The sequence below is a fragment of the Streptomyces sp. NPDC025833 genome (genome assembly GCF_055558055.1).
In genome coordinates this window covers 226,108-338,536 of record NZ_JBVHNF010000004.1, presented here as the reverse complement: position 1 = coordinate 338,536, position 112,429 = coordinate 226,108, and the positions used below count along the sequence as shown (strand labels likewise).

Genomic DNA, 112,429 nt, shown 5'->3' with positions numbered 1-112,429 from the left:
TGAGTTCCAGCGCGTCGAGGTCCCGGCGGGCCAGCTCGCCGGAGTCCTCCGCGCCCTCCACGGAGGTGACCATGGCCGCGGGCCCGCCCGCGATCAGGCCGACGACCTGCGCCGGGTCGGTGTTGAAGGTGGGCGGGCACTCGGAGGCGTCCAGCACGCCGAGGCGCCCGGCGGTGCCGGCGCCGGCGTACACGAGCCGCCCGCCGCGGGCCATCCGCGCGGCCACGGCGTCGACGGCGGCGGCGATCCGCGGCAACTGGGTGGCCACGGCGGCGGGCACGCCCGTGTCCTCGCCGTTCATCAGCCGGGCGATGTCGAGGGTGGGCAGCCGGTCGATGTCGGCCAGTTCGGGACGGAAGGCTTCGGTGGTCAGGGAAGCCAGCTGGTGGCGGAGGTCTGAGGTCATGGGGGGTGGCTCTCTCCGTGCGTGTCCAGGGGCGGCGGTGCGGCGGCCGCCTGCGGTCTATCTCGAAACACTCCGGTGCCGGTGGGCCAGCGCCTCGTAGGACGCGGCCAGCGCCGGTGCCGCGGTCTCGTAGGTGCGCTGCGCCACACCCACGAACAGGCAGTCCACCACCAGCAGCTGACTCGTCCGGGAGGACATCGCGGCGGGCCGCAGCTCCGTCTCCCGCGAGGTGGACGTGGTCAGCACCAGGTCGGCGTACTGGGTGACCGGCGAGTCGGGCCTGCCGGTGATCGCGACGGTGGTCGCCCCGTGCTCGAAGGCGACCCGGAGCGGTTCGATGACGTCCCCCGTCGAGCCGGAGTGGGTGATCGCGATCGCCACGTCACCCGAACGGAGCTGCACCGCGTTGGTCACCGCCAGGTGCGGGTCGCTGTGCGCGTGGGCTATGAGCCCTATCCGCAGCAGCTTCTGGGTGAGGTCCTGGGCGACGAGCCCGGACGCGCCTATGCCGTACACGTCGGTGCGCCGCGCCGCGGCCAGCGCGGTGACGGCCGAGCCGAGCTGCGCGGTGTCGAGGCCGGCGGCCGTGTCGGCGAGGGTCTGCTGCTCCTCGTAGGCCAGCTTGGCGACGACGTCGGACAGGGGGTCGTCCACCGCGATGTCCGTGGTGATCGCGGGCGCCCGGCCGGACTGCTGCTGGGCGGCGAGACCGGCGAGGGCCAGACGCAGGTCGCGGTAGCCCGGGTAGCCGAGCAGCCGGGCGGTGCGCACGACCGTGGCCTCGCTGGTACCGGTGAGGCCGGCGAGGCCGGTCACCGTGAGCGCGGCGCAGCCGGCCGGGTCGTTCGCGACGGCCTCGGCCACGCGCTGCATGGACCGGGTCATGGACGGGGCGAGCGTGCGCACCTTGGCGGCGAGCGAGCCGCCCGGACTGCCGAAACTTTCCTTCACGTCCTGGGTCACGAATGAAAGCTATTTTCGGTTCGGTGTCGCGGTCAAGAGTGCGCACAATGGGGGCATGGACCCCATCAGCCCCCTGGAGCAGGCGTTGCACGCGGCCCGCGCCCTGGTCCTCGCCGATCTGGTCGCGGGCGAGGTCGCCGAGTCGGACGTCGTGTCGCTGGTGGAGGACTCCATCGCACAGCGGCGCTGGTGGGTCGGGCAGTGGCCGGACGGCGCGGCCTTCGTCGCCGGGCTGGTCGCCCAGGACGTGCAGGACGCGCTGCTGGACCGGTACGGACGCTGGCCGCTGTGCCCGGTGTGCGGCGCGGGCGACCCGCACGCGCTGGACGTGGAGCCGGAACTGGGCCCCGATCCGCACTGGGTGTGCCACAAGGCGGGCGTGAGGGTCGCGCCGGTGGGCTCGCTGGGGTCGGCCGCCGGCGGGTCGCCGTCGTGACGCTCTACATCGACCCGCCCACCTGGCCCGGCCACGGCCGTCTGTGGTCGCATCTGGTGAGCGACGTCTCGTACGACGAACTGCACGCGTTCGCGGCCGGGTTGGGCGTGCCCCGGCGGGCCTTCGAGCGCGACCACTACGACCTCCCGGCGCACCGGTACGGGGACGCGGTGGCCGCCGGGGCGGTGGAGGTCGGCAGCCGTGAGGTGGTGCGGCTGCTGCGGGCGTCCGGCCTGCGGCGCCGCAAGCGCCACCGGGTGTCCTGAGAGGCCCGCGGAAGAGGGCGGCCCCGAGAGTCCAGGGAGGCCCGCGGAAGGGCGGCCGCCCCGGGGTGCGCGGGCCCGCCGGTGTCAGGCCCGGCGGAGGTGGAGCTGGAGCCCGGCGTCCATGCCGTGCTCGTCCCGGGCGGTCCGCTCCTCGTCCGGGGTCGCCCGGGTGAACCCGGCGCCGGCCGCCACCCGCTGGGAGGCCGCGTTGTCGTGCTCGATGGTCAGCAGGACGACGTCGACGTCCTCCCGGGCCAGCGCCCACGCGGTCAGGGTGCGCAGCGCCTCGGTCGCGTAGCCGTTGCCGCGGGCGCCCTCGGCGAGGTCGTAGCCGATCTCCACCCGCCGCTCCCCGTCCGGGGCGCCGTGGAAGCCGATGCCGCCGATCGCCCGGCCGTCCTCGGGCCGGACCAGGGCGAAGACGCCGAACTCGGGCCGGTGGACGCCCGCCGCGTACGCCTTCATCAGGTGCGAGCAGGCCTCCCGCGTGCCCTCGTACGGGCCGCCGTCGATCCAGTCGAAGCCGCCGGTGCCGCCCAGCCGCAGGTCGTCGGCGGCGGCCGGGCGGATGCCGGTCAGGGTGACGCGCTCGGCGGGCAGGACCAGGTCGTTGCGCCAGCGCCACTCGGTGACCGGCGCGCGGCCGGGCAGCTCGCCCCGGCCGGTCGCCCACAGCAGGGTCGGCCACGGCGCGGGACCGGGCTGGACGTGCGGGAAGAGCCAGGTCAGGACGGACTCGGCCAGGTCGGCGGACGGCTCGTAGGGCAGGCCCAGCGCCCGCGCCATGTCATGGGTGTGCAGCAGGACCTCGGCGATGCCCATGGCGGCGAAGCCGGTCCGGTCCGCGCTGCCGAAGGGGTACGGGTGGAAGCCGCGGACGCCGGGCGGGGCGGTGCGGACGGCGGCGGCCAGCAGCGCGCCGGTCGTCTCCACGACGTGCAGCAGTCCGGCGTTGTCGGTGCCGTCGTCGAGGGTCAGCTCGAAGGGGACGTAGGCGTCCCGGGCGCGTCCGGCCAGGTTGGCCGCGTACGCCACGAGGTCGTCGGCGACGTGCACCGCCGTCTGGTGGCAACTCCAGTCCAGGCCGTGCGCCTTCACCTCCCGCCAGTCCCGGTCCACCGCCGGTCGCAGTGCCGCGGTACAGCCCGCGACCGCCTCGTCCACCTGATCCCCGCCCATGGCACGCATGGGCCGAACAGTAGGCGGCCGGAGCGTTCAGGTCGACAGCATTTCCAGTTCGCCCGCGAGGTTCCAGCGGGCCGTCGCCTCCCACGTCCGCTGCCCGTAGGGCGTCCTGAACAGCCGGGGCAGCTCCAGGAGTTGCCGCAGGACGGCGGCCCGTCCGGCGCGGAAGGCGTCGTTCGGCACGAAGTGGTACTCCTCGCGGACCGCGGCCGTGTAGGCGGCGTACGCGGACGGGGGCGCGGCCAGGATCGCGAGGTCCGCGTCGCACAGCACCTGGCCGTCGCGGTCGTCGCCGGCCGGGTCGTGGGTGACGGTGAGCCGGACCAGCCGGGCCACCTCGGCCGTGACGGCGTCCGGCACGCCGGCCTCCGGCAGGGCGCGCTCGGCCAGCCGCGCCGAGCGCTCCTCGTTCTCGGAGCGCTCGGGCAGGTAGACGGCGTCGTGGAACCAGGCCGCCAGGCGGACCACGTCCGCGTCGGCCGCGTACGGCTCCAGGACGTCGACGTGGTCGAGGACGGCGGCCAGGTGGGCGACCGTGTGGTAGTGGCGCTGCGGTTCCCGCCAGCGGGTGAGCAGGGCGTCGGCGTAGGGGGCGGGGTCGGGGCCGCCGCCGGGGCCGCGGACCGCCTCCAGGGCGCGGGCGAAGCGGAGGCGCAGGGCGTCGGATTCGGCCATGCCCCCATTCTCCCGCGTGCGCCGGGTTCTCCCGCCTCGCCGGGTTCTCCCGCGTGCCCGGGTTCCCGCGCGTCCGCCGGATTCCCGGGTGTCCCCTGTCGTCCGGCCGTCCGCGCCCCTAGCGTGGCCGCCATGACGGAGATCCTTGAAGTACGCGACCCCGAACTGCCGGGACGGCTGCTGGCCGTCGAGCGGGACGCCCTCGTCCCGCTGCTGCGCTCCCGCCCCGACGCCGACTTCGCGCTGCCGGTGGCCGCCTGCCCCGGATGGACGGTGCGGGACGTGCTCGCGCACTGCTCCGCCGCGTTGGTGCGGGTGGTGGAGGACCGGCTGGGCGAGGGGGCGTTCGCGCCGGAGGCCAACGAGCGGGACATCGCCGAGCGGGCCGGCTGGACGAACGCGCGGATCGTGGACGAGCTGGAGCGCGGGATGACCGAGGCCGGCCCGGTGATCGCCCGGGGCGACGGACGGCTGGACATGGTCGGGCTCGGGGAGTGGGTGCACGCCGGGGACGTCCGCGAGGCGTGGGCCGAACCGGGGGCCTACGCGGGGGCCGGGCTGCCGGACGCGCTGACCCTGCTGGCGCGGGTCACCCGGGAGCGGGAGCACGTACCGCTGCACGCCGACCTCGACGAGGCGGACGAGCCGCTGCGGCTCGGCGCGGTGGCCGCGGACGGCCCGCCCGCCCGGTACATCGGCGACGCCGCCACGCTCGTACGGCTCTACGCGGGGCGGCCGCTGACGGGAGTGGCGTACGAGCTGGCGGGGGCCGAGGAGGCGGAACTGAACATCTTCGGGTGACGGGTGCTCCATGGCGCCCGGGGACCGGCATACTCTTAAATTGGACTAGACCTATAGCCGCCCGAAGAATGCCGATGAATGGGGTGCCATGAGCGAGCGTGCAGTCCTGGAGGTGATCGCCCTCGACGTCGAGGACGCGGTCGCCGCCCAGGCCGGAGGCGCGGACCGGCTGGAGCTGGTCACCGAGATGGCGGCCGACGGGCTCACCCCCTCGCCCGCGACCGTCGCCGCGATCCGTGCCGCCGTCGACATCGACCTGCGCGTGATGCTCCGCCTCGCGGACGGGTTCGCGGCCGGGGACCTGGCGCGGCTCGTCGGCGTGGCCGGTGAGCTGCGGCAGGCCGGCGCCGACCAGTTCGTGCTCGGGTTCCTCGGCGCGGACGGCGGGGTCGACCTGAGCGCGGTGGAGCGGGTCGTCGACGCGCTCGGCGGCTGCCGGTGGACCTTCCACCGGGCGATCGACCGGGCCGCCGACCGGGACGCCCTCCGCAGGCAGCTCGCCGACCTGCCCGGCCTGGACACCTACCTCACGGCCGGTTCCGCCGCGGGTGTCGACGGCGGCCTGGCCACGCTGCTCGCCGAGGCGGCGCACGACGGCCGCCCCGGGTACGAGCAGCAGATTCTGGTGGGTGGCGGGCTGCGCCTGGACCACGTCACCCGGCTGCGCTCCGGCGGCATCCGGGCGTTCCACATCGGTGGCGCGGCCCGTCCCGGCGGCTGGCAGGAACCGGTGTCGGCGGACGCGGTCGCCGAGTGGCGCGCCGCGCTGGACCGGGCCGCCTGACGCACCGGACCGGGCCGGGGCCCGCCTGACCTCCCTACTTCTCCAGCGGGTGCAGGCAGAGGGTGCTCCTGCCGTCCACGCTGTACTGGAGGTGGGCCAGGTAGTCGCCCGTCGCGCAGGAGCCGTGCCGCGGCTCGGCGACGCGGTACTGGGCGTCGGGCGAGTCGCAGGGCACGTTCCTGATGTCCTGGTGGGGCCACTCGCGGTCGTTGTGCGCGCACGCCCCGACCGAGAGCGCGTCCCAGTTCTTCCTCGGCGTGAAGTGGACGCGGTCCGGCCCGGCCGAGGCGCCGTCGGACGGCCGGACGGCCCCGGCGACCACCAGCGCGGCGAGCGCGGCGAGCGCGGCGAGCGCGACCAGTCCGGCCGGGCGCCGCAGCACCGGGCGGCCGGGGTCCAGCGGCGGGCGCCAGGCCGCCGTCACGGGCGGCGGGAGCCTGCGCAGGCGGGCCAGGGCACCGAGGCCGGCCAGCAGGACGACCGGGGTGACGAGCACCGACGGCACCCCCCACCAGCCGCGCACCAGCGTGTCCGACTGCACCTGCCGGAACACCGCGAGCCCGCAGGTGCGGCACAGCACCCCCCGCCGCCGCGGGAACCGCATGACCACCACCGTGCCCCGGTGCCCGCGCACCGCCACCGGCGCGGCGGGCACCGCCCCGCACACCTCGCACCCCGGCCCGGGCACGGGAGGAAGCGGCGCCGCGGGCCCGGGGTACGGTCCCGGCGGCTGCTGGTACGGGTCCGCGGAATGCGGGTACGGGGCGTGCGGGTACGGGGTGCTCAACGGGCGCCTTTCCAGGGGTACGTGCCGGAACGGCACGCCACCCTACTCGGCGAGCTGCGCGGGCAGCGGCGCCGAGTGCGTCACGATCAGGCCGGACACCGCACGGGTCAGCGCCACGTACAGGCGCCGCAGCCCCGTGCGCTCGTCCGGCTCGCCGTCCACCACGGCCCGCGGCTCGTCCAGGACCACGTAGTCGTACTCCAGGCCCTTGGCGAGCGAGGCCGGGACGAGGGTCAGCCGGGTCTCCCGGGTGGTCTCCTCGCCCGGTGCGAGGAAGGGGATGCCGGCCGCCGCCAGGGCCCCGGCGAGGTCCGGGACGCGGGCGTCGGCGGCGATCAGCCCGGTGGAGCCCTCGTTGCGCAGCAGTTCCTCGCACGCGGCGACCACGCCGGCCGTCCCGCCGGCCGCGCGGACCTCGAAGAAGCCCGGGTTGTCCCGGACGGAGGCGACCGGGGCGAGGCCGGGCGCGATGTGCGGCAGCAGCCGGGAGGCGTACGCGATGACGTCCGTCGGCACGCGGAAGCCGGCCGTCAGCTCCTCGACGGCCCCCTCCGGCTTGCCGAGGTGGCCCAGCGCCTCCGCCCAGCTCCGCGTCGCCCACGGGGTCGTGCCCTGCGCGAGGTCGCCCAGCACGGTCGCGCTGCCGGTGGTGCAGCGGCGGCCCACGGCTCGGTACTGCATCGGCGACAGGTCCTGCGCCTCGTCCAGCACCACGTGGCCGAGCGAGTGGGTGCGCTGGATCAGGTCGGCCGCCTCGTCGACCAGCACCGCGTCCGCCGCCGACCACCGGGCCGTCTTCGCGCTGCGCGCCGGCCTGGCCCACAGGACCGTCCGCTGCTCGTCCTCGTCCAGGATCCCGGCGGCGTGCTCGGCGAGGAACGCGGGCTCGCCGAGCAGCCGCAGCACCAGCCTGGCCGGGTCGACGGCCGGCCAGAGGGACTTCACGGCCGCCTTCACCGCGCTGCCCCGGGCGACCGCGTCCTGCACCCGGTCGTCCGGGGCCTCCCCGGCCCGTTCCATCCGCACCAGCACCGCGTGCGCGATCCGCTGGGGCAGCGCCTCGCGGGCCGCGCCGTAGCGGATGTCCCGGGCCAGCAACTCGCGGACGATCTCCTCCAGTTCGTACGCCGGCACCCGCCAGCGCCGGGAGCCGCGCACCACCACGACCGGCTCCGTGGGCAGGGTCACGTGCGCGTACAGGGCGCGCCGGAGGACCTTGGCCATCCGGGTGTCGCCCTTGACGAGCGCGGCGGCGGCGTCGTCCGTCCCGCGCACCTCGACGTGGGCGACGAGGTCGTCCACCGTCGCCTGCCGGACCGACAGCTCGCCGAGCGCGGGCAGGACCTGCTCGATGTAGTGCAGGAAGGACCGGTTCGGCCCGATGACCAGGGTGCCCGTGCGGGCGAGCCGCTCCCGGTGGGCGTACAGCAGGTAGGCGACCCGGTGCAGGCCGACGGCGGTCTTGCCGGTGCCGGGGCCGCCCTGCACGCAGACGGTGCCGGACAGGCCGGAGCGGACGATCTCGTCCTGCTCCGGCTGGATGGTGGCCACGATGTCCCGCATCGGGCCGACGCGCGGCCGCTCGATCTCCTGCTGGAGCAGCTTGCTGGTGGCGGCCGTCTCGGCCGGGTCGCAGAGGTGCTCGTCCTCGTACGCCGTCAGGTCGCCGCCGGTGTAGCCGAAGCGCCGGCGCAGCCCGACGTCCATGGGGTTCTTCCGGGACGCCCGGTAGAACGGCTGCGAGACCGGGGCCCGCCAGTCGATGACCATGGGGTCGCCGTCGGCGTCGTGCACGTGCCGCCGCCCGATGTAGAACTTCTCGCCCCCGGCGCCCTCGGCCCGCTCCGCGCCCGGGGCGTGCAGGTAGTCGAGCCGGCCGAAGAACAGCGGGGTGTCGCTGAGGTCGGCCAGGGCCTTGATGCGGTCGTCGATCTGGCGGGCGAGCACCTCGGCGTTGACCCAGTTCGCGGTGACGTCGCGGATGTCCAGCGCCTCCACGTCCGCCCGCATGGCCCGCAGGGCGGCCCGGGAGGAGGCGAGGTGGGAGCGCTCGCGGGCGAGGGGATCGGTCGAGGGGGCGGCGGGCGGTTCGTGGATGGGCGCGGACAAGGGGGTGCCTCCGGTGGGCCTGCTGCGTGGGCTTCGACGGTGCCGCCCGGTTTCCGGCCGGGCGGCGGCACTCCGTGAGGAGGCGGGCAAGAGCGGAGATCCTAGGCGGTGCGGGAAGGAAGGTCCAACGAATATCCGTCGCCCCTCGCTGCCAGCCGTCCCCTAGGGGGCGGGGTGCTCCCGGCGTAGGGGGCGGGATCCACCCGTGGATCCATGCGAGGCCGTCGCGGACTGGACCCGCAGACCGATGCGCGGAAGGGGTCCCGAGTTCCACCATGGAGACATGAGCGCAGCAACCTTCTCTCCGGTCCCTGTCCGCCCCCCGACCGGTGCCACGGCCGTGGACGGCCCGCACCACCACCCGCTGGGCAACGCCCTGCGCGCCGTCAAGGTGTTCGCCGAGGCGGCGTTCGGCGTCGTCATCCTCGGCGAGTACGGCGAGGAAGCGGGCGTACGCCGCAGGTGACGGCATAGGGTCGCGTCCGTGCGGAAACGGACGTCCCTGCTCCTTCTCGCCCTCTCCCTCGCCTCCTTCGCCACGCTGTGCGCCCTGCGCGGCGCGCCCATGGCCGATCTCCTCGTGTACCGGGCCGAGGGTGCGGCCGTGGTCCACGGCACCGACCTCTACGGCCTCACCGTCACCGAGTGGCGGCTCCCCGCGACCTATCCGCCCTTCGCGGCGATCCTCTTCGCCCCCGCCGCCTGGCTCCCCGTCGCGGTGCTGAAGGCGGTCTCCCTCGCGGGCAACGTGCTCCTGACCGCCGTCCTCGTCGCCCTCTCCGTCCGCCTGGCGTCCCGCCCCCCGCTGCCCCCGGCCCTGCTCTGCGCCGCCACGGCGGGCGCGCTCTGGCTGGAGCCGGTCTTCCAGACACTGCTGTTCGGCCAGGTCAACCTGGCCGTCGCCTGCCTCGCGCTGGGCGATCTGACCCGGCCCGCGGGCGCCCGCGGCAAGGGGATCGCCCTCGGGATCGCGGCCGGCATCAAGCTCACCCCGGCCGTGTTCGTGGTCCACCTGCTGCTGCGGGGCCGGACGCGGGAGGCAGGGACCGCGCTGGCGGGCTTCGGCGCCACGGTCGCGCTGGGCGCCGTCCTGCTCCCGTCCGCGAGCGCCGACTTCTGGACCCGGCGCCTGTACGAGACGGGACGGGTCGGCAAGGCGTGGATCGTGGACAACCAGTCCCTGCGGGGACTGGTCGCGCGGGCCCTCGGCGACCCCGCGCCGGGTCTCGCCTGGGCGCTCCCGGCGGCGGTGGTCGCGGTGGGCGGCCTGGTGCTGGCGGCCCGTGCCCGGCGGGACGGCCACGGTGTCCTGCTGGCCGCGTTCACGGCCCTGCTGGTCTGCCCGGTGAGCTGGACCCACCACTGGGTGTGGTGCGTGCCGCTGCTCGCCGTGCTGCTGGCGGAGGGCCGCACCGCCACCGCCGTGCTGGTCGCCCTCGTCTTCACCGCCCGCACGATGTGGCTGGTGCCCCACGAGGGCGCCCTCGATCTGCGACTGCCCTGGTGGCAGCAGCCGCTGGCGGCCGCGTACCCGCTCCTGGTGCTCGGGCTCCCGCTGTCCTGGGCGCCCTACGCCTGGCCCTCCGCGAGGAGTTCGTCGGCGTCCACGATGCGGTAGGCGTAGCCCTGCTCGGCCAGGAACCGCTGCCGGTGGGCGGCGAAGTCCTGGTCGATGGTGTCGCGGGCGACCACCGAGTAGAAGTGGGCCTGGTGGCCGTCGGCCTTCGGGCGCAACACCCGGCCGAGCCGCTGGGCCTCCTCCTGCCGGGAGCCGAACGTCCCGGACACCTGGACGGCGACCGTGGCCTCGGGCAGGTCGATGGAGAAGTTGGCGACCTTCGACACCACCAGCACGCTGATCTCGCCCTCGCGGAACGCGTCGAAGAGCTTCTCGCGCTGGGCGTTGGACGTCTCGCCCTTGATGACGGGCGCGTTCAGGTGCTCGCCCAGTTCGTCGAGCTGGTCGATGTACTGGCCGATGACGAGGATCTGCTGCCCGGCGAACCGGCGGACGATCGCCTCCGTGACCTTCCGCTTGGTCGCCGTCGTCGCGCAGAAGCGGTACTTCTCCTCCGTCTCGGCCGTCGCGTACGCCAGCCGCTCGGAGTCGGTCAGGTTCACCCGGACCTCGACGCAGTCGGCGGGCGCGATGTAGCCCTGGGCCTCGATCTCCTTCCAGGGCGCGTCGAACCGCTTGGGCCCGATCAGCGAGAACACGTCCGACTCGCGGCCGTCCTCCCGCACCAGCGTGGCCGTGAGCCCCAGCCGGCGGCGCGCCTGGAGGTCGGCGGTGAACTTGAAGACCGGCGCGGGCAGCAGGTGCACCTCGTCGTAGACGATCAGCCCCCAGTCCCGGGAGTCGAACAGCTCCAGGTGCGGGTAGACGCCCTTCCGCCTGGTCGTCAGCACCTGGTAGGTGGCGATGGTGACCGGGCGGATCTCCTTCCGCGTGCCGCTGTACTCGCCGATCTCGTCCTCGGTCAGCGAGGTCCGCTTCACCAGCTCGTGCTTCCACTGCCGGGCGGAGACGGTGTTGGTGACCAGGATCAGCGTGGTCGACTTCGCCTGGGCCATCGACCCGGCGCCGACCAGGGTCTTGCCGGCGCCGCAGGGCAGCACGACGACCCCGCTGCCGCCGTGCCAGAAGTTCTCCACGGCCTGCTTCTGGTACGGCCGCAGGTTCCAGCCGTCCTCCAGCAGCTCGATCGGGTGAGCCTCGCCGTCGACGTACCCGGCGAGGTCCTCGGCGGGCCAGCCCAGCTTCAGCAGCGTCTGCTTGATCTGCCCGCGCTCCGAGGGGTGCACCACCACCGTGTCCGGGTCGATGCGGGCGCCGACCAGCGGCGCGATCCGCTTGGACTTCAGCACCTCCTCCAGCACCGGCCGGTCGGTGCTGGAGAGGACGAGCCCGTGCGCGGGGTGCTTGCTGAGGGTCAGGCGGCCGTAGCGGTCCATCGTCTCGGCGATGTCCACGAGCAGGGCGTGCGGCACCGGGTAGCGGCTGTACTGCACGAGGGCGTCCACGACCTGCTCCGCGTCGTGCCCGGCGGCACGCGCGTTCCACAGGCCGAGCGGGGTGACCCGGTAGGTGTGGATGTGCTCGGGCGCCCGCTCCAGCTCGGCGAAGGGCGCGATGGCCCGCCGGCAGTCGTCGGCCCGCTCATGGTCGACTTCCAGGAGCAGGGTCTTGTCGGACTGGACGATTAGGCAGGACACACATACCTCCACGGATAGGATCTCCAGCGTGACAGACAGTGCACCTGCCACGGCTCGGGCCATGCCCCGTGCCCGGCGCCGGAAGGGCGTTCCGGCCAGCGCGCCGGGTATGCGCGCCGCTATCTATGTTCGCCTATCGCGTGAAACGGACGAGACGACTTCTCCTGAGCGCCAGAGAGCGGCGTGCGAGGCGTTGTGCGAGGCACGCGGGTGGGAGGTCGTGGCCGCCGAGGAAGACATTGACGTCTCGGGCTTCTCGCGCGGGCTCGACCGGCCGGGGCTGCAACGCATCCTGACCAGGCTCGCCGAGCTGGACGTGATCGTGTTCCTCAAGATCGACCGGCTTGCGCGCTCCACGGTCGACTTCGCGGAGATCATGCGACTCGCCGAGCACCAGAGCGTTGCGCTCGCGTCGGCGACGGAGCCTCTCGACCTCACGTCGTCCATGGGCCGGGCCATGGCGAAGGTGATCGCGGTCTTCGCCGAGCTGGAGTCCGACACCATCGGCATGCGGGTGTCCAGCGCGCACGAGCACCTGCGCCGCGAGGGCCGCTACACCGGCGGTCGGGTCCCGTACGGGTACATGGTCGTCCCCAACCCCAACGGGGCGGGCAAGGTCCTCGCGGTCAACGAGGATGAGGCCAAGACGATCAAGCGGATCGTGGAGCGGGTCCTGACGAAGGACTCACTCATGCAGATCATCAACGACCTCAACAAGGAGGGCGTCCCGTCGCCCGGCCACTCCTCACGCCAGACCACGGGTAAGCGCAGCGACTCCAAACAGTGGTACACGACCACGCTGCGCAGCATGCTGGGCAACCCCCAGTTGCTTGGCCAGGTCATCGAGGACGGAAAGCCGATCCTGCGGACGGACGGCCTGCCGCTGGTCCACCGGCCGCCGATCCTCGACACGGACACCTGGCAGATGCTCCAGGACGAGTTGGAGCGCCGGGCCAACCCAGGTGAGAAGCGCCGGGAGGGGACGTCGCTGCTGCGCGGCATCATGCACTGCGGAGTCTGCGGCGAGCGCATGTACACCTTCAGCGGGCGCAACGGTCAGCTTCGGTACCGGTGCATCGGCCCCCTGAAGTACCGCCAGCGGGCGGCCAAGGGGGACGAGAAGCCGGGCGAGAAGTGCTACGGGCCGACCGTGGCGGGGGTGACCACCGAGGAGCATGTCGCCGAGCAGTTCCTAGCGAAGTACAGGCACCTTCCCGTGCTGCGGATGGTCCAGGAGACGGGTGAGGACTTCCGCCCGCAGATCAGGCAGGCCGAGGAAGCGTTGGCCGACCTGCAAAAGGATCGCTACGACCGGGGCCTGTTCAGAGGCGACGACGGAGCGATCCGGTACGCGGAGCAGTACGCCAAGCTGGAAGAGCGACTGGCGACCTTGAAGGAGAGGCAGCGAACGGCGAAGCCGGGCGGCATGAAGGCGGAGCCGACCGGCGAGACGCACGCCGAGCAGTGGAAGCGCTCGGACGTGGCTGGTAAGCGAGATTTGCTGCTCAACTCGGGCGGCTACGTGGAGGTGGCACCCGCGAGGCGTGGCGGCAAGAAGCTGGACACGTCGCGTCTGTCGGTGTACTTCGGCGAAGAGGGGCACATGCGGAGGGCGGCAGCGGCGAAGGAGAGCGAACAGAAGACCGAGGCGGCTGACAGCCAGGGCTGACGCCGACGTCACCGGACACACGCAGCGGCGCCCCCACCGGACGGACGAGGTGGGGGCGCCGCTTTCCTTCTCCAGTTCCTTCAGCGCCTTGTCGCGGTTTCCGTCCCACAGCCAGGCCCGCGCCAGGTCCATGTGATGGTGACCCTGACGAGAGTTGGGAAGCGACTCGATCACTTCCTTGCTCGTGCGCCGGTTTATCGACAGCGCCTCGCGTTGCTCATGCATCTCCAGGGCGACGCTGATCGCATGGATCTGCACGTTGCCCGGCGAGAAGGTGAGGCTGTGGCGGTCGTAGACCGGGGGGCCGACAGTGTCCACCATCCGCTTGGCGGCAGCCCGCGCGTGCTTGATCCGGTCCTTCGCTTCGGCCTTGCGACCACCCCGCGCAGCCGAGACAGCCGCACGCAGGTGCAGAGACCCCCACGCCCACACGGCCAGCGGCTCACCACGGTCATAATCCTGCTGCACACTGCGGAGTGCTCGGTCAGACAGGGCAATGGCGTCATCCCAGTCCGCCGTGGCCCACATGTCCCACACGCGCATCCAGTCGGCGACGGCAGGCATGACCGGGTCGCCGGACAGCCGCGCGGACCAAGCGGCCCTTTCACATGCCATGGCGACCAGCTCAGGGTGGCCCAGGGCGTGCGCGGACGTGTGAGCGAACTTGCAGCACACCGCGTAGATCGCGTGCGCCTCTTCCCGCTCATGGCCCGTGACGACTTCGGCCAGGGCGCGCGTCTCCCGGAACAGGTCGGGAAGTACCTCCATGATGGCCGTGTTGGCCGCAGCATCGCGCAGGCGGTGGAGCCAGGTGGTTTCCTGCCACAGCTGACGAGCTGAGCGAGGCGTCCCGTCGAAGACGGGAGCAAGGTCGTAGCGGCGCAGCTCGCGCATGATCGCTGCGGCAGAGACCTGCCACTGATTCTCGGCCGGAGAGCTGTTGTACGGGCGTCCGATCAAGTCGTTCGGGTGTACGTGCAGCTCCGAGGCGATCAGGTTGAGCAGGCCGACGCGATCCAGTTCGATGAGTCCGCGTTCCATCTTGGACACCCAGCCCTGCGTCTTGCCCAGGGCAGCAGCGAGGTCGGCCTGTGTCTTGCCCAGACGGCGCGGCGTATGCGGTTGCCGATCTCTTCGGCTTCTTCCAGCATCAGCGCTCCCCCCGAGAGGCGAGGCGCCGGCGGTCCAGCGGGCGGCGAGACATCATGCTCCATCCGTCGGGGCTTCTACCCTCGACGGTACCCAGGCCGCGGGTCGGGTGTGGAGCAGGTGAGCAAGTGCCGGTCGCTGAAAGCAGTCACCGTTCACCGGCGTCGGGTCACGGCCCTGCGGCAATCGAGGCTTGAACGGTGCTCTGACCGCGCTGCGACTTGTGGATCCTCCATTCGTGTGCCGCCAGTATCACTGAACTGGGCCGAGTACCTCGTCGGCGCTGCGGGGCTCTGTGCGCGGCTGCTCGTTGAGTTTGTGGCGCGCGATGGAGGAATGCCGGTAGACCTCTTTACGGGCCCGCATGATGTTGCCCAGGGGGGCGTGCTCGGCGGTGACCCGCCAGGGTGTGAAGGACAATGAGTCCATCTTCTCCAGATTTTCCGGGCCGGAGATGTCCTGCTGTGGCAGTTGCAGCTTGGCCACGGTGACGGAGGGCGAGAGCTGCTCGGGCCACTCAACGGTGGTGTCCTCCACCGGCATGCGCGCCAGGTCGGTGCAGAGCTGGACTTGGACGTCGAAGGCGAAGGGCCGCTCCTTCAGTTCGGCTTCCAGGGCCGGGCGAAAGACCTCCGCAACCGAGGTCGGGTCGACGTCGCGCCGAATCACGGCGGCGGCGGAGGTCGGGTCGGGGGTGAAGCGCACCTTGGCGATGTAGTCCCCGTGCCTGACCGCGCCCATCGTCCAGTAGCTCGACAGCAGTACGTTCGCCGGGCGGGTCTTTGCCAGACGCAGGAAGGCCAGGAACTCGTCCCACGCCCAGTTGTCCCGGTCCAGGGTCCCCTTTCCGGTCACGAAATCGGTGAAGAAGCGATGTGCTCCGGGGCGTCCTTGGGAGAAGTAGGCCGACGCGTCCAGGAACAGCTCCTGGATGAACAGGTAGTGCTCGATCGTGTTGCAGAAGAAGATCGGTCCGTTGATGTTGGCATAGTCGAAGGTGCCTGTGTCCGGTTCGTCTCCCAGCAGGGTCGGGCCGGGGATGTCGAACAACTTCAGCGCCAGTCCGGTGGCGGCGCCCAGTCGTGCGTCGGCTCCGGCGTGGGGTGAGCCGTTGGAGAAACGGATGAGCGCGTCGTGGGTTCCCGGGGTCGCGTAGATGCCCTGGGCGTACTCGGGGGGCAGCCCGTCCAGGATTTCCACCTCCCCGCGGACCAGTCCGTATCCCTTGGCATGGGCGTCGCGCAGGGCTCGTCCGGTGCCGCCGGCCTCGACCGACTCGGCTATGTAGTTCTCGGTCTTTCCGATCACGGTCTGCACGTTCTCGTCGAAGTGCGGATCGTCGTCTTCCACGTCCGGTGTGAAGCGGACGAACTGTGCTGCCATGACCTCGACCTCTCCTCTCGGAGACGGTGTTCGCACTTCGAGGGCCTGGAATCGGCCTCTGCCCTCAGCCCTCCAGTTCGGCGAGCCAGCGCAGAGCGCGTAGACCCGGCACGAAGCAGTACTCGCCGCCTCGGGTGACCACGAAGCTGGGCAGGTTCTGCAGGCGGCGCCGGACCGGCTTCTCCGGGATGGTGACGGTGCCGGTTCCGCCGTGGTGCCCGGCTACCGCGTCCTTCTCCCCGGGGTAGCCGATGAAGTTGCCGTCGTTGATCCACTGGGCCTTGATGAACTCGAACTGCCTTTCCAGATGGGCTCCGAGGAAGACTCCGACCAGGCCGCGGTCGGCGCCGTCGTCTTCCAGCACGCCCTCCGGGAGCGGCGGCCCGTAGGTGGTGCCGCGGCGGATGAGGCGGTGCATCCGCGCGTCGCCGATGATGGTGGAGTCGCGGGGGTTGGTGCGCCGGATGTGCGCACCGGCGGGGCACCGGTACCCCCGGTCGTCGTTCTCCCGGTACATGAAGTTGTTGACGCGGTGCGGATCGGCCGCCAGCTCCGGGTCGTCGTGCTCGGGAGAGAGCGCCAGCGGTGCCCCGCTGGGCCAGCGTCCGACCATCTTCGCCGCAAGGAGTGCCTCTTCCTCTGCGCTGGAGCTGTTCGCACGCAGGAACCGGCGCCAGGCCGCTACGTTGGTGCGGACCTTGCGCACGGCCGCGTAGGTGCCGTTACGGCCCAGTACATCAGGGGTGGGCATGGGCGGCAGGTTCCCGGTTTCGTCGGGATAGCCGAGGATGAACTCGCCCGCCTTGAGGGGGGCTTCCTGCGGGTTGGAGCCGGGCAGTCCGACACCCTCGATGTTCGGATGGCTGATGCCGTCCCGGAAGCCCAAGGTGGTGCGCCCGGTCGGGAGCTGGCGGACCTCCTGCTGCCAGATCACCTGGACACCGGGCGTGTCCTCGTAGGCGACGCGGGCCCGCTCCAGCTCCTTTTCCAGCTGCGCCGCATCGGAGGCGAGGGCGCTCAACGCGATGTGGATCTCGCCCGTTCCGAACGGTGCCTCCCAGTGGGCCGGCGCACTCTCGCCCACGTCGCCGATCGACTCCGCCCGGGCGGCCATGCCCTCCCGGAACGCCTGAGGAAAGCTGTCCAGCGACTCCTGGGGCACCCCGAGGGCCTTCAGCCCTTGGTAGGTGAACGCCACAGCGACCCAGGCATCCTGGCTCCGGTCCACGCTGGGCAGACCGCCTGCGGTCACCGGAAGCAGCCGCCGCAGCAGGGCACGCCCGGCATGGCGGTCATCGACACGCAGGAAGACGTACTTCCCCTGATAGGGCACGGGGCGTGGACGCAGGGCCCCGCTCTGGACGTCGTCGATCTCGATGCTCACACCGACCGCGCTGTTGCTGCCCGCCGAATTCATGATCGCTTGTTCCTCCACATCGGTTTCTGTCCGGCAGCTCCGCAACGGCCGGCTCGCACCAGGCGACGCCGTCCCCCGACGGTGGCTCGGCTCTGAGGGCGGCTGCGTCCGGGCTTACGCCGAGGCTTCCTCCAGCAGCTTCTGAAAGGCAGGCGTGGCCACCAAGTCCGCGTTGGCCGGGTTCTCCAGCGCCGCGCGGAACTCGGGGGTGTCCAGCACTTCCTCGAACGCCTCCTCCACTCGGTGGTCCTTGTAGATCTGCTGGACGGTCAGGTCGGGATAGGCGCTGACGAAGACTCCCGCGGGCGCCTGGTGGGCGAGGAACCAGTCCTTCGCCCCTGGGTCCTTGACGCCGGGGAACCCTTCGCTGTGTGAGAAGACCTTGTCGAAGCGCTCTCCGACCACCGTCTTGGCGAAGTCGTCGATGTACGTGTCCCAGGAGCCGTCGAAGACGCTGGCGAACATGAACCTGGTGTCGTCGTCGAAAATGACGTGCCGTGCGTCGTGCAGCGTGCCTATCTGGCGCAGCGCAGCATGGACGTTCTCGTCATTCGCCGCGTCGGCGAGCATGGCGAGATCCTTGCGCAACGCATCGGCCTCGCCCTGCTTGATCTTGGTGAAGACGGTGAACTCGTTGGCGACCCCATCCGTCCTGCCCGGGTGCGCAGGGTGAGCCGACGGGGTTGAACCTGGCGCAGTCATCGCGGGCCTCTCCTGTCGCTGATCGGTGCGAGGGTCGCGAAGCGCCCTGACATGAGACGCCATCGCCCTCACGTGTCAATCCTCACCGTGGCTGCGCTGCCTCGCATCCTCAGCCCCCTGCCGAGGCGTTCACCCGGGATGTGTTCCCGAGAAGCTCTGGCGCTTGCGTGTCATTTTCGATCCCTGCACCCCTGTCCACCAGGGGCGATTACGTTCCGATCAGTGTCTTCGGCACGGTGCTGAGGAGGAAAACCAGCGCCTCCGGTACCGGCCTGCCGGCCGGTTCGGGGTGGCACCAAAGCGGGTCGCCGACAGCCGGCCCCGGGCCCTCGCGCCCGGAGAAGCTCCCGAGGACAGATCCGGTCACACGCAGGAAGATGGAAGTGGCGGAGAGGTGCCGGGCACACCCGTAGTGGCCATTTTCGGGCAGCCGCTTCCGCGCAGCCGTGTAGACAACGGCGCGGACGATCACGGAACCACGCGTCGCGCCGCACAGACGGCCGGATCACCTGCTTCCGCCAAGCCCGCTCCACTGGATCGCCATCCGGAGGCAACCATGGGCGCAGTCCTCGGTGACGTGCTGGGTTTCGCGGCGGCCGTCGCGGTCAGTCCGCTACCGATCATCGCCATCATCCTCATACTCGCCACGCCCCGAGGGCGTCTCAACGGTGTCCTCTTCACCGTCGGCTGGATCCTGGGACTCGCTGCACTGGGTGCGGTGATGCTGGCGATCGCCTCTCCGGCAGGCGCATCCGCTCACAAGCACCCGGCCACCTGGGTGGGAGCCCTCAAGCTGGCCCTGGGCCTGTTCCTCGTCCTCTTCGGCGCCCGGCAGTGGCGCCGGCGCCCAAGGGACCCCTCGCAAGCCCAACTGCCGAAGTGGATGGGCGCCATCGACCGCCTCACGCCGGTCAAGGTCTTCGGGCTCGGACTGGCCCTGGCCGCGCTCAACGCCAAGAATGCTCCGCTGGCCATCGCCGCGGGCGCCGCGATCGGCTCAGCCGCACTGCCGGTCGGGCAGCAGATCGCCTCGCTAGCGATCTTCGTTGTGATCGCCACCCTCGGCCTGCTGGCCCCGCTGGCAGTCTTTCTCCTCGGGGGAGAGCGAGCCAGGACCACGCTCGGCAACTGGAAGGACTGGGCAGCTCAGCACAACGTCGCCGTGATGGCCGTCCTGTTCTTCGTTCTCGGGTTGAAGCTGCTCGGAGACGGCATCTCCATCCTCACCTCCTGACAGACTTCACAGCTCGGACCTATCCGTTAGTGTGTGCATCACACCTGATCGTCCGGATGATCAACGGACCATTCACGCGCGGCACACCCTTCCACGACGGCCAAACGTCCAGTGTGCCTCATCACGCCGAAATGTCCGCATGCTCGTCCGGCCACACCCCCCTGACCTGCGGGAACGGGATCACCGGACGGCCTCGACGACGAACAGCTGGTCGTCCGCGTCCGTGCAGGACCGCACCACGGCCTCCGCGCCCGCCCCCGTGCCCGCGCCCCGGATGCCCACGCACCGGCCGTCGTCGGCCTTGATCCGGTACGTCCGGCCGCCGGACCCCGCGGACGTACCGCCCGCCGCGCTCTTCGCGGTCCGGGCGGGGACGAAGCGGAAGACGGTGGTCTGCTCGCACGCCTGCCACGGTTCGAGCAGTCCCGCGCCGGGTCCCGAGGTGAGCACCTTCAGGCACCCCTTGCCCTGGTCGGGGCGGTACCAGCTGATGCGGTAGGCGCCTTCGGCCACCCGATCCAGGGTGGTGGTCTGCGGGGCGGTCTGGTCGCAGGGGCGCTGGACGGCGACGAGGGGCTGGTAGCGCCCGTCCCGGACCTGCCCGTCCGTCACGCACAGGCCGGGGGAGGCGACCGGCCGGAGCCGGACGTGCCCCTGCGGCACGGCTCCGGCGGCGTCGTCCCGCGCGCCGTCCGGCATCAGGAACCAGACGGCGCCCGCGACCAGGGCGACGGCGAGGACGATCCCGGTGAGGACCAGGGGGCGGCGCCCCCGCGCGAACCGCCCCGACGGACCGCGCGCCGCCCCCCGGCCGCCCCCGGAGCCCCCCGGATCACCCGGCCCCCCGAAGGCCCCGGCACCCCCCGGCCCGTCCGGACCCCCGGGACCCCCGGAGTCCCCGGCACCCCCCGGCCCGCCCGGGCCCCCGAGCCCCCCGGAGTCCCTGGAGCCCCCCGTGGCCCCAGGGCCCCCAGGACCCCCCGGGGCGCCCGCGCCTCCCGCCGCGCCTACCGGTTCACGACCCGGAGCCGGGTCCTGGGCCTGCGCGGCCCGTCGCCGGGCCGCCAGCCAGTCGTCCACGTAGTCGCCCTCCCCGCATGCGCGGACGAACGCCGCCAGCAGCTCCCGCCGGGGCAGCGAGCCGTTGCGCAGGACGTCGGCCAGCGTGCTGCGCGGCAGCAGTTCGCCCTGCCGGGCGGCGCGCTCCTCGAGCTGCCGGTAGGTCAGCCGGGAGCGCGCCTTCAGCTCGCGCAGCGCGGCGCTCAGGTCCGCCGCCGTCCGTAACTCCTGAAGCGCAAGGGCTCTGTGATCCATGGCCCCCATGGTTGTGGGGGCCCTGTCGAGGATCAAAACCCTTTCCGGCCAACGTGGCCGAAGGCCGGTGTGGCCGGAGGCCGGCATGGCGGGTCAGCGCGCCTTCGGCGAGGTGTAGCCGATGACCCGGCCCGCGAGCGCGGGCTGGCTCTTCTTGTACGTCAGCTGTTCGTACGAGGTGTTGCCCTCGACCGAGTGGTAGGCCTTCCCCTCGGAGTTGTACGAGACCAGGACGCCCACGTGGTCGGCACGGCCGTCACCGTTGTTGTCGTAGGACACGACGTCACCCGGCCTCGGCTTGTAGCTCCCCGCCTTCACCTGCGCCTTGGTGTGCCAGGTGTGCTTGGCCTTGCCGTAGGCGCGGAACGAGTCGGCCGCCGCGGTCAGCCCGCCGATGTCCGCCTTGCCCCAGTACCAGGTGTACTTGGCGAAGTCCGCGCACCAGGCGCGCGAGGTCCACTTGACGCTGGTCCACTTCTTCTTCCAGGCGCCGTCGGCCTTGACGTACATGTAGCCCTTGCTCGTCCCGCACGCCTGGTGGTTGTTGATCGTCCCGGTGCGCGGGGCGCTGGTGCGGTCCCAGCGGAGGTTGGCCTTCGCCGTCCAGAACCCGGTGTAGAAGTTGCAGTTGTTGCGCTCGCTGTCGCCGCCCTTGGCGTCGCCCTCGTACTTGCGCTTCTGCACCTCGGCGCTGTCGCTGGTGTACTGCTCCTTCGCCTGCTTGGCGACCGCCGGGCCGGGATCGGCCGCCGCCTGGGCCGGGCCGGCCAGGACGAGGCTGCCCAGCGACATGGCCAGGGCCGCCCCCGCGACGGCCGTGGTCCTCACCGTGCTGCTGACAGACATTGCGTGCTTCCTTCCGTCGGATCCGCGCCGGGCCCGTGGCGGGTCCGGCCGATGCCCCGAAAGGCTGGCCGGGGCGGCCGACGGCGCACAACGGATTGCCGTGTCCAGGACATGTCCGGGACACACGGGCCCTGTCCGGCCTGGTCAGGACAGGTGTCCGGGACCTGTCCGGGCCGCCCGGCCGGTATGCGGCGCCATGTGGGGGCAACCACGCCCCGGGCTCGTGTGTCTTGTTCCGCGAAGCGGTGCGGTGCGCGGGGGCGGTGAGGAGTGCACGGGATGCGAGCAGCAGGATGGGCGACGGGGGCCGGGGCGGTGGTGGTGCTGGTGGCCGCCGGTGTCTGGGCGATGCGGCCGGGGCAGGTCGACGCCCGGTTGTGGCGCGAGGTGCGGCCGGTGATCGAGGCCCGCCTCGCGGCGGAGAACCGGGGCGCCGGGCCCGGCGCGGCCACGCCCGCGCTCCGGGCGCACTGGTTCTGCCGGGCCGAGGCGCTCGACCTGCACGCGCGCGGGACCGAGGTGCGGGCGGGCGTCAACACGCTGTGTGTGGAGTACGGGGTGCGCGACGGCAGCCTGGTGGAGTGCGGTGGCGGCCAGGTGCCGCAGGTGCTGCGGCTGGCGCGGACCGCGGACGGCGGCTACCGGATCGTGTCGCGCGAGGCGGCGCCCGACGGCGCGGGGAGCACGCGGTGGACCGAGGACCACTTCGGCTACCTCGCCCGCTCCGCCCTGAACCGGCCGATGTCCGCCGCCGCCCTGGAGACCGCGGCCCGCACCCGCTTCGGGCTGCCCGCGGACGCCCCGCTGGCGGACTGCTGACCCGCCCGCCCGCGGCGGTTGCGGGTCAGTCGCCGGCCAGCTCGGCGACCCCCGTGACGCGGTGCAGCGGATACGTCCGCACCTCGTCCGCGGTGTGGTCGTACGCCGTCACGAAGCCGCCCTCCACCCGGATCGGGGCGATGACCCGCTGACTGGCGGCGCCCTCGGCGTTGACGTAGCCGATCCACACGGAGTCGCCGGTCAGGACGGCGGCCTGCATGGTGGCGAGGGTCTCGGCGGAGGAGGTCCGCGGCAGCTCGCCGCCGGTCAGGGGCTCGCCGGCCCGCTTGCGCGGGGCCGTGGCGGCCAGGTCGCCGGCCCGGATCGCGCGGACCGCCGCGCCGAGCAGGGTGGCGTCGGGCGGGGGCGGCCCGTCCGGCACCGGCTCCGGGGCGGTGCGCGGCGGGGTGCGGTGGGCGTGCGCGCGGGTGATCAGGACGTCGCCCTCGGCGGACTCGGCGGCCGGCGCGTACCCCATGGCCCGCAGCCCCTCCAGCAGCGTCGCCGGATCGGACGGCGCGGCCAGCACGGTCGGGGCCAGCCGGCGCAGGCGCAGCGCGGCGGCCCGCTTGTCGGCGAGGATCTCGTTCAGCACCGTGTCGTCGTCGCAGCGCACGTACGCCGACGCCGCCCCGACCCGCAGGTGGCCGTGCCGGCGCGCCACGTCGTCGATCAGGTAGGCGAGCGGCTGCGGCACCGGGGTACGGGAGTGCTCCGTGAGGAAGGCGTGCAGGTCGGTGGCGGTCCGGCCGGCGTCCAGGGCGCGGCGGACGGACGCCGGCGTGAACCGGTAGACGGTCGCGCCGCCCTTGGACTCCACGTCGGCGAGCACGCCCAGCGTGTCCGCGAGCGGGCGCCGCAGCGGGCCGGGGGCGACCGCCGTCAGGTCGGCCTGGAGCAGCACGTGGTCCAGCGGCTCGGGCAGCAGCGGCGCCAGCAGCCGGGCCGCGGCCGCGGCGGCCGCGGTCTGCTCGGCGCCGGACAGGGGCGCGAGCCGGTCGGCCGCGCGGTGGTGGTGCACCGGGAGCTTGTCCCCGGGCCCCGGGGCGCCGGGTCCCGGGGCCGCGGCGGTCCCGGCGGCGGGCGGCGCCCCGAGCAGCGCGCGCCCGTGCGCGGCCAGCGCTCCCCGCCCGGTCACCCCCAGCAGCTCCGCCTCCGACAGGGTCCAGCGGGCCAGCCGGGCGCGCAGGTCGTCCTCGCGCTGCGCACCACCCCGCAGCGGCCGTTCCCAGCGCAGCCGGGCGAGCACCGACTCGGCGTCCGGTGCCGCCCCCCGCCCCAGCCCGGCCAGCAGGGACAGCACCCGGTGCCGTACCTCGGGCGCGGCGGACCGGTCGAGCCCGGGCCCGAGCGCCGACAGGGCGCGGTCCTTCGCGTCCCGCCCGCCGACCAGCCCGGCGGTGCGGGTGGCGGCCAGCCACGCCCGGGCGAGGCGGGCCCAGCGTTCGGCGGGCGGCTGCTCCCGCCACTCGTCGTAGGCGGGCGTGGCCGCGTACCGCTCGTCGGCCTCCCCGTCGGAGGCGATCAGGCCGGCCGCGTACGCCAGCTCCGCCCAGAAGGCGGCGACCGGCTCGGACACGTCCAGCGCCACCGCCGTCCGCTTCAGGTCGCGGACGCTGAGGCCGCCCGCCCGCAGCACGGCCGGGCCGCCCTCGTCCCAGTCCTTCAGCAGCTCCTCCACGGTGGCCAGCGCGGTGTACGCCTGCCCGGCCGCCGTCGCGTCCACGAGCTGCGGGCTGTGGGCCGCGGCCGGGGCCACGGCGGGCGGCAGCGGCTCGGGCTCGCGGTGCGCGCGGCCCGCGCGCAGGTGCAGGGCGACCTCGCGCGGGAGCACGACCGTGCCGGGGGCGGTCGGCAGCAGCAGGCCGCGGTCCAGCAGCCAGCGCAGGTGCGCCGCCGGGTCCGCGGTGACCTGCCCGTACGGCGGCCCCCACATCAGCCGGACCAGCACCTCACGGGCCGCCTCCGGCGCCTGGGCGAGCAGTCTCGCCATCTTCCCGCGGTGGGTGAACAACGCGGTGAGCGCGTCCGCGGCGGACACCGAGTCGTGCGTCGAGGGCAGCCCGGCCGCCGTCACGATCTCCTGGATGCGCCCCGGCGACATGCCCGAGGTGGCCTCCCGCACGGTCGGTCCGAGCCCGGTCGGGGACGGATGCTGTGCCGACGGGGCGAGCAGTTCGCGGGCGGTGCGCACCAGCCGCAGCCGGTCGTCCCCGCCCCACACCAGCGCCTGTTCGCGCAGGACGGCGACGGCGCGCGGCAGCGCCCCGGCCACCTGCTCCTCGCCGGCGTCCCCGGCCATCAGCCCGAGCAGGGTGCCGTACGGCGCCGGGTCCGGGGCGACGGCCAGCGCCTCCGCGCTCTGGAGCGTGAACCGGTCCAGCCGCTCCAGGGCGCGCAGCACCGAGGCGCGCGTACCGGCGCGCGTGGCGAGCTGGGTGAGATCGGTGGGGACGGGGGTGACGAGGTCCGGGCGGCTGCGCAGCAGCGCGGCCAGGGAGGCGTCGTCCCGCGCGCGGAGGGCCTCCGCGAGGGACCGAGGGGCTGAGTGGTCCTCGGGGCTCATCCGGCCAACGTTAGCCGACATCCCGTCCGGACCCGAGGGAGCGGCCGCGCGGCCCGCGGGGACGCTCGCGCGGGGGACGTGCGGCGGGGCGGACCGGGTACCGTCCTCACCGGGGTATCAGTCGGCGCACCCCGGAGGGGTTCCGTGGGGATCGAGAGCGACCAGGTCGTCTACGAGTATCTGAGCCGCGTCGGGGACATCGCCCAGCAGCGGCAGCTGCCGTCGGCGACGCGGATGCGGCTCGTGTCGGAGCTGCGCAACGAGATCGACCGGTGCCGGGCCAGGGCGACGGTGGACTCGCCCGCCGCCGTCCGCCGCATCCTGGACGGCTTCGGCAGCCCGGACGCGGTGGTCACGGCGGCGGGCGGCACCGGCGGCGTGCCCGCGCCGCCCGCCGCCGTACCGGCCCAGCCGTCCGCCGGCGAGCGGTCGCCGGAGCGGGCCGGACGGGAACGGCCGAAGGGGCTGCGCCGGGCCGTGCCGCGCCCGCGCCCCGCCGAGCCCGAGGCCGGGCCGTCCGTGCCGCGCGGCACGGCGGCCCCGCCGCACCTCGCTCCCGCGCACGAGCTGGGGGACGGCGCGGCGGCGCCCGACTGGTGGCGGGTGAGCGCCCGCGGCCCCCAGGCGGACACCGACTCCGTGCCGGGGTTCGTCGGCGGTGTGGAGATCCCCGAACTCCTGAAGCGGCCCCCGGTGGAGGAGGCGGCGCGGCCCGCGGAGCCCGGGCCGGCGGCGGAGCCCGTGAAGGCCGCGCCCGCGCCCGCGCCGGCCCGGCGCCGCCGCCTCCTCGGCCTGCTCCCCGCGCGCGCCGCCGCGCCCGCGCCCGGGCTCCTCTCCGGCTGGTCCAACCCGCTGCTGCTGCTGGCCGCGGCCGCGCTGGCCGCCGGGGCCGTGCTCGGCAACTGGTTCGCCCTGCTGCTGGGCTGGGCGATCGCCTACGGCTCCCGGCGGCTGACGGCCATGGAGACGAAGTGGGCGGTCATGGTGCTGCCCGGCACGGCGGTCGCGGCGGGCCTGGTGTGGCTGTGGGGCCGCAACGAGGGCCGCTGGGGCGACCCGATCGCGCAGGGCCACATGAACGACGCGGTCGCCGGAACCTGGCCCTGGGTGGTCCGCACCGCGGCCCTGGCCTCAGCCGCGTACATCCTCTGGCGCTCCCAGAAAAAACCCTGAAGCCCCCCAGGGGCGCGGGGAACCGCGCGAAAAGCCACAACGAACCCGCACCCAACCACGCGCCCCGAAGCCGCCCGCATCTGCAAACCCCGTAGACCGGTCCCACCCAAGGGGCGCGGGGAACTGCGCGACCAGCCACAACGAACCCGCACCCGTATCACGACCACCCCCACCCCAACCCCCCGCCAAACCGCCGGAGGCACCCGGCAGAATGGCCCCCATGGCCTCCCTCACCGTCGGCTTCGACCTCGACATGACCCTCATCGACTCCCGGCCGGGCATCCGTGCCTGCTACCTGGCCCTGGCGGAGCGCACGGGGACGTTCATCGACGCCGACCTGGCGGTGACCCGGCTGGGGCCGCCGCTCGTGGACGAGCTGATCCACTGGTTCCCGGCCGAGCGGGTCCCGGCGGTGGCCGACCTGTACCGGGAGATGTACCCCGCCCACGCCATCGCCGCGACGCCCGCCATGGACGGCGCCCGGGAGGCGGTCGAGGCGGTGCGCGCGGCCGGCGGGCGGACGATGGTGGTGACGGCGAAGTACGAGCCCAACGCCAAGCTGCACCTGGCCCACCTCGGCATCGAGCCGGACGTGGTCGTCGGTGACCTGTGGGCGGAGCAGAAGGCGGCGGCGCTGCGCGAGTACGACGCGGCCGTGTACGTCGGCGACCACGTCGGAGACGTCCGCGGGGCGCGCGCGGCGGGCGCGCTGGCGGTCGCCGTGGCGACCGGCCCGTGCCCGGCCGACGAGCTGGCCGCGGCCGGCGCGGACGTCGTCCTCACCGGCCTGGCCGACTTCCCGGCGTGGCTCTCCGGCTACCGCGAGGCGCCCGGGGCGGCCCCCCGCGCCTGACGCCGGCCGGCGGTGACCGACCGCAGGACACCGGCCCCGGCCATCAGGAAACCGACGGCCATGAGCATGCTCAGTCCGAACATGTACGTCGGAAAAGGCTTCGTTCCCAGGAACAGCGGGGTCACCGTGACGAGGGTGGCCACCGCACCGAGGAAGAAGACGACGGCACCGGCGCGGATCAGCCGGTCACCGGGGTCGGCGGAATTCGTTTGGGTTTTGTCACGCACCGGACCAGGGTAGTTCCCTGCGCGGGACAACACCCGGGGGACGTCTTGTCACCCGCCCGAAGACCATTAGCCTGTAAGCGCTTGGTTCCGGCGGGTCATGGTCGACCCGCCGGAGTGCTGTCGAGAGCCGTTTCCGAAGTAGTTTTCCGACGAGTACGAGGACGAGGACAGACGTGCCCACCGGCAAGGTCAAGTGGTTCAACAGCGAGAAGGGCTTCGGCTTTCTCTCCCGCGACGACGGCGGTGACGTCTTCGTCCATTCCTCGGTTCTCCCCGCCGGAGTCGATGTGCTCAAGCCGGGACAGCGCGTGGAGTTCGGCGTCGTCGCCGGTCAGCGCGGTGACCAGGCGTTGTCGGTGACCGTGCTGGACCCGACGCCGTCGGTCGCCGCCGCCCAGCGCAAGAAGCCGGACGAGCTGGCCTCGATCGTGCAGGATTTGACGACCCTTCTCGAGAACATCACGCCGATGCTGGAGAAGGGCCGTTATCCGGACAAGTCCTCCGGTGCGAAGATCGCCGGTCTGCTGCGCGCGGTCGCCGACCAGCTCGACGTCTGATCCCGTCCCGGCGGGCCCGGGAGATCGGGGTCCGTCAGGGAAAGGCGAGCGCGTCCGGGCCGAGGGGCGGGACGAGTCCCTCGGCCGCCGCACGCGTGAGCAGCCCGCGGACCGCCGCGTAGCCGTCCTCGCCGAGGTCGGCGGTGAACTCGTTGACGTACAGCCCGATGTGCTGGTCGGCGACGGCCGGGTCCATCTCCTGGGCGTGCGCCATGACGTACGGCCGGGAGACCCGCGGGTCGTCCCAGGCGGCCCGTACGGAGGCGCGGATCGCGTCGGCGAGCCGGCCGAGCGCCTCGGCGCCCAGCGACCGCCGGGCGATGATCGCGCCCAGCGGGATCGGCAGCCCGGTGGTCCGCTCCCAGTGCTCGCCCATGTCGGCGAGCTTGTGCAGCCCGTAGTCCTGGTAGGTGAACCGGGCCTCGTGGATGACCAGGCCCGCGTCCACCTTCCCGTCCCGCACGGCCGGCATGATCTCGTGGAACGGCATGACCACGACCTCGCCGACCCCGCCCGGCAGGGTGTCCGCGGCCCAGAGGCGGAACAGCAGGTAGGCCGTCGACCGCTCGCTCGGCACGGCGACCGTACGGCCCGTCAGGTCGGCGCCCGGCTCCCGGGTGAGGACCAGCGGTCCGCAGCCCCGGCCCAGCGCGCCCCCGCAGGGCAGCAGCGCGTAGTCGTCGAGGACGTACGGCAGGACGGCGTACGACACCTTCAGCACGTCGAACTCGCCGCGCTCGGCCATGCCGTTGGTGATGTCGATGTCGGCGAAGGTCACGTCCAGCGCGGGGGCGCCGGGGACCCGGCCGTGGGCGAGGGCGTCGAAGACGAACGTGTCGTTCGGGCAGGGCGAGTAGGCGGTCTTCAGCGGCTCATGCGTCATGTGGGTTCCAACTCTCCAGTGCGGGCCCGAGCTTCCCGAAGGCGGTGGCGAGGGCGGCGAGGGCGTCGCCGATGCGCCAGGCGGCCCGGTCGCGCGGGCCGACCGGGTTGGAGACCGCGCGGACCTCCAGCACCGGCACGCCGTGCGCGGCGGCGGCCTCCGCCACCCCGAAGCCCTCCATGCCCTCGGCGAGCGCGCCGGGGTGCCGGGCGAGCAGGGCGGCGGTACGGCCGGCGGTGCCGGTCACCGTGGAGACGGTCAGGATGGTGCCGGTACGGGCACCGGTGGCCTCGGCGGCGACTCGTACGAGTGATTCCGGCGGGCGGTGGGTGACGGTCCCGAAACCGAGTTCGGTGACCGGGAGGAAGCCGTCGGCGGTCTCGGCGCCGAGGTCGGCCACGGTGATCGCGTCGGCGACGACGAGGGAGCCGACGGGCGCCGCGGGGCGGAAGCCGCCGCCGATCCCGGCCGAGACGACCAGGCGGTACGGGCGGCCGGCCAGCGCGGCGGCGGTGAGGGCGCACGCGGTGCCGGCCGCGGCGAGCGCCGGGCCCACACCGGCGGCCAGCAGGTCCCAGCCCGCGGCCGTGCGCCGCAGGGACGCCCCCGGCAGCCGTACCTCCTCGGCGGCCGCGGGGAACGCCCGCGCCACCGCGTCCCGTTCGGCGGGCACCGCGGTGGCCACGAGGACCGGGACGGAAGGCGTGGTCAGTCCTTCTTCTTCAGCTTGAAGGACCACACGCCCTTGTTCGCCTTCTCGCCCATCTGGACCGCGAGCGTGTTCGTGTCGCCCTGCGTGCCGTACTGGGCGTTGAAGAAGGCGCTGCTCGGGATGGTGCGGTAGGTCAGCGTGCTGGACTCCGTGAACTGGCGGCCGTTGACCAGCAGGATCCAGCCCGCGTCGGCGATCTTCGGGTCGACGCCGATGCGGACGGTCTGGTCCTGGCCGACGCCGATCGACTTCACGTCCCCGGCGTTCTTGACGCAGTCCTTCAGCGAGCCCGTGTTCAGCGCGTCGCCGTCGTTGTAGCAGAGGGCCTCGGAGCTGACCGAGTCCCCGTCGACGGTGACCGTCGCGACGGGCGACGGCTTGTCACAGGCCGACAGGACGAGCAGTCCGGCGGAAACGGCGCCGGCGACGGCGACGGCGCGGCGGCGTCGCACAACGGATTGCAGCGTGGTCATGGCCGAAGGCTATCGGGCGCCCCGGGCCTACCGCCCACGCGGGGTACGGCGTGCCCGGTTCGTTACGCCACGCGTGCCCGCGGCCGGGCCGGACGGCGGGACCGGACCCGGCTCCGCGCACCGGCCGGGCCGCGCGCGGCCGTCACACCACCCGGGGCCGCGACCGGCCGCCGTGCCGGGCCGAGGCGAGCAGCCCCCGCGCCGTGGCCAGCCAGCCGACGGCCACGAACGCGGCCCCCACCAGCAGCCCCACCGTGCCGTTGAGCGGCATCACGATGCCGACCGCGCCGCCGAACACCCACCCCGTCTGGAGCATCGTCTCCGAGCGGGCGAACGCCGAGGTGCGCACCTGCTCCGGCACGTCCCGCTGGATCAGCGCGTCCAGGGCCAGCTTGGCCAGCGCCTGCGCGAACCCGGCGACCGCCGCCAGACAGGCCACCAGGAGCGCCCCGAAGAACACGGCGGCGACGACGGCGGCCCCGAGCACGACCGCGACGACGCTCACGATGATGATCTCCGGGGCCCGCGACCTGAGCCACGCCCCCACGGCCGTCCCCAGGGCGTTGCCCGTGCCCGCGGCGGCGCCGACTATCCCCAGCGACACCGCCGCGCTCTGCCCGGTCAGCGGGTGCTCGCGCAGCAGGAAGGCGAGGAAGAAGATCAGGAAGCCGGACAGGCAGCGCAGGGCGGCGTTGGCGCCGAGCGCGTGCGTGACGGCCGGGCCGACCGTCCGCAGCCCCGGCCGCCTGGCCTGCCGGTCCGGCGCGCCGGGCCGGCCGGTGTGCCGCCCCTCGGCCGCGAGCAGCGCGGTGTCCTCGCCCTTGGCCGAGTCCACCGCCGGCGGCAGGGTGAACGACAGGAACGTACCGGCCACGAAGATCACGAAGGCGCCGTAGAGCGGCCACGGGTCGCCGAGCGCGTGCAGGCCCGCCGCGGCCGGCGCGGCGGCGCCGGTGGCCAGCAGCCCCGCGAGGGTCACCCGGGAGTTCGCCTTCACCAGCGAGAACCGCGGCGGCTGCAGCCGCGGCACGACCGCGCTGCGGACCACGCCGTACGCCTTGGACGCCACCAGCACGCCCAGCGCCGCCGGGTACAGCTCCAGGCTGCCGCTCGCCACCGCCCCCGAGATGACCAGCGCGAGCAGCGCCCGCGCCAGCATCGCCCCGGCCATCGCGGCCCGCCGCCCGTGCGGAAGCCGGTCCAGCAGGGGCCCGATCACCGGGGCGAGGACCGTGAACGGCGCCATCGTGATGGCGAGGTAGAGCGCGACACGCCCGCGCGCCTCGTCGGTGGGCACGGAGAAGAACACGGTGGAGGCCAGCGCCACGGTCACCATGACGTCCCCGGCGCCGTTCACCGCGTGCAGCTCGATCAGCTTGCCGAGGCCCGACTCGCCCGCGCCGTGGGCGTGCGTGGCCCTGCGGATGCCCCGCGCCGGACCGGTGACGGGGAAGTGCAGGGCACGGCCGACCGCGCGGACGGCGGCGCCCACCCGGCCCGAACCGCCGCCCCGACCCCTCACCTCGTCCCCGGCTGCCACGACGTTCATAGTGCCCCGAGATCCGCTCCGGTAGTGCGGTACGGCGCGGATGGCGCCGTACGGCACCGCGCGGGCGGGCCGCCGGGCACCGCTCGGGCGCGCAGGTGGGCGGGTGGGAAATTCGACGAATCCCGCCCGGTGTAGCGTGCCTATCTCAGCCATAACGCAGAATGGATGGCAGAGGTGCGCCCAGGCGCGCGGATGCAGACGTCGATGCGGTCCCCAGGTCCGCTCCGTCGGCGAAACCGCCTAAGGCAGCCGCCCTCGACGAGACGGCGTAGGAGAGAAGCGATACCTGTGAGCGCGACAACGCGAAGCCGCACCCCCGACCGCCTGTGCGCCGAGGCCGTCGACCTCGCCCGCGCCGCCGCCGAGGAGGCCGCCGCGCCCGGCGTGATCGGTGAGCACACCGGCCTGGTGGCCGAGGGCGACCGCGTTGTCACGCACTTCTTCGAGTGCCACGAGCCGGGCTACCGGGGCTGGCGCTGGGCCGCGACGGTCGCCCGCGCCTCCCGCGCCAAGGTGGTGACCCTGGACGAGGTCGTGCTGCTGCCCGGCCCCGACGCCCTCCTCGCCCCCGAGTGGGTCCCGTGGAGCGAGCGCCTGCGCCCCGGCGACCTCGGCCCCGGCGACCTGCTCCCCACCGACCAGGACGACCTGCGCCTGGAGCCCGGCTACACGGGCGCGGAGGAGCCCGCGCCGGCCTCGCCCGTCTCCGAGGAGATGCGGGAGCTCGCGGAGGCCGAGGACGCCGACGTCACCCCCGGCGCCCCCGCCGCGCAGCCGACCGTCCCCGCCCGCGGTTCGATCGCCGCGGTGGCCGAGGAGCTCGGCATGCGGCGCGCGCGCGTCCTGTCCCGGTACGGCCTGCACATCGCCGCCGACCGCTGGGAGGACGCCTTCGGCCCGCAGACGCCGATGGCCCAGGCGGCCCCGGCGACCTGCGCGAGCTGCGGCTTCCTGACGCCCATCGGCGGCTCCCTCGGCCAGGCGTTCGGCGTCTGCGCCAACGAGTTCTCCCCGGCGGACGGCCGCGTGGTCTCCTTCGCCTACGGCTGCGGCGGCCACTCGGAGGCGGCGGTCATGCCGAAGCCCCCGCAGCCGGCCGCCCCGGTCGTCGACGAGACCCGGATCGACCCCTTCCCGCTGCGCCCGGCCCGCGACTCGGGCTCGGTCCCGGAGACCGGCGACGACGAGACGGCGGAGCTCGGCCACTCCTGAGGCTCCGCCGCCCGGCCCGCCCCGGCCCCCGGTCCCACGCCCACCTCGGCCCACACCGTCTTCCGGGGCGCGGGGCCGGCCGCCGTCCCCCAGCGCAGGGCGAGCGCGTCCACGAGGAGCAGCCCCCGCCCGCCGTCGGCGTCCGGCGCGGGGCTGCCCGGCTCGGGCAGCCGGTCACCGCGCGTGTCGGTCACCTCGATGCGGAGGGTGCCGCCGGCCACGTGGAGCGCCAGCCGGAAGTCCCGGCCGCCGACCCGGCCGTGGGTGGCCGCGTTGGCCGCGAGTTCCGCCACGATCAGCGCCGCCGGGTCCAACGGCAGGCCCCACACCCGCAGTTGTTCCGTGGCCAGCAGCCGGGCCAGCCGGGCGCCCCGGGGCGTGGGGGAGAGCTGCACCATGAAGTGGGGGGCGGGGATGGAGAGTTCCTCGTTCACATCACTCAGAGTGGCCGCGACCGCGGCCCCTGAACAGTGACCACGGGGTTGCGTACGGTCACTGTCCGGCGTTGTCCCGGGGTGTCCGACCTGTACCCGAGGGGGCCGGCCCGCGCCCCGTCACCTGCGCGGACCCCGTCCGGTACGCCGTCCGGCGCCGGTCCGGCCCGCGGTCAGCGCGGTCTCGTGCACCGTGTGCAGCCTCCGGTCCCCGCCCGTGCGTTCCAGCCGCAGGTGGGCCGAACGGCCGCGCAGCGTGAGCGTCATGAGCTGGTTGCCGAACCACGGCCCGCCCTCCTTGCGCCACCGGACCGGCGGCCGCGGCAGCCGGCCGTGCCGGGCGAGGAGCCGTCCCAGCAGGCGGGCCGGGGCGCTCCAGCCGAAGCGGAAGCCGATCCGCATCGTCAGGGGCACGGAGTTGTGCACGGGTGAGCAGGTGAGCTGGACGACGGGGACCGGGGGGCCGCCGGAGGGCCAGGACGCCCGCGCGACGTAGCCGTGGTGCACGTCCCCGGAGAGGACGCACACGCTCGCCGGGGCGTCCGCGCCGGACGCGACCTCCGCGAAGAGGCCCGCGAGGTCCGCGAAGGAGCGCGGGAAGGCCGCCCAGTGCTCCAGGTCCGCCGCGCGGCGCAGCCACTCGCCGAACCGGGCCCAGCGCCCGCCGCGTTCCCCGGCGCACAGCGCCGCGTCCCAGCCCTCCGCGTCGTGCACCAGGTGCGGCAGCAGCCACGGCAGGGACGTGCCGATCAGCAGGTGGTCGTAGCTCCCCGCGCCGCCCTGTACCTGCTCCCGCAGCCAGTCGGCCTCCGCCGGGGCGAGCATGGCGCGGTTCTCCTCGTCGAGGACCCGCGCGGCGCGGGAGTCCACCATCACCACCCGCACCCGGCCGAAGTCCCGCCGGTAGCCGAAGCGGACCGGTTCGAGGCCGGCGTCGGCCCGTTCCGCCAGGGCGCGCACCGCCGCCGTGCCGTCCGGCGCGCCGCGCACGGCCGTCCAGGTCGGGTCGCCGGCCAGTTCGTCGGGGGAGAGGTTGCCGAGGTGCTGGTACACCCAGTAGGACATCAGCCCCGCCATCAGCCGCTGCTGCCACCAGCCGGTGGCGCGCATGTCGGCGAGCCAGGCTGCGGAGGTGTTCCAGTCGTCCACGATGTCGTGGTCGTCGAAGACCATGAAGCTGGGCACGGTGGACAGCAGCCAGCGGACCTCGGGGTCGAGCCAGGACTCGTGGTAGAGCCGGCAGTACTCCTCGTAGTCCGCGACCTGCGCGCCGGGCGGCTCGCGAAGGTCGCGGCGCCCGGCCAGCCAGCGCCGGGTCTCCTCGGAGGTCTCGTCGGCGTAGACCTGGTCGCCGAGCAGCAGCAGGACGTCGGGGCGCTCGGCGTCCGGGTCGGCGGACAGCCGGTGGGCGAGGGTGTCGAGGGCGTCCGGGCCGACCGGGTCCTCGCCGTCGGCCGGGGGCGCGGCCCAGCGGCAGGAGCCGAACGTGACGCGGACGGCGTCACCGCCGCCGGGGGAGCGTATGACGGAGGGCGGGAAGGGGCTGTCCGGCAGCGGCCAGGCGGGCACGTCGTCCAGGAGCACCTCGTACGACGGCGCGGTGCCCGGTGCCAGGCCGGTCACCGTGACGAGCGCGTAGTGGTGCCCGGCGACCGAGAAGGCGGCGGCCGAGCCGCCCGCGCCGTTCGAGCAGCGCACCCGGACCGTGCAGGGAGCGCTCGTCTCGACCCACACGGTCGCGCGTGATCCGTCGGTGTACCTCAGCAGTGGTCCCAGACGCAGTTCTGCCACGGGGGTGCCTTCCTGTCTCGTGTCGTACGGCAGGCGACGGCCGGGACGACCGTACCGGCCGGCCGGGCGGTGCGGGCCCGGCACCGGGTCTGCCGCCGCCCGGCGCGGGCATGCGGAGGGGGACGGCGGCGGGGCGAGGGGAGACGGGGACCATGGGGACGGTGGTGCACGTCCCGCAGACGCGGGACATGATCGGGGAGGAACTCTCCGGCGACGAGGCGTTCACCGCGCTGCGGCGCTACGGCGGCGTGCGACTGCTGACCGACGCCTTCGCCCGGTTCCGCTACGCCGACGGCTTCACCAACGCCCGCGCCCTGGGCTTCCAGATCGTGCTGGGCATGGTGCCGTTCACCATCGCGCTCGTCGGCCTCGCCACGGCCGCGCACACCGAGATCGTGGGCCGCGTCGTGGAACTGACCCTGGGCCGGATCGTGCCGGGCGCCGGCCAGGACGTCGTCCGCGACGCCCTGCGCGGGACCCGCCGCACCGCCGGTTCCGGCCCCTGGAGCACGGTCGCGCTCTGCCTCGGCCTGGCCTTCTCGGTGGTCAACCTGGCGTCCGCCATGGGCCAGGTGGAACGCGGCGCCAACCGCATCTACGGCGTCGAGCGGGACCGGCCCTTCCCGCGGAAGTACGGCCGGGCCGTGCTGCTCGCCCTCGCCGCCGGCCTGCCGATGGTGCTGGGCTTCCTGGTCCTGGTCGCGGGCGAGGCCGTCGGCGGCGCGACCGCCCAGGCGCTGGGCCGGCCCGCGCCCCCGGTGTGGTGGGGCGCCCTGGAGATCCCGGTGGGCACCGCCCTCGCCTGGCTCGCCTCGGCCGTGATCTTCCGCTGGTCCCCGCGCCGGGACCAGCCCGGCTACACCTGGCTGGCGTTCGGCTCCGCCGTCCACCTGGTGCTGTGGGTCGGCGCCACCTGGCTGCTGACGCTGTACGTCTCCCGCAGCGGCTCCTTCGGCGCCGTCTACGGCCCCCTCACGGCCTTCGTGGCGCTGCTGCTGTGGGCCAACCTGACGGGGATCGCGCTGTTCCTGGGCATCGCGTTCGCCGCGCAGCTGGAGGCGGCCCGCGCCGGGCTGGGCCGGGCCGTGCGGCCGGACCCCGGCCCGGGACCCTGACACCGGCGGGCGGTCAGGAGCCGACGATGCGGCGCACGTTGTCCGGCGAGCCGCAGCCCGCCTTCAACTGCCGCTCGCGCTCCGCCAGGAACGCCGCGCCCAGTTCCTCGCGCCGCCCCATGGCCACGTTCTCGCGCGCTCCGTTGAGGATGGTGCGCTCCTCCTCGTCGGCGTGGTGGGTGACCGCCTTCACCAGCTCCTCCAGCTTCGTGTCCCACTCCTCGGAGCCGACCTCCTCGACCTCCAGCAGGGCGAGCAGGGCCTCGTTGCCCTCGTCGTGCTCGTGCTCGCCGTGCTCGACCTCCTCGTCGTCGATGTCCTTGTACCGCTTCAGCGCGGGATAGACCTCGGCCTCCTCGGCGAGCGCGTGGGCGACCAGGAGGCCGGCGAACTCGTCCCGGGCGGCCGCGCGGTCGGCCTCCACGCTGCGCATGCGGCGGAAGAGTTCCTCCATGCGGCGGTGGTCCCGGAGGATCAACTCGACGACGTCCTTGCTCTCGGCCATGGGCGGACCCCTCTTTCGTGCGAACGGCTGGGCACCGACCGGCTACCCCCGCGGTCCGCGATGATGGCCTCCCGGCTCCGCGGCCACCCCGCCCGGTCCGCCGCCCTCCCGTCCGCGCTGTACCTTCGTCCTCACGCGGAGGGGTCCTCGCGCGGAGGAGGAGAGTGGACGTGAGCAAGTTCGTGCGGCCGGCGGCCGAGGGCGCCGATCCTTTCGGGACGGCCCGGCTGCGCCGCGGCGTCCTCGACGCCTGGGCGGCCGGTCCCGCGCGGTTCCGGGAGGACGCCAACGCCGAGGAGGACCTCGTCCTGGGCGGCTACCGGGACCGGCTCGTCGTGGAGCTGGCCCAGAACGCCGCCGACGCCGCCGCCCGGTCCGGGGCGCCCGGCCGGCTGCGCCTCACCCTCCGCGACGGCGTGCTCGTGGCCGCCAACACCGGGGCCCCGCTGGACGCGGCCGGTGTCGAGTCGCTGGCCACGCTGCGGGCCTCCGCGAAGCGGGACACCGGGGACGCGCACGGCGCCGTCGGGCGGTTCGGCGTCGGCTTCGCCGCCGTGCTCTCCGTGACCGACGAACCGGCCATCGTGGGCCGGCACGGCGGGGTGCGCTGGGCGCTGGCCGAGGCCCGGGAACTGGCCGCCGACGTCGCGCGGCACAGCCCCGGGCTGGGCGACGAGGTGCGGCGCCGCGACGGCCACGTGCCGCTGCTCCGGCTGCCGTTCGCCGCCGAGGGCACCGCCCCGGAGCCGTACGACACCGCCGTCATCCTGCCCCTGCGGGACGCCGCCGCCGCGGATCTCGCCGAGCGGCTGCTGCACGGCGTCGACGACGCCCTTCTGCTCGCCCTGCCGGGCCTGGCGGAGGTCGTCGTGGAGATCGGCGAGGAGCCGCCGCGCACCCTGGTCCGGCGGACCGACGGCCCCTTCACGATCGTCGAGGACTCCCGGGACGGCACCACCACCTGGCGGTCCGTCTCCGCGTACGGGACGCTCACCCCGGACCTGCTCGCCGGCCGGCCGGTGGAGGAGCGGCTGCGGCCCCACTGGTCGGTGACCTGGGCCGTGCCCGTCGACGCCTACGGGGCGCCGGTCCCGCCCCGCACCACCCCGGTCGTGCACGCCCCGACCCCGAGCGACGAGCCCCTCGGGGTGCCCGCGCTGCTCATCGCCTCCTTCCCGCTGGACACCACCCGGCGGCACGCGGCCCCGGGCCCGCTGACCGACTTCCTCGTCCGGCGCGCCGCCGACGCCTACGCCGAACTCCTGGCCGCCTGGCGGCCGGTGAGCGCGGGCATCGTCGACCTCGTCCCCGGCCCGCTCGGCAAGGGGGAGCTGGACGGGGCGCTGCGCCAGGCCGTGCTGGAGCGGCTGCCGCGCACCGCCTTCCTGCCGCCGGCCCTCGACGCGCGGACCGACGAGGACCTGCCCGAGGCGCTGCGGCCCCGGGACGCCGAGGTGGTCGAGGGCGCCGGGGCCGACACCGTGCGGGTGCTGGCCGAGGTGCTGCCGACGCTGCTCCCGGCGGGGCTGGAACGGCGCGTGGAGCTGCGGTCCCTCGGGGTCGCCCGGCTCTCCCTGGCCGACGCCGTCGACCGGCTCGCCGGGCTGGAGAAGGAACCCGGCTGGTGGTGGCGGCTGTACGACAGCCTCGCCGGGGTCGACCCCGACCGGCTGTCCGGGCTTCCGGTGCCGTTGGCCGGGGGCCCCGGTGCCGGGGCGGCGCGGACCACCATCGGGCCCCGGCAGGTGCTGCTGCCCACCGCGGACGGGGCCCGGATCGACCCGGACCTCCTCGGCCGGCTCGGGCTGAAGGTCGCCCACGCCGACGCCGCGCACCCGCTGCTGGAGAAGCTGGGCGCGCTGCCCGCCACCCCGCGCGCGGTGCTCACCACCCCGCAGGTGCGGGCCGCCGTCGCGGGCTCGCTGGACGACGACGGCGCCCTGGGCTGGGAGGAGGACGCGCCGGACGCCGAGGAACTGGCGGACGCCGTGCTCGCCCTGGTCCGCGACGCGGACCTGGAACCGGGCGAGGAGCCCTGGCTGGGCGCGCTCGCGCTGCCCGACGAGGACGGCGAACCGGCGCCCGCGGGTGAGCTGGTGTTCCCCGGCAGCGCCTTCGCCCGGGTGATCCGCGAGGACGAACTGGCCGCCGTGGACGCCGCCCTGGCCGAGCGGTGGGGGGAGCGGACGCTCGCGGCGTGCGGGGTGCTCGCCGGGTTCGCGCTGGTCCGCGCCACCGACGTCGTCCTGGACCCGGACGAGCTGGAACCCCGCGAGGGCGACTACGCCGAGCCGGACGACGCGGGCCTGCTGGACGCCGTGGACGTGTGGTGCGAGGACATCCTCGACCGGTTCCCGGACAGCCCGGTGCCGCCCGTGGCCACCGAACTCGTCGCCGTCCGCGACCTGGACCTGGTGGACGACGACCACTGGCCCGAGGCCCTGTCCCTGCTGGCCCGGCCGCCGCTGCGGGACGCCCTGACCCAGCCCGTGCGGATCCTGCTGCCCGACGGCACCCACGAGGTCGTACGGCCGTACACGGCGTGGTGGCTGCGCGGGCACCCCGTGCTCGACGGGCGGCGCCCGGCCGGCCTGCTCGCGGCGGGCGGGGACCCGCTGCTGCGCGGGCTGTACGACGAGGCCGACGCCACCGGGTTCGCGGACGAGCAGGTGCTGCGGGCGCTCGGGGTGCGCACCTCCGTCGACGCGCTGCTGGACGAGCCCGGCGGCGCCGCCGAGCTGCTGGACCGGCTCGCCGACCCGGAGCGCCGGGTGTCCGCCGCCCAACTGCACGGCCTGTACGGGGCGCTGGCCGAGCTGGAGCCCGAGCGGGTGACCCTGCCGGACGAGCTGCGGGCCGTCGTGGACGGCCGGGTGGAGGTCGTCGACGCCGGTGCGGCCGTCGTGGTCGACTCGCCGGACCTGCTGCCGTTCACCTCCGGGGTGCCGCTGCTCCCGGTCCGCCCCGCGCTCGCCGCGGAGCTGGCCGACCTGTTCCAGGTGCGCCGGCTCAGCGAGTCCGTCACCGGTGCGGTGACGTCCGAGGGCGCCGAGCACGAGGTGCCGGACCCGGTGCGGGTGCTGCTCGGGCCGCGCACGCCGCGGACCTACGTCGAGCACGGGGAACTCGTCGTGGACGGCGTGGAGATCGACTGGCGGCTGACCGGCGACGGCGTGCTGCACGCGGCCACCCTGGAGGGGGTCGCGGCGGGACTGGCGTGGGCGGCGGGCCAGTGGCCGCGACGGTTCGAGGTGGCAGCCCTGCTGGAGGACCCGACCCGCACCCAGGAACTGGCCCGCGACCGCTGGTTCGACTGACCCGGACGGTACCTCCGCGAAAATTTCACGAGTAGTACAACCTTTCACTTTGTCCCCGCGTCACATCTGCGGAGCCGTCCGGCTCCCCAGAACCAGACGTGGGGACACATCACATGCGCATCCGTGCCTCGGTCGCCGTCGCGACCGGTGCCCTGGCCCTGTCCGCCCTCGCCGTCCCGGCCGCGCAGGCCGACGGTGGATACGGCGACACGAGGATCACCAAGGTGGTCGTCGACGGTGACAACAAGGTGGCCATCGGCACCTCCGGCGCCGTGACCGTCAAGGTCAGCGTGACGGCCACGGACAACTCGGGCATCAAGGCCGCCAACTCGTTCAGCCTGGAGGGCCCCGGCTACGGCTGGGAGACGACCGGCAAGCCGCGCTGTGTCGCCGTCAACACCAGGACGTCCACCTGCACCGCCTCGGTGAAGATCGACCCGAGGACGGACTACCTGTCCAACAAGAACGCCGGCACCTGGTACGTCAACGCCTGGGTCGACGCCAAGGACGGCGACTTCGTCTGGAAGGAGAAGGCGGGCTCCTTCTGGTTCCAGCGCGCCGCCAAGCTCACCGCCGACGCCGCCCCGGAGCCGGTGCGGAAGGGCAAGACGCTCACGGTCAAGGGCGCCCTCAGCCGCGCGAACTGGGAGACGCTGAGGTACGGCGGCTACGGCTCGCAGTACGTGAAGCTCCAGTTCCGCAAGAAGACCTCCAGCACCTGGACCAACCTGAAGTCCGTCAAGGCGGACGCCAAGGGCAACCTGCGGACCACGGCCACCGCCTCGGTCGACGGTTACTACCGCTTCTCCTTCGCGGGCAACTCCAGCACCGGCGCGGTCAACTCCGCCGCCGACTTCATCGACGTGCAGTAGGCCCGGCCGGGCGGACCCCGGGGGAGCGCGCCTTCCCCGGGGGCTGTCCGGAACGTTTACTCTCACTTGCGTCATGGACGGGTAATGGCCGGCCCAAACCCGGTGGGGGAGCGGTCTCGCCGTACAACCCCGGGCGCGCCTCGGGGATCTGATCACGCGAGTCGACCGACTCCATGATCACTTCTCCCTCCGAGGGAACCCACATGCGCATCCGTGCCACCGTGGCCGCCGTTCCGGCGCCCTGGCCCTCTCCGCCCTCGCCGTGCCGGCCGCCCACGCGACCGCCGCCGCACCGAACGTCACCTTCTCCAACGTGAAGGTCAACGGCGGCAAGGCGATCTCCATCGGGGCCACCTCCACGGTCAAGGTCAAGGCGACCTACACCGTCACGCACCCCACCACGGTCTCCCTGACGAGCGTCGACACCGGACCGCTGCTCTACCGCGGGACCTCCGCCCAGGACGCCGACACCCTGGTCGGCAGCGACGCCCCGGGCACCTGCACCACGGTCGACACGACCACCGCGAACTGCTCGGCCACGATCACCATCCCGGCCGACGAGCTGTACGACACGGACGCCGGCACCTGGAAGCAGGGCGGCGTCGCCCAGGACAAGAAGACCCACGCCCTGAAGTGGCAGAGCAACCTCGGCACCCTCCCGGTCCGCCGCGCCACCAGGCTCACCACCACCGACGCCACCCCGGAGCCGGTGGTGAAGGGCCGGACCCTGACCGTCACCGGCAAGCTGACCCGCGCCGACTGGGAGCGCGGCACCTACGGCGCCTTCAGCAGCCAGTCCGTCCGGCTCCAGTTCCACAAGGCCGGCACCAGCACCTTCACCACCGTCAAGACGGTCACCTCGTCCGCCACGGGCGCCCTGAAGACCACGGTCACGGCCGGCTACGACGGCTACTACCGCTACAGCTACGCCGGCTCGACCACCGCGTCGGGCACCAGCGCCGCCGCCGACTACGTCGACGTCCGGTAACCGGCCCGGCGACGCGCTGAGCACGGTGACCGCCCGCACCTCCGGCGCCCGGCGCTAGTCGGGGAAACGGCGGTCGACCCACTTCCACAGGAACTCCAGGGCGGCCGCCGCCACCACCGCCACGCCGACCGCCGTCCAGGGCATCGCCAGGCCGACCAGCCGCAGCGCGAAGAAGTCCTGGAGGGCGGGCACGGCGAGGACCACCACGAAGGCCAGGCCCATCGCGGCCACCAGGACCACCCGCCACCAGGTGTAGGGGCGGGCGATGATCGCCAGCACCCACATGGAGACCAGGAACAGGGTCAGGGTGGCGGCGCTGGTCTCCGCCTCCAGGGCCCCGCTGCCGGCGTAGTGGTGCCGGGCGACCAGGTACATCACGAACGTCGCCACCGCGGCCACCACGCCGCCGGGGACCGAGTACCGCATCACCCGGCGCACGAAGTGCGGTTTCGCCCGCTCCTTGTTGGGCGCGAGGGCCAGGAAGAACGCCGGCACGCCGATGGTCAGCGTGGACAGCAGGGTCAGGTGCCGGGGCAGGAACGGGTACTCCACCTGCCAGCACACCACCAGCAGCGCCAGCAGCACCGAGTAGACCGTCTTCACGAGGAACAGCGTGGCCACGCGTGTGATGTTGCCGATCACCCGGCGGCCCTCGGCCACCACCGAGGGCAGGCTCGCGAAGCTGTTGTCCAGCAGCACGATCTGCGCCACCGCCCGGGTGGCCTCCGAACCGGAGCCCATGGCGACCCCGATGTCGGCGTCCTTCAGGGCCAGCACGTCGTTCACGCCGTCCCCGGTCATCGCGACCGTGTGCCCGTTCGACTGGAGCGCGCCGACCATGTCCCGCTTCTGCTGCGGGGTGACCCGCCCGAAGACGGTGGCGGAGTCCAGCGCCTCGGCCATCGCCGGCCGGTCCGCGGGCAGCTTCCGCGCGTCCACCGCCTCCCCCCGGAGGCCGAGCTTCCCGGCGACCGCGCCGACCGACACCGCGTTGTCCCCGGAGATGACCTTGGCCCGCACGTCCTGCTCGGCGAAGTAGCGCAGCGCCTCGGACGCGTCCGGCCGCAGCCGCTGCTCCAGCACCACCAGGGCGGCGGGCCGGGCGCCCCGGGCCGGCTCGGCGTCGTCCAGGTCCCGGCGCGCACGGGCCAGCAGCAGCACCCGCAGCCCCTGCTCGTTGAGCCGCCCGGTCTCGGCGAGGGCCGGGTCGTCGGCGCCCAGCAGCACGTCGGGGGCGCCCAGCAGCCAGGTGCTGGTCTCCCCGTCGCCCTCGCTGAACGAGGCCCCGCTGTACTTGCGGGCCGAGGAGAAGGGCAGCGACTCCACGCAGCGCCAGTCCACGCTGTCCGGGTAGGCGTCGATGATCGCCTGGAGGGAGGCGTTCGGGCGCGGGTCGGACTCGCCGAGCGCCCCGAGCACCTTGCGGACGTACCCCTCGTCCACCCCGTCCAGCGGCCTGAGCTCGGTGACGTCCATGCCGCCCTCGGTGAGGGTGCCGGTCTTGTCCAGGCAGACGGTGTCGACGCGGGCCAGCCCCTCGATGGCCGGCAGCTCCTGCACCAGGCACTGCCGGCGGCCCAGCCGGATCACCCCGATCGCGAAGGCCACCGAGGTGAGCAGCACCAGCCCCTCGGGGACCATGGGCACGATCCCGCCGACCGTGCGGGCCACGGCGTCCTTGAAGTCGTCGTCCTTCACGACGAGCTGGGTGATCACCAGCCCGACGGCCGCCGGGACCATCATCCAGGTGACGTACTTCAGGATCGTGGAGATGCCGCTGCGCAGCTCGGAGTGGACCAGCGTGAACCGGGAGGCCTCCTCGGCGAGCTGGGCGGCGTAGGCCTCGCGGCCGACCTTGGTCGCCTGGAAGGCACCGCCGCCCGCGACCACGAAGCTGCCGGACATGAGCGGGTCGCCCGGGCGTTTGACGACGGGGTCGGCCTCACCGGTGAGCAGCGACTCGTCGATCTCCAGCCCGTCCGCCTCCGCGCACACCCCGTCGACCGCGACCTTGTCGCCGGGCCCGATCTCGATGAGGTCGTCCAGCACGATCTCGCTGGTGGCCACCTCGGTCGCCACGCCGTCGCGCCGTACCGTCGGCCGGGCCTCCCCGACCACCGCGAGCGAGTCCAGGGTCTGCTTGGCCCGCCACTCCTGCACGATCCCGATGCCGGTGTTGGCGAGGATCACGAAGCCGAAGAGGCTGTCCTGGATCGGCGCGACGAACAGCATGACCAGCCAGAGCACGCCGATGATCGCGTTGAACCGGGTGAAGACGTTCGCCCGGACGATCTCGCCGAGCGACCGGCTGCTGCGCACCGGGACGTCGTTGACCTGTCCGCGCGAGCGCCGCTCCGCGACCTCGGCGCCGGTCAGCCCGGCCGGCCGGCTCCCGGGAAGGGCCGCGGGGTGCACGGGGTCGAGCTCCGCGCCCGCGTCTATATGGCTCATGCATTCGACGGTACGTGCCGGTCTGTCCGTTCACCTGCCGAGCGCGGCCGATTTCCGACCTGGGGAGGACCCGGGTCCTGCGCAGGTCGTACGCGCTACTCGGCGCCGGCCGTCCGCGGAGCCGCGTCCCGCCGGATGGCCGCGTCCCGCCTGCGCACGTACCAGACGCCGATCAGCCCCAGCCCGCCCCCGGCCAGGCAGGTCCACAGCCACCACAGGTGGCCGTGGTCGTCGAACCAGCCGTAGAAGGGAAGCTGGACGAGGAAGAGCACGAACCACACGATCGTGCCGCCGGTGATGGTGGCGACCACGGGGCCCTCCAGGGGCTCGGGCGCCTCGTGCTTGGGGGTCCACTTGGCCATGGGCACAGCTTATGGGCCGGGGGACGCCCGCCGTCCGGTCGATCGGTTCTACGCGCGGAGATAGCGATCTCGGACTCATACGTTCATACTGAAACCGTTTGTCTTCGGCCACTTCCATTCGTATGAAAGTCCAACGAGACTCGGGGGAACCCCGTTGGTGATGAGGTCCCGCATGTCCACCTCGGCACCCGCCAAGGTCCCCACCCCCGAGAAGCCGGGCGGCACGCCCGGCTTCGCCGCCCTCGACCGCTTCTTCCGGATCACCGAGCGCGGCAGCTCCGTCGTCCGCGAGGTCCGCGGCGGTCTCGCCACCTTCTTCGCGATGGCGTACATCATCGTGCTGAACCCGATCATCCTCGGCAGCGCGAAGGACATGTACGGGCATCACCTGGACAACGGCCAGCTCGTGACGGCGACCGCGCTGACGGCCGCCTTCTCCACGCTGCTGATGGGCGTCATCGGCAACGTGCCGGTGGCGCTCGCCGCCGGCCTCGGCGTGAACTCGGTCGTCGCCCTCCAGCTCGCGCCGCGCATGTCCTGGCCGGACGCCATGGGCATGGTCGTCCTGGCCGGTTTCGTGGTCATGCTGCTGGTCGCCACGGGTCTGCGCGAGCGCGTGATGAACGCGGTGCCCTTCGGTCTGCGCAAGGCGATCTCGATCGGTATCGGCCTGTTCATCATGCTGATCGGCCTGGTCGACTCCGGCTTCGTCACCCGGATGCCGGACGCCGCGCAGACCACCGTCCCGCTCCAGCTCGGCACCGGCGGTCACCTCACCGGCTGGCCGGTGCTGGTCTTCATCCTGGGCGTGCTGCTCACCTTCGCACTGCTCGTCCGCAAGGTGCCGGGCGCGATCCTCATCTCCATCGTCGGCATGACCGTGCTCGCGGTGATCGTCAACGCGGTCGCCACGATCCCGTCCTGGGGCCTGACCGTCCCGAAGTGGCCGGGCAACCCGGTCTCCACCCCCGACTTCGGCCTGGTCGGCCAGGTCAGCCTGTTCGGCGGCTTCTCCAAGGTCGGCGTGCTGACCGGCGTCCTCTTCGTCTTCACGGTCCTGCTGTCGTGCTTCTTCGACGCGATGGGCACGATCATGGGCGTCAGCGACGAGGCCAAGCTGACCGACGCCGAGGGCTACATGCCCGGCATCAACAGGGTCCTCCTCGTCGACGGCCTCGCGGTCGCAGCGGGCGGCGCCAGCTCCTCCTCGGCCACCACCGCCTTCGTGGAGTCCACGGCGGGCGTCGGCGAGGGCGCCCGCACCGGCCTGGCGAACGTCGTCACGGGCGGCCTCTTCGCCGCGGCGCTGTTCCTCACCCCGGTCGCCACGATGGTCCCGTCCCAGGCGGCCACCCCGGCGCTGCTCGCGGTCGGCTTCCTGATCCTGTCGAACTCGATCAAGGAGATCGACTGGGCGGACTACACCATCGCGATCCCGGCCTTCGTGACGATGCTGATGATGCCGTTCACCTACTCGATCACGAACGGCATCGGCATGGGCTTCATCGTCTTCACCGTGCTGCGCCTGGTCGCCGGGCGGGCCCGGGAGATCCCGGTGCCGATGTACGCCGTCTCGGCCGTCTTCGCCTTCTACTACCTGATGCCGGCCCTCGGCCTCACCTGAGCGCCCGGCCGGGTCCTCAGGTGACCCCGTAGAACTTCTCCGTCTCCTCGACGGCGGTCTGGAACCGCTCGTCGAAGTCATCCCGAATGAGCGTCCGGACGACATAGTCCTGGACGCTCATTCCTCTTTTCGCCGCGTGGTGCCGGAGCCGTTCGAGCAGCTCCCCGTCCATCCGCAGGCTGAGCACGCTGGTCCCCATGGAATGAGGGTCGCCACATCCGGCCGTCCGATGCGTCACTTTTCGGATACGACTCACCCGCGCGGGTGAGTGGAGGGTCCAGTGGCAGGTATCACGGCGCGGGGCGAGTACTCCGGTGTTCCTTAGTCAGGGTAATGAGTTACCCTAAAGAACATGCCGGACCTTACCCATGGCGACGACGCTGCCGCCGTGAACGCTCTCCGCTCCGCCGTGATGCGGCTCTCCCGTCGCCTCAAGCACCAGCGGGTCGACGAGTCGCTGAGCCCCACCGAGATGTCGGTGCTCGGCACCCTCGCCCGCTGCGGCTCGGCCACCCCGGGTGAACTGGCCCGCAAGGAGCACGTCCAGCCGCCGTCGATGACCCGCATCGTCGCGCTGCTCGAAGCCAAGGGCCTGGTGCGGCTGGAGCCGCACCCCGAGGACCGGCGCCAGAAGGTCGTCACCCAGACCGAGCAGGCCGAGGCGATGCTCGAGGAGAGCCGCCGCAAGCGCAACGCGTTCCTGGCCGGTCTGGTCGAGAACCTCGACGAGGACGAATGGGCCGCCGTGCGCGCCGCCGCCCCGGTCCTGGAGAAACTCGCACACCTGTAAGCGCGCCCACCGAAGGAGGCGACCTCTTTTGAGTACGGGATCCGGAGCACCTTCCGCCCCCGCACCGACCGCTGCCACCCCCGTTTCCCCCAAGTCCTCGATGTTCAGCTCGCTGAGGATCCGGAACTACCGCCTCTTCTTCCTCGGCCAGGTCGTCTCCAACACCGGCACCTGGATGCAGCGCATCGCCCAGGACTGGCTCGTCCTCGGCCTCACCGGCTCCTCCGCCGCCGTGGGCATCACGACGGCGCTCCAGTTCCTGCCGATGCTGCTGTTCGGCCTGTACGGCGGGGTCCTGGTGGACCGCCTGCCCAAGCGGCCCGCGCTGCTGGTCACCCAGTCGGCGATGGCCCTCTCCGGGCTGGCGCTCGCCGCGCTGACCCTCTCCGGCCACGTCCAGGTCTGGCACGTCTACGTCGCCGCCTTCGCCGTCGGCCTGGCCACGGTCGTCGACAACCCGGCCCGCCAGTCCTTCGTCTCGGAGATGGTCGGCCCGGACCAGTTGCAGAACGCGGTCAGCCTGAACTCGGCGAACTTCCAGTCCGCCCGGCTCGTCGGCCCCGCCGTCGCCGGCCTGATGATCACCGGTGTGGGCACCGGCTGGGCGTTCCTCGCCAACGGCCTGTCCTTCGCCGCGCCGATCGCGGGCCTGCTGCTGATGCGCGCCCGCGAACTGCACGTGGTCCAGCGCGCGCCGCGCGGCAAGGGGCAGCTGCGGGAGGGGCTGCACTACGTCGCGAAGCGGCCGGAGCTGATCTGGCCGATCGTCCTGGTCGGCTTCATCGGCACCTTCGGCTTCAACTTCCCGGTCTGGCTCTCCGCCTACGCGGACGACGTCTTCCACGCCGGAGCCGGCGGCTACAGCCTCTTCAACACCCTGATGGCCGTCGGCTCCCTGGTCGGGGCCCTGCTGGCCGCCCGCCGCGGCACGGCCCGGCTGCGGGTGCTGATCGCCGCCGCGCTGGCCTTCGGCGCGCTGGAGACGGTGGCCGCGGTGGCGCCGTCGTACTGGCTGTTCGCGCTGCTCATGGTCCCGATCGGCATCTTCGGCCTGACGGTCAACGTCACCGCGAACACGGCGGTCCAGATGGGCACCGATCCCGCCATGCGCGGCCGGGTGATGGCCCTGTTCATGATGGTGTTCATGGGCGGCACCCCGCTGGGCGCGCCGGTGGTCGGCTGGATCACCGACACCTACGGCGCCCGGATCGGCTTCGCGGCCGGCGGTGTGGTGTCGGCCGTCGCGGCCGCCGCGATCGGGCTGGTCCTGACCCGCATCGGAGGCCTGCGGCTGTCGGTGGCCTGGCACCGCGGCCACCCCCGGGTCCGCTTCGTCCCGCGCGAACGCGAGAGCCTGGCGACGGCCGCCTGACCGTGCCCCGGAGCACCCCGGAGGCCCCTGTGGGGCGCTCCGGGGGCCGGGCGTCCGGTGAGACGAGACACCCCGCGCCCCCCGCCGCGGCCGGCGCCCGGCGTCCTCCCGTCCGGCCCGCCGGGTCTGGGATCGTGCGGCCTGGGATCGTGAGGCCCATGAGACTCTTCGCCGCCGTACTGCCCCCGGAGGACGTCGCGGACGAGCTGGCCGCGGAGGTCGCCCGGCTGCGGCGGCTGCCGGGAGCCGACCGGCTGCGCTGGACCGGCCGCCCCGGCTGGCACTTCACCCTCGCCTTCTACGGCGAGGTCGCCGACGACCTCCTCCCCGGCCTGTCGGACCGCCTGGCCCGCGCCGCCCGCCGGGCGGCGCCCCTGACGCTCGCCGTCGCGGGCGGCGGCCAGTTCGGCCGCGGCCGCGCGCTGTGGGCGGGCGCCCGGGGGGACGTGGCGGAGCTGCGGCTGCTGGCCGACCGGGCCGAGGCGGCGGCCCGCAAGGCCGACATCCCGATGGGGGAGCACCGGCACTACACGGCCCACCTGACGCTGGCCCGCGGCCGGGACGCGGTGGACGTCCGGCCGTACGTGGAGCTGCTGCGCGCCTTCGCCGGCCGGAGCTGGACCGTCGGCGACCTGGCGCTGGTGCGGAGCCACCTGCCGAGGTCCGGGACACCGGGCGAGCAGCCGCGGTACGAGGTGGTCGCCCGCTGGGCACTGGGCGCGGGCGGTTAGGCTCGCATACGTGGACCCGAAAACCCGGAACCGGATCATGGCCGGTGTACTCGTGCTGATGTTCGTGGTGGTCGCCCTGGCGTCGGCCGTCAGGTAGCGGCGGGGCGGGGCGGCACCCCTCCCGGAGTGCCGCCCCGCCCGCGGCTCACCAGGCGAACGCCTCCGGCGACGGTCCCGGGCCCGGGAAGATCTCGTCCAGGCCGGTCAGCAGTTCCCCGCTCAGCTCCAGCTCCACGGCCCGCAGCGCCGACGCGAGCTGTCCGGCCGTGCGCGGGCCGACGATCGGGCCGGTCACGCCGGGCCGGGTCAGCAGCCAGGCCAGCGCCACCTCGCCGGGTTCCAGCCCGTGCTTGTCGAGCAGGTCCTCGTACGCCTGGATCCGGGCGCGGGCCGCGGGGTCGTTCAGGGTGTCCGCGGCCCGGCCCGAGGCGCGCCGGCCGCCCCGCACCTCCTTCTTGATGACCCCGCCCAGCAGACCGCCGTGCAGCGGCGACCACGGGATGACGCCGAGGCCGTACTCCCGCGCGGCCGGGATGACCTCCATCTCGGCCCGGCGCTCCGCCAGGTTGTACAGGCACTGCTCGCTGACCAGGCCGATGGTGCCGCCGCGGCGGGCCGCGGCCTCGTTGGCCTGGGCGATCTTGTAGCCGGGGAAGTTGGAGGAACCCGCGTACAGGATCTTGCCCTGCTGGACGAGGACGTCGATCGCCTGCCAGATCTCGTCGAACGGCGTGTTCCGGTCGATGTGGTGGAACTGGTAGAGGTCGATGTGGTCGGTCCGCAGCCGCTTGAGGCTGCCGTCCACCGCGCGGCGGATGTTCAGCGCGGAGAGCTTGTCGTGGTTGGGCCAGGGGGTGCCGCCGTCGGCGCCCATGTCGCCGTACACCTTGGTGGCGAGGACGGTCCTGTCGCGCCGCCCGCCGCCCTTGGCGAACCAGTTCCCGATGATGGACTCGGTCCGCCCCTTGTTCTCACCCCAGCCGTACACGTTCGCCATGTCCAAAGATCAATTTTGACGCCATGATCCGAACCACATACCGTCACCCCTTGTGCACGATGCGTGCTGCAGGGGAGAGGGGAGAACGAGCATGGCGAGAGTTCTGGGTGTGGTCCGTCTGTCGAGGGTGTCGGACGAGACCACATCGCCGGAGCGTCAGCGTCGGTCCATCCAGCGATGGGCCGACCAGGAGGGGCACGTCGTCGTGGGATGGGTCGAGGACATCGACGTGTCCGGCGGGGTAGAGCCGTGGAAGCGCCCGGAGTTCGGCAAGTGGCTGCCTTCGACCATCGGAAAGGAGGTCAGCGTGATCGAGCACAGGATCGCGATGGAGGAGTCGCGCGCCGATGAGTACGACATCCTCTGCGCGCTGAAGATCGACCGCCTCTCGCGGCGCGTGCTGCACGTGCACACTCTCCTGGAGTGGTGCGAGAAGAACGGCAAGGAGGTCGCGACCGTCGAGGACGGGATCAACCTCAACACGCAGATGGGGAAGCTTCTCCTCAGCCTGATCGCGTCCTTCGCGGAGGGGGAGCTCGAAGCCATCAAGGCACGGGCCAAGTCGTCCTACAACCACCTGGTGAAGGAGGGACGCTGGCGCGGTGGCCGCACTCCTTACGGGTACCGCGAGCAGAAGCAAGAGACCGGCGAGGGGTGGAAGCTGGTGCCGGACGACTACGGAACGGACACGGCCGGGACGCTCCGCGAGATCGTTCGCCGTCTCATCGAAGGTGAGTCGGCGAACAGCATTGCGCAGTGGCTCAACGAGGACACGTCCAAGACCCCGACGTCCCTGGACGCCCAGATGATCCGGAGCGGCAAGACCCCGAAGGGGAGCCGCTGGACCGCCGCGAACACGTCCAAGGTCGTGCGCTCCCGCTGTGTCCTGGGGCAGACGGAAGTGACTGAGGAGGTGATGGTTGACGGGAAGAAGGTGAAGCGGACCCGAGTCGTCCGGGACGCTGATGGCCAGCCTCTTCAGCGCGCGGAGCCCTTGATCACGCAGGAGGAGTGGGAGTTGGCCAACAAGAGGCTGGACGAGAACACCAGTCAGCGCAACGGAAACCGCAAGGGCGGCTCACCCCTGCTCCGGGTTGCGTTCTGCGCCTGTGGGGAACCCGCGTATCTCGGCCCCGGCCGCAACTGGCCCTACTACCGCTGCGCCTCGCGGACCACCCACAAGCCGTGCCCGACCGGAAACAAGGGCATTGCGGCGCACACGCTGGAGGACGCCGTGGAGAAGGCGTTCCTACTCGCCGCCGGGGACGTCGAGATCGTCCGGAAGGTTTTCCGTCCCGGAGTGGACTACACACGCGACATCGAGGAAGTGAACCGTGCCTTGGCGGACCTGCGAGAGGACCGCGAGGCGGGGCTCTACTCCAGCGAGCTGGGCAAGCAGGAGTACCGCGAGACGTACAAGCGGCTGGACGCGCGACGCGAGCAGCTCATCGCCCAGCCCACACGGCCGGACACCTGGGAGGAGATCCCCACGGGAGAGACCTACCGGGAGCGGTGGAGCAAGCTGTCGACCCAGCACGAGAAGGGCAAGGAGCTCCGTGCCGCAGGGGCCAAGGCTGTCATTCACGTAGAGCCGATCCGGGGGATGACGGCCGCGCAGGCCATGTCCGTGGACGGCCATGACGGCATGTGGCAGCACCCCGTCGGACGGGTTCAGGTTCTGATCCCGATGGACTTAAAGCAGCGCGTACGCAACATGGCAGCGATTCGCAGCGAAGACTGACGAAGCCGAAGGGCGAGAGGCACCGAGCGGACCCCGAACGCAGGGTCCTCTCGGCCTTTGTAGGATGCCCGGCAGGTCGTCGCCGTCGCTCCCGACCGCACGAGACCGAGTCTGGGCATCACGCCCTGGGCGCCACCTGTGATGAGAGACCGCGCCGTGCGCCTCACAGGTAGGGGCCCGACAAACCGTGGGAGCCATCACCACCAAGGGGCGCAAGCTCCACGAGATGGAGCACGTCCCGTACGAGCAGGCGTTCCTCATTGGCGACCTGCTAACCAGCGACATCACCATGCTCGCCGGCGAGCCCAAGGCCGGGAAGACGAACTTCGCCGCCGGGATGTCCGCCGCCCTCCTGAACGGAGCCGATGAATTCCTCGGCCTCCCCGTGCTGCGCCCCTGCCGCCACATCGTCTTCGGCCTCACGGACGACGGCGCCGAAGGGGAACTCCGCGAGCGGCTGCACGGCGCAGTCCCGAGGGACTCCGTCACCGTCTTTCCCGTGGAGGACACCAGCCAGCCCACCTCCTGACGCTGGGCGCCGACCTCTTCGTCCTCGACAACGTGCTGGGCGCCCTCGGTGACGGTGAGGACGTCGCCTCCTCCGTCACGGCCCGGAACACCATCGACAAGCTCAAGCCGATCAGCAAGTCCGGCATCCCCGTGCTTGCGGTGACGCACACGCCGAAGGGTAACGGCGAGGGGCTCACCACGGCCTCCGCCCCCATCGGCGGGCGGGCGATGGCCGGAGGCGTCCGCGGCGTCATCGTCCTGCGGAAGTCCAAGAAGGGGCGCAGCATCCAGACCGCGATCAACCGGGCCAAGAGCGATCTCGACATCGCGGTCACCATGAGGACGGCGAGCAGCGGCTCGGAAATCCCCGTCTGGGAGCGAGTGGAACCGGGACTCAAGGTCGTCAGCCTGCCGGGTGCACTGGCCAACATCGACCCCGGCACGGCCGACGGCCGCCTCATGCTCCAGGTCGTCGGGGCCATGGCCGAGTTCGAGCGCAGCCTGATCAAGGAGCGCACCCTCGCAGGGCTGGACGCGGCCAGAGCGCAAGGGCGTACCGGTGGACGGCCCGCAGTGATCGACGAGGACATGCTCACCGTCGCCCGCGCCAGACGAGCCAAAGGTGAGAGCGTCAGCGTCATCGCCAAGGCCCTGGGCGTCTCACGTGCCACGCTGTACCGGCACATCGGCGAGGGTGCCTGAGGCAGGCGTACCCGCCGCCCGCCGGACGTCTTGCGTGGAGTGGACTCGAAGGGGTTCGCTTGGCGTCCATGGAATACACGCAGCTGGGACGTACCGGACTCAAGGTCAGCCGCATCGTGCTCGGCACGATGAACTTCGGGCCGCAGACGGATGAAGCCACCAGCCACACCATCATGGATGCTGCGCTCGATGCGGGGCTGAATTTCGTTGACACTGCAAATGTGTACGGGTGGGGCGAGAACAAGGGGCGCACCGAGGAGATCGTAGGTACCTGGTTCGCCAAGGGCGGCGGGCGTCGTGACAAGACGGTCCTGGCCACCAAGGTCTACGGGAACATGGGCGCCGACGGACCGGCCTGGCCCAACCATGACCGGCTCAGCGCCGTGAACATCCGCCGTGCCGTGGACGCTTCCCTCAAGCGGCTCCAGACCGACTACATCGACGTCTACCAGTTCCATCACATCGACCGGTCGACGCCGTTCGAGGAGATCTGGCAGGCGATCGACGTCCTGATCCAACAAGGGAAGATCCTGTACGCCGGTTCCTCGAACTTCCCCGGCTACAAGATCGCCCAGGCCAACGAGATCGCGAAGACACACGGCCGGGTCGGGCTCGTCAGCGAGCAGTGCCTCTACAACCTCGCCGAGCGCCGCGCCGAGATGGAGGTCATCCCTGCCGCGCAGGACTACGGCCTCGGCGTCATCCCGTGGTCGCCGCTACACGGCGGGCTGCTCGGCGGAGTCCTCAAGAAGGAGGCCACGGAGGGGCGCCGGGCGAGCGGGCGGGCCGCCGACGCCCTCAAGGACGCCCGCACGCGCGAGCAGATCCAGGCGTACGAGAACCTGCTCGACAAGCATGGCATCGAACCGGGCGAGGCCGCCCTGGCCTGGCTGCTCACCCGTCCCGGCGTGACAGGACCGATCGTCGGCCCGCGCACGCAGGAGCAGCTTGACTCGGCGCTGCGCGCCCTCGACCTGGCCCTGGGCGCGGAGCTTCTTGCGGCTCTCGACGAGATCTTCCCGGGGCCGGGACCGTCCCCTGAAGCTTTCGCATGGTGACGTAACAAATCTGCATGTGGACCGCTGCTTCCTGCTCTGCGTGCAGGGCGAGTTGGGGGTGGCGGTCGGCGCTCTCCGTGATGCCGTATGCGCGCTGGCGGCACGCTACGATGCAGTCCGGCGTCAGAATTCCTGTTTGGCGGTGTCGAAGAGGTTGATGCCCGCGTCCAGCGCCGCGTCCATGATCGCGTGACTGTCGGCCTCGTCGGTCTGCGGACCGAAGTTCATCGTCCCGAGGACGAGCCGGCCGACCTTCAGTCCCGTGCGTCCGAGCTGCGTGTACTCCATGGTCCACCAGCCAACGGCGTGGAGTGCGCTCTAGGCAAGGCCCCATCCGCGCCGCGCCGGGAACCGCTCAGTGCGGGCCGGCCGTGTGCTCCCGCCCGATCCCCCACGCCTCCCGCATCGCCCCGGCGAAGGCCCCGGCGATCAGGTGCTCTCCGCGCGCGTTGGGGTGGGTGCCGTCGTAGGTGTCGGTGTGCCAGTCGTACGACTCGGGCGGCGAGGCCAGCAGCAGCGGTGAGCGGGGCTCGTCCAGGTCGGCGACCGCCTTGCCGAGCAGGACGTTGAACCGGTCCACCTGCTCGGCGAAGAGCGCGTCCGTCTCGGCCCGGACGTTCGGCACGACCGGCAGCAGCACCATGCGGACCCGCGGGCGGGCCCCGCGGGCGTGCGCGACGAAGGCCCGCACGTTCTCCGCGGTCTGCTCGGCGTTCGTGTAGAAGCCCAGGTCGATCAGGCCGAGGGAGACCAGCAGGACGTCGGGCCGGTGGGTCCGGACCGCGTCGCCGATCAGCGGGGCCATGTGCAGCCAGCCCTCGCCCCAGCCCGCCAGGTGGCCGCGGGGGAAGCCGGGTTCGGCGTAGGCGAGGGACGTCGGGGCGTCGGCCTGCTTGTCGTACAGCGTCTCGCGCGGGCCGACGAAGGTGAACGGGCCGCCGTACGCCGTGCACAGGTGCCGCCACAGCCGGTGACGCCACGTGTGTTCGCCCGCGCTCCCGATCGTCATGCTGTCGCCCACGGGCATGAACCTGAGCATCCGGTCATGATGGACGACGGCCGGCGCCGGCGGGCTCGCGGGGTCCGTGCGGCGGACCGCGTCCGCTGAACCCCCGCCGGTGATGGCAGTCTTGGGGCATGCGTCGATCGTCCGCCGTCCTCGCCGGGGTGCTCCTCGCCGGCGCCTGCGCACTGCCCGCCTCCGCCGCCGACGGGCTCGGCGACCAGGGGTTCACCATCAAGGACCCGAGGATCACCGAGTCCAGCGGGCTCGCCGCCTCCCGGCGGCACCCGGGGATCTACTGGACGCACAACGACAGCGACGACGGACCGTACCTGTACGCCGTGGACAGCGCCACCGGCAACACCGTGGCCCGGGTCACCCTGCGCGGCATCGGTTCCCCGCGCGACGTCGAGGCGATCTCCATGGGGCCGGACGACGAGATCTACGTCGGGGACATCGGCGACAACTTCGGCGGCCGGTGGCCGTACGTGTGGATCTACCGGCTGCCCGAGCCGAAGCGGCTGACGGACCAGACGGTCACGGCCACGCAGTACGTCGTCACGTACGAGGACGGGCCGCGCGACGCCGAGTCGCTGCTCGTGCACCCGAAGACCGGCCGCGTCTACATCATCGACAAGAAGGAGGACGGCGGGCACCTGTACGAGGGCCCGGCCACCCTCTCCGCGTCGGGCAGGAACGTCTTCAAGCCGATCGCCCCCGTCGACCTGTGGGCCACCGACGCCGCCTTCTCCCCGGACGGCCGCCGGCTCGCGGTGCGCGGGTACTTCGGCGGCGTCCACTACGACTGGAACGGCGGCCGGATCAAGCGGAAGGGCCGCCTGGACGTGCCCCTCCAGGGGCAGGGCGAGTCCGTCTCGTACTCCGCCGACGGCACCCGGCTGATGTACGGCAGCGAGGGCGTGAACAGCTCCGTGCGGGCGGTGGACGCCCCCGACGGGCCCGCCGCGTCCGCGTCGGCCGGCGGCGGGGGGAGCGCGGCGGCGCAGCAGGACGACGGCCCGGGCCTCACGGTCGGCGCCGTGCTGCTCGTGGCCGGTGTGGCCGCCTTCTTCGGGCTGCGGCGGCTGCGGCGGAGCTGAACCGTCCCGCGCGGACGGGGCGTTACCGCAGGCAGCCCGGCGCCGGGAACGCGGTGGTGCTCGCGGGGTGGCCGCCGCCCTCCATGTCGGTGAGGAGCCTGGGGGCCTTCCCGCGCGGGTCCAGGATGCGGGCGACGAACCCGGCGCTCGCGGGCAGCGAGGGGTGGGCGCGGTCGACGACGCCGCCGAAGCGCGTGCCGTCACCGGCGTCCTTGAAGAACGCCGACGGCCCGTCGGGGCCGTTGCTCAGCACGGCGACGGCCCCGGCCCCGATGGCCTGCTCCGTGACGATGGTGCAGCCCCGGGCGTCGGGCGTGCCGGCCTTCGGGAGCGCGTAGCCGCGTGGTCCGCCCTTGGCGCCGGTCACCCGGAGGACGGGCGCGGAGCCGCCGGCGCCGACCAGGCGCAGGGAGAGGCCGCGCTGCTCGGACGCGGTGTGCTTCCGGTCGAGCCCGTCCAGCACCCGGTACAAGTAGGTGTCACCGGGCCGCCAGTGCTTCGGCACCGCGCGGATCCACGCCTCGGGGCCGCCCGCCCCGGGGTCGTCGCGCAGGACGGCCACCAGGTCCTCGCCGATGGCGACGGCCCGGCCCGCGTAGCGGGCGTTCGGGTCGGTCCTGGCCGCGGCCCCGGCGGCCGGGGCGACGGGCGCGGCCGGGGCGGCGGCCGCCGGCAGGACGGCGGTGGCGCCCAGCGCGGTCAGGAGGACCGAGGCGGTCAGGAGGGTGCGGCGGCTGCGGGCGAACACGGGCACGGGAGGGCTCCTCGGAGCGGATTCGACAGCGAACGGAGCGCCGGTCTCCACCATTGTGTCCGCGCCGGCCCCTCACCCGCCCGCCCGTGTGCGCCGGGGCTTCGAGGGCCGAGCGGTCCTGGGACGCGGGTCCGGGCGCCGGGATGCGCGAAGGGCGCCCGGTGTCGGACACCGGGCGCCCTTCCCTGGCGTGGGCGAGAGGTCAGAGCTTCTCGATCACGTAGTCGACGCACTTCGTCAGGGCCTCGACGTCCGCCGGGTCGATCGCCGGGAACATCGCGACGCGGAGCTGGTTGCGGCCGAGCTTGCGGTACGGCTCGGTGTCGACGACGCCGTTCGCGCGCAGCACCTTGGCGACGGCCGCGGCGTCGATCTCGTCGGAGAAGTCGATCGTGCCGATGACCTGCGAGCGCTTGGCCGGGTCGGTGACGAACGGGGTGGCGTGCTTGGACTCCTCCGCCCAGTTGTACAGGCGGGTCGAGGAGTCCTTCGTGCGGGCCGTGGACCAGGCGAGACCGCCCTGGCCGTTCAGCCACTCCAGCTGCTCGTTGAGCAGGAAGAGGGTGGCGAGGGCCGGGGTGTTGTACGTCTGGTTCTTGCGGGAGTTGTCGATCGCCGTGGGCAGGCTGAAGAACTCCGGGATGTGACGGCCGGAGGCGTGGATCCGCTCGGCGCGCTCGATCGCGGCCGGGGAGAAGACGCCGATCCACAGGCCGCCGTCGGAGGCGAAGGACTTCTGCGGGGCGAAGTAGTAGACGTCCGTCTCGGCGATGTCGACCGGCAGGCCGCCCGCGCCCGAGGTGGCGTCCACGAGGACGAGCGCGCCCTCGTCGGCGCCGGCCGGGCGCCGGATCGGCATGGCGACACCGGTGGAGGTCTCGTTGTGGGTGAGGGCGTAGACGTCGGCGCCCGCCTCGGCCCGCGCCTCCGGGTGGGTGCCCGGGTCGGCGGCGACGACGGTCGGCTCGGCCAGCCAGGGGGCGAGCTTGGCCGCCTTGGCGAACTTGGAGGAGAACTCGCCGAAGGTCAGGTGCTGCGACTTGTTCTCGATCAGACCGTGCGTGGCGATGTCCCAGAAGGCGGTGGAGCCGCCGTTGCCGAGGACGACCTCGTAGCCCTCGGGCAGGGAGAACAGCTCGGAGATGCCCTCGCGGACCTTGCCGACCAGGTTCTTGACCGGCGCCTGGCGGTGGGAGGTGCCCAGCAGGGACGTACCGGTGGCGGCGAGGGCGTCCAGCGCCTCGGTCCGCACCTTGGAGGGGCCAGCGCCGAATCGTCCGTCGGCGGGCTTGATGTCAGCGGGAATCTGGATGTCGGCCACGTGAGGAGGTTAACCGCTGGCGGAAAGCGCCGTGGAGGGGTGTCCGTCCGATGAGACGAGATCGCCCGGTCATGTGATGGTGCTGTCGTACGACGATCGGTACGGGGTTGTGGACAACTCGTGGTGACTGTCCGTGTGCGGATGCATCCTGGACCCATGACGGAACGAGCGGATGCCGGGGGCGCCGGGGATGTCGCGGGCGCCGGGGACGCCGGGGAACTCGCGGCGGCGCTGCGCGGGGCCGTCCGGGGCGAGGTCGGCTTCGGCGTCACCGCCCGGGCGCTGACCACCATGGACGCGTCCAACTACCGGCGGGTGCCGCTCGGCGTCGTGGCGCCGCGGGACGCCGACGACGTGGCCGCCGTGCTGGAGGTCTGCCGGGCGCGCGGGGTGCCCGTGGTGGCGCGCGGCGGCGGCACGTCGATCGCCGGGCAGGCGACCGGCACCGGCGTGGTGCTGGACTTCACCCGGCACATGACCGGCCTGCTGGCGCTCGACCCCGGCAGCCGCACGGCCGTCGTGCAGCCCGGGCTCGTCCTCGACCGGCTCCAGGAGGCCGCGGCCCCGCACGGACTGCGGTTCGGCCCCGACCCCTCCACGCACGGCAGGTGCACGCTCGGCGGGATGATCGGCAACAACTCCTGCGGCTCCCACTCGGTCGCCTGGGGCACGACCGCCGACAACGTCCGGGAGCTGTCCGTGGTCACCGCGCGCGGGCGGCGGCTGCGGCTCGGCCCCGGCTGGGCCGGCGCCCCCGACGGGCTGCGGCAGCTCGCCGAGGCCGAACCGGCCCGGCTGCGCACCGGCTTCCCGGACCTGCCCCGCCGCATCTCCGGTTACGCGCTGGACGCGCTGCTGCCCGAGAAGGGCGCGGACGTGGCCCGCTCCTTCTGCGGCTCCGAGGGCACCCTCGCCGTCCTCACCGAGGCCGTCGTCCGCCTGGTCGACGACCCGCCCGCCCGGGCCCTGGCCGTCCTGTCCTACGCCGACGAGGGCGCCGCCGCCGAGGCCGCGGCGGGCCTGCTGCCCTTCCGGCCGCTCACGGTGGAGGGCATGGCCGCCGACCTGGTGCCGGCCGGGTCCGGGCTGCCGCCGGGCGGCGCCTGGCTCTTCGTGGAGACCGGCGGCCGGACGGCGGCGGAGGCAGCCGCGCGTGCGCGGGAGATCGTGCGCGCGGCCGACGTCGTCGACGCGCTGGTCGTGACCGACACGGCGGCCCGGCGCGGGCTGTGGCGCATCCGCGAGGACGCGAGCGGTACGGCCACCCGGATGCCGGACGGCACGGAGGCGTGGCCCGGCTGGGAGGACTGCGCCGTGCCGCCCGCCCGGCTCGGCGCCTACCTGCGCGACTTCCGGGCCCTGCTGACGGCCCACGGGCTGCGCGGCACGCCGTACGGCCACTTCGGTGACGGCTGCATCCACGTCCGCGTCGACTTCGACCTGCTGACCCCGGCCGGCGTCGGCCGCTTCCGCCGCTTCTCCGAGGAGCTGGCCGACCTGGTGGTGGCCCACGGCGGCTCACTGTCCGGGGAGCACGGCGACGGGCAGGCCCGCGCGGAGCTGCTGCCCCGGATGTACGGCGCGCGGACGGTCGCGCTGTTCGAGCGGGCCAAGGCGGTCTGGGACCCGGACGACCTGCTCAACCCGGGCATGCTGGTCCGTCCGGCGCGGCTGGACGAGAACCTGCGCTTCGCGGTGCTGCCCCGCCGCCCGGTCGACGTCGCCTTCGGCTACCCGGCGGACGGCGGCGACTTCCGCGCGGCCGTCCGCCGCTGCGTCGGCGTCGCCAAGTGCCGTACGGCCACGGCGGCCGGCCCCGACGTGATGTGCCCCTCGTTCCGGGTCACCGGGGAGGAGGAGCACTCCACACGCGGCCGGGCCCGGCTGCTGCACGAGATGCTCGCCGGCGAGCTGGTCACCGACGGCTGGCGGTCCACGGAGGTCCGGGACGCGCTCGACCTCTGCCTGTCCTGCAAGGGCTGCCGTTCGGACTGCCCGGTCGGCGTGGACATGGCCACCTACAAGGCCGAGTTCCTGCACCACCACTACGCGGGCCGCCGCCGCCCCGCCGCCCACCACAGCATGGGCCGGCTGCCGCGGTGGCTCCGCTGGACCGCCCGCACCCGCACGGCCGTCCTGGTCAACGCCCTCGCCGCGGTGCCCCCGCTGGCCCGCCTCGGCAAACGGCTGGCCGGGATCGCACCGGAGCGGGAGATCCCGCGCCTGGCCCCGCGGACGTTCACCGGGTGGTGGCGCGGGCGGCAACCCGTGCCGGAGACGGGGGGCGCCCGGCCGGGCGCCGGGGACCTGGTCGTCCTCTGGCCGGACACCTTCACCGAGCACCTGTCCCCGTCCGTCGGCCGGGCCGCCGTCCGGGTCCTGGAGGCCGCCGGACTGCGGGTGGCCCTCCCGCCCACACTGCTGCCCGGCCGCGGGACGCGCCGCGCGGCGCTCGCGGACGGCCGGACCCGGGCGGCGACCGCCCTCCTGCGGGCCCGCCGGGCCCGGGTCTGCTGCGGCCTGACCTATGTCTCCACCGGCCAGCTCGACCGCGCCCGTGCCGTGCTGCGCCGCACCCTGGACCTGATGGAGCCGGTGCTGCGGGCCGGTGTCCCCGTCGTCGTCCTGGAGCCGAGCTGCGCCGCCGCCCTGCGCACCGACCTGCCGGACCTCCTGCCCGACGACCCGCGCGCCGCCGCGCTGGCCGCCGCGGTGCGCACCTTCGCCGAGACCCTGGAGCGGCACGCCCCGCACTGGACCCCGCCCGCCGTCGGCCGCCCGGTCGCCGGTCAGACCCACTGCCACCAGCACGCGGTGCTCGGCAACGCCCCCGAGCGCCGGCTGCGCGCCGCGGCCGGCCTCACCGGCGAGCTGAGCGGGGGCTGCTGCGGCCTGGCCGGCGACTTCGGCTTCACCCGGGGCCATTACGAGGTCTCCCGGGCCTGCGCGGAGGAACGGCTCCTGCCGTCGGTGCGGCAGGCGCCCGAGGACGCGGTGGTCCTCGCCGACGGGTTCTCCTGCCGCATTCAGCTGGAGCAGCTCGGCGGGATCCGGGGCCGTCACCTGGCGGAGGTGCTGGCGGAGGCGCTGGACGAGACCCTGGAGGAGACGCTGGACGAGGGAGGCGCGGCGAGATGACCCGGGAGTACGGACGGCCGACGGCACACCGGCGGCACGTCGGCGGCACACCGGCGGCACGCCGGCGGAATCCCGGTGGCCGTCTCGGCAGACAAGACAGCCGCTTGAAGGGTGCACGCACCTGACCGAGTCCATTACCCTGGACCTGACAGTACATCGCGATGGACGAACCCGATCAAGCACCTGGACCGCCCGTGACCGCCCCATCCAGCACCACCACACAGTCCCCGGTCACGCCCGCCGGAGCGCCGCCCCGGCCGGGCGCGCTGGGCCCCGTCGGGCTGGTGCTGGCCGGCTGCATCTCGGTGCAGTTCGGCGGAGCCCTGGCCGTCACCCTGATGCCCCGGGCGGGTGCCGCGGGCGTGGTGACCCTGCGCCTCGTCGCCGCGGCGATCGTCCTGCTCGTGGTCTGCCGCCCCCGCCTGCGCGGGCACTCGCGCGCGGACTGGGGCACGGTGGTCGCCTTCGGCATCGCCATGGGCGGGATGAACGGCCTCTTCTACGAGGCGGTCGCCCGCATCCCGCTGGGTCCGGCGGTCACCCTGGAGGTCCTCGGCCCGCTGGCCCTGTCCGTCCTGGCCTCCCGCCGCGCGATCAACCTGCTCTGGGCCGGTCTGGCCCTCGGCGGTGTGTTCCTGCTCGGCGGCGGGGGATTCGGCGACATGGACCCCACCGGTGTCGCCTTCGCCCTGGGCGCGGGCGCCATGTGGGCGGCCTACATCATCTTCAGTGCGCGTACGGGCCGCCGCTTCCCCCAGGCGGACGGTCTGGCCCTGGCCATGGCGGTGGCCGCCCTCCTCTTCCTGCCGATCGGCGTCGCCACGGCGGGCACCCGCCTGCTCGCCCCGACCACCGTCGCCCTCGGCTCGGCGGTGGCCCTGCTCTCCTCGGTGCTGCCCTACACCCTCGAACTCCTGGCCCTGCGGAGGCTGCCCGCCTCCACGTTCGCGATCCTGATGAGCCTCGAACCGGCGATCGCGGCGACGGCCGGCTTCCTGGTCCTCGGCCAGTCCCTGTCGGCACCGGAGGCCGCCGCCATCTCCCTGGTCATCGCGGCCAGCATCGGCGCGGTCCGCACCCAGGTGGGCCGAGGCAGGCCCCGCCTGAAGCGCCCCCCGGAGGCCTGACCCCGGACGCCCCGGACATCCCGGACCTGATTCCCCGGGCCCGGGTGCCCGGGGCTGCGGCTTCTCGGCCCCGGCCTTCCGGCCCCGGCCTTCCGGCCCGGCCTTCCGGCCCGGCCTTCGGTCCTGGCCCTCGGCCGTCCGGTTCCGGCCTCCCGGCCCTGGTTCCCGGCTCTCCGGTCCCTGAGCCCGGTCATCCGGACCGGCCCTCCTGGCCTCCGGCGCCCGGCCCTACGGTCCTGAGGACTCCGCCCGACCCGCCGTGCCCGGCGGCGCCCACGCGTGCGGGGGCCCCGACACGGCAAGCCGGGCAGGGCGCCCACAGCCGGAGGGCCGGGCACGGAAGGCGGGGAGCCCCCGGATTGGAGCACCACCCGACTTGCCGTGCCCGGTCCCTAGGTGGTGGGAGCTTCCGGGCCTCGCCCTGCCCCGTCCGGTCTACCGGCTCTCCGCCCCCCGGAGCCTGAGCCCGGCGGTCATCCGGCCCGCCCCGGCTCTCCGCGCCCGGCCCTCCGCTCACGGAGGCTCGCAGCCTCGGCTGCCCGCGCCCGGTCTCCCGGTCCCCGACCCTCCCGACCCGGCCGTCGGCCCTGCCGCTCCCGGGGCCACCGGATCCACCCCGTCCGTCGCACCCCCAGCCCGCACCCTCGCTGCCCCACTCGCGTCTCGCCACTCGCCCTCCCCCCCCCACCTCCCCGCCACGCGCGCCCCCCCCACTACGCGCCCCCAAATTAATGCAAGCACGCTTGATTGTTTCTCGCGCCGCTGTCATGCTCCCCCCATGTCCGATCCGACGCCCGTCTTCGATGACCTGCGCGAGGAAAGTGACCGACTCGACGAGATCGTGGGCGAGTTGAGTGCCGAGCGGTGGGCGCTCGCGACCCCCGCGCCGCGCTGGACCGTCGCCCACCAGATCGCCCACCTGCACTGGACCGACCGGGCCGCCCTGCTCGCCGTGACGGACCAGGACGGTTTCCAGGGGGCCGCGGAGCACGCGCTCACCGCCCCCGCCTCCTTCGTGGACGACGCCGCCCGGGAGGGCGCCCGTACCGCCCCCGCCGAGCTGCTCGCCCGCTGGCGGGAGGGCAGGACCGCGCTGGACCGGGCGCTGCGGGCGGCACCGGAGGGAGCCCGGTTCCCGTGGTTCGGGCCGCCCATGTCGGCCGCCTCGATGGCCACGGGCCGGCTCATGGAGACCTGGGCCCACGGCCAGGACGTGGCGGACGCCCTCGGTGTGGTGCGCACCCCCACCGACCGGCTCCGGCATGTGGTCCGCATCGGGGTGCGGGCGCGGGACTTCGCCTTCGGCGCGCACGGCCTGCCGGTGCCGGAGGAGGAGTTCCGCGTCGAGGTGACCGCGCCCTCGGGCGGGCTGTGGACCCACGGTGCCGCCGACGCCCGGCAGCGCGTCACCGGCCCCGCGCTCGACTTCTGCCTGCTGGTCACCCAGCGCGCCCACCGCGCCGACCTCGCCCTGACGGCCGTGGGCCCGGACGCCGACCGCTGGCTCGACCTCGCCCAGGCCTTCGCGGGCCCGCCCGGCACCGGGCGCCCGCCGAAGGGGGCCGCCCGGTGAACCCGCTGCGCGTCGGCAACTTCTCCGGCTTCTACGGCGACCGCGCGAGCGCCCTGCGCGAGATGCTCACCGGCGGCGAACTCGACGTCCTCACCGGTGACTACCTCGCCGAACTCACCATGCTCATCCTCGCCCGGGACCGGCTGAAGGACCCGTCGGCCGGCTACGCCCGCACCTTCCTGCGCCAGTTGGAGGACTGCCTCGGCCTCGCCCACGAGCGCGGGGTCCGGATCGTCACCAACGCCGGCGGTCTCAACCCGGCCGGGCTCGCCGACGGCGTGCGGGCGCTGGCCGGCCGGCTCGGCATCCCGCTCCGGGTCGCGCACGTCGAGGGCGACGACCGCACCGCCGCGTTCCCCGGCGCCCTCGCCGCCCACGCCTACCTCGGCGGCTTCGGCATCGCCGAGTGCCTGCGGGCCGGCGCCGACGTGGTGGTCACCGGCCGGGTGACCGACGCGGCCCTCGTCACCGGCCCCGCCGCCGCCCACTTCGGCTGGCGGCCCGGGGAGTACGACCGGCTCGCCGGCGCGGTCGTCGCCGGGCACGTGCTGGAGTGCGGGACACAGGCGACCGGCGGGAACTACGCCTTCTTCCGCGAGGGGGACGTGCGCCGGCCCGGCTTCCCGGTCGCCGAGATCCACGCCGACGGCGGCTGCGTCGTCACCAAGCATCCGGGCACCGGCGGCTTCGTGGACGTGGGCACGGTCACCGCGCAACTGCTGTACGAGACCGGCGGCGGGCGGTACGCGGGGCCCGACGTCACCGCCCGGCTGGACACCGTACGACTGAGCCAGGACGGGCCGGACCGGGTGCGGATCGAGGGGGTGCGCGGCGAGCCGCCGCCGCCGACGCTCAAGGTCGGGCTCAACCGGCTCGGCGGCTTCCGCAACGAGGTCGTCTTCGTCCTCACCGGGCTCGACGTCGAGGCCAAGGCGGCCCTGGTGCGCGAGCAGCTCGCCGACGCGCTCACCGAGGCCCCGCCCGCCGAGGTGCGCTGGGACCTGGTGCGCACCGACCGGGCCGACGCCGGCACCGAGGAGACGGCCAGCGCGCTGCTGCGGCTCGTCGTACGCGACCCGGACCAGCAGGTCGTGGGACGGGCGCTGAGCGGGGCCGCCGTGGAACTCGCGCTCGCCAGCTACCCGGGCTTCCATGTGCTGGCACCACCGGAGAAGGCCGCCCCCTATGGGGTGTTCGAGGATGTGTACGCCCCACATGGGGACGTCGACCATGTGGCCGTACTCCATGACGGACGCCGGGTCCCTGTGCCGGGGCCCGGGGAGACGCGGGCCCTGGACGCCGTACCGCCCCCGCCGCCGCCGGAACCGCTGCCGCCCGGTCCGGTCCGCCGGGCCCCCCTCGGCCTCGTCGCCGGGGCCCGCAGCGGCGACAAGGGCGGGAACGCGAACGTCGGGGTGTGGGCGCGGACGGACGACGCCTGGCGGTGGCTCGCGCACACCCTGACCACCGGCACGTTCCGGCGACTGATCCCGGAGAGCCGGGACCTGCCCGTGACCCGGCACCCGCTGCCGAACCTGCGCGCCCTCAACTTCGTCGTCGAGGGCGTCCTCGGGGCCGGCGTCGCCGCCCGGCACCGCTTCGACCCGCAGGCGAAGGCCCTCGGCGAATGGCTGCGCTCCCGCCACCTGGACATCCCGGAGACCCTGCTGTGACGGTTCTGAGGACCGCTCTCGACCCCACCGGCCCCGACTACCCGGCCCACCGCGAGGCCATGCTCGCCAAGCTCACCGATCTGGCGGCAGAGCACGCCAAGGCGCTCGCGGGCGGCGGCGAGAAGTACGTCGCCCGGCACCGCGGACGCGGCAAGCTGCTCGCCCGCGAGCGCGTCGAACTGCTGCTGGACCCCGACACCCCGTTCCTGGAGCTGTCCCCGCTGGCCGCCTGGGGCAGTGACCACCGCGTCGGCGCCTCCCTCGTCACCGGCATCGGCGTGGTCGAGGGCGTGGAGTGCCTGATCACCGCCAACGACCCGACGGTGCGCGGCGGCGCGAGCAATCCGTGGAGCCTGAAGAAGGCCCTCCGCGCCAACGACATCGCCCTCGCCAACCGGCTGCCCTGCATCAGCCTGGTCGAGTCCGGCGGCGCCGACCTGCCCTCGCAGAAGGAGATCTTCATCCCCGGCGGCGCCGTCTTCCGGGACCTCACCAGGCTCTCCGCCGCCGGCATCCCGACCGTCGCCGTGGTCTTCGGCAACTCCACCGCGGGCGGCGCCTACGTCCCCGGCATGTCCGACCACGTGATCATGGTCAAGGAGCGGGCGAAGGTGTTCCTCGGCGGCCCGCCGCTGGTGCGGATGGCGACCGGTGAGGAGAGCGACGACGAGTCCCTGGGCGGCGCCGAGATGCACGCGCGCGTGTCCGGCCTCGCCGACCACTTCGCCGTGGACGAACCGGACGCGCTGCGCCAGGCCCGCCGGGTGGTCGCCCGCCTCAACCACCGCAAGGCGTACCCCGACCCGGGGCCGGCCCGGCCGCCCGCGTACGACCCGGAGGAGCTGCTGGGCATCGTCCCCGGCGACCTCAGGACGCCCTTCGACCCGCGCGAGGTCATCGCCCGGATCGTCGACGGCTCCGACTTCGACGAGTTCAAGCCGCTGTACGGCACCAGCCTGGTCACCGGCTGGGCCGCGCTGCACGGCTATCCGGTCGGCGTGCTGGCCAACGCGCGGGGCGTCCTGTTCAGCGCCGAGTCGCAGAAGGCCGCCCAGTTCATCCAGCTCGCCAACCAGCGCGACATCCCGCTGCTCTTCCTGCACAACACGACCGGCTACATGGTCGGCAAGGAGTACGAGCAGGGCGGCATCATCAAGCACGGCGCCATGATGATCAACGCGGTGAGCAACAGCCGGGTCCCGCACCTGTCGGTCCTCATGGGCGCCTCCTACGGCGCCGGGCACTACGGCATGTGCGGCCGCGCCTACGACCCGCGCTTCCTGTTCGCCTGGCCCAGCGCCAAGTCCGCCGTGATGGGCCCGCAGCAGCTCGCCGGCGTGCTGTCGATCGTGGCCCGGCAGTCCGCGGCGGCGAAGGGCACGCCGTACGACGAGGAGGCGGACGCCGCCCTGCGCACCATGGTGGAGCAGCAGATCGAGTCCGAGTCGCTGCCCATGTTCCTGTCGGGGCGGCTGTACGACGACGGCGTCATCGACCCGCGCGACACCCGCACCGTCCTCGGCCTCTGCCTCTCCGCCCTGCACACCGCCCCCTACGAGGGCGCGCGCGGCGGCTTCGGCGTCTTCCGGATGTGAGGGACCACGTGATCGCGAACGTGCTCGTCGCCAACCGCGGCGAGATCGCCTGCCGTATCTTCCGCACCTGCCGTGAACTGGGCATCCGCACGGTCGCGGTGCACTCCGACGCCGACGCGGGCGCGCTGCACACGCGCATGGCCGACTCGGCGGTACGGCTGCCGGGCGCGGCCCCCGCCGAGACGTACCTGCGCGGCGACCTGATCGTGCGGGCCGCCCTCGCGGCCGGCGCCGACGCCGTGCACCCGGGCTACGGCTTCCTCTCCGAGAACGCCGGGTTCGCCCGCGCGGTCCTCGACGCCGGACTGGTCTGGATCGGCCCGCCGCCCGAGGCCGTCGAGGCCATGGCGTCCAAGACCCGCGCCAAGCGGCTGATGGGCCTTCCGCCGCTGGACGCGGCCGACGTCACCGAGGCCGACCTGCCGGTCCTGGTGAAGGCGGCGGCGGGCGGCGGGGGCCGCGGCATGCGGATCGTGCGCCGCGCGGACGAGCTGCCGGCCGCGCTGGAGGGCGCGCGCGCCGAGGCCGCCGCCGCCTTCGGCGACGGCGAGGTCTTCGTGGAGCCGTACCTGGAGCACGGCCGCCACGTGGAGGTGCAGATCCTCGCCGACACCCACGGCACCGTCTGGCCGCTCGGCACCCGGGACTGCTCCCTCCAGCGCCGCCACCAGAAGGTCGTCGAGGAGGCCCCGGCGCCCGGTCTCGGCGACCGGCTCGCGCAGGAGCTGCGCACGCTGTCCGTACGCGCCGCCCGCGCCGTCTCCTACGTCGGCGCCGGCACGGTCGAGTTCCTGGTCGCCGACGGCCGTGCGCACTTCCTGGAGATGAACACCCGCCTCCAGGTCGAACACCCGGTCACGGAGGCCGTGTTCGGGCTCGACCTGGTCGCGGAGCAGATCCGGATCGCCGAGGGCCACGCCCTGGCGGCCGAACCGCCACGCGCGCGCGGGCACGCGGTCGAGGCCCGCCTGTACGCCGAGGACCCCGCCCGCGACTGGGCACCGCAGACCGGCACCCTGCACCGCCTCGCCGTACCGGCCGGCGTCCGCCTGGACACCGGCTACGCCGACGGCGACACCATCGGCGTCCACTACGACGCCATGCTCGCCAAGGTCGTCGCCCACGCCCCCACCCGCGCGGAGGCGGTCCGGCGGCTCGCCGGCGCCCTGGAGTCGGCCGCCGTGCACGGCCCGGTGACCAACCGCGACCTGCTCGTCCGCTCCCTGCGGCACGAGGAGTTCACGGCCGCCCGCATGGACACCGGCTTCTACGACCGCCACCTCGCAGAGCTGACCGCGGCCGCCCCGGACCCGTACGCGCCCCTGGCCGCAGCCCTCGCCGACGCCCACGGCCGCTCCCGCTTCGGCGGCTGGCGCAACGTCCCCTCGCAGCCGCAGGTCAAGCGGTACGCGATGGCGGGGGAGGAGCACGAGGTCCGCTACCGGCACACCCGGCAGGGCCTCGCGGCCGACGGGGTCGTGGTCGTGCACGCGGACGCCGCTCTCGTCATCCTGGAGATCGACGGCGTGCGGCGCCGGTTCGAGGTCGCCCGCTACGGCGACCGGGTCCACGTCGACGCCGCCGTCCTCACCGCCCTGCCCCGCTTCCCCGATCCGGCGGCCCAGCTCGCCCCCGGCTCCCTGCTCGCGCCGATGCCCGGCACCGTCGTACGGGTCGCCGAGGGACTGGCGGAGGGGGTGGCCGTCGAGGCCGGGCAGCCCCTGATCTGGCTGGAGGCCATGAAGATGCAGCACCTGATCTCGGCACCCGCCGCGGGCACGCTCACCGCCCTGCACGTCGAGCCCGGCCGGCAGGTGGAGCCGGGCCTGCTGCTGGCGGTGGTGCGGCCCGCCTGAGGGCCCGCAGCCGCACCCGCACCCCACCACCACCGCGTGAGCGCGGGCAACCACACGACGAGCCGCACCCGGAGGAATCGCATGACCACCCTCATCGAGTCCGAGGAGCACAAGGCACTACGGGCCGCAGTGGCCGCGCTCGGCAGGCGCTACGGCCGCGACTACCTCGTCCGCACCGTCGCCGAGGGCCGGCCGCCCGCCGAACTCTGGTCCGAGGCGGGCAAGCTCGGCTACCTGGGCGTCAACCTCCCCGAGGACTACGGCGGCGGGGGCGGCGGCATCACCGAACTCTCCATCGTCCTGGAGGAACTGGGCGCCGCGGGCTCGCCCCTGCTCATGCTGGTGGTCTCCCCGGCCATCTGCGGCACGGTGATCGCCCGCTTCGGCACCGCCGAGCAGAAACGCGCCTGGCTCCCCGGCCTCGCCGACGGCACCCGCCTCATGGCCTTCGGCATCACCGAGCCCGACGCCGGCTCCAACAGCCACCGCATCACCACCACGGCCCGGCGGGACGGCACCGACTGGCTCCTCACCGGCCGCAAGGTGTTCATCTCCGGCGTCGACATCGCCGACGCCGTCCTCGTCGTCGGCCGCACCGAGGACGCCCGCACCGGCAATCTCAAACCCTGCCTGTTCATCGTCCCGACCGACGCCGAGGGCTTCCGCAAACGCCCCATCGACATGGAACTGAGCGCCGCGGAGAAGCAGTTCGAGCTGACCCTGGACGACGTACGACTGCCCGCCGAGGCGCTCGTCGGCGAGGAGGACGCCGGTCTGCTCCAGCTCTTCGCCGGGCTGAACCCCGAACGGATCATGACGGCCGCGTTCGCCGTCGGCATGGGCCGCCACGCCCTCGCCAAGGCCGTCGGGTACGCCCGCGACCGCACCGTCTGGAAGTCGCCCATCGGCGCCCACCAGGCCGTCGCGCACCCGCTGGCACAGGCCCACATCGACCTGGAACTGGCCCGGCTGATGATGCAGAAGGCGGCCCACCTCTACGACTCCGGTGACGACATCGGCGCGGGCGAGGCCGCCAACATGGCCAAGTACGCGGCCGGCGAGGCGTGCGTGCGGGCCGTCGACCAGGCCGTGCACACCCTCGGCGGCAACGGCCTCACCCGCGAGTTCGGGCTGGCCTCGCTGATCACGGCCGCGCGCGTGGCGCGCATCGCACCGGTGAGCCGGGAGATGATCCTCAACTACGTCTCCCACCAGACCCTGGGGCTCCCCAAGTCGTACTAGGGACGCGCGCCCCGGCCGGGCCGGAGCACTCGCCGCGTACGGGGCGGCCCCCGCCGCACCGGTGGCCGCCCACCCGCCCCGCGCGCCGCCCCCGGCAGATCCCGCGCCGACAGCCCAGGGAGCACACGTGACCGAACCCGCCGCACCGATCGGCCGCACGCGCGCGCGTGCCGTCGAGACCCTCAGCCTGGACGCCACCGGCACCCGCAACGCCCTCTCCGCCGCCCTCGTGTCCGCCCTCGCCCGCGCCCTGGCCGAGTGCGGCGCGGACCCCGGCGTTCGGGCCGTCGTCCTCACCCACACCGGCACCACCTTCTGCGCCGGAGCCGACCTGCGCGACCCGCCCGACCCCGGCGAACTGGTGGCGCTCCTGCGGCGGATCGTGGAACTGCCCGTCCCCGTGGTCGCCCGCGTCACCGGACACGTCCGCGCCGGCGGCCTCGGCCTGCTCGCCGCCTGCGACATCGCCGCCGCGGCCACCACCGCCACCTTCGCCTTCACCGAGGTCCGCATCGGCGTCGCCCCCGCGGTCATCTCCCTGCCGGTCCTGCCGCGCACCGACCCCCGCGCCCTCGCCCGCTACTACCTCACCGGCGAGCGCTTCGACCCCGCCGAAGCCGTGCGCCTCGGCCTGCTCACGACGGCGGCCGACGACGTCGACGCGGCCCTCGAACCCGTCCTCGACGGCCTGCGCCGCTCCGCCCCGCAGGCCCTGGCCGAGACGAAGCGGCTGCTCACGGCTAGGGTGCTGGAGACATTCGACCGGGACGCGGCGGACCTGACCGCCCTCTCGGCCCGGCTGTTCTCCTCCGGCCCGGCCCGGGAGGGGATGACGGCCTTCCTGGAAAGACGTGAGGCGGCATGGGTGGTGTGAGGACGACCGAGCGCGAGCGCGTGCCCAAGCAGGACCGCAGCCGGGCCACCCGGCAGCGGCTCCTGGAAGCCGCCGTGGCCTGCCTCGCCGAACACGGCTGGGCGGGCTCCACGGTCACCGTCGTCGCCGAGCGCGCGGGTGTCTCCCGCGGCGCCGCCCAGCACCACTTCCCCACCCGGGAGGACCTCTTCACCGCGGCCGTCGAGTACGTCTCCGAGGAACGCTCCCTGGCCCTGCGCGCCCTGTTCCCCGAGGGCGCCGCCGACCGCCGCGCCGTCGTCGCCGCCCTCGTCGACCTCTACACCGGCCCCCTCTTCCGCGCCGCCCTGCACCTGTGGGTCGCCGCCTGCGACGAGGACCAACTGCGCCCGAGCGTGACGGAGCTGGAGGCCCGCGTCGGCCGCGAGACGCACCGCATCGCCGTCGAACTGCTCGGCGCCGACGAGTCCCGCCCCGGCGTCCGCGAATCCGTCCAGGGCCTCCTGGACATGGCCCGCGGCCTCGGCCTCGCGAACCTCCTCACCGACGACACCGCCCGCCGCGAACGCGTCGTCGCCCAGTGGGCGGCACTGCTGGAGACGGCCCTCGGCTGACCCCCGCCCCGCCGCTCCCGCCGGCCCGCCCGGCGGGTGACCCCGGTCACACGTGCTCCGGGCCGCGCGCAGTACCCTTGCGTCATGCCTCCGATGCTCGTCCGACGCCGCCACGTGGACTACGTGCGCGTCACGAGCACGGGCTGTCGGCGCCTCTCCGCCTGATCCAGCCCCCGGCCTTCCTCTCCACTCCCTTTCTTCCGGCACCGGGGTCCGCCCCATCCCCGGCGGCCGCCCGTGCCCCGTACACCCTGCGGACGCACCATGACCACGCACACCGTGACGGCACCGTCGTACCAGCAGCTCCCGATCATCGACCTGTCGGCCGCCGACCGCGGTCCCCAGGCCCGCGCCCTGTTCCACGCCCAGTTGCACAGCGCCGCCCACGACGTCGGCTTCTTCCAGCTCGTCGGGCACGGCGTCACCCCGGCCGAGACGGACGCGCTGCTCACCGCCATGCGCGCCTTCTTCACCCTGCCCGAGGCCGACCGGCTCGCCCTGGACAACGTGGGCTCACCCCACTTCCGCGGCTACACCCGCACCGGCGACGAACGCACCGGGGGCGCCCGCGACTGGCGCGACCAGCTCGACATAGGCGCCGAACGCCCGGCCCGGGTCCCCGGCCCCGGCGAACCCCCGTACTGGTGGCTCCAGGGCCCCAACCAGTGGCCGGCCGCCCTCCCCGGCCTGCGCACGGCCGCCCTCGCCTGGATCGACCGGCTCAGCGCGGTCGCCCACCGCCTCCTGCGCGAGCTGCTGACCGCCATCGGCGCCCCCGCCGGCTTCTACGACCCGGTCTTCGGCGAGCACGCCCACCCGCAGCTCAAGCTCGTCCGCTACCCCGGCAGCGCCGCCGACGGCACCGATCAGGGCGTCGGCGCCCACAAGGACTACGGCTTCCTCACCCTGCTCCTCCAGGACTCGGTCGGCGGCCTCCAGGTCCAGCGCGAGGACGGCCGCTTCCACGACGTGCCGCCCGTCGAGGGCGCGTTCGTGGTCAACCTCGGCGAACTGCTGGAGGTCGCGACCGACGGCTACCTGCTGGCCACCAACCACCGCGTGGTCAGCCCGCCCGGCGCCACCGAACGCTTCTCGGTCCCCTTCTTCTACAACCCGCGCCTGGACGCGCGCGTGGCCCCGCTGCCGTTCCCGCACGCGGCCACCGCCCCAGGCGCCACGGCCGACCCGGACAACCCGCTCTTCGCCGAGTACGGCTACAACGAACTCAAGGGCAAGCTCCGGGCCCACCCCCTGGTGGCCGAACGCCACCACGGGCACCTGCCGGCACCCGCGGCCTGACCACCCCCGGGGCGCGGGCGGCCGCCGCCCGCGCCCCGCACCGCTCAGCGGGCGATGTCCTCGTACCCGGCGATGTCCTCGGGCCGCCGCGGCCCGGGGCCCACGTACCGCGCGGAAGGCCGCACCAGCCGCCCCGTCCGCTTCTGCTCCAGGATGTGCGCCGACCACCCGGCGGTCCGCGCACACGTGAACATCGACGTGAACATGTGCGCCGGCACCTCGGCGAAGTCGAGCATGATCGCCGCCCAGAACTCCACGTTCGTGGCCAGCACCCGGTCCGGGCGGCGGTTGTGCAGCTCCTCCAGCGCGGCCTTCTCCAGCGCCTCCGCCACCTCGAACCGCGGCGCCCCCAGCTCCCGGGCCGTGCGCCGCAGCACCCGCGCCCGCGGGTCCTCGGCCCGGTACACCCGGTGCCCGAAGCCCATCAGCCGCTCTCCCCGGTCCAGCGCGCCCTTGACGTACGCCTCCGCGTCCCCGGTCCGCTCGATCTCCTCGATCATCCCGAGCACCCGGGAGGGCGCACCGCCGTGCAGCGGCCCGGACATCGCGCCCACCGCGCCCGACAGCGCGGCGGCGACGTCCGCGCCCGTGGAGGCGATCACCCGGGCCGTGAACGTCGAGGCGTTCATGCCGTGCTCGGCGGCGGACGTCCAGTAGGCGTCCACGGCCGCCACGTGCCGGGGGTCCGGCTCGCCGCGCCAGCGGATCATGAACCGCTCCACGACCGAGCCGGCCTTGTCGATCTCCCGCTGCGGCACCATCGGCAGTCCCTGCCCGCGCGCCGACTGGGCGACGTACGACAGCGCCATGACGGCGGCCCGCGCCAGGTCCTCCCGCGCCCGCGCCTCGTCGATGTCGAGCAGCGGCCGCAGGCCCCAGACCGGCGCGAGCATGGCGAGGGCCGACTGCACGTCCACGCGGATGTCACCGGAGTGCACCGGGATCGGGAACGGCTCGGCGGGCGGCAGGCCGGGGTTGAAGGCGCCGTCGACCAGCAGCCCCCACACGTTCCCGAACGAGACGTGCCCGACCAGGTCCTCGATGTCGACGCCCCGGTAGCGCAGGGCGCCGCCCTCCTTGTCCGGTTCGGCGATCTCGGTCTCGAACGCGACGACTCCCTCGAGCCCGGGTACGAAGTCGGACATCAGGCGGCTCCTCGTGGTGTGTGGGCGGCGGTCGTCCCGGTGATGCCCCGAACCTCCGGTGGTCACCCGTGGTCAAGCCGACCGCAAGGGAGAGCAGCACGATAACTCCCGGTGCCATCGTTGGGGAGACCACACGACACCGAGTGCCATACCCGTTCGATACGGCAGGATGACCGGGTGACCGACCGCGACCCGCTTCCGGACCCCGTCCTCGACCCCGCCGCGATGCGCAAGCAGTACCGGGCCGACGGCCTCGCCGAGGAGGACCTCGCCACCCACCCCATGGACCAGTTCGCCCGCTGGTTCGAGGACGCCGCGCGGGCGACCCTGCACGGCACGCTCTACGAACCCAACGCCATGGTCGTCTCCACGGCGAACGCCTCGGGCCGGCCCACCTCGCGCACGGTCCTGATGAAGCAGTTCGACACGGACGGCTTCGTCTTCTACACGAACTACGGCTCCCGCAAGGCCCGCGACCTCGCGGAGAACCCGCACGTCTCGCTGCTCTTCCCCTGGCACCCGCTGGCCCGGCAGGTCGTCGTCACCGGTATCGCCCGGCGCACCGGCCGCGACGAGACCGCCGCGTACTTCCGCAGCCGCCCGCGCGGCTCCCAGCTCGGCGCCTGGGCCAGCGCCCAGTCCTCGGTGATCGACTCCCGCGCCGGACTCGATGCGGCCTACGCCGGTCTGGAGGCCCGCTACCCGGAGGGCGAACAGGTCCCGGTCCCGCCGCACTGGGGCGGCTTCCGCGTCGCCCCCGAGACGGTCGAGTTCTGGCAGGGCCGCCTCAACCGCCTCCACGACCGCCTGCGGTACACCGCCCGGCCGGACGGCACCTGGACGGTCGAACGCCTCAGCCCGTGACCATCGCGGCGCACACGCGAACGACCCGCAGGCTGGGTTCCTCGAAAGGAGCCGGCCGGACGTACCGGCAGCCTGCGGGTCGGGTGACTGCTTGGGTTTGGGCCGGCTGCGCGCCTGTGTCGCGCGCTGGTCCGGCACCGCACATGGCGTGGTGCAGGGCCGCTAGCCCGCAGCCACCTCACGCGTCCGGTTTCCGTACATCTGCCGAACCACCTCCCTTCTCGTGTGCCCCACAGCCTAGGAAACGGCCCCCGGGCCCTCAACTCTTTTTTCCGCGGCCCCCGCGCGGCGGGCATCCGCCGAGGTGGAGCGGTACGCGCGGGGCGCGTGCGGGACGGGGCGCACGGCACGTGGGCGGCCCCGCGGCTCCCGCCGGACGGCCCCGCGCATTGATCCACACAATCTTGCGGGAACAGCGTGTGGGGTGCGTCACGTTCCAGTTGAATGAGGGGCGGTGAGCCAACACGAGCGCCGTGTGGACGTGCGCGGACGCAGCCTCCAGGGGGACCAGGTGAGTGCTTCGCGGCGAAGTGGGACCACGAACGAGCTGGGGCCGGACGAGCCCGGCGGCCCGGCGGGCTCCGACCTGCTCGCCGCCCTGCTCGACGGGATGGACGCGGCCCTGTGCGCCTTCGACGCCGACGGCGTGGTGACCCATTGGAACCGGGAGGCCGAGCGGATCCTCGGCTGGACGGCCGCCGAGGCCGTCGGACGGCACGGGTTCGCCGGGTGGGCGGTGCGCAGCGCCGACGCCGAGGAGGTGCAGTCCCGGCTGATGGCGGCGATGCACGCGCCGGGACGGCAGGTGCACGAGTTCGCGCTGGTGACCAAGGACGGCGGCCGGGTGCTCGTGCGCACGCAGTCGGCGGCCGTGCGCGGGCCGGACGGCAGGCCCGCGGGGCTGTACTGCGCGTTCAGCGAGGTGCACGCGCAGATCGACCTGGAGCGGTCGATCGCGCTGAGCGAGGCGCTGTTCGAGGACGCGGCCTGGGGCGTCGTGCTCGTCGACGCCGACCTGCGGCCCGCCGTCGTGAACGCGCACGCCGCGCGGGCGCTGGGCGTCGGGCGCACGTCGGCGCTGGGCCGGCCGCTGGGCGAGCTGCTCGCGCAGGGCGTGGAGGAGCTGGAGGCGGCGCTGACGCACGTGCTGGCCGAGGGCGCGCCGCCCGCGCCCGCGGAGATGTGGGTGACGGTGCGCACGCCGGACGGCGAGGAGCGGCGCTGCTGGCGCAGCGGGTTCCTGCGGCTGGCGTCGCCGCTGGCGGAGGAGCCGGTGCCGCTGGGCGTCGGCTGGCTGTTCCAGGACGTCACCGAGGACCGGCAGGGCCGGCAGGAGGCGTCCCTGCTGCGCTTCCGGACCAACCAGCTGCACCGTGCGGCCCGGGCCGCCGCCGAGTGCGAGGACCCCGTGGAGGCGGCCACGGTCCACCTGGACTTCGCGCTGGCCGGCTTCGCGGACCACGCGCTCCTGGACCGGGTGGTGGCCGGCCCGCACGCCGCGGCCGAGGGCGACCCGGTCCGGCTGGTCCGGCTCGCGGCCACGCCCGCGGGGGTGCCGGGGCCGGCCGTGCTCACCGGCGCGGCCGGGCTGCCCCAGTGCTACGAGGAGGGGCACCCGGCGCTGCAGTGCGTGCGGCGGGCCGGGAGCGTGCGCGCGGACGCCGGGCCGGTGCCGCAGGAGCGGGCGCGGGAGTGGGCGCTGCGCCGGCAGTGGCCCGGGGACGCGGCGCACGCGCTCTGCGCGGTCCTGCGCAGCCGGGGGCGGACGCTGGGCGTGGTGACCTTCCTGCGCGGGGCCGGCCGCAGCCGCTTCGAGCGGCCGGACGTGGCCTACGCGGAGGACGTGGCCGGCCCGATCGCGGTGCTCCTGGACCTGGCGGAGGCGGTGCGGGAGCGGCGGGGCTAGGACCGGCCGCGGGGGTCCGTCAGCGGCGGTAGAAGATCCGGTCGCCGTACTCCGTCATGACCCGGCCGTTCCACTCGTGTCCGCCGTCGACGTTGCCGGAGCGCAGCAGCGGGGGTTCGACGCCGCGGTCGGCGAGGGCGGCGGCGGTGGTCGCCATGACCGCCTGGAGCAGGGCGGCGGTGACGACGGTGGAGGCGGGCGCGAAGGGCGCCGGGATGGTGTCCAGGGTGAGTTCGGCGTCGCCGACGGCGATCTTGGAGTCGAGGACGATGTCGCAGTGGTCCTTGAGGAAGGTGCCGGAGGCGTGCCGGGACGTCGTCTCGGTGGCGTAGGCGACGGAGGTGACGCCGATGACCCGCGCGCCGAGGGCGCGGGCGCCGAGTGCCATCTCCACGGGCAGGGCGTTGCGGCCGGAGAGGGAGATGATCACCAGGGCGTCGCCGGCGCGGAGCGGCGAGGTCTCCAGGACGGCGCTCGCGAGGCCGTCCACGCGTTCCAGGGCGGAGCCGAGGGTGGCCGGGGTGACGTCGACGCCGACGACGCCGGGGACGGCGAGCAGGTTCATGAGGGCGAGGCCGCCCGCGCGGTAGACGACGTCCTGCGCGGCCAGCGAGGAGTGCCCGGCGCCGAAGGCGAACAGGCGGCCGCCGGCCGTGACGGTGTCGGCGAGCAGGGCGCCGGCCGCGGTGATCGCTTCGGCTTCCTCGTCGCGGACCCGTTGCAGCAGGCCGACGGCGGCGTCGAAGAACAGGTCGGCAGGCGTGCCGTCGCTCATGCGGTGCCCCTTCGCAGCGTCTGTGTCGCGGATCACGGTGCGGTCTGGACCAGTGCGGTGTCAATACGGCCGACGGGTACCGGCCAGGTCCGCCGCCCGGCGGCCGGGGCCCGCCGGTGCGGTCCCCGTTTCCCGGGTACCGCCCGCTTGTCGGTGGGGTACGGCAGAATTGGAGGCAGGGCCAGCGCACGCGCCGGGCTTCCGGCAGAGGTAATCGAGGGGCACGTATGTCCGGACTGATCGACACCACGGAGATGTATCTCCGCACCATCCTCGAGCTCGAAGAGGAAGGCGTAGTCCCCATGCGCGCCCGCATCGCGGAGCGGCTGGACCAGAGCGGGCCGACGGTGAGCCAGACGGTGGCGCGCATGGAGCGCGACGGCCTGGTGTCCGTGGCGAGCGACCGCCACCTGGAGCTGACGGACGAGGGACGGCGGCTGGCGACGCGCGTGATGCGCAAGCACCGCCTGGCCGAATGTCTCCTCGTGGACGTGATCGGGCTGGAGTGGGAGCAGGTGCACGCGGAGGCGTGCCGCTGGGAGCACGTGATGAGCGAGGCCGTGGAGCGGCGCGTGCTGGAGCTGCTGCGCCACCCCACGGAGTCGCCGTACGGCAACCCGATCCCGGGCCTGGAGGAGCTGGGCGAGAAGGACGGCGCGGACCCGTTCCTGCACGAGGGCATGGTCTCGCTGGCCGACCTGGACGCGGGGGCGGACGGCAAGACGGTCGTCGTGCGCCGCATCGGCGAGCCGATCCAGACGGACGCGCAGCTGATGTACACGCTGCGGCGGGCGGGTGTGCAGCCCGGTTCCGTGGTGAGCGTGACCGAGTCGCCGGGCGGTGTCCTGGTGGGCAGCGGCGGCGAGGCGGCCGAGCTGGAGGCGGACGTCGCCTCCCACGTGTTCGTCGCCAAGCGCTGAGACGGGAGAGGGCCCCGGCGCCGTGCGGCGCCGGGGCCCGTCCTCCCCTGTGCTGACCCGGAGCCCCGAGCTCTCAGGGTCATTCCCCTCGGACCGGCTTTTCCCCGAGCGGTCCGCCTCCTGCCAGAAGAGATCCCCTCGGCTGCGGCGATCATGCCCGGAGAGGTGTCACTCGAACGAGGGGTGTTGTCGGCAGATACGGAATCCTCGAATGGGCATTCGATAACCTGAGGCAACGGCTGGACCACGAGGCAGGCGGAGCTGGGGGGTGCCAGGTAGATGGCACGGCGTATCGATGTGACGGGAGCGGGCGGGGTGCGCCTGGCCGCGTGGGAGTTCGCCGACCCGCCGAAACCGGAGGCGGAGCCCGGCGCTCCGGGCGTGCTCCTGCTGCACGGTCTGACGGGCCGTGCCTCCCACTGGGCGGCCACCGCCCGCCGGCTCGCCGGGCGCCACCGCGCGGTGGCCCTCGACCAGCGCGGCCACGGCCGCAGCGACAAGCCCGCGCGGGCCGCCTACACCCGTGACGCCTACGTCGCGGACGCCGAGGCCGCCGTCGAGCAGCTCGGTCTCGGCCCGGCCGTCGTCATCGGCCACGCCATGGGCGCGCTGACCGCCTGGCGGCTCGCCGCCGGGCGCCCCGACCTGGTGCGCGCACTGGTCATCTGCGACATGCGGGCCGCCGCGCCCGGCGCGGCGTCGCAGCGCGAGTGGGCCGACTGGTTCCGTTCCTGGCCCGTCCCCTTCGCCAGCCTGGCCGACGTCCGCAAGTGGTTCGGTGAGGACGACCCCCGGCTGGAGCGGCCGAGCCCGGCCCGCGGCGCGTTCTACGCCGAGGTGATGCGGGAGGGCGAGGACGGCTGGCGGCCCGTGTTCGAGCCCGAGCACATGCTCGCCTCCCGGGAGACGTGGGTCTACGACGCCCACTGGGACGAGCTGGCCCAGGTGCGCTGCCCCACGCTGGTGGTCCGGGGCGTGGACGGCGAGCTGGGGCGGGCGGAGGCGCAGGAGATGGTGCGGGTGCTGCCGCGGGGGACGTACGCGGAGGTGGACGCGGGGCACCTCGCGCACTACGACGTGCCGTCCGCCTGGCAGGCGGCCGTCGCGCCGTTCCTCGACTCGCTGCCGGAGGACTGAGGCGGTCCCGCCCGCCGGGCGGCGGGCGCGCAACCCCGCGGGCGCTCCGCCCGTCCGTGGCTGGTCCGCGCCCCGCCGGGGACCACCGCCACGGCTCACCCGGGCCGGACGTCGCGGGGACCGGAGGCCGCGGCGACCGGGCGGCGCGGAGGCCGGACTGCGCGGGGACCGGTCACCGGTCCCGTCCGCACGCGTAGGCGAGGGGCGAGATCAGTTCCTCCGCGTCCGGTAGCCACCGGTTCGCCGGCGTCGGCCGGCGGACCCATTGCACCGCGCCCCGCGATCCGAACCGCGTCGGCGGCGCCGCCACGTACGCCCCCTCGCCCAGCGCCACCAGATCCAGCGACGGCGGCCGCCAGCCGAGCGAGCGCACCAGCTCCGCCGCCTTCGCCGCGGCCCCGGGGAGCACGAAGAACCGCATGCGCCGGTCCGGGGCCAGGGCGACCGGACCGAGCGTCAGCTCCATCCGCTCCATCCGGGCCAGTGCCAGGAAGCCCGCGCTCTCCGGGACGGACAGCGCGTCGAACGTCCGCCCCGTCGGCAGCAGGACCGAAGCCGTCGGCTGCTGCTGCCACAGCCGGCGTGCGACGGACGGGCTGCCGGTCGCCTGGGCCGCCCAGTCGGGGCGCGCGGGGTGCGCACCCGGCGCAGAGCAGGTGGCGTCGTCGCACGAGCAGCGCTGCGTCCCGCCGACGGCTTCCAGCCACGTGCCCGGGAACACGTCCCAGTGCCGTTCCCCGGCATAACGTACGGCGCTCTCCAGCAGCGTCTCCCCGCGCTGCTGCGGGATGTGACCGGCAATCTGAGTGTTCTGGGCGCCCGCGATCGTCTCTTCCACGCCCCACTCAACTCCCGCGCTCACCTCGGGTTACGGCCGGAGCGCGCGCGGGGGAGGAGCACCGGTCCGGCCGTCGGGGCGCATGGGTGCACGTCCGGGGGCGCGTAGGAGGAGGCGGGGAGTGAAGTGGGTAGCCAGGGTCGGGGTGGCATCAGCTTTTACCCCGGCAAATCGCACATGTCACGCATTGACGGAATGTCAGGTGGGCAGTGATCTTCCGGCCGGAGCTGCACGCTCCAGGGGATCGCAACGCAGGGGGTAGCACATGGCCGCAAGGCCTCTCGTGGCGAGGCAGCCGAACGAACGGCTGCAGGCACTCATCCAGGAAGCGGGGTGCTCGAACGCCGGGCTGGCCCGGCGGGTCAACATGTGCGGCGCCGAGCACGGGCTCGACCTGCGCTACGACAAGACGTCCGTGGCCCGCTGGCTGCGCGGACAGCAGCCGCGGGGCCGGGCCCCGGCGATCATCGCCGAGGCGCTCGGGCGCAAGCTCGGCCGCACGGTCACCATCGACGAGATCGGCATGGCCAACGGCAAGAACCTCGCCTCCGGGGTCGGCCTCCAGTTCTCGCCGACCGTGCTGGGCGCCATCGAACAGGTCTGCGAGTTGTGGCGCAGCGACGTGGGGCGCCGGGACTTCCTGTCCGGTTCCTCCGTCGCCGCCTCCGCGCTGGTCGAGCCCAGCCGCGACTGGCTGATCTCGGCCCCCGACGCGCAGGTGGCCCGCCAGGCCGGCCCCCGGGTCGGCCAGGCGGACGTGGCCGCCGTCCGGTCCATGACCCAGGCCCTGGTCGACCTCGACCACCAGTACGGCAGCGGGCACGTGCGCCCGGTCGTCGTGCACTACCTCAACAGCGTCGTCTCCGGGCTGCTGGCGGGCTCGTACCGGGAGGCGGTGGGCCGGGACCTCTTCGCCGCCGTCGCCCGGCTGACCGAACTGGCCGGGTACATGGCCGTCGACACCGGCCAGCCCGGCCTCGCCCAGCGGTACTACATCCAGTCGCTGCGGCTCGCGCAGGCCGCCGGGGACCGCGGGTACGGCGGGTACGTGCTCGCCGCGTCCATGAGCCACCTGGCCGCCCAGCTCGGCAACCCGCGCGAGATCGCCCAACTGGCCCGCGCGGCCCAGGAAGGGGCGCGCGGGCACGTGACCCCGCGCGCGGAGGCGATGTTCCACGCCGCCGAGGCGCGCGGGCACGCCCTGCTGGGCGACGTGCGCGCGGCGCAGGCGTCCGGCGGGCGGGCGGTCACGGCGATGGAGCGTGCGGACGGCGCGCCGGGCGACGACCCGGCGTGGATCGCGCACTTCGACGAGGCCTACCTGGCCGACGAGCTGGCGCACTGCTACCGCGACCTCGGCCAGCCCGAGCCGGCGGCCCGGTACGCCGAGCAGTCGCTGGCCGGGCATCCCGCGTCCCGGGCCCGCCGGCGCGCGATCGGCTACGTGCTGCTCGCCACGGCCCAGGTGCAGCAGCGCGAGGTCGAGCAGGCGTGCAGCACCGGCATGAAGGCGGTGGAGCTGCTGGAGACGCTCCGCTCCAACCGGGGCGCCGAGTACCTGGAGGACCTCCAGCAGCGCCTGGAGCCGTTCCGGGACGAGGCGGTGGTACGGGAGTTCGGGGCGCGCCTCGAACTCCAGCCGGCCGCCTGAGCACCGGCCCCGCGGAGCGCCGGACACGGGAGGACGGCACCCGGTGCGCGCCGGGTGCCCCCTAACAGCGCATCGCGGGCCGGTTCTGTTACTGCCGTCACAGGGAGCCGGATCACGCCCGGAGCTGCGTGGCACCCGGCTCGGGGAACCCGGTAGCGTGGCCCGACGATTCACAAGGTCCCCCACTGGTAGGAGTCCCGGTGACGCAGAGTGGACAGGGCGAGGAGCCCTCGGCGCGGGCCGCGCACGAAGGCATCGTGCTGCCCTCCGACGGAGGCGAGCCCCTGTTGCCGGGCACGACCGCGGGGCCCGCGCCCGCCACCCCCGCGGGAGGGCAGGCGTGGGACGGCTCCTGGGGCCCCCGGGAGCAGGCGCCCCAGCCGGGCCAGGAGTGGCACCCGGCGGCCGCCCAGTGGTCCGGCCCCGGGCAGCCGCCGGCCGCCGGCCCCGGCCCGCTGCCCCCGGAGGGCGCCCCGGCCCCGTCCTACGGTTACGGCGCCGAGTCCCCGTCCTACGGCGCCGAGTCCCCGTCCTACGGCGGCCGGCCGGATCCGCACGGCTACGGCGCGGACCGGCAGGGCGCGTACGGCGCACCGGACGCCTCGTACCAGCAGCACGCCCAGCCCCAGCAGCCGTACCAGGGGCAGTCCGGCGCGCCGCTGCCGCCCGCGTATCCGGCCGCCGCGGGCGCCCCGCTGCCGCCGCAGGCCGACGGCGCGACCCAGTACCTCCCGCCCGTGCCGGCCGCCCCGGACGACGGCGCCACCCAGTACATCCCGCCGGTGCAGGCCGCTCCGGCCGACGGGGCCACCCAGTACATCCCGCCGGTCGCCGCGGGGCCCGGCGGGTCCGTGCACGAGGCGGCCACCCAGTACATCCCGCCGGTGGCGGGCGGCGGCGAGGAGACCCGCTACCTCGGCCAGGTGCCCCGGCACGGGGCGCCCGCGTCCGCCGAGGCGGAGGCCACGCAGTACATACCGCCGTACACCGCCCAGGGCCAGGACCAGGGCCAGGGCCAGGGCGGGGACCGGCAGCCGCCCGCCGAGTTCGACAACCTCTTCCGCGGCGGCCCGGCGGGCGACGACGGCCCGGCCGGGTCCACCCAGCAACTCCCGCTGATGCAGCAGCCGGACGCCTACCCCGGCCCGGCGCAGTCGTCGTACCGCCCGGCGCAGCCGCCCTATGGCGCGGAGCCGGACGGCGGCGGGCGGCGCACCGGCCGCTCGCGCGTCCCGCTGATCGCCGCCGTCGGCGTCGGCCTGATCGTGGTCGGTGTCGGCGCCGGCGCGCTGCTCAGCGGCGGGGGCGACAAGGAGCAGGGCGGGGACGCCAAGGACCAGACGGTCGCCGCCACCTCCCCGGCCACCCAGCCCTCCTCCCCGTCCCCCTCGCCCACCGTCGACCCCGCCCGGCAGCAGGCGGTCGAGCTGGACAAGCTGCTCGCGGACAGCGGCAGCAGCCGGGCCTCGGTGATCCAGGCGGTGGCCGACGTCAGAGGCTGCCACAACCTCGACCAGGCCGCCGCGAGCCTGCGGGACGCGGCCAGGCAGCGCAACGACCTGGTGTCCCGGCTCGCCAAGCTGACCACGGACAAGCTCGCCGCGCAGGGCCAGTTGAGGGACGCCCTGACCAAGGCGTGGCAGGCGTCCGCCGCGGCCGACAACCACTACGCGGCCTGGGCCGGCCAGGCCAAGGGCCACAAGGTCTGCCGCAAGGGCCACGCCCGCTCCACCGACGAGTCGAAGGCCGGGGACCGGCAGAGCGGCACCGCCAGCCAGCAGAAGGGCCGGGCGGCGGGGCTGTGGAACACGGTCGCGCAGAAGTACGGCCTGACCCAGCGCCAGCCCACCCAGCTCTGACCACCGGCCCGGCCCCGGCGGGCCCCGCGCGCGGGGCCCGTCACGGTACCTCGGCGTGCTCCAGGACCGAGGTCATGTTCGCGATGCCGTCGGCGCCGCCGATGCCCTTGGGGGCCGCGACCAGCTTGCCGTCCCGGACCACCTGAAGGGTGACGTCGGCGTTGACCAGCCGCGGCAGGCCGACCACGGCGAGCCTGCTCTGGTAGGGCCAGCGCAGGGGCGGGGTGAGGCCGCCGGTGGAGATCCGCAGCCCGTCGTTGAGGGTGCGCCGCACGGTGTCGGCGCTCACCTCGCCGCCGCCGATCTCGTCCAGGACGGCCTTGAGCACGGTGTAGGCGATCCACGTGGTCTGCACGCCGGCGTCCGCCGGGTCGATGCGGTTGTCGCCGAACGCCTGCTCGTTGATCACCTTCTTCATGGGGTTCCAGCGGAAGTCGGAGGCGACCGGGTACCAGCTGGTGATGTACGCCCCCTCGTACGGTCCGGCCGCCCCGCCGGTGCTGTCGACGACCGTCTGGTCGACGCTGCCGAGGACGGTGGCCGTGCGCACGCCCGGGTGGTTCGCGCGGGCCCGCCGGAACGAGTCCATGAAGGTGTCCGTGCGGTCCCCGAGCGCGGGCACCACGCAGCCCTCGCGCGCCGCGTTGCGGGTGGCGTCGCGCAGCGCCCGGTCGGCCTGCCCGGCGTACTCGGTGGCGTTCTCGGCGGCGAGCTGGTCGTCGGCGTCCGGGTGGCCGCCGGAGCGCAGGCCAGAGTCGAGCAGCGCGGGCAGTTCGTCGCCGGCGATGCTGTCGGGGCGGACCAGGGTGACGTTGCCGCAGCCGCCCGCGAGGGCCTTGCCGAGGCCCGCCAGGAGAGCGGGCTGGCCGCCGTTGACGGGGTAGGACAGGGCGCCGGTGAACTCGTCGTTGGTGACGCCGTAGCCGCCTAGGTAGGGGATGCCGGCGCCTTCCAGCGGGGCGAGGTAGGAGTCGCCGAACTGGCTGTAGGAGCCGACCACCGCGACCACGCCCTCGTTCGCGGCGCGCCGGGCGCACTTCGCGGCGCCCACGCTGTCGTTGTGGTCGTTGCAGGTCAGCACCTCCAGCCTGCGGCCGCCCACACCCCCGTGGGAGTTGAGCCACTTCGCGTAGGCGAGGGCCATCGCGGGCATGCCGGGCTTGTTGGTCGCGTCGGTGTCCTGCGGTGCCCAGGTCATCACCTTGACCGGGTCGTCCCCGGAGCCCCCCGTGGCACCGGGGACGACCCCGCATGCGGCAGTGAGCGACGCTGTGGCGGCCAGGGCGCCCGCGCAGAGGACGGTCGCTCTGACGGGCCGGGGAAGGAACTGGCGGATGGAGCGGATCGTGCGTCGCCTGCCGGTCATGAACACGCACGATTCCCCCACACCGCTAACCCGCGAGTGATCCGGGGTGGCCGAAGGGTGGCCGGGAGGTGAAATACGGGGGCCGCTGTCACCGGCCGGCCGAGGAACGTACGATCGGTGACCGTGCAAGGTTCGGAGAACTCTTCCCGTCGCGGCCGTCGCTCCTCCACCATGGGCGGCATGCCCCTGAACGACATGCCGTGGTGGCGGTGGCGCGGCAACGTGCGCTCGGCGCTGCACATGCTCTCCGACCCGGTGTTCCAGCGGGACGTCTGGCTGGCCGGCGTGGACGGGTACGGCGACGTCACGGACGCCGTGTACCGGCTGGTGGAGGACACCTGGCTGGACAACTGGTCGGCGGAGAAGTACGTCGGTACCGTATTCCGCGACTCGCAGGAGGCGGCCCTCGTCGACACCGCCGTGCTGCGGGTGCTGCGGATCATGCACCAGGTCGGCCCGGACGCGCCGGTCGCCGCCTACCTGGAGCACGAGGGCTGGCCGGACGCGGTGCGGGCGGCGCGGGACGCGCACGTGCGGATGTCGGTGAGTGACGGGGACGACCCCGACACGCCGCCGCAGACCCTGGAGGTGCTGCGGATCCTGACCAGGTCCGCCTAGCGGACGGCGCCCCGCGCGCGGGTGCCCGGTATGGGACCCTGTGGTGCATGACTGAGCAGTCCGCCTCCTCCGCCGCAGTACCGGCCGACCAGTACGTCCTCACGCTCTCCTGCCCGGACAAAAAAGGCATCGTGCACGCCGTGTCCAGCTACCTGTTCATGACCGGCTGCAACATCGAGGACAGCCAGCAGTTCGGCGACCACGACACGGGACTGTTCTTCATGCGCGTCCACTTCTCGGCCGAGGCGCCGGTGACGGTGGACAAGCTGCGGGCGAGCTTCGCCGCGATCGGCGACTCCTTCCAGATGGCCTGGCAGATCCACCGGGCCGACGAGAAGATGCGCATCCTGCTCATGGTCAGCCGGTTCGGGCACTGCCTCAACGACCTGCTGTTCCGGGCGCGGATCGGCGCGCTGCCGGTGGAGATCGTGGGCGTGGTGTCGAATCACACCGACTTCAAGGAGCTGGTGGGCTCCTACAACATCCCCTTCCACCACATCCCGGTCACCAAGGACACGAAGGCGGAGTCGGAGGCCCGGCTGCTGGAGATCGTCCGCGAGGAGCGGGTCGAACTGGTCGTCCTCGCCCGGTACATGCAGGTCCTCTCGGACGACCTGTGCAAGGCGCTCAGCGGGCGGATCATCAACATCCACCACTCGTTCCTGCCGAGCTTCAAGGGTGCCAAGCCGTACCACCAGGCGCACGCGCGGGGTGTGAAGCTGATCGGGGCCACGGCGCACTACGTCACCGCGGACCTGGACGAGGGGCCGATCATCGAGCAGGAGGTCGAGCGGGTCGGGCACGACGTGATGCCGGACCAGCTCGTCGCCATCGGCCGCGACGTGGAGTGCCAGGCCCTGGCGCGGGCGGTGAAGTGGCACGCGGAGCGGCGCATCCTGCTCAACGGCCGGCGGACGGTGGTGTTCGCGTAGGGCGCCGGCCCCGGGAGGGGTCACGCCTGCTCGGGCACCGTGAAGTAGCGGGCGAAGGCCGGGACGATGTCGGCCTCGCCGATCCTGCCGTCCCCGTCGGCGTCCAGGGCGGCGGCGGTCGCCTCGGCGACGTCCGCCGGCACGTGCAGGACCCGCAGCACCCGGGCGGTGTCGGTGACGTCGAGGTGCCCGTCGCCGTCCGCGTCCGCCACCGCCAGCGCCGCGTGCAGGAAGGGGCGGGCGATCTCGGCGAAGCGGCCGGGGTTGTCGCGCAGCCGCTTGACCGCGCCGGTGACGAACTCCGCGCGGGTGATGCGCTGGTCGCCGTCCCGGTCGGCGATGCCGGCCATGCCCTGCCAGAACGCCTCCGCCCCGGAGTACAGCGCCTGCCCCTTGTCGGAGCGGGCGGGCACGGCGAACTCGGTGAGCAGCGCCTTGGCCGCGGCGCTGAAGTCCTCGCGGTCGATGTATCCGTTGCCGTCCTGGTCGAATCCGGCGAACCGGGCGGCGATCCTGCGTTCGTACTCGGTGCTGACCATGTCTCTTCGGGCCGCCTTACGTGGAGGTCGTGCCTGGGGTGTCGCCGACCGGCGGCCGGCCTGGCTGGAGCGTACGACGCGGATGGCCACCGGGCGGCGGAAAACCGGCTTTTATGCCAAGACCGGGTGAATTCCGCGACAACTGTGTGGCCGACATCTGTGTGCGCGACGCCTGTGTGCGCGACGTCTGTGTGTTCGGCGCACGTGGGGCCGACGCCTGTGTGGTCGACACCTGTGTGATCGGAGTGCGTGCGGCCGGGGTGCCGGGTGGTGGGGTGTGACGGCGGCTCAGGCGGAGAGCGGGCCGGCCTCGTCCGTGGTGGCGGCCGCCAGGTCGGGGCGGACGTCGAAGAGCCGGCGTACGCCGAGCGCGCCGAGCACGCGGTTGACGTGCGAGCCGTCCTCGGCGCCCCGGTCCGGCAGGATCAGCCGCAGCCGGCCCTGGCAGGAGCGGATCAGCCGGCGGGCGGCGATGAGCACGCCGACCCCGCTGGAGTCGCAGAAGAACACGTCGGACAGGTCCACGACGAGGCTGTGGTGGCCCTCCGCGACGACGTCGTGCACGCGCTGGCGCAGTACCGGCGACGTGATCAGGTCCAGTTCCCCGGAGACCCGGAGGACGGCCCACTCGCCCTGTTCGACGTCGGTCACATGGAAAGCCACGGCTTCGCCCCTCCGCTCGCCGGATCGCGCGGAACCACCCGGAAACGGAAGTAGCTCCTACGTTTCATTCCGCGCGGCTGCCCAGCGGCCGTTCCCTGAAACGTGACGCGGCAAACGGCTGGTGATCATCAAGGGTCTTGTTTCGGTCAGTATCGATCCTATTCGATCAGATACGCCTGCGGCCCGCGTGGAGGAAGTGTGAAGGGGGCACTATCACCTGCGGCGCCTCCAAGGGCGCACATTGCCACAAAGGGGCGTGCGCCGCAGGAGGTGCCGACTACATTCGAGAAGGCAGGACCGGCAGGCTGGACGGGCCGGACACGGCGAGGGGAGGGGACCGTATGACCGGGAGCGACGTACCGCCGCGCTGGGACCGCAAGATGCAGCAGCGGCTCGCCCGCGGTGAGGCGGCGGCCCTCGGCGAGCTGTACGACCGCTTCGCCTCCCTCGTGCACAGCCTCGCCCACCGCGTCCTCGCGGACGACCGGGCCGCCGACGCCGTCACCCGCGAGGTCTTCGTCCACCTCTGGGAGCATCCCGAGACCTACGATCCCAGGCAGGGCCTGCTGCGCTCCTGGATCGCCGCGGTCACCCACCGGGTCGCCGTGCAGCGGCTGCGCGACCGGCAGGAACGGGACCGTTCGCCGCGCGAGGAGGTGGAGGGCGAGGTCCGCCGCGCCTCGGTCGCCGCCCGCGCCGACTTCATCGTCCACTCCATGCCCGCCCCGCTCCGGGCCGCCCTGGACTCGGCCTACTTCCAGCGCCGCGACTACCGGCAGACCGCCGCCGACCTCGGTGTCACCGAGGAGGAGGCCCGCCGCCGGCTCCGTCTCGGCCTCCAGCTCCTGTCCACCGCCCACGACGCGGGCACTCCGCCGGGGTACCGGGGCGCGATGTGAACGGGACGGGCGGGTCCGAGGCGCACGACGGCGGTGACGGTCACCCCCGCCGTGACGGCCACGACGCCCGTGAAGGCCGTGACGGCCGCGGCGGCCGTGACGCTCGTGAAGGCCGCGACGGCCGCGACGGCGATCCGGCGCGCCGCCGCCGGGCCCCCGGGGACCGGCCGCCCGAGGGCGCCGGCCCGCCCGGCGGCGCGGCGGACCGGCCGGACGGTGAATCCCGTGGCTCCCGTGGCTCCCGTGGCTCCGGCGGCGGCGCGGGGGGCTCCGCGGGTGGCGCCGGGGGAGACGCGCCGGGCCCGGCCCCGCGCATACCCGCGCCCCGCGCCTCCGTGGAGGACAGCGGGCTGCCCTTGCCCGGCCGCACCGACCTGGGGGACCTCGCACCCGTGCCGCTCGACCTGTCCCACGACGTCCTGAAATCGCTGCTCGGCGCCTGGGCGCTGGCCGCGTGCTCGGCCGCCGAGACGGCGGCCGTGGAGGAACACCTGGGCGGCTGCGGGTCCTGCGCCGACGAGGCGCGCCGGCTGCGCGAGGCGGTCGGCCTGCTGCACCAGCCGGAGAGCCTGGACCCGCACCCCTCCTTGCGCACCCATGTGCTGCACGGCTGCCTGAGCCGCCGTCCGCCGCGCATCCCGGTGCCCGGCTGGGCGGAGCCGTACGACGCCGAGACCGCCCGGCTCGACGCGCTGCTCCAGGACTTCGGGGAGGCGGAGTGGGACGCGCCGGTGCGGCTGCGCTGGTTCGAGGCCGACACGGCCGCGGGCCGCGACACGACGGTCGCCGGGGTGATCGCGCACCCGCTGTCGGTGGACGGACTGGTCGCCGCCGCGCTCGGCCTGACGGACCCGCTGGCCGAACTGGCCGACCCGGCCAAGGCATTGGAGCCGGCTGCCACGGGTCCGGCAGGCCGCACGGAGGCGTTCTGGCGCGCCTCGCACCTGCCGCCGACCCGCGCGGTGCGCGGGCCGTGGCGTGAGCAGAGCCACGGCCTGGTGCGGACGGTGTCCTTCACCGGCGGGCACGCGGGCGGACTCGCGGTGCCCTACGGCGACTTCACCCTGACGCTGCGCGACGCGATGCTGGACCGCGCCTTCGAGTGCTGGGTGCACGCCGAGGACATCGCGGACGCGGTGGACTACCCGTACGAGCCGCCCGCGCCGCCGCACCTCCACCGGATGATCGACCTGGCGGCCCGCCTGCTGCCGACGGTGCTCGCCGAGCGCCGCCGCGCGGGCCTGTCCGAACCGGGCCGCCAGAGCCCCCACCTGGTCGAGGCCGGCGCCCCCGGCCGCAGCCTGCGGCTGGAGATCGAGGGCGCGGCGGGCGGCGAGTGGCTGATCCCTCTGGACTCGCCGGCGGCGGTCGGCTCCGCGGACCTGGAGGTGGCCCACATCGCCCTCGACGGCGTCGAGTTCTGCAAGCTGGCCGCGGGGCACGTGGTTCCGGAGGACGTCGCGGCGGGCCAGGACGGCGACCGCCGGGCGGTCCGGGACGTGCTCTACGCGGCGGCGAGCATGAGCCGGCTGTAAGCGCGGGCGGCGGCCGGGGCGATCCGGCTCAGGAGAACCGCTCCCGCAGCCGGGGCGCCGGCATCTTCCGCACCTCCAGCCGCTCCGGCCGCCCCTGCACGGACAGTTGCGCGGCGCGGAGACAGGACACGGTGGACGGGCGCACCCGCACGCTGGAGCGGGCGGACTGAACGGCCGGGGGCCCCGGTCGGCGCGCCCGGCAGGGCAATGGCCAACGATGTCACGGATCGTGGCATGGTGTGATCACGGAGCGTGGGCGCCGGGCCGGGCCGTTCGCGGGGCTCGTCACGGCCCGGAGTCGGGCATCCGCTCCGGTACCTTGTGGGGGATGCGAGTGGCCGCGCGTACGAGCCGTGCCGGCGGTGCCCCTGGGGCGGCGCCGGGCCGTACGGTGTGCGCCGCTGCTCGCGGGGCGATCCGGGCCCTCGGCCCCGCCTGTTCGACTCCCCGGCGAGCGCGTCGCACAGTATGCCCTACGCGTACTCCTTCGCGCGGGAATATGCCCGAAGCGCTTGTTGGGGTGACTGTACGTCAACCATGCTGTCTCGCAGGGGAGTCACGATCCGTGACCCTTGCTCTGGCTGTTGTTCTGGGCATGCAGAGAATGGCTACGATCGTGGCCCTCGCCGTGATCGCCGCCGCGGCCGACGCCGTGGCGCGCGGACGGGGCGGGGCCATGTGTCCGCCGGTTCGGATGGTGTGAGCGGTGCAGGTGCTTCAAGTGCAGCTGGAGATCCGGCCCGACCCCGCGGAGGTGGGGCGGGCCCGCAAGTGGGCCCGCTCGCGGCTCGCCGGGTCGGGGATAGCGGCCGAGGAGCCGCTGGCCGAGACCCTCGTCCTGCTCGTCTCCGAGCTGGTGACCAACGCCGTGGTGCACACCGGCCGCCCCGCCGTGCTGCGGCTGCGCCTGCCCGGCCCGGCGACCGGGAGCGGCGCGTCGGCCACGGTGCGGGTCGAGGTCGCCGACACCAGCTCCCGTGCGCCCGTGCCCCGTTGTGCCGGCCGTGACGCCACCGGCGGGCGCGGGCTGGCGCTGGTGGACTGCCTCGCCGACCGCTGGGGCTGGCGCCAGGAGGGCGGCGGCAAGAGCATCTGGTGCGAGCTGGACCGCTGTACGCGGCCCCGGGAGGACGCGGCGGCGGCCCACGGCGGCGGGCCGGGCGCGTACGAGGGCTTCACCTTCGAGACGGTGTAGCGCCCGGCGCCCGTGCGTGCCGGGCACGCGGCCGTGCCCGGGCACCGCGGACGGGGTGCCGCCGCCCGTGTCCGCGGCGGCGCCCGTGCCCCGGACGCCCGGCCGGTCCGGTGGGCGTCGACGCGCCGGGTGGCGGGTGGTGCTGGCCCGGCCGTGGCCCCGGTGCCGCCGTCGTCCGGAGGACCGCCACCACCGGTGCCACGGGCGCCCCCGGCGCGCCGGTGAACGGTTCGGGCGTCGCCGGCGGCGGGGCCGCGCGCCGTTCCGTTTCTCCACAGGCTGTGGACAACTTTTCGGAATACCGGTTCCGGCCTTGGAGCATCCCCGTCTCCACAAGGTGCGGGGCGTGCGCCACGGGCAGCCGCACATGCCCGGTCCCGGGCGGGAAGACCGCGAAGGTGAGCGCGCCGTTCGCGGCGGACCCGGCCGCGGCCAGGCCCTCCGGCGGCCCCGGGGGCGCACGCGGCGCTCGGCTCCTGACCACCCGTCACCTTTCCGCCGGGCTCCTCGCGCAGCGGCTCGCCGGCCGCCGCCGGCCGGTGCGGGCGGGAGTTTTCCACAGGCGCGGGGAAACGGCTCGGCAGGTGTCGGTGCCGGCGCCTACCGTCGGGGCATGAGCTACCGCGACGTCGTATCCCGGCCGGTCCTGACCTGGGTGCCGGTGGCCGTCGGCGCCCGGATGCCGGTGGCCATGGCCCCGCTGGCCCTGGTCTTCCTGGTCCGTGAGCACCCCGGCGGCTACTCGCTGGGCGCGGCCCTCGCCGCCGCCTACGTCCTCGGCGAGATCGTCGGCGCCCCCGTGCTCGGCATGCGCATGGACCCCCGGCGGGCCCGACCGCAGCTGGCCGCCGGACTGGCCGCGGGCGCCGCCGGCTTCGCGGGCCTCGGCGCGTTCCCCGGCGCGCCCGCCGCGGCGCTCGCCGGGTTCGCCCTCCTCGCCGGCGCGGGCCCCGCCGCGGCGCCCGGCGGGCTGCGGGCGCTGCTCACCTCGCTGGTCCCGGGGCACGCGGCGGCCCAGGCGCTGTCCCTGGAGTCGATGCTCACGTTCGGGGTCTGGGCACTCTCTCCGGCCGCCGTCACCGGCCTCGCCCTCGGCGTCGACCCGCGCCTGCCGCCGCTGCTCGCGGCCGCTCTGATGGCGTCCTCCGCGGGGGGCCTGTGGCTCCTGCCGGCCGGCTGGGCGGCGGACGGCCCGGACGGGCGGGGCGGCCCGGACGGACGGGGCGCGTCGAGGCTGCGCGTGCTGGCCCGCGCCTGGCCGGTGTACGTCACGGGCGCGGCGAGCCTGTCCCTGCTGGCCCTCGCCGAACTCGTCCTGCCCGCCCTGCTGGAGCAGCGCGGTGTCGGCGTCGGCTGGGCGGGCCCGCTGCTCACCGCGATGTCGGTGGCCTCGGCCGTGGGCGCCTTCGTGTACGGCCTGCGGTCCTGGCCGGGCCGGCTGAGCACCCGCAGCGTGGTGCTGACGGTGGGGATGGCGGCGGCCGTGACCCTGGTCGCGCTGATACCCGCCGCGCCGGGCATGGCGGTGGCGCTGTCCCTGGCGGGGCTGCTCCAGTCCGGCGCGATGCTCACCCGCAACCTGGCCCTGCGCGAGGTGCTCCCGCCGCACGCCCTGGCCGCCGGCTACTCGGTCATGTACGCCGCGGTGGGCGCCGGTTACGCCGCCACCGGCTCCCTCGCCGGTGCCCTGCTGCCGCTGGCCGCGCCCTCGACGGCGATCCTCGCCGGCGTGGCCCTGACCCTGCTGCTGACGTCGGTCGGCTGGTGGGGCGAGCGGCGCGCCGGGCGGTCAGCCCGGGCCGGTGCCGTCGGACCGGCCGGTGCCGCCGCCGGCCCGGAAGGTGCGGCGGTAGGCGGTGGGCGTGACCCCGAGCGCCGCCTGTAGGTGCTGGCGCAGCGACTGGGCCGTGCCGAAGCCGGACTCCCGGGCCACCCGGTCCATCGGCAGCCCGGTGGACTCCAGCAACTGCCGCGCGCGCTCCACACGTTGCCGGGCCAGCCACTGACCGGGACTGACGCCGGTCTCCTCGCGGAAGCGGCGGGTGAAGGTGCGCACCGACATCGCCTCCCGGGCGGCCATGTCCCGGAGCTGGACCGGCTCGTGCAGCCGGTCCAGCGCCCAGGCGCGGGCGGCGGTCGTCGTGGCCAACTGCGGGTCGGGGACCGGGCGGTGGATGTACTGGGCCTGACCGCCGTCGCGGTGGGGCGGTACGACGGTGCGGCGGGCCACGTCGTTGGCGACGGCCGCGCCGAAGTCCTGGCGCACCATGTGCAGGCACAGGTCGATCCCGGCGGCCACCCCGGCCGAGGTCAGCACGTCGCCGTCGTCGATGAAGAGCACGTCCGCGTCCACCCGGACCTTCGGGAACATCCGCTGGAAGCGCTCGGCGTCGGCCCAGTGCGTGGTCGCGCGGCGGCCGTCCAGGCGGCCCGCGGCGGCGAGGACGTAGACGCCGGTGCAGATGGAGGCGAGCCGGGTGCCCGGGCGGACGAGGGCGAGGGCGGCGGCCATGTCGTCGGTGAGCCGTCCCTCCTCCATCAGCGGCCCGTTCTCGTACGACGCCGGGACGATCACGGTGTCGGCCGCGGCCAGCGCCTCGGGGCCGTGCGCGACGTGCACGGCGAAGTCGGCGTCCGTCTCGACCCGGCCGGGCGGCCGGACCGAGCAGGTCACGACCTCGTAGAGGTAGCGGCCCTGCGCGTCCCGGGGGCGGCCGAAGATGCGGTGCGGGATGCCCAGTTCGAAGGGCAGCAGGCCGTCCAGGGCGAGCACGGCGACCCGGTGCGGCCGGAACTCCTCGGCACTCGTCATGGCCCGATCATAGCGAAGTGTGACTTTCGGGCCACTCGATGCGCGCGGCCGCGCGGCGCACGCTGGGCGCGTGACTCAGACCACCTCAGCCGCACCCCCCGCCGAGACCCGGACCGGCCGGCGCCGCCGGGTGCACCGGGCCTGGTTCGTCGCCGCCGTCACGTTCGTGACGATCACCGGCGCGGCGGCCTTCCGGTCCCTGCCCGGCCTGTTCATCGACCCGCTGCACCAGGAGTTCGGCTGGTCCCGCGGCACGATCGGCGCGGCCGTCTCGGTCAACCTCGCGCTCTACGGCCTCACCGCGCCGTTCGCCGCCGCGCTGATGGACCGCTTCGGCATCCGCCGGGTGGTGGCGGTCGCGCTCACCGTGATCGCCACCGGCTCCGGGCTGACGGTGTGGATGACGGCGGCCTGGCAACTGCTCCTGTGCTGGGGCCTGCTGGTGGGGCTCGGCACCGGTTCGATGGCGCTGGCGTTCGCCGCGACGGTCACCAACCGCTGGTTCACCGAGCGGCGCGGCCTGGTCAGCGGCATCCTCACCGCGGCCTCCGCCTCCGGCCAGCTCGTCTTCCTGCCGCTGCTGTCCTGGGTCGTCGAGCGGCACGGCTGGCGACCCGCCGCGGTCACGGTCGCCCTGACCGCGCTGGCCGTGGTCCCGCTGGTCTGGCTCCTGCTGCGCGACCACCCGGCCGACGTGGGCGTGGCACCGTACGGGGCGAAGGAGTTCGTGCCCAAGCCGCCGCCCGTCGCCGGCGCGGCCCGCCGCACGCTCGGCGTCCTGGCCTCCTCCGTCCGCAACGGCACGTTCTGGCTGCTCGCCGGCGCCTTCGCGATCTGCGGCGCCTCGACCAACGGGCTGGTGCAGACGCACTTCGTGCCCGCCGAGCACGACCACGGCATGCCGGTGACGACGGCGGCCTCGCTGCTCGCGGTCATCGGCGTGTTCGACGTCGTCGGCACGATCGCCTCCGGCTGGTTCACCGACCGCTTCGAACCGCGCCGGCTGCTCGCCGTCTACTACGCCCTGCGCGGTCTGTCCCTGCTCTTCCTGCCGATGCTGCTGGGGCCCGCCGTGCACCCGCCGATGATCTTCTTCATCGTCTTCTACGGCCTCGACTGGGTGGCCACCGTGCCGCCCACCCTGGCGCTGTGCCGGGAGCAGTTCGGCGAGGACAGCGCCATCGTCTTCGGCTGGGTGCTCGCCTCCCACCAGGTCGGCGCGGCCGCCGTCGCCTACCTCGGCGGACTCGCCCGGGACGTCTTCGGCTCCTACGACCTCGTCTGGTACGCGGCGGGCGCGCTGTGCGCGGCGGCCGCCCTGATGTCCCTGGTCGTCCGGCGCACCGCCCCGGCCCTCCCGGCGCCCGCCGGGCCCTGAACCCCCGCGCACCCGTCCGCCCCGCTCACCGCGAAGGCCCGGCACGGCCCGCCGGGCACGGTGAAGCGGGGCGTTCCCGCGGGAGTGACGCTCCCCGCTACCGGGTGCGCAGGCTCTTCGCGACCGCGCGCGCGATCCGCCCCGCGTCGATGGCCAGTTCCCGCAGCATGCCGCTGATGGGGTTGGTGAACCCGGTGAAGTACAGGCCCGGCGCCTGCCTGGGGGCGCGGCCGCCGCGCGCCACCGGTCTGCCGCGCTCGTCCAGCACCCCGAGGTGCCCGACGAGACCCTCCAGCGCGCGGACGTACCCGGTCGCCGCGATCACCGCGTCGGGCGAGACGCGGCTGCCGTCGGCGAGCACCACCTCGCCGCCCTCGAAGGACTCCACGGCGGCCACGATCTCCACCCGGCCCTCGCGCACGGCGTCGATCAGCCCGGCGTCCTGGACCGGGATCGCGCCCTGCCGCACCCGGCTGTACAGGCCGGCGGACGGCCGCGGCAGCCCGTGCCCGGACAGGTCCGGGGTGCCGAGCCGCTCCACCGGCCCGGCGAGCCGGTCCACGAGCCACACCGGCAGCCGCCGGACCAGGACGCCCGTGTACTGGGAGGCCCAGCCGAAGGTCGACCGGCGCAGGATGTGCGGCGCCGTGCGCACCGCCAGCCGCACCCGCGCGGCGCCGCCCTCCGCCAGGTCCACGGCGATCTCCGCGCCCGTGTTGCCGATGCCGACGACGAGCACGTCCCGGTCCTGGTACGGCCCGGCGTCGCGGTAGCTGCGGGCGTGCAGCAGCTCGCCGCGGTACGCAGCGCGGCCCGGCCAGTCGGGCAGCCGCGGGGTGTGGTTGTGGCCGGTGGCGACGACGACCGCGCTGCCGGTCAGCTCCCGGCCGCCGGAGGCGTGCAGCAGCCAGCCGGTGCCGTCCCCGGTCCGCTCGACGCGGTGGACCTCCACCCCGGTGACGATCTCCAGCTCGTGGTGCTCGGCGTACTTCTCCAGGTACCGCACCAGGTCGTCCCGGGCCACCCAGCGCCCGAACCTGCGGGGTATGCGCAGGCCCGGCAGCGCGGACAGCCGCCGGGTGGTGTGCAGGCGCAGCCGGTCGTAGTGGCCGCGCCAGGAGGCGCCCACCCCGTCGGACTTCTCCAGGACCACGGCGCGCACGCCCCGTTCCCGCAGCGCGTGGGCGACGGCGAGGCCGCCGGGCCCGGCGCCGATCACGTAGACCGGGCGGTCGGCGGGGGTCGCCGAGAGGTGTGTGGCAGGGGGGCGGGAGACGGCCATGAGCGCGAGCGTAATCACCCACCAGGTTGATGGGTCTCGGTCAAGACCGGAATTGGTTGCGGATTGATCACGTGTGTGCGGGAAGGGTGCGCCGGCCGTGTGGGACGCGGGCCGCGGGCGAACATCGCGTGGAGTGCGGTCCGTTCGCGGGCGACCCTGCCGCAACCGGCGGCGGGGCGGCGTAACTGACGTACCGTCAGCTCAGCGGACGCGATATGGCCGCTCGGCGGCCCGCGGCCCTCATGGCCAGAGCAGGCCCCGGCTCCAGCCGAACTCCGTGCTCCGGTACTCCAGGCGGACGTGCCGCCGCTCCGGGTCGCCCTGGAAGAACTCCACGGTCTCCGGCCGCAGCCGGTACAGGGTCCAGGTCGGCGACGGCTCGTCCGGGTGCGCCCGGGCCCGCTCCCAGGCCGCCCGCGACGCCTCGTCCAGCTCGCCCACCGAGGCCAGCTCCTCGCTCTGCCGTCCGGTCAGCGCGGCGGCGAGCGCCCCCGTGGACCGCGCGCGCAGGTCGGCCCGGCTCTCCTCGGCCGGGGCCGCGAGGACCGGCCCGCGCACCCGCACCTGCCGTCCGAGCACCGGCCAGTAGAAGGCGAGGGCGGCGTACGGCCGGGCGCTCAGCGCGCGGCCCTTGCGGCTCGTGGCGTGCGTCGCGAAGGACCAGCCGTCCGCGTCGGCGCCGTGCAGCACCACGATCCGCACGTCAGGCCGCCCCTCCTCGTCCGCGGTCGCCAGCGACATGGTGTGCGGCTCCGGCTGCCCCGCCGCCACGGCCTCCGCGAACCAGGTGGTGAACAGGGTCAGCGGGGTGGGCGGGGCGGTGTCCGGGTCGAACGGCCGCAACCGCGTCACCCCGGAGTCCCAGACCCGCAGCGACCGGAGCAGCTCGTGGAAATCCTTTTGTGCCATGGGGCGAGTATCACCGCCCGCCCGGGTCTCAGTCCCGCCCCCACACCACCGATCCCGAGGAGCGGACCTGCTCGCGCCCGCAGGCGCCGCGCGGAGATGCCGCCCGGGGACGCCGACCGTCCGCAGGCGCCGATCAGCCGGCGGGCCGGGGCACCCCCGTCACCGCCCGGCCACCGTCCGCCCGCTGCCGGCGCAGACGGCGGCGGGCGGTGGCTCACCGGGTGAACCACCGCCCGTCAGACAGGACGTGGACGTACAGGACGTGGACGTACAGAGCGTGGACGTGCAGGACGTGGACGTACGGGCAAAGGTCTACGGATAAAAGGGCGCGCCTACTTGGACGGCTTCTTGCCGGTCACGCCCAGGTGCACCAACAGGGCCAGGTTCGGCTTGAGTTCCGCCGGCTTCACGCCCGACGAGGAGAAGCCCTTCTGGTGGCCCGCCACCGCCGCGAGCATCGCCACCAGCGCGCCGGCCACCGCCGCCGGGTTCACGTCCTTGTCGACGCGGCCCTTGGCCTGGAGCTGCGCGATGGAGTCGGCGAGGGAGTTGTTGACCGAGTTGAGGATCTTCATGCGGATCTTGTAGAACCGTTTGTCCCCTTCGGCCGCACCGAGGTCGACGACGCGCAGGATGGCGTCGTTGCGGCGCCAGAACTCCAGGAACCCCTCGACCAGTTCCTGGGCGGTCTGCCAGCCGGACTTGCCGGTCCAGGTGCGCCCTTCGAGGAGTCCGGCCAGCCCGGCGCCCTCGGCCGCCATCTGTTCGGCGATCTCCAGGACGGCGCCTTCGACGTCGGGGAAGTACTGGTAGAAGGTCGCCGGTGAAGTGCCCGCCTTGCGCGCCACATCGATGACCTTGACGTCCCGGTAGGGGGAGGAGCTGAGCATCTCGCTGAGGCAGTCGAGCAGCTTCTGCCGGGTCGCCTGCCCACGCCGGCCGGCCACGCGGCCGTCGACGGTACGCACTTGTCCTGTCATGTCGTCAGCTTACCGAGGGGTGATCGGAGCGCGATTCGGCCGAGTGCAAATGGGGTGCGCGGGGGTTTCGGGGGTGGTGTGCCTGGTCTGCGCGGTGCGCGCGACCCGGTTACTTTGGCGGCATGGCCGAAAACAGGGCATCCGCGAACGAAGAGGCATACGGGGAGGGCGTCCCCTGCTGGGTGGACGTCCGGCTCCCCGACGTCGAGGCGGGCAGGCGGTTCTACGGGGACCTCTTCGGGTGGACCTTCGAGGAGGCGTACGGCTCCTCGGTGTGGGCCCTGCTGGACGGCGACCGGGTCTGCTCGCTGGCCCCCAAGACGGACGGCCGCATGCCCACCGTCTGGACGGTGTCCTTCGCCACCTCCGACGCCGAGGCCCTCGGCCGGCGGATCACGGCGGCCGGCGGCCGGCTGGTCGTGGCCCCCTCCCCGGTCGGCGACCTCGGCGTCGCCGCCCTCGCCACCGACCCGGACGGCGCGGTGTTCGGCCTGTGGCAGCCCGGCACCCACCCCGGCTTCGGCCGGCGGCACGAGCCGGGCACCTTCACCTGGGCCCAGCTCTACACCCGGGACACCGCCGCGGCCAACGCCTTCTACGGCGGCCTCTTCCACGAGGCGCTGTTCGGCGCCGGCGCCCGGCCCGACTTCGGCCGCGCGGACGTCACCGACCTGTTCCCGGTGGAGATGCCCCCGCACTTCGTCACCCACTTCCGGGTCGCGGACCTCGACGACGCCGTCGGGGCCGTCCGGCGCGGCGGCGGGCGGGTGCAGGCCCCGCCCTTCGAGGCGTCGTACGGGCGGGTGGCCGTCGTCACCGACAATCAGGGGGCGTCGTTCGCGCTGTTGCAGCGGCGATAGTTCCGCTTTGCAGTGATCCGACACGAGACACCCTGATTGTCAGCGGGTTCGCAACCGGCCGCCCGGCCAGGAAGAATCGGGGTGCGTGCCGCCATGGCGGTGCGGTGGTGAGACGCTGCACTTCGGCCGCGTGCGCAGGTGGGCGGCGCGGCTCGTACGGGGAGGTGGCAGGCAAGTGGTGGATCAGCTGACGCAGCACGATCCGCGGCGGATCGGGCCGTTCGAGGTGCTGGGCCGGCTGGGGGCCGGCGGCATGGGGCTGGTCTATCTCGCGCGTTCCGCGTCCGGCCGGCGCGTGGCGATCAAGACGGTGCGCACCGAACTGGCCGAGGACCAGCTCTTCCGGGTCCGCTTCACCCGTGAGGTGGAGGCGGCCCGCGCGGTCTCCGGCTTCTACACCGCGGCCGTGGTCGACGCCGATCCGCGCGCCGCCGTGCCCTGGCTGGCCACCGCCTACGTGCCCGCGCCCTCGCTGGAAGAGATAGTGAACGAGTGCGGGCCGCTCCCGGCGCAGGCCGTGCGCTGGCTCGCGGCGGGCGTGGCCGAGGCCCTCCAGTCCATCCACGGCGCCGGACTCGTCCACCGCGACCTGAAGCCGTCCAACGTGCTGGTGGTCGAGGACGGCCCCCGGGTGATCGACTTCGGTATCGCCTCCGGTGTCTCGAACACCCGGCTGACGATGACGAACGTCGCCGTCGGCACCCCCGCCTACATGTCTCCCGAGCAGGCGAAGGACTCCCGCAGCGTCACCGGCGCCAGCGACGTCTTCTCCCTCGGCTCCATGCTGGTCTTCGCCGCCACCGGCCATCCGCCCTTCCACGGCGCCAACCCGGTGGAGACCGTCTTCATGCTGCTCCGGGAGGGCCCGGACCTCAGCGGCCTGCCGGACGAGCTGCGCCCGCTGATCGAGGTCTGCATGCAGATGGAGGCCGCGGGCCGTCCGTCCCCGGCCGACCTCCAGGCCCAGCTCGCCCCGCACCTGTTCGGCTCCGGCAGCGACGACAGCGGCACCGCCTCGGCCTGGCTGCCGGAGAGGGCCGTCGGCCTCATCGAGTCCCGCCGCGGCGGGCGTCCCGCCGCCAAGCCCGTCCCGGTCACGGCCGGCGGCCCGCGCAGCGGCGCCCGGCAGACCGTGCCCCCGCCGCCGCCGTACGACCCCCCGGTCCCGCCCTCCGCGCCCGTGCCGGTCCCGGTGGGCGCCCCCGGCACCGGCCCGGTCCGGCTGGCCGGCGCCCAGGTGTCCATCGGCCCCGGCCCCCGGGTCGCCGACGCCCGCGCCGCCGCCGTGAAGGCGCCCCCGCCCGAGGCCGGCCTGGTGGCGAGCTGGTCCCGGCCGCGTCCCGGCCCGGCCGGCGCCGACCCGGCCCTCCCGCCGGTCCCGCCCGCGCCGCCGGAGCCGGCGGCGGGCTGGCGGCCCTGGCGGTTCCGCATGTCCAACGACGTCTGGGGCACCCCCGCCGTCGACGGCGACCTGGTCTACGTCACCTCCTTCGAGGTGCACGCCCTGGACGTGGCCACCGGCCGCCGCAGGTTCAAGACGCGGGACGTCGCCTGGTCGATGGCCGTGGCGGACGGCCGCATCCACGCCTCCGACGGCCCCACGCTGTTCGCCCTGGAGGCCCGCCAGGGCGCCGATCTGTGGCGGCTGTCCACGGACGCCTGGGTGTACTCCCTCGCGGCCGACCGGGGCACCGTCGTCACCGGCACCCGCGGCGGCGGCGTGCAGGCGTGGGAGGCCTCCGGCGGGCAGAAGCTGTGGGAGATCACCGGCTGCCAGACCGACTTCGAGTCCCCGGAGGCGGGGCCCGCCGTGCACGACGGCACGGTCTACGTCTGGCAGGACGCCCGGCTGCGCGCCCTTCAGGCCCGCACCGGCGAGGAGCGCTGGTCGTACCCGATCGGCGACGCGGCCTCCTGCGGCGGCGTCCCGGTCCGGCTGACCCCGGGCGCCGACGGCTGCGTCTACGTCTGCGCCGGCACCCGGGTCCTCGCCATCGAGGCGGCGACCGGCCGGGTCCGCTGGCACTTCGAGGCCCCCGCCGTCTTCCTGTGCCCGCCGGCCTTCGCCCCCGGCCCCGCCGTCACCGGCGGCGGCATCTACCTCGCCGACTACCTCGGCACGGTCTACGCCCTCGACGCCGCCGACGGCCGCGACCGCTGGCGCATCGCCACCGAGTCCCGCTCCTCGACCGACCCGGTGCTGGTCGCCGCCGGACACGTCCACGTCGGCAGCGGCAAGGGCCTGTACACCCTGGACGCGGTCACCGGCACCCCCAAGTGGCGCTTCCAGGCGGGCGGTGACGTCGTGGGCGCGCCCGCCGTGGCCGAGGGCCGCATCCACTTCGGCTCCACCGACCACCTCCTCTACACCCTGAAGGCCGACGACGGCCGGCTGCGCTGGAAGCTCGCCACGGGCGGCGAGATCACCGGCTCCCCGGTGGTCAAGGACGGCGTGGTGTACGCGTGCAGCAAGGACCGGTGCGTGTACGCGCTGGACGCGGAGAAGGGGACGGGAACCGCGCGGACCGCGTAGTGCGTGACGGCCGTCGTACGGGTTCACACGGAAGGGCTCCGGACGGCGGCCGTCCAGGGCCGACGCTACCCCGGGCGCACGCCACCCGCCATGCGGTGCGGGCCCCGGGCCGCGACGGATAAGGTTCCGGCATGTACACGCCTAAACAGCGGCGCTCGCTCAAGTTCACGGCCGTACTGACCCTGGTGGTGCTCGCCCTGACCGGCTTCTCCACGAGCCGGCACCACGGCAGCCGCCACGGGAGCGGAGGCGGCGGCGGATGCAGCAGCTCCCGCCAGGACCACGACACCTCGACGTCGTCCACCTCGGGCGGCTCGTCGGGCGGCTACTCGGGCGGACGCGCGGACGAGCCCTCGTACGGCGCGGACGACGGCTCCGACGGCACCGGCACCGGCGGCGGCTCCTACCGGCGCACCCACCGCTCCACCGCCACGCCCTCCGCCGGCGGCGGCAGGGCCACGCGGGACGGCACGGCGCGGCTGATCGGCTGCGCCACCCCGGCCGCCCCCTACGCCACGGTCGAGGTCACCAACCCGAACGACCGCAGGGCCGCCTTCACCGTCGACGTGCTGTTCCTCCCGGACAGCCCGCCCGCCATCGACTCGGGCCGCGCGGACGTCACCGTGCCCGCCCGCGGCACCGCGCGGGTCCGGGTTCCGTTCACGCGGACGGCCCACTTCGACCTGCTGGACCACTGCGACGTCGCCGAGCGGGCGCGGCTGAAGAACTGACCCGCGGTGAAGGGGACGTGCGGGGGCACGACGGAGGGGCCGGGCGTGAGCCCGGCCCCTCCGTCGTGTACGCGCTCGGTCAGCGGGCCTGCTGCCCCGCGGCGGAGACGGCCGTGGAGCCGTGCGGCGGGACCGGCGAGTGGTTGTCGGCCAGCGCCGGGCTCGCGGCGGCGGCGGTCGCACCGAGGATCAGGGCCGCGCCGGCCACGATCTTCTGGGTGAGCGTCATGGGGTCCTCCCGTTGTGGTGCCGTTGTCGGCGGATCCGACGTTAACCGCCGGGGCGGGTCCCGTTCGGTGCGGCGAACACTTCCCGCCGGGGAACGGCTTGGATCTTGCGCTGGACGCACCTCGGCCGCGGCGGCTCCCCCTCCGCGCCGCCGCGGCCGATCCCCCCGCCGATGGCTCCGACTACTTGCGGCCCAGGTCAAGGGCCGGCGGAGCAGGTGCGTGGTTCTCGAGCGTGGTGATCTGCTCGTCGCTCACGGGCACGGACACGGGCGTCTGGACGTCCGGGTTCGGACCGTCGCCGAGGGCCGGCGGCAAAGGAGCGTGGTTCTCCTTGGTGGTGACGTCGATCGTCTGCTTCTCGATGCTGCTCATGTTCGGCTCCCCCTAGGAGTGGTGTCAGGTGCGTCGGTCGCCTCTGTCCGGTGACTCCCCCGAGTATCGCCGGACAGAGGCGCGTGCCATGAGCCCACCCCCCGTGGGCCCCCACGGTCCCGACGCCCCCGACGCGTCCGGCCGTTGCACTCAGCCTGACAGGCGGCCATAAACGTTCGATGAACGCCGCGGACCCGCGGGTCAGGACGTCTCCAGCGGCGCCAGCAGCGCGCGCACCTGGTCGGCTTCGGGCACGCCCGACTGCTCCAGCAGCAGCAGCGCCTCCCGCCAGCAGGCGCGGGCCCGGTCCGACTGGCCGAGGGCGCCCAGGCTCTTGCCCAGCGTGTGCAGCACGCTGCCCCGGATCAGGTCGCCGCCGATGAACCCGGTGGCCAGGGCCTGTTCGGCGTGCTGCGCGGCCTGGGCCGGACGGCCGGCGGTCAGGTGGAGCTGGGCGATGCGGAAGTGGGTCGTCCCCTCCCACAGGCGCTGCCGGTTGCTCCTGAACATGTCCAGGGCGTCCGACAGTTGCAGCAGGGCGTCGGTGTGCCGCCCCGCGCCCAGCAGCGCGACGCCGAGCGCGTAGCGGCCGTTCGCCAGACGCAGGGTCATCCCGAGCTGCTGGAAGATGGTGACGCCCTGCTCGGCCAGGCTGACCGCCTCGGCGGTGCGGTTCATGCGCTCGTAGAGCCGCGACAGGTTGCACAGCGAGTTGGCCTCGCCCGGCCGGTTGCCGTCCGCCCGGTAGCCCTCCCGCGCCGTGGTGAAGAGCTTCTCGGCCTCCTCGTAACGGCCCTGGCTGAGCGCGATGATGCCCCGGTCGGTGGAGGCCCAGCCGATGGGGGCGGCGTCTCCCGTCGCGGTGGCGAGAGAGACGGCGCACCGCGCCTCCTCGTCCGCCTCGGGGTAGCGCCCGGACGCCAGGTGGACGTTCGAGAGCGCGGTCCGGGCCCGGCTCTCCGCCCGGGCGTCGCCGTCCTCGCGGGCCGCGTCCCGCAGGGCCCGCGCCGCCGCCTCGTACTGCTTGGAGTTGGCGCCCGACTCCGCCAGGTCCTTCGCGGCCCACAGCAGGTCCACGGCGCGGCCGAGCCCGCTGCCCGCGGTCTGCTGCCGCGCGCAGGACAGGAGGCACTGCGCCTCCGCGAACAGCCAGTCGAGGGCCGCCGCCCGCCCGCTGAACGCCAGGCCCTGGTACGACGTCGGTGCCAGGTGGGTGACCGTGCGGTCGCCCGGCCGCTCGATGGCGTACACCCGGGCCGCCGTCGCCAGGTAGAAGTCCAGCAGCCGCGACATCGCCGCCTCGCGCTCGCTGGGCGGGAGCTCGTCGCGGTCCGCGCAGGCGCGGGCGTACAGCCGCACCAGGTCGTGGAAGCGGTAGCGGCCCGGGGCCGCCGACTCCAGGAGGGACGTGTCCACCAGGGACTCCAGGAGGTCCTCCGCGTCCTCCTGGGGGAGGTCCAGGACCGCGGCCGCGGCGGCCAGGGACATGTCCGGGCCGTCCGCCAGGCCCAGCAGGCGGAAGGCGCGGGCCTGGGGCGGCTCCAGCTGGCCGTAGCCGAGTTCGAAGGTGGCCTTGACCGCCAGGTCGCCGGCCTGGAGCTCGTCCAGGCGGCGCCGCTCGTCGGCCAGCTTCGCCGCAAGCACGGAGACCGTCCAGGTGCGGCGGGACGCCAGGCGGGAGGCGGCGATGCGGATCGCCAGCGGGAGGAAGCCGCAGGCCGCGACCACGTCCAGCGCCGCGTCCCGCTCCGACGCCACCCGCTCCTCGCCCACGATCCTCGTGAAGAGGGCGAGGGCCTCCTCCGGGGACATGACGTCCAGGTCGACCAGGTGGGCGCCGGCCAGGTCCAGCATCCGCACCCGGGAGGTGACCAGCGCCGCGCAGCCCTCCGTGCCGGGCAGCAGCGGACGCACCTGGGCCGCGTCCTTCGCGTTGTCCAGCAGGACCAGGACCCGGCGGCCGTCCAGCACCGAGCGGTACAGGGCCGCCCGCTCCGCCAGGGAGTCGGGGACCGACGTGTCCGGTGTGCCCAGCGCGCGCAGGAACGAGCCCAGCACCGCCTCCGGTTCCGCCGGGCGCGGGCCCGCGCCCTGGAGGTCCACGTAGAGCTGGCCGTCGGGGAAGGCGGTCCGGGCGCGGTGGGCCACGTGGACCGCCAGCGTCGTCTTGCCGACACCGCCGATCCCGGCCAGCGCCGACACCGCCATCACCCGCCCCTCCGCCTCCGACGCGCAGGACAGCACCTCGCTCAGCTCGGACACGAAGGAGGTACGGCCCGTGAAGTCCGGCACCGAGGCCGGGAGTTGCGCGGGCCGGACGAGCGCGGCGGCCGGCTCCGCCATCGGCGCCGAGGGCTCCGCCAGGGCCGGGTCCGCCTGGAGGATGCGCTGCTGGAGCTCGCTCAGGCCGGGGCGCGGGTCCACGCCCAGCTCCTCCGCCAGCAGGCGGCGGGTGTCGGCGTACACGGCCAGCGCCTCCGCCTGCCGGCCGCCGCGGTACAGCGCCAGCATCAGCAGTTCGCGCAGCCGCTCCCGCAGCGGGTGCGCCGCCGTCAGGGCCGTCAGCTCCGAGACCGCCTCGGCGTGGCAGCCCTGCTCCAGGTCCAGGTCGAGCCGGGACTCCAGCAGGCCGAGCCGCCACTCCGCCAGCCGGGCCCGCTGCCCCTCGGCGTACGGGCCGGGCACACCGGCGAGGGGCTCGCCGTCCCAGAGCGCCAGCGCCCGGTTCAGCAGGGTCCGGGCCCCGCCGAGGTCACCGGCGCCGCGGGCCTTCTCCGCCTCCGCCGCCAGGTCCTGAGCCACCACCAGGTCCAGCGCACCCGCGCCGGGCGTGCGCACGGCGTAGCCGCCGGACTCGCTGACCAGGACCCCGGGGTCGAGGACCTTGCGCAGCCGGGACGCGTACGTGCGGACCGCCGCCAGCGCCTGGGACGGCGGCTCGGGCCCCCACAGCGCGTCGATCAGCTCCGCCGCGGTGGCCGTACGGCCCTCCCGCAGCAGCAGGGCGGCCAGCAGGGCGCGCTGCTGGGGGGAGCCCGTGTGGAGCGCCTCCTCGCCGCGCCAGGCCCGTACCGGTCCGAGCACGCAGAAGCGCAGCGGGCCGGACTCCGCGGTGGCTCCGGAGCCGGCGCGCCGCTGCTCGGGTACTCGCGGCCCACCGTCCATGCGTTCGTCCCCTTCGGCATCACGAACAACCCCGTCAGTTTGCCTTGTTCCGGGCAGTTGCGTCAGCCGTGCGAGACGCCGATCACAGGGCGGGGTGCGTGGTCCACAAGGCCCTCACACGGCCTTCGCATCCCGGAGGCACGGCCACGGAACTGACGGAAGATCACGGAAAGCGCCGCGGTGCACGGCACGGGACCCGCCGGGAGACCGCCCCCGCCCCGCGCGCCCCGGGCCCCGCGGCCCACCGCCGGGCGGCACCGCCCGGGCGTGATCAGCGCGAACGTATGCTCAAGAAATGACGACTTCCGCGACCTCCGGAACCGGGCCGACCGAGAACTCCATGCGTCGCGCGCTCAAACGCGCCCGGGACGGCGTCGCCCTCGACGTCGCCGAGGCGGCGGTGCTCCTCCAGGCGCGCGGTGCGGACCTGACCGCACTCGCGGCCTCCGCGGCCCGGGTGCGGGACGCGGGTCTGGAGGCGGCGGGCAGGCCCGGCGTCATCACGTACTCGAAGAGCGTGTTCATCCCCCTCACCCGGCTCTGCCGGGACAAGTGCCACTACTGCACGTTCGTCACCGTGCCCGGCAAGCTGCGCCGCGCCGGGCACGGGATGTTCATGTCGCCCGACGAGGTGCTGGACATCGCCCGCAAGGGCGCCGCCCTCGGCTGCAAGGAAGCCCTGATCACCCTCGGCGACAAGCCGGAGGACCGCTGGCCGGAGGCGCGCGAGTGGCTCGACGCGCACGGCTACGACGACACCATCGCCTACGTCCGGGCCGTCTCCGTCCGCATCCTGGAGGAGACGGGCCTGCTGCCCCACCTCAACCCGGGCGTCATGACCTGGACGGACTTCCAGCGGCTGAAGCCGGTCGCGCCGAGCATGGGCATGATGCTGGAGACGACCGCCACCCGCCTGTGGTCCGAGCCCGGCGGCCCGCACCACGGCTCCCCGGACAAGGAGCCGGCCGTCCGCCTGCGCGTCCTGGAGGACGCCGGCCGCTCCTCCGTGCCCTTCACCTCCGGCCTGCTCATCGGCATCGGCGAGACGTACGAGGAGCGCGCCGAGTCGCTGTTCGCCCTCCGCAAGGTCTCCCGCGCCTACCACGGCATCCAGGAGCTGATCGTCCAGAACTTCCGCGCCAAGCCGGACACGGCGATGCGCCGCATGCCGGACGCCGAACTGGACGACCTGGTCGCCACGGTGGCCGTCGCCCGGCACATCATGGGCCCGAGCGCCTGCCTCCAGGCCCCGCCGAACCTGGTCGACTCCGAGTACGGGCGGCTGATCGGCGCCGGGATCGACGACTGGGGCGGGGTGTCCCCGCTGACCATCGACCACGTCAACCCCGAGCGCCCCTGGCCGCGGATCGAGGAACTCGCCGGCCACTCCCGGGCCGCCGGGTTCGAACTCCGTGAACGCCTTTGTGTATACCCGGATTTCGTGCGCCGCGGCGAACCGTGGCTGGACCCCCGGCTGCGCCCGCACGTGTCCGCCCTGGCCGACCCCGCCACCGGCCTGGCCCTGCCGGACGCGCCGGTCGAGGGCCGCCCCTGGCAGGAGCCGGAGGAGGCGTTCACCGCCGCCGGCCGCACCGACCTGCACGCCTCCATCGACACCGAGGGCCGCACCGGCGACCGGCGCGCCGACTTCGACGAGGTGTACGGCGACTGGGAGGCGCTGCGCGAGGCGGCGGCCCCCGGCATGGCCCCGGAGCGCATCGACACCGACGTGCGCGGCGCGCTGCGCACGGCCGCCGACGACCCGCCCCGGCTGACCGACGCGGAGGCGCTCGCCCTGCTGCACGCGGACGGCCCGGCGCTGGACGCGCTGTGCCGGGTGGCCGACGACGTCCGCAGGTCGGCGGTCGGCGACGACGTCACCTACATCGTCACCCGCAACATCAACTTCACCAACGTCTGCTACACCGGCTGCCGGTTCTGCGCCTTCGCGCAGCGCCGCACGGACGCGGACGCGTACACGCTCTCGCTGGAGCAGGTGGCGGACCGCGCCCGGCAGGCGTGGGACGTGGGCGCGGTCGAGGTGTGCATGCAGGGCGGCATTCATCCCGATCTGCCCGGTACGGCGTACTTCGACATCGCGCGGGCCGTGAAGGAGCGCGTCCCCGGGATGCACGTGCACGCCTTCTCCCCGATGGAGGTGGTGAACGGCGCGACCCGCACCGGCATGTCGGTCCGCGAGTGGCTCACGGCCGCCAAGGAGGCCGGCCTGGACTCCGTGCCGGGCACGGCGGCGGAGATCCTCGACGACGAGGTGCGCTGGGTGCTGACCAAGGGCAAGCTGCCCGCGGCCACCTGGATCGAGGTGATCAGGACCGCGCACGAGCTGGGCATCCGCTCGTCCTCCACGATGATGTACGGGCACGTGGACCAGCCCCGGCACTGGCTCGGCCACCTGCGCACGCTGGCCGGGATCCAGCGGGAGACGGGCGGCTTCACGGAGTTCGTGACCCTGCCCTTCATCCACACGAACGCGCCGGTGTACCTGGCCGGCATCGCCCGCCCCGGCCCGACCGTGCGCGACAACCGGGCGGTGACGGCGATGGCGCGGCTGCTGCTGCACCCGTGGATCCCCAACATCCAGACGAGCTGGGTCAAGCTGGGCGCGGAGGGGGCGGCGGAGATGCTCCGCTCCGGAGCCAACGACCTCGGCGGGACGCTGATGGAGGAGACGATCTCCCGCATGGCGGGCTCGTCCTACGGCTCGTACAAGTCGGTCCGGGACCTGGTCGCGGTGGCGGAGGCGGCCGGCCGCCCCGCGAAGCCGCGCACCACGCTGTACGGCGAGGTCCCCGAGGAGCGGCGGCGGGCGGCCGAGGCGTCCGACGGGCACCTGCCGGAACTGCTCCCGGTCCTGGACTGAGTACGATGATCCGACCCCCGATCCCGGACGGGGCCCCGTAGCGGAGGAGAAACGTCCCGTGGCTGCCCGACTGCCCTCGTGGGCCTGGGTCACCGGTCTGACGGCGGGGGCGACCGCCGCCGTCGTCGCCCTCGCGATACAGGCCGACCACGCACCGCACCCCACCGCCGCCGTGACCAGGCCCGGCGTGTCGGCGTCGGCGAGCCCGCACGCCTCGGCGCCGCCGAAGGAGCCGTCCGCGCCCGCCCTGCCGGACGACTCGGGCGAGGGCCGCCGGATCGTCTACTCGGTGGCCGGGAAGCGGGTGTGGCTGGTCGACGCGACCGGCAAGGCCATCCGCACGTTCGCGGTGTGGCCGGGCACGGTGGAACCGCAGCCCGGCCGCTACTCGATCACGCTGCGCACCCAGTCCCTCAAGGGCTCGGACGGCGTGCAGATCGAGCACGTCATGTACTTCACCAAGGCGGACGGCGTGAACGTGGCCTTCTCCAACGCCCTGGACGGCTCCTCGCCGCCCCCGGCGAACGGCCAGAAGCTGGGCGGCATCCGCCTCCACAAGGAGGACGGGGCCGCGCTGTGGTCCTTCGGCGACCAGGGCACCCGGGTGGCCGTCGTCAGCTAGCGTCCCGGCGGCCGGCGGGGAGCTGGTTGACGATCAGGGCCACCCCGCTGAGCATGGACACCCGGGTCGCCGCGTCCAGCCCGTTCCACGTCTTGGACTGCCACATCGCGAACCACTCCCCGCCGATCGCGATGAACCCGGCGCCGAACAGCAGCAGGAGCATCAGCAGCCCGTAGGTGGAGAACCGGCGGGCCCGGTCGTGGTCGCGCCGCGCCCACAGCCAGGTGCCCCAGACGAGGACGAGCGCCGCCGCCGTCTCCCAGGCGATGATCAGGACGTAGGCGGTGTCCTGGAGCGCGGTGCTGCCGATCGCGCGCCACATCAGGTCGTCGTCCTTGAACGTCGTGTCCATCGCCAGCACATGCCGTACGAACTGCTGGTTCGTCCCGAAGTCGGTGATGTTCCCGAGGGCGACGAGCGCGATGTAGAGGGCGACTATGCCGGTGAGGACACCGGCGGCGAGGCTGAGGCCGGTGTGGCGCGTGGGCGTGGTGGTCATGGTCATGATCGGAATTCTTCCCGATCTTCCCTGCGTGTCAGCGGCTTTCGGCCGCGAAGGTCAGGAAGGCGGTCCACGAGGCGCCGGTGACGACCAGGTGGGCGCGGTCCTTGTCCTTGGAGTCCCGGACGCGGATGGCGGCGGGGGTTATGGCCACCTCCACGCAGTCGGGACCGTCGTTGCCGCTGTAGCTGCTCTTGCGCCAGGCCGGCATGTCGGTGGTCATGTCTCTTCTCCCAGCATCTTCTCGATGAGAGCCACGGATTCCCGTGGCGAGAGTGACTGCGCTCGGATCATTCCATAGCGCATCTCCAGGGTCTGCACTTCCTGTGGATGACTGATCACACGGTTGTAGAGCTGCCCTTCGATCTGGCCCATCGTTTCGCCCCCGCGGAGCTTCAGCACGCGGAACGAGCCCATGATGCCCGCGTGGTCCTCCCGGTCGATGGGCATCACCTGGATCTCCACGTGCCTCAACGCCGCCAGCTCCAGCAGGTGTTGGAGCTGCTTGCGCAGAACCAGTCTGCCTCCGATCGGTCGGCGCAGCGTCACCTCCTCCAGCACGAAGGTGATGAGCGGCTTCGGTACCCGCTCGAACACGGCCTTCCGCGACATGCGGGCAGTGACGAGGCGGTCGATCTCCTCCTCGGAGTACGCGGGGCGCCGCATCTCGTACAACGCCTGCGCGTACTCGGGGGTCTGGAGCAGTCCGTGGATGTGCAGGGCGGCGTAGGCACCCATCTCGACCGCCTCGTCCTCCAGCTTCTTCAGGTCCCGGACGTTCTTCGGGTACCTGGCCTTCTCCACGTCCTCCTTCATCGCGGACAGCTTCCCGCCCGCGCCCAGCACCTCGTCCGCCGCGTCCAGGAAGTCCGGCTGGGGAACCCGTACCGCGCGCTCCACCGCGGAGACCAGGTCCTCGCCGTAGCCGATCCGCGCGCCCAACTCGCCCTGCTTCAGCCCGGCGGCCTCCCGCCACAGCCTGATCTGCCGCCCGACGGCCCTGAGTACGGCCGTGGCCTCCTCGTCCTCCATGCTCACCCTCCGTGTCGTTTCCGTCACGCACGAGGGTAGGGAGTCCCGGCGTCCCTGGTCCGGCGTATTCACGACCCGGTGAACGCGGTCCGCCGCGGCCCACGGGTCCCGCAGGGCCGATTTGTCCCCCTGAACGGATCGTTCCCGGTCGATTACAGTGCCTTGCGTCGTACAGGCGGACGGTGCCGTGGGAGGTCTGGTGAGCACGACGTCCCGTGCCGTGTGGGGCCGTGCCGAGCAGCAGGACTTCCGCAGCAGGGTGCGCGGCACCCTGCTCGGCGCCGCGGTGGGGGACGCGCTGGGCGGCCCCGCCGACGCGCTGTCCCTGGCGGAGATACGGACCGCGTACGGCGGCGAGGGGCTGCTCGACCTGGCCGTCGCGCACGGCCGGCGCGGCACGATCACCCACCACACCCAGCTCACC

Annotated in this window: 98 protein-coding genes and 3 pseudogenes (2 of these 101 running past the window's edge); 55 read left to right on the top strand and 46 right to left on the bottom strand. The window is 74.0% G+C overall.

Going from position 1 to position 112,429, the window contains the following annotated elements; translation table 11 throughout:
- Positions 1-406, bottom strand: the 5' end (the start) of a protein-coding gene (gene murQ, locus ACZ4K2_RS08940; protein WP_467471021.1) for an N-acetylmuramic acid 6-phosphate etherase. Its footprint begins 515 nt before the window's first position; 406 of the gene's 921 nt are visible here — the first part of the coding sequence; the start codon lies at positions 404-406; the stop codon falls past the left edge of the window.
- A 57-nt stretch (positions 407-463) separates the two neighbouring features.
- Positions 464-1,369 (bottom strand): MurR/RpiR family transcriptional regulator, encoded by a 906-nt coding sequence (locus ACZ4K2_RS08935; RefSeq protein ID WP_467471019.1) that lies wholly within the window; start codon positions 1,367-1,369, stop codon positions 464-466.
- 55 nt (positions 1,370-1,424) lie between these two features.
- Between ACZ4K2_RS08935 and ACZ4K2_RS08930 the strand changes: the two genes are divergently transcribed.
- Positions 1,425-1,805: a hypothetical protein gene (locus tag ACZ4K2_RS08930; RefSeq protein ID WP_467471017.1), complete on the top strand. Its 381-nt coding sequence runs from the start codon at positions 1,425-1,427 to the stop codon at positions 1,803-1,805.
- A complete protein-coding gene (locus ACZ4K2_RS08925; RefSeq protein ID WP_467471015.1) occupies positions 1,802-2,071 on the top strand; it encodes a DUF4031 domain-containing protein in 270 nt (89 codons plus the stop codon). The genes ACZ4K2_RS08930 and ACZ4K2_RS08925 overlap by 4 nt, the downstream gene beginning before the upstream one ends.
- A gap of 84 nt (positions 2,072-2,155) precedes the next feature.
- On the opposite strand, the gene ACZ4K2_RS08920 is transcribed toward ACZ4K2_RS08925, so the two are convergent.
- The gene (locus ACZ4K2_RS08920) at positions 2,156-3,259 is read right to left on the bottom strand and encodes a GNAT family N-acetyltransferase (RefSeq protein WP_467471013.1); all 1,104 of its coding nucleotides are present in this window, start codon (positions 3,257-3,259) and stop codon (positions 2,156-2,158) included.
- A gap of 27 nt (positions 3,260-3,286) precedes the next feature.
- Positions 3,287-3,931: an HD domain-containing protein gene (locus tag ACZ4K2_RS08915; RefSeq protein WP_467471011.1), complete on the bottom strand. Its 645-nt coding sequence runs from the start codon at positions 3,929-3,931 to the stop codon at positions 3,287-3,289.
- Positions 3,932-4,063: 132 nt separating this feature from the next.
- Between ACZ4K2_RS08915 and ACZ4K2_RS08910 the strand changes: the two genes are divergently transcribed.
- Positions 4,064-4,732 (top strand): maleylpyruvate isomerase family mycothiol-dependent enzyme, encoded by a 669-nt coding sequence (locus tag ACZ4K2_RS08910; RefSeq protein ID WP_467471009.1) that lies wholly within the window; start codon positions 4,064-4,066, stop codon positions 4,730-4,732.
- An 88-nt stretch (positions 4,733-4,820) separates the two neighbouring features.
- Entirely contained in the window at positions 4,821-5,516 is a 696-nt protein-coding gene (locus ACZ4K2_RS08905; RefSeq protein WP_467471007.1) for a copper homeostasis protein CutC, read from the top strand.
- Between the two features lie 34 nt (positions 5,517-5,550).
- On the opposite strand, the gene ACZ4K2_RS08900 is transcribed toward ACZ4K2_RS08905, so the two are convergent.
- Positions 5,551-6,171, bottom strand: coding sequence for an LppU/SCO3897 family protein (locus ACZ4K2_RS08900; RefSeq protein ID WP_467471005.1), 621 nt, complete (start codon positions 6,169-6,171; stop codon positions 5,551-5,553).
- A gap of 174 nt (positions 6,172-6,345) precedes the next feature.
- On the bottom strand, positions 6,346-8,313 hold the full coding sequence (locus ACZ4K2_RS08895) for a HelD family protein (protein WP_467471255.1): 1,968 nt from the start codon (positions 8,311-8,313) through the stop codon (positions 6,346-6,348).
- A gap of 382 nt (positions 8,314-8,695) precedes the next feature.
- On the opposite strand from ACZ4K2_RS08895, the gene ACZ4K2_RS08890 reads away from it, so the two are divergent.
- Positions 8,696-8,878, top strand: a complete 183-nt coding sequence (locus ACZ4K2_RS08890) for a hypothetical protein (RefSeq protein ID WP_467471003.1) — start codon at positions 8,696-8,698, stop codon at positions 8,876-8,878.
- Between the two features lie 18 nt (positions 8,879-8,896).
- The gene (locus tag ACZ4K2_RS08885; RefSeq protein ID WP_467471001.1) at positions 8,897-10,030 is read left to right on the top strand and encodes a glycosyltransferase 87 family protein; all 1,134 of its coding nucleotides are present in this window, start codon (positions 8,897-8,899) and stop codon (positions 10,028-10,030) included.
- Here the strand turns inward: ACZ4K2_RS08885 and ACZ4K2_RS08880 are convergent.
- A complete protein-coding gene (locus ACZ4K2_RS08880; protein ID WP_467470999.1) occupies positions 9,982-11,628 on the bottom strand; it encodes a DNA repair helicase XPB in 1,647 nt (548 codons plus the stop codon). The two genes, ACZ4K2_RS08885 and ACZ4K2_RS08880, sit on opposite strands and share 49 nt — an antisense overlap.
- Here ACZ4K2_RS08880 and ACZ4K2_RS08875 point away from each other — a divergent pair.
- A complete protein-coding gene (locus ACZ4K2_RS08875) occupies positions 11,546-13,297 on the top strand; it encodes a recombinase family protein (RefSeq protein ID WP_467470997.1) in 1,752 nt (583 codons plus the stop codon). The two genes, ACZ4K2_RS08880 and ACZ4K2_RS08875, sit on opposite strands and share 83 nt — an antisense overlap.
- Positions 13,298-13,366: 69 nt before the next feature.
- Here ACZ4K2_RS08875 and ACZ4K2_RS08870 read toward each other — a convergent pair.
- The 4 genes and pseudogenes from ACZ4K2_RS08870 to ACZ4K2_RS08855 all read right to left on the bottom strand — a co-directional run.
- Positions 13,367-14,448: pseudogene (locus ACZ4K2_RS08870) on the bottom strand (helix-turn-helix domain-containing protein); the annotation flags it as partial.
- 250 nt (positions 14,449-14,698) lie between these two features.
- The gene (locus ACZ4K2_RS08865) at positions 14,699-15,829 is read right to left on the bottom strand and encodes a catalase family protein (protein WP_467470995.1); all 1,131 of its coding nucleotides are present in this window, start codon (positions 15,827-15,829) and stop codon (positions 14,699-14,701) included.
- 64 nt (positions 15,830-15,893) lie between these two features.
- Complete coding sequence (locus ACZ4K2_RS08860; protein ID WP_467470993.1) at positions 15,894-17,246, bottom strand: Dyp-type peroxidase; 1,353 nt, start codon at positions 17,244-17,246, stop codon at positions 15,894-15,896.
- A 114-nt stretch (positions 17,247-17,360) separates the two neighbouring features.
- Complete coding sequence (locus tag ACZ4K2_RS08855; protein ID WP_467769950.1) at positions 17,361-17,948, bottom strand: hypothetical protein; 588 nt, start codon at positions 17,946-17,948, stop codon at positions 17,361-17,363.
- 556 nt (positions 17,949-18,504) lie between these two features.
- Between ACZ4K2_RS08855 and ACZ4K2_RS08850 the strand changes: the two genes are divergently transcribed.
- On the top strand, positions 18,505-19,182 hold the full coding sequence (locus tag ACZ4K2_RS08850; protein WP_467470989.1) for a GAP family protein: 678 nt from the start codon (positions 18,505-18,507) through the stop codon (positions 19,180-19,182).
- A 180-nt stretch (positions 19,183-19,362) separates the two neighbouring features.
- Here the strand turns inward: ACZ4K2_RS08850 and ACZ4K2_RS08845 are convergent, their stop codons facing one another.
- Together ACZ4K2_RS08845 and ACZ4K2_RS08840 are read right to left on the bottom strand one after the other, a co-directional pair.
- Entirely contained in the window at positions 19,363-20,496 is a 1,134-nt protein-coding gene (locus ACZ4K2_RS08845; protein ID WP_467470987.1) for a hypothetical protein, read from the bottom strand.
- Positions 20,497-20,589: 93 nt separating this feature from the next.
- Positions 20,590-21,342, bottom strand: coding sequence for a CHAP domain-containing protein (locus ACZ4K2_RS08840; protein ID WP_467470985.1), 753 nt, complete (start codon positions 21,340-21,342; stop codon positions 20,590-20,592).
- 279 nt (positions 21,343-21,621) lie between these two features.
- On the opposite strand from ACZ4K2_RS08840, the gene ACZ4K2_RS08835 reads away from it, so the two are divergent.
- Positions 21,622-22,161, top strand: a complete 540-nt coding sequence (locus ACZ4K2_RS08835) for a hypothetical protein (protein WP_467470983.1) — start codon at positions 21,622-21,624, stop codon at positions 22,159-22,161.
- Between the two features lie 25 nt (positions 22,162-22,186).
- Here the strand turns inward: ACZ4K2_RS08835 and ACZ4K2_RS08830 are convergent, their stop codons facing one another.
- Positions 22,187-24,727, bottom strand: coding sequence for a helicase-associated domain-containing protein (locus tag ACZ4K2_RS08830; protein ID WP_467470981.1), 2,541 nt, complete (start codon positions 24,725-24,727; stop codon positions 22,187-22,189).
- Between the two features lie 144 nt (positions 24,728-24,871).
- On the opposite strand from ACZ4K2_RS08830, the gene ACZ4K2_RS08825 reads away from it, so the two are divergent.
- Both ACZ4K2_RS08825 and ACZ4K2_RS08820 read left to right on the top strand, forming a co-directional pair.
- Complete coding sequence (locus ACZ4K2_RS08825) at positions 24,872-25,900, top strand: hypothetical protein (RefSeq protein ID WP_467470980.1); 1,029 nt, start codon at positions 24,872-24,874, stop codon at positions 25,898-25,900.
- A 211-nt stretch (positions 25,901-26,111) separates the two neighbouring features.
- The gene (locus ACZ4K2_RS08820) at positions 26,112-26,753 is read left to right on the top strand and encodes an HAD family hydrolase (protein WP_467470979.1); all 642 of its coding nucleotides are present in this window, start codon (positions 26,112-26,114) and stop codon (positions 26,751-26,753) included.
- Here the strand turns inward: ACZ4K2_RS08820 and ACZ4K2_RS08815 are convergent.
- Complete coding sequence (locus ACZ4K2_RS08815) at positions 26,717-26,980, bottom strand: hypothetical protein (protein WP_467470977.1); 264 nt, start codon at positions 26,978-26,980, stop codon at positions 26,717-26,719. The genes ACZ4K2_RS08820 and ACZ4K2_RS08815 overlap by 37 nt on opposite strands.
- 173 nt (positions 26,981-27,153) lie before the next feature.
- On the opposite strand from ACZ4K2_RS08815, the gene ACZ4K2_RS08810 reads away from it, so the two are divergent.
- The gene (locus ACZ4K2_RS08810) at positions 27,154-27,537 is read left to right on the top strand and encodes a cold-shock protein (RefSeq protein WP_467470975.1); all 384 of its coding nucleotides are present in this window, start codon (positions 27,154-27,156) and stop codon (positions 27,535-27,537) included.
- 34 nt (positions 27,538-27,571) lie between these two features.
- Here the strand turns inward: ACZ4K2_RS08810 and ACZ4K2_RS08805 are convergent, their stop codons facing one another.
- The 4 genes from ACZ4K2_RS08805 to ACZ4K2_RS08790 form a co-directional block, all read right to left on the bottom strand.
- On the bottom strand, positions 27,572-28,420 hold the full coding sequence (locus ACZ4K2_RS08805; RefSeq protein WP_467470973.1) for a 1,4-dihydroxy-6-naphthoate synthase: 849 nt from the start codon (positions 28,418-28,420) through the stop codon (positions 27,572-27,574).
- Complete coding sequence (locus ACZ4K2_RS08800) at positions 28,410-29,105, bottom strand: futalosine hydrolase (protein WP_467471253.1); 696 nt, start codon at positions 29,103-29,105, stop codon at positions 28,410-28,412. The genes ACZ4K2_RS08805 and ACZ4K2_RS08800 overlap by 11 nt, the downstream gene beginning before the upstream one ends.
- Positions 29,106-29,128: 23 nt before the next feature.
- Positions 29,129-29,605, bottom strand: a complete 477-nt coding sequence (locus tag ACZ4K2_RS08795) for a DUF2771 domain-containing protein (protein WP_467470971.1) — start codon at positions 29,603-29,605, stop codon at positions 29,129-29,131.
- A gap of 142 nt (positions 29,606-29,747) precedes the next feature.
- On the bottom strand, positions 29,748-31,154 hold the full coding sequence (locus ACZ4K2_RS08790; protein WP_467470969.1) for an MFS transporter: 1,407 nt from the start codon (positions 31,152-31,154) through the stop codon (positions 29,748-29,750).
- A gap of 288 nt (positions 31,155-31,442) precedes the next feature.
- Here ACZ4K2_RS08790 and ACZ4K2_RS08785 point away from each other — a divergent pair, with 288 nt between their 5' ends.
- Complete coding sequence (locus ACZ4K2_RS08785; protein ID WP_467470967.1) at positions 31,443-32,366, top strand: DUF3027 domain-containing protein; 924 nt, start codon at positions 31,443-31,445, stop codon at positions 32,364-32,366.
- Between the two features lie 29 nt (positions 32,367-32,395).
- Here ACZ4K2_RS08785 and ACZ4K2_RS08780 read toward each other — a convergent pair.
- Positions 32,396-32,764: pseudogene (locus ACZ4K2_RS08780) on the bottom strand (ATP-binding protein); the annotation flags it as partial.
- 156 nt (positions 32,765-32,920) lie between these two features.
- Positions 32,921-34,591, bottom strand: a complete 1,671-nt coding sequence (locus tag ACZ4K2_RS08775; RefSeq protein ID WP_467470965.1) for an alkaline phosphatase D family protein — start codon at positions 34,589-34,591, stop codon at positions 32,921-32,923.
- 152 nt (positions 34,592-34,743) lie between these two features.
- Between ACZ4K2_RS08775 and ACZ4K2_RS08770 the strand changes: the two genes are divergently transcribed.
- Positions 34,744-35,706, top strand: a complete 963-nt coding sequence (locus tag ACZ4K2_RS08770; protein WP_467470963.1) for a YihY/virulence factor BrkB family protein — start codon at positions 34,744-34,746, stop codon at positions 35,704-35,706.
- Between the two features lie 13 nt (positions 35,707-35,719).
- Here the strand turns inward: ACZ4K2_RS08770 and ACZ4K2_RS08765 are convergent, their stop codons facing one another.
- Positions 35,720-36,211 (bottom strand): hemerythrin domain-containing protein, encoded by a 492-nt coding sequence (locus ACZ4K2_RS08765; protein ID WP_467470961.1) that lies wholly within the window; start codon positions 36,209-36,211, stop codon positions 35,720-35,722.
- A 170-nt stretch (positions 36,212-36,381) separates the two neighbouring features.
- Here ACZ4K2_RS08765 and ACZ4K2_RS08760 point away from each other — a divergent pair, with 170 nt between their 5' ends.
- The 3 genes from ACZ4K2_RS08760 (at position 36,382) to ACZ4K2_RS08750 (ending at position 41,388) form a co-directional block, all read left to right on the top strand.
- The gene (locus ACZ4K2_RS08760) at positions 36,382-39,528 is read left to right on the top strand and encodes a sacsin N-terminal ATP-binding-like domain-containing protein (protein ID WP_467470959.1); all 3,147 of its coding nucleotides are present in this window, start codon (positions 36,382-36,384) and stop codon (positions 39,526-39,528) included.
- A gap of 113 nt (positions 39,529-39,641) precedes the next feature.
- A complete protein-coding gene (locus ACZ4K2_RS08755; protein WP_467470957.1) occupies positions 39,642-40,400 on the top strand; it encodes a calcium-binding protein in 759 nt (252 codons plus the stop codon).
- Positions 40,401-40,662: 262 nt separating this feature from the next.
- A complete protein-coding gene (locus ACZ4K2_RS08750; RefSeq protein WP_467470955.1) occupies positions 40,663-41,388 on the top strand; it encodes a hypothetical protein in 726 nt (241 codons plus the stop codon).
- A 54-nt stretch (positions 41,389-41,442) separates the two neighbouring features.
- Here ACZ4K2_RS08750 and ACZ4K2_RS08745 read toward each other — a convergent pair whose 3' ends face one another.
- On the bottom strand, positions 41,443-43,839 hold the full coding sequence (locus ACZ4K2_RS08745) for an HAD-IC family P-type ATPase (RefSeq protein ID WP_467470953.1): 2,397 nt from the start codon (positions 43,837-43,839) through the stop codon (positions 41,443-41,445).
- Positions 43,840-43,934: 95 nt separating this feature from the next.
- A complete protein-coding gene (locus ACZ4K2_RS08740; protein ID WP_467470951.1) occupies positions 43,935-44,201 on the bottom strand; it encodes a DUF2530 domain-containing protein in 267 nt (88 codons plus the stop codon).
- A gap of 172 nt (positions 44,202-44,373) precedes the next feature.
- On the opposite strand from ACZ4K2_RS08740, the gene ACZ4K2_RS08735 reads away from it, so the two are divergent.
- The gene (locus ACZ4K2_RS08735; RefSeq protein ID WP_467470949.1) at positions 44,374-45,825 is read left to right on the top strand and encodes an NCS2 family permease; all 1,452 of its coding nucleotides are present in this window, start codon (positions 44,374-44,376) and stop codon (positions 45,823-45,825) included.
- A 16-nt stretch (positions 45,826-45,841) separates the two neighbouring features.
- Here the strand turns inward: ACZ4K2_RS08735 and ACZ4K2_RS08730 are convergent, their stop codons facing one another.
- The gene (locus tag ACZ4K2_RS08730; RefSeq protein WP_269660093.1) at positions 45,842-46,024 is read right to left on the bottom strand and encodes a ribbon-helix-helix protein, CopG family; all 183 of its coding nucleotides are present in this window, start codon (positions 46,022-46,024) and stop codon (positions 45,842-45,844) included.
- 153 nt (positions 46,025-46,177) lie between these two features.
- Between ACZ4K2_RS08730 and ACZ4K2_RS08725 the strand changes: the two genes are divergently transcribed.
- From ACZ4K2_RS08725 to thpR, 3 genes are all read left to right on the top strand, one after another.
- Entirely contained in the window at positions 46,178-46,615 is a 438-nt protein-coding gene (locus ACZ4K2_RS08725) for a MarR family winged helix-turn-helix transcriptional regulator (RefSeq protein WP_467470947.1), read from the top strand.
- Between the two features lie 28 nt (positions 46,616-46,643).
- Entirely contained in the window at positions 46,644-47,987 is a 1,344-nt protein-coding gene (locus tag ACZ4K2_RS08720; protein ID WP_467470945.1) for an MFS transporter, read from the top strand.
- Between the two features lie 158 nt (positions 47,988-48,145).
- Positions 48,146-48,718 carry an RNA 2',3'-cyclic phosphodiesterase gene (gene thpR / locus ACZ4K2_RS08715; RefSeq protein ID WP_467470943.1) on the top strand — a complete coding sequence of 191 codons (573 nt, stop codon included), beginning with the start codon at positions 48,146-48,148 and terminating at the stop codon, positions 48,716-48,718.
- A 145-nt stretch (positions 48,719-48,863) separates the two neighbouring features.
- Here the strand turns inward: thpR and ACZ4K2_RS08710 are convergent, their stop codons facing one another.
- Positions 48,864-49,715, bottom strand: coding sequence for an aldo/keto reductase (locus ACZ4K2_RS08710; RefSeq protein ID WP_467471252.1), 852 nt, complete (start codon positions 49,713-49,715; stop codon positions 48,864-48,866).
- A gap of 91 nt (positions 49,716-49,806) precedes the next feature.
- On the opposite strand from ACZ4K2_RS08710, the gene ACZ4K2_RS08705 reads away from it, so the two are divergent.
- The 4 genes from ACZ4K2_RS08705 to ACZ4K2_RS08690 all read left to right on the top strand — a co-directional run bounded on the left by ACZ4K2_RS08705 (position 49,807) and on the right by ACZ4K2_RS08690 (position 53,726).
- On the top strand, positions 49,807-51,456 hold the full coding sequence (locus tag ACZ4K2_RS08705) for a recombinase family protein (protein WP_467470942.1): 1,650 nt from the start codon (positions 49,807-49,809) through the stop codon (positions 51,454-51,456).
- 187 nt (positions 51,457-51,643) lie between these two features.
- On the top strand, positions 51,644-51,985 hold the full coding sequence (locus ACZ4K2_RS08700) for a hypothetical protein (RefSeq protein ID WP_467470940.1): 342 nt from the start codon (positions 51,644-51,646) through the stop codon (positions 51,983-51,985).
- Between the two features lie 32 nt (positions 51,986-52,017).
- Positions 52,018-52,668, top strand: a complete 651-nt coding sequence (locus tag ACZ4K2_RS08695) for a recombinase family protein (protein WP_467470938.1) — start codon at positions 52,018-52,020, stop codon at positions 52,666-52,668.
- 68 nt (positions 52,669-52,736) lie between these two features.
- Positions 52,737-53,726 carry an aldo/keto reductase gene (locus tag ACZ4K2_RS08690; RefSeq protein ID WP_467470936.1) on the top strand — a complete coding sequence of 330 codons (990 nt, stop codon included), beginning with the start codon at positions 52,737-52,739 and terminating at the stop codon, positions 53,724-53,726.
- Positions 53,727-53,864: 138 nt separating this feature from the next.
- Here ACZ4K2_RS08690 and ACZ4K2_RS08685 read toward each other — a convergent pair.
- Positions 53,865-54,014 (bottom strand): annotated as a pseudogene (locus ACZ4K2_RS08685) (aldo/keto reductase); the annotation flags it as partial.
- Positions 54,015-54,081: 67 nt separating this feature from the next.
- Positions 54,082-54,765: an SGNH/GDSL hydrolase family protein gene (locus ACZ4K2_RS08680; RefSeq protein WP_467470934.1), complete on the bottom strand. Its 684-nt coding sequence runs from the start codon at positions 54,763-54,765 to the stop codon at positions 54,082-54,084.
- A 98-nt stretch (positions 54,766-54,863) separates the two neighbouring features.
- On the opposite strand from ACZ4K2_RS08680, the gene ACZ4K2_RS08675 reads away from it, so the two are divergent.
- Positions 54,864-55,829, top strand: a complete 966-nt coding sequence (locus ACZ4K2_RS08675) for a WD40 repeat domain-containing protein (protein WP_467470932.1) — start codon at positions 54,864-54,866, stop codon at positions 55,827-55,829.
- A gap of 22 nt (positions 55,830-55,851) precedes the next feature.
- On the opposite strand, the gene ACZ4K2_RS08670 is transcribed toward ACZ4K2_RS08675, so the two are convergent.
- Together ACZ4K2_RS08670 and serC are read right to left on the bottom strand one after the other, a co-directional pair.
- Positions 55,852-56,583, bottom strand: coding sequence for a hypothetical protein (locus ACZ4K2_RS08670; protein WP_467470930.1), 732 nt, complete (start codon positions 56,581-56,583; stop codon positions 55,852-55,854).
- A 202-nt stretch (positions 56,584-56,785) separates the two neighbouring features.
- Positions 56,786-57,904 carry a phosphoserine transaminase gene (gene serC, locus ACZ4K2_RS08665; protein ID WP_467470929.1) on the bottom strand — a complete coding sequence of 373 codons (1,119 nt, stop codon included), beginning with the start codon at positions 57,902-57,904 and terminating at the stop codon, positions 56,786-56,788.
- 156 nt (positions 57,905-58,060) lie between these two features.
- Between serC and ACZ4K2_RS08660 the strand changes: the two genes are divergently transcribed.
- The 10 genes from ACZ4K2_RS08660 to ACZ4K2_RS08615 all read left to right on the top strand — a co-directional run bounded on the left by ACZ4K2_RS08660 (position 58,061) and on the right by ACZ4K2_RS08615 (position 72,874).
- Positions 58,061-61,042, top strand: a complete 2,982-nt coding sequence (locus ACZ4K2_RS08660) for an FAD-binding and (Fe-S)-binding domain-containing protein (protein WP_467470927.1) — start codon at positions 58,061-58,063, stop codon at positions 61,040-61,042.
- Positions 61,043-61,203: 161 nt separating this feature from the next.
- Positions 61,204-62,169, top strand: a complete 966-nt coding sequence (locus ACZ4K2_RS08655; protein WP_467470925.1) for an EamA family transporter — start codon at positions 61,204-61,206, stop codon at positions 62,167-62,169.
- Positions 62,170-62,947: 778 nt separating this feature from the next.
- The gene (locus ACZ4K2_RS08650) at positions 62,948-63,742 is read left to right on the top strand and encodes a TIGR03084 family metal-binding protein (protein WP_467470924.1); all 795 of its coding nucleotides are present in this window, start codon (positions 62,948-62,950) and stop codon (positions 63,740-63,742) included.
- Positions 63,739-65,415, top strand: a complete 1,677-nt coding sequence (locus ACZ4K2_RS08645) for an acyclic terpene utilization AtuA family protein (RefSeq protein WP_467470922.1) — start codon at positions 63,739-63,741, stop codon at positions 65,413-65,415. The genes ACZ4K2_RS08650 and ACZ4K2_RS08645 overlap by 4 nt, the downstream gene beginning before the upstream one ends.
- Positions 65,412-67,010, top strand: a complete 1,599-nt coding sequence (locus ACZ4K2_RS08640) for an acyl-CoA carboxylase subunit beta (protein WP_467470920.1) — start codon at positions 65,412-65,414, stop codon at positions 67,008-67,010. Before ACZ4K2_RS08645 ends, ACZ4K2_RS08640 begins: the two co-directional genes overlap by 4 nt.
- A gap of 8 nt (positions 67,011-67,018) precedes the next feature.
- On the top strand, positions 67,019-68,866 hold the full coding sequence (locus ACZ4K2_RS08635) for an acetyl/propionyl/methylcrotonyl-CoA carboxylase subunit alpha (RefSeq protein WP_467470918.1): 1,848 nt from the start codon (positions 67,019-67,021) through the stop codon (positions 68,864-68,866).
- 81 nt (positions 68,867-68,947) lie between these two features.
- Positions 68,948-70,108, top strand: a complete 1,161-nt coding sequence (locus ACZ4K2_RS08630; RefSeq protein ID WP_467470916.1) for an acyl-CoA dehydrogenase family protein — start codon at positions 68,948-68,950, stop codon at positions 70,106-70,108.
- A 127-nt stretch (positions 70,109-70,235) separates the two neighbouring features.
- Positions 70,236-70,982, top strand: a complete 747-nt coding sequence (locus ACZ4K2_RS08625) for an enoyl-CoA hydratase family protein (RefSeq protein ID WP_467470914.1) — start codon at positions 70,236-70,238, stop codon at positions 70,980-70,982.
- Positions 70,970-71,575: a TetR/AcrR family transcriptional regulator gene (locus tag ACZ4K2_RS08620; protein WP_467470912.1), complete on the top strand. Its 606-nt coding sequence runs from the start codon at positions 70,970-70,972 to the stop codon at positions 71,573-71,575. The genes ACZ4K2_RS08625 and ACZ4K2_RS08620 overlap by 13 nt, the downstream gene beginning before the upstream one ends.
- Positions 71,576-71,839: 264 nt before the next feature.
- Positions 71,840-72,874, top strand: a complete 1,035-nt coding sequence (locus ACZ4K2_RS08615; protein WP_467470910.1) for an isopenicillin N synthase family dioxygenase — start codon at positions 71,840-71,842, stop codon at positions 72,872-72,874.
- Positions 72,875-72,918: 44 nt separating this feature from the next.
- Here the strand turns inward: ACZ4K2_RS08615 and ACZ4K2_RS08610 are convergent, their stop codons facing one another.
- Entirely contained in the window at positions 72,919-74,019 is a 1,101-nt protein-coding gene (locus tag ACZ4K2_RS08610) for a citrate synthase 2 (RefSeq protein WP_467470908.1), read from the bottom strand.
- Between the two features lie 177 nt (positions 74,020-74,196).
- On the opposite strand from ACZ4K2_RS08610, the gene pdxH reads away from it, so the two are divergent.
- Positions 74,197-74,883, top strand: coding sequence for a pyridoxamine 5'-phosphate oxidase (pdxH, locus tag ACZ4K2_RS08605; RefSeq protein ID WP_467470906.1), 687 nt, complete (start codon positions 74,197-74,199; stop codon positions 74,881-74,883).
- 511 nt (positions 74,884-75,394) lie between these two features.
- Entirely contained in the window at positions 75,395-76,789 is a 1,395-nt protein-coding gene (locus ACZ4K2_RS08600) for a PAS domain-containing protein (RefSeq protein ID WP_467471250.1), read from the top strand.
- Positions 76,790-76,808: 19 nt separating this feature from the next.
- On the opposite strand, the gene ACZ4K2_RS08595 is transcribed toward ACZ4K2_RS08600, so the two are convergent.
- A complete protein-coding gene (locus ACZ4K2_RS08595) occupies positions 76,809-77,564 on the bottom strand; it encodes an SIS domain-containing protein (RefSeq protein ID WP_467470904.1) in 756 nt (251 codons plus the stop codon).
- Between the two features lie 227 nt (positions 77,565-77,791).
- Here ACZ4K2_RS08595 and ACZ4K2_RS08590 point away from each other — a divergent pair, with 227 nt between their 5' ends.
- Both ACZ4K2_RS08590 and ACZ4K2_RS08585 read left to right on the top strand, forming a co-directional pair.
- Positions 77,792-78,484 (top strand): metal-dependent transcriptional regulator, encoded by a 693-nt coding sequence (locus ACZ4K2_RS08590; RefSeq protein WP_467470902.1) that lies wholly within the window; start codon positions 77,792-77,794, stop codon positions 78,482-78,484.
- A 279-nt stretch (positions 78,485-78,763) separates the two neighbouring features.
- Positions 78,764-79,621 (top strand): alpha/beta fold hydrolase, encoded by an 858-nt coding sequence (locus tag ACZ4K2_RS08585; protein WP_467470900.1) that lies wholly within the window; start codon positions 78,764-78,766, stop codon positions 79,619-79,621.
- 172 nt (positions 79,622-79,793) lie between these two features.
- On the opposite strand, the gene ACZ4K2_RS08580 is transcribed toward ACZ4K2_RS08585, so the two are convergent.
- Positions 79,794-80,459, bottom strand: coding sequence for a bifunctional DNA primase/polymerase (locus ACZ4K2_RS08580; protein WP_467470898.1), 666 nt, complete (start codon positions 80,457-80,459; stop codon positions 79,794-79,796).
- Between the two features lie 265 nt (positions 80,460-80,724).
- On the opposite strand from ACZ4K2_RS08580, the gene ACZ4K2_RS08575 reads away from it, so the two are divergent.
- Positions 80,725-82,110: a transcriptional regulator gene (locus tag ACZ4K2_RS08575; protein WP_467470896.1), complete on the top strand. Its 1,386-nt coding sequence runs from the start codon at positions 80,725-80,727 to the stop codon at positions 82,108-82,110.
- Positions 82,111-82,310: 200 nt separating this feature from the next.
- Complete coding sequence (locus ACZ4K2_RS08570; protein ID WP_467470894.1) at positions 82,311-83,969, top strand: hypothetical protein; 1,659 nt, start codon at positions 82,311-82,313, stop codon at positions 83,967-83,969.
- Between the two features lie 40 nt (positions 83,970-84,009).
- Here the strand turns inward: ACZ4K2_RS08570 and ACZ4K2_RS08565 are convergent, their stop codons facing one another.
- On the bottom strand, positions 84,010-85,335 hold the full coding sequence (locus ACZ4K2_RS08565; RefSeq protein WP_467470892.1) for an ABC transporter substrate-binding protein: 1,326 nt from the start codon (positions 85,333-85,335) through the stop codon (positions 84,010-84,012).
- 117 nt (positions 85,336-85,452) lie between these two features.
- Between ACZ4K2_RS08565 and ACZ4K2_RS08560 the strand changes: the two genes are divergently transcribed.
- A complete protein-coding gene (locus tag ACZ4K2_RS08560) occupies positions 85,453-85,953 on the top strand; it encodes an SCO4402 family protein (RefSeq protein ID WP_467470890.1) in 501 nt (166 codons plus the stop codon).
- A gap of 47 nt (positions 85,954-86,000) precedes the next feature.
- The gene (purU, locus tag ACZ4K2_RS08555) at positions 86,001-86,885 is read left to right on the top strand and encodes a formyltetrahydrofolate deformylase (protein ID WP_467470888.1); all 885 of its coding nucleotides are present in this window, start codon (positions 86,001-86,003) and stop codon (positions 86,883-86,885) included.
- A 20-nt stretch (positions 86,886-86,905) separates the two neighbouring features.
- Here the strand turns inward: purU and ACZ4K2_RS08550 are convergent, their stop codons facing one another.
- Positions 86,906-87,424 carry an EF-hand domain-containing protein gene (locus ACZ4K2_RS08550; RefSeq protein WP_467470886.1) on the bottom strand — a complete coding sequence of 173 codons (519 nt, stop codon included), beginning with the start codon at positions 87,422-87,424 and terminating at the stop codon, positions 86,906-86,908.
- Positions 87,425-87,712: 288 nt separating this feature from the next.
- Complete coding sequence (locus ACZ4K2_RS08545; RefSeq protein WP_467470884.1) at positions 87,713-88,087, bottom strand: STAS domain-containing protein; 375 nt, start codon at positions 88,085-88,087, stop codon at positions 87,713-87,715.
- A gap of 341 nt (positions 88,088-88,428) precedes the next feature.
- Between ACZ4K2_RS08545 and ACZ4K2_RS08540 the strand changes: the two genes are divergently transcribed.
- The 4 genes from ACZ4K2_RS08540 to ACZ4K2_RS08525 all read left to right on the top strand — a co-directional run bounded on the left by ACZ4K2_RS08540 (position 88,429) and on the right by ACZ4K2_RS08525 (position 93,601).
- Complete coding sequence (locus ACZ4K2_RS08540) at positions 88,429-88,986, top strand: sigma-70 family RNA polymerase sigma factor (protein ID WP_467470882.1); 558 nt, start codon at positions 88,429-88,431, stop codon at positions 88,984-88,986.
- Positions 88,983-90,521, top strand: coding sequence for a zf-HC2 domain-containing protein (locus ACZ4K2_RS08535; protein WP_467470880.1), 1,539 nt, complete (start codon positions 88,983-88,985; stop codon positions 90,519-90,521). The genes ACZ4K2_RS08540 and ACZ4K2_RS08535 overlap by 4 nt, the downstream gene beginning before the upstream one ends.
- A 706-nt stretch (positions 90,522-91,227) precedes the next feature.
- Positions 91,228-91,716 (top strand): ATP-binding protein, encoded by a 489-nt coding sequence (locus ACZ4K2_RS08530; protein ID WP_467470878.1) that lies wholly within the window; start codon positions 91,228-91,230, stop codon positions 91,714-91,716.
- Positions 91,717-92,329: 613 nt separating this feature from the next.
- A complete protein-coding gene (locus ACZ4K2_RS08525; protein ID WP_467470876.1) occupies positions 92,330-93,601 on the top strand; it encodes an MFS transporter in 1,272 nt (423 codons plus the stop codon).
- Here the strand turns inward: ACZ4K2_RS08525 and ACZ4K2_RS08520 are convergent.
- A complete protein-coding gene (locus ACZ4K2_RS08520) occupies positions 93,506-94,528 on the bottom strand; it encodes a GlxA family transcriptional regulator (RefSeq protein ID WP_467470873.1) in 1,023 nt (340 codons plus the stop codon). The two genes, ACZ4K2_RS08525 and ACZ4K2_RS08520, sit on opposite strands and share 96 nt — an antisense overlap.
- A gap of 70 nt (positions 94,529-94,598) precedes the next feature.
- Here ACZ4K2_RS08520 and ACZ4K2_RS08515 point away from each other — a divergent pair, with 70 nt between their 5' ends.
- Positions 94,599-95,906: an MFS transporter gene (locus tag ACZ4K2_RS08515; protein WP_467470871.1), complete on the top strand. Its 1,308-nt coding sequence runs from the start codon at positions 94,599-94,601 to the stop codon at positions 95,904-95,906.
- A 97-nt stretch (positions 95,907-96,003) separates the two neighbouring features.
- Here ACZ4K2_RS08515 and ACZ4K2_RS08510 read toward each other — a convergent pair whose 3' ends face one another.
- From ACZ4K2_RS08510 to ACZ4K2_RS08500, 3 genes are all read right to left on the bottom strand, one after another.
- Complete coding sequence (locus ACZ4K2_RS08510; RefSeq protein ID WP_467470869.1) at positions 96,004-97,188, bottom strand: flavin-containing monooxygenase; 1,185 nt, start codon at positions 97,186-97,188, stop codon at positions 96,004-96,006.
- A gap of 240 nt (positions 97,189-97,428) precedes the next feature.
- Positions 97,429-98,097, bottom strand: coding sequence for a pyridoxine/pyridoxamine 5'-phosphate oxidase (locus tag ACZ4K2_RS08505; RefSeq protein ID WP_467470867.1), 669 nt, complete (start codon positions 98,095-98,097; stop codon positions 97,429-97,431).
- A 332-nt stretch (positions 98,098-98,429) separates the two neighbouring features.
- Positions 98,430-99,077: a TetR family transcriptional regulator gene (locus tag ACZ4K2_RS08500; RefSeq protein ID WP_467470865.1), complete on the bottom strand. Its 648-nt coding sequence runs from the start codon at positions 99,075-99,077 to the stop codon at positions 98,430-98,432.
- A 122-nt stretch (positions 99,078-99,199) separates the two neighbouring features.
- On the opposite strand from ACZ4K2_RS08500, the gene kbpA reads away from it, so the two are divergent.
- The 3 genes from kbpA to ACZ4K2_RS08485 all read left to right on the top strand — a co-directional run bounded on the left by kbpA (position 99,200) and on the right by ACZ4K2_RS08485 (position 103,201).
- On the top strand, positions 99,200-99,937 hold the full coding sequence (gene kbpA, locus ACZ4K2_RS08495) for an AfsK-binding protein KbpA (protein WP_467470863.1): 738 nt from the start codon (positions 99,200-99,202) through the stop codon (positions 99,935-99,937).
- A 175-nt stretch (positions 99,938-100,112) separates the two neighbouring features.
- The gene (afsK, locus tag ACZ4K2_RS08490) at positions 100,113-102,470 is read left to right on the top strand and encodes a protein serine/threonine kinase AfsK (RefSeq protein WP_467470861.1); all 2,358 of its coding nucleotides are present in this window, start codon (positions 100,113-100,115) and stop codon (positions 102,468-102,470) included.
- A 131-nt stretch (positions 102,471-102,601) separates the two neighbouring features.
- On the top strand, positions 102,602-103,201 hold the full coding sequence (locus tag ACZ4K2_RS08485; protein WP_467470859.1) for a hypothetical protein: 600 nt from the start codon (positions 102,602-102,604) through the stop codon (positions 103,199-103,201).
- Positions 103,202-103,280: 79 nt separating this feature from the next.
- On the opposite strand, the gene ACZ4K2_RS08480 is transcribed toward ACZ4K2_RS08485, so the two are convergent.
- The 3 genes from ACZ4K2_RS08480 to afsR form a co-directional block, all read right to left on the bottom strand.
- A complete protein-coding gene (locus ACZ4K2_RS08480) occupies positions 103,281-103,430 on the bottom strand; it encodes a hypothetical protein (protein ID WP_467470857.1) in 150 nt (49 codons plus the stop codon).
- Positions 103,431-103,611: 181 nt separating this feature from the next.
- A complete protein-coding gene (locus ACZ4K2_RS08475) occupies positions 103,612-103,803 on the bottom strand; it encodes a sigma-like protein (protein ID WP_467470855.1) in 192 nt (63 codons plus the stop codon).
- 201 nt (positions 103,804-104,004) lie between these two features.
- Complete coding sequence (gene afsR / locus ACZ4K2_RS08470) at positions 104,005-106,968, bottom strand: SARP-family global regulator AfsR (protein WP_467470853.1); 2,964 nt, start codon at positions 106,966-106,968, stop codon at positions 104,005-104,007.
- 295 nt (positions 106,969-107,263) lie between these two features.
- Here afsR and ACZ4K2_RS08465 point away from each other — a divergent pair, with 295 nt between their 5' ends.
- A complete protein-coding gene (locus tag ACZ4K2_RS08465) occupies positions 107,264-109,849 on the top strand; it encodes a bifunctional FO biosynthesis protein CofGH (protein WP_467470851.1) in 2,586 nt (861 codons plus the stop codon).
- Between the two features lie 58 nt (positions 109,850-109,907).
- A complete protein-coding gene (locus ACZ4K2_RS08460) occupies positions 109,908-110,471 on the top strand; it encodes a hypothetical protein (protein WP_467470849.1) in 564 nt (187 codons plus the stop codon).
- Here the strand turns inward: ACZ4K2_RS08460 and ACZ4K2_RS08455 are convergent.
- The 3 genes from ACZ4K2_RS08455 to ACZ4K2_RS08445 are packed head-to-tail and all read right to left on the bottom strand — an operon-like array spanning position 110,464 to position 112,005.
- Positions 110,464-110,970, bottom strand: a complete 507-nt coding sequence (locus ACZ4K2_RS08455; RefSeq protein ID WP_467471248.1) for a DUF2165 domain-containing protein — start codon at positions 110,968-110,970, stop codon at positions 110,464-110,466. The two genes, ACZ4K2_RS08460 and ACZ4K2_RS08455, sit on opposite strands and share 8 nt — an antisense overlap.
- A 37-nt stretch (positions 110,971-111,007) precedes the next feature.
- Positions 111,008-111,196: a DUF397 domain-containing protein gene (locus ACZ4K2_RS08450; protein WP_467470847.1), complete on the bottom strand. Its 189-nt coding sequence runs from the start codon at positions 111,194-111,196 to the stop codon at positions 111,008-111,010.
- Positions 111,193-112,005: a helix-turn-helix domain-containing protein gene (locus ACZ4K2_RS08445; protein ID WP_467470845.1), complete on the bottom strand. Its 813-nt coding sequence runs from the start codon at positions 112,003-112,005 to the stop codon at positions 111,193-111,195. The genes ACZ4K2_RS08450 and ACZ4K2_RS08445 overlap by 4 nt, the downstream gene beginning before the upstream one ends.
- A 199-nt stretch (positions 112,006-112,204) precedes the next feature.
- Between ACZ4K2_RS08445 and ACZ4K2_RS08440 the strand changes: the two genes are divergently transcribed.
- Positions 112,205-112,429 carry the 5' portion of an ADP-ribosylglycohydrolase family protein gene (locus tag ACZ4K2_RS08440; RefSeq protein WP_467470843.1) on the top strand. Its footprint extends 891 nt past the window's final position, so 225 of the gene's 1,116 nt are visible here — the first part of the coding sequence; its start codon is at positions 112,205-112,207; its stop codon lies off the right edge, out of view.

Coding starts and splice junctions, on each gene's coding strand:
- ACZ4K2_RS08915 (WP_467471011.1), bottom strand. CDS start 3,931: ATGGCCGAATCCGACGCCCTGCGCCTCCGCTTCGCCCGCGCCCTGGAG.
- ACZ4K2_RS08595 (WP_467470904.1), bottom strand. CDS start 77,564: ATGAGCGACGGCACGCCTGCCGACCTGTTCTTCGACGCCGCCGTCGGC.
- ACZ4K2_RS08540 (WP_467470882.1), top strand. CDS start 88,429: ATGACCGGGAGCGACGTACCGCCGCGCTGGGACCGCAAGATGCAGCAG.
- ACZ4K2_RS08620 (WP_467470912.1), top strand. CDS start 70,970: ATGGGTGGTGTGAGGACGACCGAGCGCGAGCGCGTGCCCAAGCAGGAC.
- ACZ4K2_RS08475 (WP_467470855.1), bottom strand. CDS start 103,803: ATGAGCAGCATCGAGAAGCAGACGATCGACGTCACCACCAAGGAGAAC.
- ACZ4K2_RS08565 (WP_467470892.1), bottom strand. CDS start 85,335: ATGACCGGCAGGCGACGCACGATCCGCTCCATCCGCCAGTTCCTTCCC.
- purU (WP_467470888.1), top strand. CDS start 86,001: ATGACTGAGCAGTCCGCCTCCTCCGCCGCAGTACCGGCCGACCAGTAC.
- ACZ4K2_RS08855 (WP_467769950.1), bottom strand. CDS start 17,948: ATGACTGCGCCAGGTTCAACCCCGTCGGCTCACCCTGCGCACCCGGGC.
- ACZ4K2_RS08630 (WP_467470916.1), top strand. CDS start 68,948: ATGACCACCCTCATCGAGTCCGAGGAGCACAAGGCACTACGGGCCGCA.
- ACZ4K2_RS08730 (WP_269660093.1), bottom strand. CDS start 46,024: ATGGGGACCAGCGTGCTCAGCCTGCGGATGGACGGGGAGCTGCTCGAA.
- ACZ4K2_RS08890 (WP_467471003.1), top strand. CDS start 8,696: ATGAGCGCAGCAACCTTCTCTCCGGTCCCTGTCCGCCCCCCGACCGGT.
- ACZ4K2_RS08840 (WP_467470985.1), bottom strand. CDS start 21,342: ATGTCTGTCAGCAGCACGGTGAGGACCACGGCCGTCGCGGGGGCGGCC.
- ACZ4K2_RS08445 (WP_467470845.1), bottom strand. CDS start 112,005: ATGGAGGACGAGGAGGCCACGGCCGTACTCAGGGCCGTCGGGCGGCAG.
- ACZ4K2_RS08485 (WP_467470859.1), top strand. CDS start 102,602: ATGTACACGCCTAAACAGCGGCGCTCGCTCAAGTTCACGGCCGTACTG.
- ACZ4K2_RS08585 (WP_467470900.1), top strand. CDS start 78,764: ATGGCACGGCGTATCGATGTGACGGGAGCGGGCGGGGTGCGCCTGGCC.
- ACZ4K2_RS08615 (WP_467470910.1), top strand. CDS start 71,840: ATGACCACGCACACCGTGACGGCACCGTCGTACCAGCAGCTCCCGATC.
- ACZ4K2_RS08660 (WP_467470927.1), top strand. CDS start 58,061: ATGACGGAACGAGCGGATGCCGGGGGCGCCGGGGATGTCGCGGGCGCC.
- ACZ4K2_RS08865 (WP_467470995.1), bottom strand. CDS start 15,829: ATGGCAGCACAGTTCGTCCGCTTCACACCGGACGTGGAAGACGACGAT.
- ACZ4K2_RS08755 (WP_467470957.1), top strand. CDS start 39,642: ATGCGCATCCGTGCCTCGGTCGCCGTCGCGACCGGTGCCCTGGCCCTG.
- ACZ4K2_RS08805 (WP_467470973.1), bottom strand. CDS start 28,420: ATGACGCATGAGCCGCTGAAGACCGCCTACTCGCCCTGCCCGAACGAC.
- ACZ4K2_RS08845 (WP_467470987.1), bottom strand. CDS start 20,496: ATGGATCACAGAGCCCTTGCGCTTCAGGAGTTACGGACGGCGGCGGAC.
- ACZ4K2_RS08675 (WP_467470932.1), top strand. CDS start 54,864: ATGCGTCGATCGTCCGCCGTCCTCGCCGGGGTGCTCCTCGCCGGCGCC.
- ACZ4K2_RS08525 (WP_467470876.1), top strand. CDS start 92,330: ATGAGCTACCGCGACGTCGTATCCCGGCCGGTCCTGACCTGGGTGCCG.
- ACZ4K2_RS08875 (WP_467470997.1), top strand. CDS start 11,546: ATGGCCCGCCGGCAGTCGTCGGCCCGCTCATGGTCGACTTCCAGGAGC.
- ACZ4K2_RS08575 (WP_467470896.1), top strand. CDS start 80,725: ATGGCCGCAAGGCCTCTCGTGGCGAGGCAGCCGAACGAACGGCTGCAG.
- ACZ4K2_RS08930 (WP_467471017.1), top strand. CDS start 1,425: ATGGACCCCATCAGCCCCCTGGAGCAGGCGTTGCACGCGGCCCGCGCC.
- ACZ4K2_RS08860 (WP_467470993.1), bottom strand. CDS start 17,246: ATGAATTCGGCGGGCAGCAACAGCGCGGTCGGTGTGAGCATCGAGATC.
- ACZ4K2_RS08520 (WP_467470873.1), bottom strand. CDS start 94,528: ATGACGAGTGCCGAGGAGTTCCGGCCGCACCGGGTCGCCGTGCTCGCC.
- ACZ4K2_RS08725 (WP_467470947.1), top strand. CDS start 46,178: ATGCCGGACCTTACCCATGGCGACGACGCTGCCGCCGTGAACGCTCTC.
- ACZ4K2_RS08705 (WP_467470942.1), top strand. CDS start 49,807: ATGGCGAGAGTTCTGGGTGTGGTCCGTCTGTCGAGGGTGTCGGACGAG.
- ACZ4K2_RS08770 (WP_467470963.1), top strand. CDS start 34,744: ATGGGGACGGTGGTGCACGTCCCGCAGACGCGGGACATGATCGGGGAG.
- ACZ4K2_RS08650 (WP_467470924.1), top strand. CDS start 62,948: ATGTCCGATCCGACGCCCGTCTTCGATGACCTGCGCGAGGAAAGTGAC.
- ACZ4K2_RS08910 (WP_467471009.1), top strand. CDS start 4,064: ATGACGGAGATCCTTGAAGTACGCGACCCCGAACTGCCGGGACGGCTG.
- ACZ4K2_RS08505 (WP_467470867.1), bottom strand. CDS start 98,097: ATGGCACAAAAGGATTTCCACGAGCTGCTCCGGTCGCTGCGGGTCTGG.
- ACZ4K2_RS08820 (WP_467470979.1), top strand. CDS start 26,112: ATGGCCCCCATGGCCTCCCTCACCGTCGGCTTCGACCTCGACATGACC.
- ACZ4K2_RS08790 (WP_467470969.1), bottom strand. CDS start 31,154: ATGAACGTCGTGGCAGCCGGGGACGAGGTGAGGGGTCGGGGCGGCGGT.
- ACZ4K2_RS08920 (WP_467471013.1), bottom strand. CDS start 3,259: ATGCGTGCCATGGGCGGGGATCAGGTGGACGAGGCGGTCGCGGGCTGT.
- afsR (WP_467470853.1), bottom strand. CDS start 106,968: ATGGACGGTGGGCCGCGAGTACCCGAGCAGCGGCGCGCCGGCTCCGGA.
- ACZ4K2_RS08680 (WP_467470934.1), bottom strand. CDS start 54,765: ATGCTCAGGTTCATGCCCGTGGGCGACAGCATGACGATCGGGAGCGCG.
- ACZ4K2_RS08655 (WP_467470925.1), top strand. CDS start 61,204: ATGGACGAACCCGATCAAGCACCTGGACCGCCCGTGACCGCCCCATCC.
- ACZ4K2_RS08550 (WP_467470886.1), bottom strand. CDS start 87,424: ATGGTCAGCACCGAGTACGAACGCAGGATCGCCGCCCGGTTCGCCGGA.
- ACZ4K2_RS08830 (WP_467470981.1), bottom strand. CDS start 24,727: ATGAGCCCCGAGGACCACTCAGCCCCTCGGTCCCTCGCGGAGGCCCTC.
- ACZ4K2_RS08690 (WP_467470936.1), top strand. CDS start 52,737: ATGGAATACACGCAGCTGGGACGTACCGGACTCAAGGTCAGCCGCATC.
- ACZ4K2_RS08735 (WP_467470949.1), top strand. CDS start 44,374: ATGTCCACCTCGGCACCCGCCAAGGTCCCCACCCCCGAGAAGCCGGGC.
- ACZ4K2_RS08895 (WP_467471255.1), bottom strand. CDS start 8,313: ATGCGGGCGGACGTGGAGGCGCTGGACATCCGCGACGTCACCGCGAAC.
- ACZ4K2_RS08465 (WP_467470851.1), top strand. CDS start 107,264: ATGACGACTTCCGCGACCTCCGGAACCGGGCCGACCGAGAACTCCATG.
- ACZ4K2_RS08450 (WP_467470847.1), bottom strand. CDS start 111,196: ATGACCACCGACATGCCGGCCTGGCGCAAGAGCAGCTACAGCGGCAAC.
- ACZ4K2_RS08745 (WP_467470953.1), bottom strand. CDS start 43,839: ATGAGCCATATAGACGCGGGCGCGGAGCTCGACCCCGTGCACCCCGCG.
- ACZ4K2_RS08835 (WP_467470983.1), top strand. CDS start 21,622: ATGCGAGCAGCAGGATGGGCGACGGGGGCCGGGGCGGTGGTGGTGCTG.
- ACZ4K2_RS08510 (WP_467470869.1), bottom strand. CDS start 97,188: ATGGCCGTCTCCCGCCCCCCTGCCACACACCTCTCGGCGACCCCCGCC.
- thpR (WP_467470943.1), top strand. CDS start 48,146: ATGAGACTCTTCGCCGCCGTACTGCCCCCGGAGGACGTCGCGGACGAG.
- ACZ4K2_RS08480 (WP_467470857.1), bottom strand. CDS start 103,430: ATGACGCTCACCCAGAAGATCGTGGCCGGCGCGGCCCTGATCCTCGGT.
- ACZ4K2_RS08610 (WP_467470908.1), bottom strand. CDS start 74,019: ATGTCCGACTTCGTACCCGGGCTCGAGGGAGTCGTCGCGTTCGAGACC.
- ACZ4K2_RS08795 (WP_467470971.1), bottom strand. CDS start 29,605: ATGACCACGCTGCAATCCGTTGTGCGACGCCGCCGCGCCGTCGCCGTC.
- kbpA (WP_467470863.1), top strand. CDS start 99,200: ATGGCCGAAAACAGGGCATCCGCGAACGAAGAGGCATACGGGGAGGGC.
- ACZ4K2_RS08850 (WP_467470989.1), top strand. CDS start 18,505: ATGGGCGCAGTCCTCGGTGACGTGCTGGGTTTCGCGGCGGCCGTCGCG.
- ACZ4K2_RS08590 (WP_467470902.1), top strand. CDS start 77,792: ATGTCCGGACTGATCGACACCACGGAGATGTATCTCCGCACCATCCTC.
- ACZ4K2_RS08500 (WP_467470865.1), bottom strand. CDS start 99,077: ATGACAGGACAAGTGCGTACCGTCGACGGCCGCGTGGCCGGCCGGCGT.
- ACZ4K2_RS08710 (WP_467471252.1), bottom strand. CDS start 49,715: ATGGCGAACGTGTACGGCTGGGGTGAGAACAAGGGGCGGACCGAGTCC.
- ACZ4K2_RS08765 (WP_467470961.1), bottom strand. CDS start 36,211: ATGGCCGAGAGCAAGGACGTCGTCGAGTTGATCCTCCGGGACCACCGC.
- ACZ4K2_RS08455 (WP_467471248.1), bottom strand. CDS start 110,970: ATGACCACCACGCCCACGCGCCACACCGGCCTCAGCCTCGCCGCCGGT.
- ACZ4K2_RS08905 (WP_467471007.1), top strand. CDS start 4,821: ATGAGCGAGCGTGCAGTCCTGGAGGTGATCGCCCTCGACGTCGAGGAC.
- ACZ4K2_RS08740 (WP_467470951.1), bottom strand. CDS start 44,201: ATGGCCAAGTGGACCCCCAAGCACGAGGCGCCCGAGCCCCTGGAGGGC.